The sequence below is a fragment of the Thioclava sp. F36-7 genome, from assembly GCF_002020075.1.
GTDB classification, from domain to species: domain Bacteria; phylum Pseudomonadota; class Alphaproteobacteria; order Rhodobacterales; family Rhodobacteraceae; genus Thioclava; species Thioclava sediminum.
In genome coordinates, this window is the sequence record NZ_MPZR01000009.1 from 55,367 (window position 1) to 166,526 (window position 111,160).

At 65.2% G+C, this 111,160-nt stretch carries 116 protein-coding genes, 1 tRNA gene, 1 other RNA gene and 1 riboswitch (2 of these 119 cut by a window edge); of the genes, 63 read left to right on the top strand and 55 right to left on the bottom strand.

Annotation, left to right across the window (positions count from 1 at the left end):
- The 5 genes from BMI89_RS20920 to BMI89_RS20640 form a co-directional block, all read right to left on the bottom strand.
- Positions 1–127 carry the 5' portion of a hypothetical protein gene (locus BMI89_RS20920; RefSeq protein WP_158522199.1) on the bottom strand. It extends 41 nt beyond the left edge of the window, so 127 of the gene's 168 nt are visible here — the first part of the coding sequence; its start codon is at positions 125–127; its stop codon lies off the left edge, out of view.
- A 99-nt stretch (positions 128–226) separates the two neighbouring features.
- Positions 227–397, bottom strand: coding sequence for a hypothetical protein (locus tag BMI89_RS20925; RefSeq protein ID WP_098411498.1), 171 nt, complete (start codon positions 395–397; stop codon positions 227–229).
- A 74-nt stretch (positions 398–471) separates the two neighbouring features.
- On the bottom strand, positions 472–2,223 hold the full coding sequence (locus BMI89_RS16240) for a TRAP transporter large permease subunit (RefSeq protein ID WP_078571889.1): 1,752 nt from the start codon (positions 2,221–2,223) through the stop codon (positions 472–474).
- A complete protein-coding gene (locus BMI89_RS16245) occupies positions 2,223–2,795 on the bottom strand; it encodes a TRAP transporter small permease subunit (RefSeq protein ID WP_078571891.1) in 573 nt (190 codons plus the stop codon). The genes BMI89_RS16240 and BMI89_RS16245 overlap by 1 nt, the downstream gene beginning before the upstream one ends.
- Before the next feature lie 230 nt (positions 2,796–3,025).
- A complete protein-coding gene (locus tag BMI89_RS20640; protein WP_134330847.1) occupies positions 3,026–3,244 on the bottom strand; it encodes a hypothetical protein in 219 nt (72 codons plus the stop codon).
- A 99-nt stretch (positions 3,245–3,343) separates the two neighbouring features.
- Here BMI89_RS20640 and BMI89_RS16250 point away from each other — a divergent pair, with 99 nt between their 5' ends.
- The 3 genes from BMI89_RS16250 (at position 3,344) to BMI89_RS16260 (ending at position 6,731) form a co-directional block, all read left to right on the top strand.
- A complete protein-coding gene (locus BMI89_RS16250; protein WP_078571893.1) occupies positions 3,344–5,089 on the top strand; it encodes an acetolactate synthase 3 large subunit in 1,746 nt (581 codons plus the stop codon).
- Positions 5,090–5,175: 86 nt separating this feature from the next.
- Entirely contained in the window at positions 5,176–5,736 is a 561-nt protein-coding gene (ilvN, locus tag BMI89_RS16255) for an acetolactate synthase small subunit (protein ID WP_075775634.1), read from the top strand.
- Positions 5,737–5,747: 11 nt separating this feature from the next.
- On the top strand, positions 5,748–6,731 hold the full coding sequence (locus BMI89_RS16260) for a glycosyltransferase family 2 protein (RefSeq protein ID WP_078571894.1): 984 nt from the start codon (positions 5,748–5,750) through the stop codon (positions 6,729–6,731).
- Here BMI89_RS16260 and BMI89_RS16265 read toward each other — a convergent pair.
- From BMI89_RS16265 to BMI89_RS16285, 5 genes are all read right to left on the bottom strand, one after another.
- Positions 6,728–8,131, bottom strand: a complete 1,404-nt coding sequence (locus BMI89_RS16265; RefSeq protein WP_078571896.1) for an O-antigen ligase family protein — start codon at positions 8,129–8,131, stop codon at positions 6,728–6,730. The two genes, BMI89_RS16260 and BMI89_RS16265, sit on opposite strands and share 4 nt — an antisense overlap.
- The gene (locus BMI89_RS16270; RefSeq protein ID WP_078571897.1) at positions 8,131–10,272 is read right to left on the bottom strand and encodes a right-handed parallel beta-helix repeat-containing protein; all 2,142 of its coding nucleotides are present in this window, start codon (positions 10,270–10,272) and stop codon (positions 8,131–8,133) included. The genes BMI89_RS16265 and BMI89_RS16270 overlap by 1 nt, the downstream gene beginning before the upstream one ends.
- 133 nt (positions 10,273–10,405) lie before the next feature.
- The gene (locus tag BMI89_RS16275) at positions 10,406–11,266 is read right to left on the bottom strand and encodes a glycosyltransferase family 2 protein (protein ID WP_078571899.1); all 861 of its coding nucleotides are present in this window, start codon (positions 11,264–11,266) and stop codon (positions 10,406–10,408) included.
- Positions 11,266–12,429 (bottom strand): polysaccharide pyruvyl transferase family protein, encoded by a 1,164-nt coding sequence (locus tag BMI89_RS16280; RefSeq protein ID WP_078571901.1) that lies wholly within the window; start codon positions 12,427–12,429, stop codon positions 11,266–11,268. The genes BMI89_RS16275 and BMI89_RS16280 overlap by 1 nt, the downstream gene beginning before the upstream one ends.
- Positions 12,426–13,664: a Coenzyme F420 hydrogenase/dehydrogenase, beta subunit C-terminal domain gene (locus BMI89_RS16285; RefSeq protein ID WP_078571903.1), complete on the bottom strand. Its 1,239-nt coding sequence runs from the start codon at positions 13,662–13,664 to the stop codon at positions 12,426–12,428. Before BMI89_RS16285 ends, BMI89_RS16280 begins: the two co-directional genes overlap by 4 nt.
- A 198-nt stretch (positions 13,665–13,862) precedes the next feature.
- Here BMI89_RS16285 and BMI89_RS16290 point away from each other — a divergent pair, with 198 nt between their 5' ends.
- The 4 genes from BMI89_RS16290 to BMI89_RS16305 all read left to right on the top strand — a co-directional run bounded on the left by BMI89_RS16290 (position 13,863) and on the right by BMI89_RS16305 (position 16,794).
- Positions 13,863–15,254 (top strand): oligosaccharide flippase family protein, encoded by a 1,392-nt coding sequence (locus BMI89_RS16290; protein WP_078571905.1) that lies wholly within the window; start codon positions 13,863–13,865, stop codon positions 15,252–15,254.
- A 74-nt stretch (positions 15,255–15,328) separates the two neighbouring features.
- The gene (locus BMI89_RS16295) at positions 15,329–15,961 is read left to right on the top strand and encodes a hypothetical protein (protein ID WP_078571907.1); all 633 of its coding nucleotides are present in this window, start codon (positions 15,329–15,331) and stop codon (positions 15,959–15,961) included.
- Positions 15,910–16,341, top strand: coding sequence for a hypothetical protein (locus BMI89_RS16300; RefSeq protein ID WP_078571909.1), 432 nt, complete (start codon positions 15,910–15,912; stop codon positions 16,339–16,341). Before BMI89_RS16295 ends, BMI89_RS16300 begins: the two co-directional genes overlap by 52 nt.
- Before the next feature lie 33 nt (positions 16,342–16,374).
- The gene (locus BMI89_RS16305) at positions 16,375–16,794 is read left to right on the top strand and encodes a hypothetical protein (RefSeq protein ID WP_078571911.1); all 420 of its coding nucleotides are present in this window, start codon (positions 16,375–16,377) and stop codon (positions 16,792–16,794) included.
- A gap of 6 nt (positions 16,795–16,800) precedes the next feature.
- On the opposite strand, the gene BMI89_RS16310 is transcribed toward BMI89_RS16305, so the two are convergent.
- The 8 genes from BMI89_RS16310 to pdxH all read right to left on the bottom strand — a co-directional run bounded on the left by BMI89_RS16310 (position 16,801) and on the right by pdxH (position 24,578).
- On the bottom strand, positions 16,801–17,142 hold the full coding sequence (locus BMI89_RS16310) for a zinc ribbon domain-containing protein YjdM (RefSeq protein WP_078571913.1): 342 nt from the start codon (positions 17,140–17,142) through the stop codon (positions 16,801–16,803).
- A 102-nt stretch (positions 17,143–17,244) separates the two neighbouring features.
- Positions 17,245–17,859 carry an HD domain-containing protein gene (locus BMI89_RS16315; protein ID WP_246832055.1) on the bottom strand — a complete coding sequence of 205 codons (615 nt, stop codon included), beginning with the start codon at positions 17,857–17,859 and terminating at the stop codon, positions 17,245–17,247.
- Between the two features lie 264 nt (positions 17,860–18,123).
- On the bottom strand, positions 18,124–18,369 hold the full coding sequence (locus BMI89_RS16320; RefSeq protein ID WP_078520114.1) for a hypothetical protein: 246 nt from the start codon (positions 18,367–18,369) through the stop codon (positions 18,124–18,126).
- Between the two features lie 149 nt (positions 18,370–18,518).
- Positions 18,519–22,178 carry a vitamin B12-dependent ribonucleotide reductase gene (locus tag BMI89_RS16325; RefSeq protein WP_078571915.1) on the bottom strand — a complete coding sequence of 1,220 codons (3,660 nt, stop codon included), beginning with the start codon at positions 22,176–22,178 and terminating at the stop codon, positions 18,519–18,521.
- A 524-nt stretch (positions 22,179–22,702) separates the two neighbouring features.
- Positions 22,703–22,779 (bottom strand) — tRNA-Pro (locus tag BMI89_RS16330).
- A 40-nt stretch (positions 22,780–22,819) separates the two neighbouring features.
- Positions 22,820–23,311 carry a DUF192 domain-containing protein gene (locus tag BMI89_RS16335; protein WP_078571917.1) on the bottom strand — a complete coding sequence of 164 codons (492 nt, stop codon included), beginning with the start codon at positions 23,309–23,311 and terminating at the stop codon, positions 22,820–22,822.
- On the bottom strand, positions 23,281–23,817 hold the full coding sequence (locus BMI89_RS16340) for a cold shock domain-containing protein (RefSeq protein ID WP_210402173.1): 537 nt from the start codon (positions 23,815–23,817) through the stop codon (positions 23,281–23,283). Before BMI89_RS16340 ends, BMI89_RS16335 begins: the two co-directional genes overlap by 31 nt.
- A 137-nt stretch (positions 23,818–23,954) precedes the next feature.
- Positions 23,955–24,578 carry a pyridoxamine 5'-phosphate oxidase gene (pdxH, locus tag BMI89_RS16345; RefSeq protein ID WP_078542894.1) on the bottom strand — a complete coding sequence of 208 codons (624 nt, stop codon included), beginning with the start codon at positions 24,576–24,578 and terminating at the stop codon, positions 23,955–23,957.
- A 164-nt stretch (positions 24,579–24,742) separates the two neighbouring features.
- On the opposite strand from pdxH, the gene fabI reads away from it, so the two are divergent.
- The 7 genes from fabI (at position 24,743) to trpE (ending at position 32,009) form a co-directional block, all read left to right on the top strand.
- Positions 24,743–25,564: an enoyl-ACP reductase FabI gene (gene fabI / locus BMI89_RS16350; protein WP_078571919.1), complete on the top strand. Its 822-nt coding sequence runs from the start codon at positions 24,743–24,745 to the stop codon at positions 25,562–25,564.
- A gap of 1 nt (position 25,565) precedes the next feature.
- Positions 25,566–26,183, top strand: a complete 618-nt coding sequence (locus BMI89_RS16355; RefSeq protein ID WP_078547756.1) for a LysE family translocator — start codon at positions 25,566–25,568, stop codon at positions 26,181–26,183.
- A gap of 11 nt (positions 26,184–26,194) precedes the next feature.
- Positions 26,195–26,701, top strand: a complete 507-nt coding sequence (gene gpt / locus BMI89_RS16360) for a xanthine phosphoribosyltransferase (RefSeq protein ID WP_075775650.1) — start codon at positions 26,195–26,197, stop codon at positions 26,699–26,701.
- A 3-nt stretch (positions 26,702–26,704) separates the two neighbouring features.
- Positions 26,705–27,223, top strand: coding sequence for a DUF2127 domain-containing protein (locus tag BMI89_RS16365; protein WP_078547759.1), 519 nt, complete (start codon positions 26,705–26,707; stop codon positions 27,221–27,223).
- Positions 27,224–27,397: 174 nt separating this feature from the next.
- Positions 27,398–28,579 carry an aminotransferase gene (locus BMI89_RS16370; RefSeq protein ID WP_078571920.1) on the top strand — a complete coding sequence of 394 codons (1,182 nt, stop codon included), beginning with the start codon at positions 27,398–27,400 and terminating at the stop codon, positions 28,577–28,579.
- Between the two features lie 65 nt (positions 28,580–28,644).
- Positions 28,645–30,486, top strand: coding sequence for a SurA N-terminal domain-containing protein (locus BMI89_RS16375; protein WP_078571922.1), 1,842 nt, complete (start codon positions 28,645–28,647; stop codon positions 30,484–30,486).
- An 11-nt stretch (positions 30,487–30,497) separates the two neighbouring features.
- Positions 30,498–32,009 carry an anthranilate synthase component I gene (trpE, locus tag BMI89_RS16380; RefSeq protein WP_078542842.1) on the top strand — a complete coding sequence of 504 codons (1,512 nt, stop codon included), beginning with the start codon at positions 30,498–30,500 and terminating at the stop codon, positions 32,007–32,009.
- A 36-nt stretch (positions 32,010–32,045) separates the two neighbouring features.
- On the opposite strand, the gene BMI89_RS16385 is transcribed toward trpE, so the two are convergent.
- On the bottom strand, positions 32,046–33,833 hold the full coding sequence (locus BMI89_RS16385) for a divergent polysaccharide deacetylase family protein (protein WP_078571924.1): 1,788 nt from the start codon (positions 33,831–33,833) through the stop codon (positions 32,046–32,048).
- 181 nt (positions 33,834–34,014) lie between these two features.
- Here BMI89_RS16385 and BMI89_RS16390 point away from each other — a divergent pair, with 181 nt between their 5' ends.
- From BMI89_RS16390 to lexA, 6 genes are all read left to right on the top strand, one after another.
- Positions 34,015–34,608 carry an aminodeoxychorismate/anthranilate synthase component II gene (locus tag BMI89_RS16390; RefSeq protein ID WP_075775655.1) on the top strand — a complete coding sequence of 198 codons (594 nt, stop codon included), beginning with the start codon at positions 34,015–34,017 and terminating at the stop codon, positions 34,606–34,608.
- A gap of 8 nt (positions 34,609–34,616) precedes the next feature.
- Positions 34,617–35,639, top strand: coding sequence for an anthranilate phosphoribosyltransferase (gene trpD, locus BMI89_RS16395; RefSeq protein WP_078572025.1), 1,023 nt, complete (start codon positions 34,617–34,619; stop codon positions 35,637–35,639).
- A complete protein-coding gene (gene trpC / locus BMI89_RS16400) occupies positions 35,636–36,433 on the top strand; it encodes an indole-3-glycerol phosphate synthase TrpC (RefSeq protein ID WP_078571926.1) in 798 nt (265 codons plus the stop codon). The genes trpD and trpC overlap by 4 nt, the downstream gene beginning before the upstream one ends.
- Positions 36,430–36,915 carry a cyclic pyranopterin monophosphate synthase MoaC gene (gene moaC, locus BMI89_RS16405; RefSeq protein ID WP_078520127.1) on the top strand — a complete coding sequence of 162 codons (486 nt, stop codon included), beginning with the start codon at positions 36,430–36,432 and terminating at the stop codon, positions 36,913–36,915. The genes trpC and moaC overlap by 4 nt, the downstream gene beginning before the upstream one ends.
- Positions 36,916–36,917: 2 nt before the next feature.
- A complete protein-coding gene (gene glp, locus BMI89_RS16410; protein ID WP_078572027.1) occupies positions 36,918–38,102 on the top strand; it encodes a gephyrin-like molybdotransferase Glp in 1,185 nt (394 codons plus the stop codon).
- A 91-nt stretch (positions 38,103–38,193) separates the two neighbouring features.
- Complete coding sequence (lexA, locus tag BMI89_RS16415; protein ID WP_078571928.1) at positions 38,194–38,910, top strand: transcriptional repressor LexA; 717 nt, start codon at positions 38,194–38,196, stop codon at positions 38,908–38,910.
- 109 nt (positions 38,911–39,019) lie between these two features.
- Here the strand turns inward: lexA and BMI89_RS16420 are convergent, their stop codons facing one another.
- Entirely contained in the window at positions 39,020–41,143 is a 2,124-nt protein-coding gene (locus BMI89_RS16420) for a ComEC/Rec2 family competence protein (RefSeq protein ID WP_078571929.1), read from the bottom strand.
- Positions 41,144–41,255: 112 nt separating this feature from the next.
- On the opposite strand from BMI89_RS16420, the gene gltX reads away from it, so the two are divergent.
- The 7 genes from gltX to BMI89_RS16455 all read left to right on the top strand — a co-directional run bounded on the left by gltX (position 41,256) and on the right by BMI89_RS16455 (position 48,212).
- A complete protein-coding gene (gene gltX, locus BMI89_RS16425) occupies positions 41,256–42,650 on the top strand; it encodes a glutamate--tRNA ligase (protein ID WP_078571931.1) in 1,395 nt (464 codons plus the stop codon).
- Between the two features lie 79 nt (positions 42,651–42,729).
- A complete protein-coding gene (gene gltA / locus BMI89_RS16430; RefSeq protein WP_078571933.1) occupies positions 42,730–44,025 on the top strand; it encodes a citrate synthase in 1,296 nt (431 codons plus the stop codon).
- Positions 44,026–44,159: 134 nt separating this feature from the next.
- On the top strand, positions 44,160–44,576 hold the full coding sequence (locus tag BMI89_RS16435; RefSeq protein ID WP_078571935.1) for a DUF1284 domain-containing protein: 417 nt from the start codon (positions 44,160–44,162) through the stop codon (positions 44,574–44,576).
- A gap of 137 nt (positions 44,577–44,713) precedes the next feature.
- Positions 44,714–45,388: an SDR family oxidoreductase gene (locus BMI89_RS16440; RefSeq protein WP_078547783.1), complete on the top strand. Its 675-nt coding sequence runs from the start codon at positions 44,714–44,716 to the stop codon at positions 45,386–45,388.
- 137 nt (positions 45,389–45,525) lie between these two features.
- Positions 45,526–46,311 carry a 5'/3'-nucleotidase SurE gene (gene surE / locus BMI89_RS16445; protein ID WP_078571937.1) on the top strand — a complete coding sequence of 262 codons (786 nt, stop codon included), beginning with the start codon at positions 45,526–45,528 and terminating at the stop codon, positions 46,309–46,311.
- Positions 46,308–46,964: a protein-L-isoaspartate(D-aspartate) O-methyltransferase gene (locus BMI89_RS16450; protein WP_078520134.1), complete on the top strand. Its 657-nt coding sequence runs from the start codon at positions 46,308–46,310 to the stop codon at positions 46,962–46,964. The genes surE and BMI89_RS16450 overlap by 4 nt, the downstream gene beginning before the upstream one ends.
- Before the next feature lie 54 nt (positions 46,965–47,018).
- Positions 47,019–48,212 carry a LysM peptidoglycan-binding domain-containing protein gene (locus BMI89_RS16455; protein ID WP_078571938.1) on the top strand — a complete coding sequence of 398 codons (1,194 nt, stop codon included), beginning with the start codon at positions 47,019–47,021 and terminating at the stop codon, positions 48,210–48,212.
- A gap of 51 nt (positions 48,213–48,263) precedes the next feature.
- On the opposite strand, the gene BMI89_RS16460 is transcribed toward BMI89_RS16455, so the two are convergent.
- A complete protein-coding gene (locus BMI89_RS16460; protein ID WP_078520136.1) occupies positions 48,264–48,689 on the bottom strand; it encodes an Lrp/AsnC family transcriptional regulator in 426 nt (141 codons plus the stop codon).
- A gap of 121 nt (positions 48,690–48,810) precedes the next feature.
- On the opposite strand from BMI89_RS16460, the gene rocF reads away from it, so the two are divergent.
- The 3 genes from rocF to BMI89_RS16475 all read left to right on the top strand — a co-directional run bounded on the left by rocF (position 48,811) and on the right by BMI89_RS16475 (position 52,172).
- Positions 48,811–49,737, top strand: a complete 927-nt coding sequence (gene rocF / locus BMI89_RS16465; protein ID WP_078547787.1) for an arginase — start codon at positions 48,811–48,813, stop codon at positions 49,735–49,737.
- Positions 49,738–49,742: 5 nt separating this feature from the next.
- On the top strand, positions 49,743–50,792 hold the full coding sequence (locus BMI89_RS16470; RefSeq protein ID WP_078571940.1) for an ornithine cyclodeaminase: 1,050 nt from the start codon (positions 49,743–49,745) through the stop codon (positions 50,790–50,792).
- 69 nt (positions 50,793–50,861) lie between these two features.
- Positions 50,862–52,172 carry an FAD-binding oxidoreductase gene (locus BMI89_RS16475; protein ID WP_078571942.1) on the top strand — a complete coding sequence of 437 codons (1,311 nt, stop codon included), beginning with the start codon at positions 50,862–50,864 and terminating at the stop codon, positions 52,170–52,172.
- A gap of 39 nt (positions 52,173–52,211) precedes the next feature.
- Here the strand turns inward: BMI89_RS16475 and BMI89_RS16480 are convergent, their stop codons facing one another.
- The 4 genes from BMI89_RS16480 to BMI89_RS16495 form a co-directional block, all read right to left on the bottom strand.
- Entirely contained in the window at positions 52,212–53,054 is an 843-nt protein-coding gene (locus tag BMI89_RS16480; protein WP_078571944.1) for an ATP-binding protein, read from the bottom strand.
- A complete protein-coding gene (tatC, locus tag BMI89_RS16485; RefSeq protein WP_078571945.1) occupies positions 53,051–53,938 on the bottom strand; it encodes a twin-arginine translocase subunit TatC in 888 nt (295 codons plus the stop codon). Before tatC ends, BMI89_RS16480 begins: the two co-directional genes overlap by 4 nt.
- Positions 53,935–54,570 carry a Sec-independent protein translocase protein TatB gene (gene tatB, locus BMI89_RS16490; RefSeq protein WP_078571947.1) on the bottom strand — a complete coding sequence of 212 codons (636 nt, stop codon included), beginning with the start codon at positions 54,568–54,570 and terminating at the stop codon, positions 53,935–53,937. The genes tatC and tatB overlap by 4 nt, the downstream gene beginning before the upstream one ends.
- A gap of 77 nt (positions 54,571–54,647) precedes the next feature.
- Entirely contained in the window at positions 54,648–54,875 is a 228-nt protein-coding gene (locus BMI89_RS16495; protein ID WP_078520142.1) for a twin-arginine translocase TatA/TatE family subunit, read from the bottom strand.
- A 187-nt stretch (positions 54,876–55,062) separates the two neighbouring features.
- Here BMI89_RS16495 and BMI89_RS16500 point away from each other — a divergent pair, with 187 nt between their 5' ends.
- The 3 genes from BMI89_RS16500 to BMI89_RS16510 all read left to right on the top strand — a co-directional run bounded on the left by BMI89_RS16500 (position 55,063) and on the right by BMI89_RS16510 (position 56,805).
- A complete protein-coding gene (locus tag BMI89_RS16500) occupies positions 55,063–55,455 on the top strand; it encodes an HTH domain-containing protein (protein WP_078571948.1) in 393 nt (130 codons plus the stop codon).
- Positions 55,456–55,495: 40 nt separating this feature from the next.
- Complete coding sequence (locus BMI89_RS16505; protein WP_078547797.1) at positions 55,496–56,140, top strand: MarC family protein; 645 nt, start codon at positions 55,496–55,498, stop codon at positions 56,138–56,140.
- 71 nt (positions 56,141–56,211) lie between these two features.
- The gene (locus tag BMI89_RS16510) at positions 56,212–56,805 is read left to right on the top strand and encodes a TIGR02281 family clan AA aspartic protease (RefSeq protein ID WP_078520145.1); all 594 of its coding nucleotides are present in this window, start codon (positions 56,212–56,214) and stop codon (positions 56,803–56,805) included.
- A gap of 232 nt (positions 56,806–57,037) precedes the next feature.
- On the opposite strand, the gene BMI89_RS16515 is transcribed toward BMI89_RS16510, so the two are convergent.
- From BMI89_RS16515 to BMI89_RS16560, 10 genes are all read right to left on the bottom strand, one after another.
- Positions 57,038–58,273: a DUF4147 domain-containing protein gene (locus BMI89_RS16515; RefSeq protein WP_078571950.1), complete on the bottom strand. Its 1,236-nt coding sequence runs from the start codon at positions 58,271–58,273 to the stop codon at positions 57,038–57,040.
- A gap of 191 nt (positions 58,274–58,464) precedes the next feature.
- On the bottom strand, positions 58,465–59,586 hold the full coding sequence (locus BMI89_RS16520; protein WP_078571951.1) for a c-type cytochrome: 1,122 nt from the start codon (positions 59,584–59,586) through the stop codon (positions 58,465–58,467).
- Positions 59,567–60,877, bottom strand: coding sequence for a sulfite dehydrogenase (gene soxC / locus BMI89_RS16525; protein ID WP_078520148.1), 1,311 nt, complete (start codon positions 60,875–60,877; stop codon positions 59,567–59,569). The genes BMI89_RS16520 and soxC overlap by 20 nt, the downstream gene beginning before the upstream one ends.
- Positions 60,878–60,936: 59 nt before the next feature.
- Entirely contained in the window at positions 60,937–62,628 is a 1,692-nt protein-coding gene (gene soxB, locus BMI89_RS16530) for a thiosulfohydrolase SoxB (protein WP_078571953.1), read from the bottom strand.
- Between the two features lie 156 nt (positions 62,629–62,784).
- Positions 62,785–63,645 carry a sulfur oxidation c-type cytochrome SoxA gene (soxA, locus tag BMI89_RS16535; protein ID WP_078542821.1) on the bottom strand — a complete coding sequence of 287 codons (861 nt, stop codon included), beginning with the start codon at positions 63,643–63,645 and terminating at the stop codon, positions 62,785–62,787.
- A gap of 114 nt (positions 63,646–63,759) precedes the next feature.
- Positions 63,760–64,086 (bottom strand): thiosulfate oxidation carrier complex protein SoxZ, encoded by a 327-nt coding sequence (gene soxZ, locus BMI89_RS16540; protein ID WP_078520151.1) that lies wholly within the window; start codon positions 64,084–64,086, stop codon positions 63,760–63,762.
- 25 nt (positions 64,087–64,111) lie between these two features.
- Entirely contained in the window at positions 64,112–64,534 is a 423-nt protein-coding gene (gene soxY, locus BMI89_RS16545; protein ID WP_078520152.1) for a thiosulfate oxidation carrier protein SoxY, read from the bottom strand.
- Positions 64,535–64,571: 37 nt separating this feature from the next.
- Complete coding sequence (gene soxX, locus BMI89_RS16550) at positions 64,572–65,048, bottom strand: sulfur oxidation c-type cytochrome SoxX (RefSeq protein ID WP_078571954.1); 477 nt, start codon at positions 65,046–65,048, stop codon at positions 64,572–64,574.
- Positions 65,049–65,282: 234 nt separating this feature from the next.
- Entirely contained in the window at positions 65,283–65,837 is a 555-nt protein-coding gene (locus BMI89_RS16555; RefSeq protein WP_078571956.1) for a thioredoxin family protein, read from the bottom strand.
- Between the two features lie 25 nt (positions 65,838–65,862).
- The gene (locus BMI89_RS16560; protein WP_232621622.1) at positions 65,863–66,600 is read right to left on the bottom strand and encodes a cytochrome c biogenesis protein CcdA; all 738 of its coding nucleotides are present in this window, start codon (positions 66,598–66,600) and stop codon (positions 65,863–65,865) included.
- A 112-nt stretch (positions 66,601–66,712) separates the two neighbouring features.
- Here BMI89_RS16560 and BMI89_RS16565 point away from each other — a divergent pair, with 112 nt between their 5' ends.
- The 14 genes from BMI89_RS16565 (at position 66,713) to BMI89_RS16630 (ending at position 78,327) form a co-directional block, all read left to right on the top strand.
- Entirely contained in the window at positions 66,713–67,189 is a 477-nt protein-coding gene (locus BMI89_RS16565; RefSeq protein WP_246832056.1) for a hypothetical protein, read from the top strand.
- A gap of 213 nt (positions 67,190–67,402) precedes the next feature.
- Entirely contained in the window at positions 67,403–67,702 is a 300-nt protein-coding gene (locus tag BMI89_RS16570; protein WP_078520155.1) for a metalloregulator ArsR/SmtB family transcription factor, read from the top strand.
- A gap of 52 nt (positions 67,703–67,754) precedes the next feature.
- The gene (locus tag BMI89_RS16575; RefSeq protein ID WP_078571958.1) at positions 67,755–68,801 is read left to right on the top strand and encodes a YeeE/YedE family protein; all 1,047 of its coding nucleotides are present in this window, start codon (positions 67,755–67,757) and stop codon (positions 68,799–68,801) included.
- A 151-nt stretch (positions 68,802–68,952) separates the two neighbouring features.
- An RNA gene (ffs, locus tag BMI89_RS16580) (signal recognition particle sRNA small type) lies at positions 68,953–69,049 on the top strand.
- A gap of 100 nt (positions 69,050–69,149) precedes the next feature.
- Positions 69,150–70,061, top strand: a complete 912-nt coding sequence (locus BMI89_RS16585; protein WP_078571960.1) for an MBL fold metallo-hydrolase — start codon at positions 69,150–69,152, stop codon at positions 70,059–70,061.
- A 33-nt stretch (positions 70,062–70,094) separates the two neighbouring features.
- A complete protein-coding gene (locus BMI89_RS16590; RefSeq protein WP_348638859.1) occupies positions 70,095–71,855 on the top strand; it encodes a DNA polymerase III subunit gamma/tau in 1,761 nt (586 codons plus the stop codon).
- Between the two features lie 127 nt (positions 71,856–71,982).
- Positions 71,983–72,327, top strand: coding sequence for a YbaB/EbfC family nucleoid-associated protein (locus BMI89_RS16595; RefSeq protein ID WP_078520159.1), 345 nt, complete (start codon positions 71,983–71,985; stop codon positions 72,325–72,327).
- A gap of 4 nt (positions 72,328–72,331) precedes the next feature.
- Positions 72,332–72,931 (top strand): recombination mediator RecR, encoded by a 600-nt coding sequence (gene recR, locus BMI89_RS16600; protein WP_078520160.1) that lies wholly within the window; start codon positions 72,332–72,334, stop codon positions 72,929–72,931.
- Entirely contained in the window at positions 72,931–73,275 is a 345-nt protein-coding gene (locus tag BMI89_RS16605; RefSeq protein ID WP_078571964.1) for a TfoX/Sxy family protein, read from the top strand. Before recR ends, BMI89_RS16605 begins: the two co-directional genes overlap by 1 nt.
- A 176-nt stretch (positions 73,276–73,451) precedes the next feature.
- Positions 73,452–74,117 (top strand): glutathione S-transferase family protein, encoded by a 666-nt coding sequence (locus BMI89_RS16610; RefSeq protein WP_078571966.1) that lies wholly within the window; start codon positions 73,452–73,454, stop codon positions 74,115–74,117.
- A 214-nt stretch (positions 74,118–74,331) separates the two neighbouring features.
- On the top strand, positions 74,332–75,858 hold the full coding sequence (locus BMI89_RS16615; protein ID WP_078571968.1) for an FAD-dependent oxidoreductase: 1,527 nt from the start codon (positions 74,332–74,334) through the stop codon (positions 75,856–75,858).
- A 150-nt stretch (positions 75,859–76,008) separates the two neighbouring features.
- Positions 76,009–77,049, top strand: a complete 1,041-nt coding sequence (gene queG / locus BMI89_RS16620; protein ID WP_078571970.1) for a tRNA epoxyqueuosine(34) reductase QueG — start codon at positions 76,009–76,011, stop codon at positions 77,047–77,049.
- 46 nt (positions 77,050–77,095) lie between these two features.
- The gene (locus BMI89_RS16625) at positions 77,096–78,037 is read left to right on the top strand and encodes a DMT family transporter (protein ID WP_078571972.1); all 942 of its coding nucleotides are present in this window, start codon (positions 77,096–77,098) and stop codon (positions 78,035–78,037) included.
- Positions 78,038–78,141: 104 nt separating this feature from the next.
- Positions 78,142–78,327 (top strand): hypothetical protein, encoded by a 186-nt coding sequence (locus tag BMI89_RS16630; RefSeq protein ID WP_078520166.1) that lies wholly within the window; start codon positions 78,142–78,144, stop codon positions 78,325–78,327.
- 86 nt (positions 78,328–78,413) lie between these two features.
- Here BMI89_RS16630 and BMI89_RS16635 read toward each other — a convergent pair whose 3' ends face one another.
- Positions 78,414–79,283, bottom strand: a complete 870-nt coding sequence (locus tag BMI89_RS16635) for a branched-chain amino acid aminotransferase (protein ID WP_078542809.1) — start codon at positions 79,281–79,283, stop codon at positions 78,414–78,416.
- A 152-nt stretch (positions 79,284–79,435) separates the two neighbouring features.
- Here BMI89_RS16635 and BMI89_RS16640 point away from each other — a divergent pair, with 152 nt between their 5' ends.
- From BMI89_RS16640 to BMI89_RS16670, 7 genes are all read left to right on the top strand, one after another.
- Positions 79,436–79,933: a MarR family transcriptional regulator gene (locus BMI89_RS16640; protein WP_075775697.1), complete on the top strand. Its 498-nt coding sequence runs from the start codon at positions 79,436–79,438 to the stop codon at positions 79,931–79,933.
- The gene (locus BMI89_RS16645) at positions 79,933–80,646 is read left to right on the top strand and encodes a response regulator transcription factor (protein ID WP_078542808.1); all 714 of its coding nucleotides are present in this window, start codon (positions 79,933–79,935) and stop codon (positions 80,644–80,646) included. Before BMI89_RS16640 ends, BMI89_RS16645 begins: the two co-directional genes overlap by 1 nt.
- Before the next feature lie 377 nt (positions 80,647–81,023).
- Complete coding sequence (gene petA, locus BMI89_RS16650; RefSeq protein WP_078520169.1) at positions 81,024–81,584, top strand: ubiquinol-cytochrome c reductase iron-sulfur subunit; 561 nt, start codon at positions 81,024–81,026, stop codon at positions 81,582–81,584.
- A gap of 12 nt (positions 81,585–81,596) precedes the next feature.
- Complete coding sequence (gene petB / locus BMI89_RS16655; protein ID WP_078520170.1) at positions 81,597–82,913, top strand: cytochrome b; 1,317 nt, start codon at positions 81,597–81,599, stop codon at positions 82,911–82,913.
- 20 nt (positions 82,914–82,933) lie between these two features.
- Entirely contained in the window at positions 82,934–83,740 is an 807-nt protein-coding gene (locus BMI89_RS16660) for a cytochrome c1 (protein ID WP_078571973.1), read from the top strand.
- 77 nt (positions 83,741–83,817) lie between these two features.
- On the top strand, positions 83,818–84,165 hold the full coding sequence (locus tag BMI89_RS16665) for an antibiotic biosynthesis monooxygenase (RefSeq protein ID WP_078571975.1): 348 nt from the start codon (positions 83,818–83,820) through the stop codon (positions 84,163–84,165).
- A 91-nt stretch (positions 84,166–84,256) separates the two neighbouring features.
- Positions 84,257–85,042, top strand: a complete 786-nt coding sequence (locus BMI89_RS16670; RefSeq protein WP_078571977.1) for an NYN domain-containing protein — start codon at positions 84,257–84,259, stop codon at positions 85,040–85,042.
- On the opposite strand, the gene BMI89_RS16675 is transcribed toward BMI89_RS16670, so the two are convergent.
- The 5 genes from BMI89_RS16675 to BMI89_RS16695 form a co-directional block, all read right to left on the bottom strand.
- A complete protein-coding gene (locus BMI89_RS16675) occupies positions 85,043–85,663 on the bottom strand; it encodes a TetR/AcrR family transcriptional regulator (RefSeq protein WP_078571979.1) in 621 nt (206 codons plus the stop codon).
- Positions 85,664–85,888: 225 nt separating this feature from the next.
- The gene (gene aroC, locus BMI89_RS16680) at positions 85,889–86,989 is read right to left on the bottom strand and encodes a chorismate synthase (RefSeq protein ID WP_078571981.1); all 1,101 of its coding nucleotides are present in this window, start codon (positions 86,987–86,989) and stop codon (positions 85,889–85,891) included.
- A 119-nt stretch (positions 86,990–87,108) separates the two neighbouring features.
- Positions 87,109–87,456: a DUF2794 domain-containing protein gene (locus BMI89_RS16685; protein WP_078520175.1), complete on the bottom strand. Its 348-nt coding sequence runs from the start codon at positions 87,454–87,456 to the stop codon at positions 87,109–87,111.
- 285 nt (positions 87,457–87,741) lie between these two features.
- Positions 87,742–88,044 (bottom strand): I78 family peptidase inhibitor, encoded by a 303-nt coding sequence (locus BMI89_RS20645; protein WP_168176828.1) that lies wholly within the window; start codon positions 88,042–88,044, stop codon positions 87,742–87,744.
- A 5-nt stretch (positions 88,045–88,049) separates the two neighbouring features.
- Positions 88,050–88,418: an I78 family peptidase inhibitor gene (locus BMI89_RS16695; protein WP_078571983.1), complete on the bottom strand. Its 369-nt coding sequence runs from the start codon at positions 88,416–88,418 to the stop codon at positions 88,050–88,052.
- Positions 88,419–88,491: 73 nt separating this feature from the next.
- Between BMI89_RS16695 and BMI89_RS16700 the strand changes: the two genes are divergently transcribed.
- Entirely contained in the window at positions 88,492–89,622 is a 1,131-nt protein-coding gene (locus tag BMI89_RS16700) for an S-(hydroxymethyl)glutathione dehydrogenase/class III alcohol dehydrogenase (protein ID WP_078571985.1), read from the top strand.
- A gap of 125 nt (positions 89,623–89,747) precedes the next feature.
- On the opposite strand, the gene BMI89_RS16705 is transcribed toward BMI89_RS16700, so the two are convergent.
- Genes BMI89_RS16705 through thiB form a run of 3 tightly spaced genes read right to left on the bottom strand, consistent with a single transcriptional unit; the run spans position 89,748 to position 92,957 of the window.
- A complete protein-coding gene (locus tag BMI89_RS16705) occupies positions 89,748–90,443 on the bottom strand; it encodes an ATP-binding cassette domain-containing protein (protein ID WP_078571987.1) in 696 nt (231 codons plus the stop codon).
- Positions 90,427–91,989 carry a thiamine/thiamine pyrophosphate ABC transporter permease ThiP gene (locus tag BMI89_RS16710; protein WP_078571989.1) on the bottom strand — a complete coding sequence of 521 codons (1,563 nt, stop codon included), beginning with the start codon at positions 91,987–91,989 and terminating at the stop codon, positions 90,427–90,429. The genes BMI89_RS16705 and BMI89_RS16710 overlap by 17 nt, the downstream gene beginning before the upstream one ends.
- Positions 91,965–92,957 (bottom strand): thiamine ABC transporter substrate binding subunit, encoded by a 993-nt coding sequence (gene thiB / locus BMI89_RS16715; protein WP_078571991.1) that lies wholly within the window; start codon positions 92,955–92,957, stop codon positions 91,965–91,967. The genes BMI89_RS16710 and thiB overlap by 25 nt, the downstream gene beginning before the upstream one ends.
- Before the next feature lie 36 nt (positions 92,958–92,993).
- Positions 92,994–93,100, bottom strand: a riboswitch (TPP riboswitch).
- A gap of 173 nt (positions 93,101–93,273) precedes the next feature.
- On the opposite strand from thiB, the gene BMI89_RS16720 reads away from it, so the two are divergent.
- Positions 93,274–94,878 carry a DUF4139 domain-containing protein gene (locus BMI89_RS16720; protein ID WP_078571993.1) on the top strand — a complete coding sequence of 535 codons (1,605 nt, stop codon included), beginning with the start codon at positions 93,274–93,276 and terminating at the stop codon, positions 94,876–94,878.
- A 46-nt stretch (positions 94,879–94,924) separates the two neighbouring features.
- Here BMI89_RS16720 and BMI89_RS16725 read toward each other — a convergent pair whose 3' ends face one another.
- Both BMI89_RS16725 and BMI89_RS16730 read right to left on the bottom strand, forming a co-directional pair.
- The gene (locus tag BMI89_RS16725) at positions 94,925–95,617 is read right to left on the bottom strand and encodes a hypothetical protein (protein ID WP_078571995.1); all 693 of its coding nucleotides are present in this window, start codon (positions 95,615–95,617) and stop codon (positions 94,925–94,927) included.
- A 138-nt stretch (positions 95,618–95,755) separates the two neighbouring features.
- A complete protein-coding gene (locus BMI89_RS16730; protein ID WP_078571997.1) occupies positions 95,756–96,406 on the bottom strand; it encodes a carbonic anhydrase in 651 nt (216 codons plus the stop codon).
- 191 nt (positions 96,407–96,597) lie between these two features.
- Here BMI89_RS16730 and BMI89_RS16735 point away from each other — a divergent pair, with 191 nt between their 5' ends.
- The 3 genes from BMI89_RS16735 to BMI89_RS16745 all read left to right on the top strand — a co-directional run bounded on the left by BMI89_RS16735 (position 96,598) and on the right by BMI89_RS16745 (position 99,293).
- The gene (locus tag BMI89_RS16735; protein ID WP_078571999.1) at positions 96,598–96,942 is read left to right on the top strand and encodes a hypothetical protein; all 345 of its coding nucleotides are present in this window, start codon (positions 96,598–96,600) and stop codon (positions 96,940–96,942) included.
- 87 nt (positions 96,943–97,029) lie between these two features.
- Positions 97,030–98,466, top strand: a complete 1,437-nt coding sequence (locus BMI89_RS16740; RefSeq protein ID WP_246832057.1) for a leucyl aminopeptidase family protein — start codon at positions 97,030–97,032, stop codon at positions 98,464–98,466.
- Complete coding sequence (locus BMI89_RS16745) at positions 98,463–99,293, top strand: NlpC/P60 family protein (protein ID WP_078572000.1); 831 nt, start codon at positions 98,463–98,465, stop codon at positions 99,291–99,293. The genes BMI89_RS16740 and BMI89_RS16745 overlap by 4 nt, the downstream gene beginning before the upstream one ends.
- Positions 99,294–99,528: 235 nt before the next feature.
- Here the strand turns inward: BMI89_RS16745 and BMI89_RS16750 are convergent, their stop codons facing one another.
- The 3 genes from BMI89_RS16750 to BMI89_RS16760 form a co-directional block, all read right to left on the bottom strand.
- Entirely contained in the window at positions 99,529–100,551 is a 1,023-nt protein-coding gene (locus tag BMI89_RS16750) for an aspartate-semialdehyde dehydrogenase (RefSeq protein WP_078572002.1), read from the bottom strand.
- 75 nt (positions 100,552–100,626) lie between these two features.
- Complete coding sequence (locus tag BMI89_RS16755) at positions 100,627–101,241, bottom strand: glycosyltransferase family 29 protein (protein WP_078572004.1); 615 nt, start codon at positions 101,239–101,241, stop codon at positions 100,627–100,629.
- Positions 101,242–101,250: 9 nt separating this feature from the next.
- Positions 101,251–102,441, bottom strand: a complete 1,191-nt coding sequence (locus tag BMI89_RS16760; RefSeq protein WP_078520189.1) for an MFS transporter — start codon at positions 102,439–102,441, stop codon at positions 101,251–101,253.
- 151 nt (positions 102,442–102,592) lie between these two features.
- Here BMI89_RS16760 and BMI89_RS16765 point away from each other — a divergent pair, with 151 nt between their 5' ends.
- Both BMI89_RS16765 and BMI89_RS16770 read left to right on the top strand, forming a co-directional pair.
- Positions 102,593–102,934 carry a LysR family transcriptional regulator gene (locus BMI89_RS16765; RefSeq protein ID WP_246832058.1) on the top strand — a complete coding sequence of 114 codons (342 nt, stop codon included), beginning with the start codon at positions 102,593–102,595 and terminating at the stop codon, positions 102,932–102,934.
- A gap of 87 nt (positions 102,935–103,021) precedes the next feature.
- A complete protein-coding gene (locus BMI89_RS16770; protein WP_078572006.1) occupies positions 103,022–103,486 on the top strand; it encodes a hypothetical protein in 465 nt (154 codons plus the stop codon).
- Between the two features lie 69 nt (positions 103,487–103,555).
- Here the strand turns inward: BMI89_RS16770 and BMI89_RS16775 are convergent, their stop codons facing one another.
- The 6 genes from BMI89_RS16775 to BMI89_RS16800 form a co-directional block, all read right to left on the bottom strand.
- Positions 103,556–104,020, bottom strand: coding sequence for an Hsp20 family protein (locus tag BMI89_RS16775; RefSeq protein WP_078572008.1), 465 nt, complete (start codon positions 104,018–104,020; stop codon positions 103,556–103,558).
- Positions 104,021–104,173: 153 nt separating this feature from the next.
- The gene (locus tag BMI89_RS16780) at positions 104,174–105,055 is read right to left on the bottom strand and encodes a serine protease (RefSeq protein ID WP_078572010.1); all 882 of its coding nucleotides are present in this window, start codon (positions 105,053–105,055) and stop codon (positions 104,174–104,176) included.
- A gap of 5 nt (positions 105,056–105,060) precedes the next feature.
- Positions 105,061–105,858 carry a S1 family peptidase gene (locus BMI89_RS16785; protein WP_078520193.1) on the bottom strand — a complete coding sequence of 266 codons (798 nt, stop codon included), beginning with the start codon at positions 105,856–105,858 and terminating at the stop codon, positions 105,061–105,063.
- A gap of 69 nt (positions 105,859–105,927) precedes the next feature.
- The gene (gene glcF, locus BMI89_RS16790; protein ID WP_078542782.1) at positions 105,928–107,205 is read right to left on the bottom strand and encodes a glycolate oxidase subunit GlcF; all 1,278 of its coding nucleotides are present in this window, start codon (positions 107,203–107,205) and stop codon (positions 105,928–105,930) included.
- Entirely contained in the window at positions 107,205–108,284 is a 1,080-nt protein-coding gene (locus BMI89_RS16795) for an FAD-binding protein (protein WP_078572012.1), read from the bottom strand. Before BMI89_RS16795 ends, glcF begins: the two co-directional genes overlap by 1 nt.
- 86 nt (positions 108,285–108,370) lie before the next feature.
- Positions 108,371–109,804 carry an FAD-linked oxidase C-terminal domain-containing protein gene (locus BMI89_RS16800; RefSeq protein ID WP_078520196.1) on the bottom strand — a complete coding sequence of 478 codons (1,434 nt, stop codon included), beginning with the start codon at positions 109,802–109,804 and terminating at the stop codon, positions 108,371–108,373.
- Positions 109,805–109,888: 84 nt separating this feature from the next.
- On the opposite strand from BMI89_RS16800, the gene BMI89_RS16805 reads away from it, so the two are divergent.
- A complete protein-coding gene (locus tag BMI89_RS16805) occupies positions 109,889–110,587 on the top strand; it encodes a DUF599 domain-containing protein (protein WP_246832059.1) in 699 nt (232 codons plus the stop codon).
- Between the two features lie 78 nt (positions 110,588–110,665).
- Positions 110,666–111,160: the 5' end (the start) of a single-stranded-DNA-specific exonuclease RecJ gene (gene recJ / locus BMI89_RS16810; protein WP_078572014.1), read on the top strand. Its footprint extends 1,248 nt past the window's final position; the window shows 495 of its 1,743 coding nt (coding positions 1–495); its start codon is at positions 110,666–110,668; its stop codon lies off the right edge, out of view.

Sequence of the window (111,160 nt, forward strand, 5' to 3'; positions counted from 1 at the left end):
CGCCAACCGGACCTGCAACCACGAGGCCGCCGACACCGCCGGTGGCTGCACGTTCGGTCGCGTTGTCACCACATGCCGCGAGCGAAACCAGCAGGCCGCCCGCCATCAAGATCGTCGCAATTCGCATCTTCTCGTCCTTTCGATAGCAGCCACAATGCGCGGCTTCCTCAAGGACAAGACGCCGAAACGCCCGCCGCGGTTCCCAAGTACCGCGATTAGCTGGCCGTCAATTCTTGCGCGTCACGACGCCGAGCCCGGCTCCGACGACCGCTCCGACAGGTCCCGCCACCACGAGACCGGCCACGCCGCCCGTCGCCGCCCGCTGTTCCTTGGTCTCGCCGCAGCCCGCCAGCGCAAGCAACGAAACCCCGACAATAACGAAAAGAGGATACCGCATCCCTCGCCCTCCACTCTCTCTATAAAAAAGGGGCGGCCCCTGAAGGCCGCCCCGATCTTTCATTTTCCGGTCGATCAGTTGCTGCCCGGTGTGGGAAGCGGGGGCAGCCCGCCCGGAGCCGCGCTTCCCGAGCCCGACCCGCCAGAGGTCGAGCCACCCAGAGGCGCCAGCGACGGCAGGCCACCGAGGCCGCCCCCATCGCCCATGCCAGGCATCTGCGGCAGCTTGATCTCGACATCCTTCAGATCCACCTGCGGCCCCTTGTAGTGCATCACCATGGCCGGGAAGGCGATCACGATGGCAATCATCGCAACCTGGATGAACACGAAGGGAATGGCGCCCCAGTAGATCTGCGAGGTCTTCACCGGCTCCATCTTCTTGCCGGTCACCTTGTCGATATAGGGCACCTTGGCCGCGACCGAGCGCAGGTAGAACAGCGCGAAGCCGAATGGCGGGTGCATGAACGAGGTCTGCATGTTCACGCCCAGGATCACCCCGAACCAGATCAGGTCGATTCCCAGCGCCTGCGCGGCAGGCGCCAGAAGCGGCACGATGATGAAGGCCAGTTCGAAGAAATCGAGGAAGAAGGCGAGGAAGAACACCAGGAACGACACCACGATCAGGAAGCCCAATTGGCCACCCGGAAGCGAGGTCAGCAGATGCTCGACCCAGACCTGCCCGTTCACCCCGTAGAAGGTGAGCGAGAAGACCCGCGCGCCCAGCAGGATGAACAGCACGAAGGCCGACAGGCGCGTCGTCGCCGCCAGCGCGTCACGCACGACGGGGAAGGTCAGGCGCTTCTTCACCGCCGACAGCACCAGCGCGCCGACCGCGCCCATTGCGCCGCCTTCGGTGGGCGTCGCCACGCCGAGGAAGATCGTGCCCAGCACGAGGAAGATCAGCGCCAGCGGCGGGATCAGCACGATCACCACCTGCTGCGCCAGACGGCTCATCAGGTTGGTTTTCAGCGCCTTGTCCAGCAACGCCACGATATAGATCGCGATCACGGCCACACCGGCTGCGAGGATCTCGGAGTTGTTGACGCTCGACCCGCTCGCCTCGAAATACTTCTCGGCGAAGATGAAGATCGCGACCGCACCGGCCAGCGCCACCAGGAGCGACATCACGCCAGAGCCCAGCGTGCGCGCCTCTTTCGGCAGAGCCGGCATCGACTTCGGCTTGATGATCGACATCACGAGCACATAGCCGAGGTAGATGCCGGTCAGCACCATACCGGGGATCAGCGCGCCCTTGTACATGTCGCCCACCGAAACGCCCAGCTGGTCAGCCAGAACGATCAGCACGAGCGAGGGCGGGATGATCTGCGCCAGTGTCCCTGACGCCGCAATGACACCTGTGGCCACCTTCCGATCATAGCCGTAGCGCAACATGATCGGCAGCGAGATCAGGCCCATCGCGATCACTGAGGCCGCAACGACGCCCGTTGTCGCCGCCAGAAGCGCGCCCACGATGATCACCGCATAAGCGAGACCGCCGCGCACCGGGCCGAACAGCTGACCGATCGTGTCGAGAAGATCCTCGGCCATGCCCGATTTCTCGAGCACGATGCCCATGAATGTGAAGAATGGAATGGCAAGTAAGGTCTCGTTCGACAAGACCCCGTAGAACCGTTGCGGCATCGCATTCAACAACGGCCAGTCAAGATTGATCGTCCCGCCGGAGTAACCCGACAGTTCAACGCCGATGACGAAGAACAAAAGACCGTTGGCCGCAAGCGCGAAGGCCGCGGGATAGCCGATCAGCAGGAAGACGATCAGCGAGACGAACATGATCGGGGCCATGTTCTGAGCGATAAGCTCGAGCATTACAGACCCTCCTCTTCGGCGATGGGATCATGGCCGTGATGGCCTGCGCTGTCGGCATGGGGATCCTCGATCAACCCACGCATCACGCCGATCTTCTTGATGATCTCGGACACGCCTTGGAAGAACAGCTGCCAGAAGCCGATCAGCAGCAGGATCTTGGCCGGCCACAGGATCAGACCGCCCGAATTCGTCGACATCTCGCCCGAGCGGATCGAGATCATCACGAAGGGCGTCAGCTTGAACAGCATCAGCACGACGAAGGGCATCAGGAAGAAGATGTGCCCCAGCAGATCGATCCAGTGCTGCACTTTCCGCGAGAACGCACCATAGACGATGTCGATGCGGATATGCTCGTTTTGCTTGAGCGTGTAAGCGGCAGCTCCCAGAAACGCCGCGCCGAAAAGATACCATTGCAGTTCCAGCCAAGCGTTCGACGACATGTCGAAGGCTTTGCGTACAATGGCGTTGGTCGCACTCACGAGGACCGACACCAGAATAAGCCACGACACCGCCTTGCCGATGGTCTCGTTTATCCGGTCGATCGCGCGTGAAAGGGCCAGCAAAGCGCCCATCTCACTTCCTCCCTAATTTTGTCCCGAAAGCCTGCGCGAGGCTTTGCCCGTGATTGGCCGAGTGGGGGAGAAAGGTCAAGCAATTAAGGCTTCATCTGGTCTGTTCACTTGACCAGATCGGCCTAAAAGCCCCGTCTCTGAGACCGATATCGCGACTAACCAAGCGTCAACGAGATCAATTCACCGCGACTGCCCCTGCGGCACGCGGCTCGGGAGCCCCTTCATGTTTCTCAAAGTTGCGACTCGCAGGTCGCGGCGCGCAATAATCGGGAAGGAAATTCCGCCGCCCGCGACATTTTATTCAGCGTTTGGGCATTGACGCCCCCAACGCCCGATCCTAATGTCCGCGCAAAGCAGTCCGAAAGGGATCCGCAATGGATGCGATTCTTCTTGTCGTCGTAGGAGCCAAGCGCATGGGCCGGTAACGGTACAACCATGAAGGTTCCCATGCGCCCCCGCCTCAAAGCCGGGGGCTTTTTCTTGGACAGGTGGATGCTTGAGAGTTAGCGGTGGGCGGCGTGGCCCTCGCGCAAGGATGGAGTGAGCATATGGCACGGCAGATGACCGGCGCGAAGATGGTGGTTCAGGCGCTGAAGGATCACGGGGTCGAGGTAATTTTCGGCTATCCGGGCGGCGCGGTCCTTCCGATCTATGACGAGATTTTCCAGCAAAACGACATCCGTCACATCCTCGTACGCCACGAGCAGGCCGCGATCCACATGGCCGAAGGCTATGCGCGCTCGACCGGCAAGCCGGGCGTGGCGCTGGTGACCTCGGGTCCGGGCGCGACCAATGCGGTGACCGGGCTGACCGACGCGTTGATGGACTCGATCCCGCTGATCGTGCTGTCGGGTCAGGTGCCGACCTTCCTGGTGGGCACCGACGGTTTCCAGGAGGCCGACACGGTGGGCATCACCCGCCCCTGCACCAAGCATAACTGGCTGGTGAAGGACCCCGCGAAACTCTCCGAGACGATCCATCAGGCCTTCCACGTGGCGACCTCGGGCCGCCCCGGCCCGGTGCTGATCGACATGCCCAAGGATGTGCAATTCGCGGTGGCCACCTATACCGAGCCGAAAGCCGCGAAGGTCGACCATTACCAGCCGCAGGTGAAGGGCGATCTCGACGCGATCACCAAGCTGGTCGAGCTAATCGAGACCGCCGAGAAACCGGTCTTCTATACCGGCGGCGGCGTGATCAATTCGGGCCCCGCCGCGAGCCAGCTGATGCGCGAACTGGTCGATGCGACCGGCTTCCCGATCACATCGACCCTGATGGGTCTGGGCGCCTACCCCGCCTCGGGCAAGAATTGGCTCGGCATGCTCGGGATGCACGGTCTCTATGAAGCCAACCTCGCGATGCATGGCTGCGACCTGATGATCAACCTCGGCGCGCGCTTCGACGACCGGATCACCGGCCGCGTGGCGGATTTCTCGCCGAAATCGACCAAGGTGCATGTCGATATCGACGCCTCCTCGATCAACAAGATCATCGCCGTCGACCTGCCGATCCTCGGCGATATCGGCCATGTGCTCGAAGACGTGCTCAAGGTCTGGAAGTCGCGCGGGCGCAAGGTGAACAAGCCCGCGATCGAGAAGTGGTGGAAGAAGATCGACGAGTGGAAGAAGGTGAACTGCCTCGCCTACACCAACTCGGAAAAGACGATCAAACCGCAATATGCGCTGCAGCGTCTCGAAGAGCTGACCAAGGGCATGGATCGCTACATCACGACCGAGGTGGGCCAGCACCAGATGTGGGCGGCGCAGTTCCTCGGGTTTGAGGATCCGAACCGCTGGATGACCTCCGGGGGTCTGGGCACGATGGGCTACGGTTTTCCGGCGTCCATCGGCGTGCAGATCGCCCATCCCGAGAGCCTCGTGATCAACGTGGCGGGCGAGGCGAGCTGGCTGATGAACATGCAGGAGATGGGCACCGCGACCCAGTTCCGCGTGCCGGTGAAGCAGTTCATCCTCAATAACGAGCGTCTGGGCATGGTCCGCCAGTGGCAGGAACTGCTGCATGGCGAGCGCTACTCGCATAGCTGGTCCGAAAGCCTGCCCGATTTCGTGAAGCTCGCCGAGAGCTTCGGCTGGAAGGGGATGCAGGTCTCCGACCCCGCCGATCTCGACGATGCGATCATGGAGATGATCAAGCATGACGGCCCGGTGCTGTTCGACTGCCTCGTGGAGAAGCACGAGAATTGCTTCCCGATGATCCCGTCCGGCAAGCCGCATAACGAGATGCTGCTGGCGGCCGATGCCGATGTCTTCAAGGAAGGCGCGGCGCTGGTGTGAGCGACGCCGGGGGCGCAGCCCCCGGACCCCCGGGATATTTGGACCAAGCCGAAGATCGGGTCCGAACTAGGAAAAGGAGAGAGGCAATGGCCGCTCTGAAGATCAAGAAAGGCTCCTCGAGCCATTCCGCTTACGACCTGCGCGACAGCCACGACCAGATCGAGCGCAGCCATACGCTCGCCGTGATCGTCGACAACGAGGCGGGCGTTCTGGCCCGTGTGATCGGGCTGTTCTCGGGCCGCGGCTACAACATCGACAGCCTGACCGTCGCCGAGGTGGATCACAAGGGCCATCGCAGCCGGATCACCGTCGTCACCCGCGGCACCGAGAACGTGATCGACCAGATCAAGGCACAGCTGGGTCGCATCGTGCCGGTCCACGAGGTGAAGGACCTGACCGTCGAGGGCTACCCGGTCGAGCGCGAACTGGCGCTGATCAAGGTCGCGGGCACGGGCGACAAGCGCATCGAGGCGCTGCGTCTGGCCGAGATCTTTCGCGCCAATGTGGTCGACTCGACGCTCGAGAGCTTTGTCTTCGAGATCACCGGCACGCCCGAGAAGATCGACGCTTTCGCCGATCTGATGCGCCCGCTGGGTCTGGCCGAAGTGGCCCGTACCGGGGTCGCGGCCCTCTCGCGCGGGGCCTGAGTCCGAGCGACATGGCCGAGCCGCATCCCGCCACCGGTCCTGCTCTGGGTGTCGTCATCGTCACCTATCGGTCCTCGGACGTAATCGCGGCCTGCCTCGCCTCGCTGCGCGCCGCAACGGGCGTGGCGCTGCATGTGGTGGTGGTCGACAATGCCTCGCCCGATGACACGGTCGAGGTGATCCGCGCAGCCGTTCCCGATCTGACAGGGGCAGCTGAGGCGGGTCAGGATGGCATCGCTCTGATCGAGGCGGGAGCCAATGGCGGGTTTGCTGCGGGCGTCAATCTGGGCCTCGCGCGGCTCGCGGCCAATCCCGCGCTCGACCGGTTCTGGCTGCTCAACCCCGATTGCGTGGTGCCGCCCGAGACGCCTGCGCTTCTCGCTTCGCATGATCCCGGACCGCGAGGCGCCGCGATGATCGCGCATCGGGTGGTCTATGGCGATGATCCGGGCACGATCCAGATCGATGGCGGGGTGATCGACCGGCGCACCGGGATCACCCACAACCTCAATCAGTTCGCCCCCGCCGACAGCCCTGCTCCGGATCCTGCGCGCATCGACTTCGTCACCGGCGCGAGCCTTGTCGCCACCCGCGCCCATCTCGAGCGTGCAGGGCCGATGACGGAGGACTATTTCCTTTATTACGAAGAGGTCGACTGGGCGCTGCGCCGGGGCGATCTGCCGATCTCCTATTGCGAAGGCGCGGTCGTCCATCACGTCGCGGGCACGGCGATCGGCTCGCAGCGGATGGGCTCGGTCGCCTCGCCTTTCTCGCAGTACTTCAAGCATCGCGCGCGGGCGATGTTCCTGCGCCGCCATTTCCCCGCCGGGTTGATCGGCGGTGCGGCGTGGTCGCTGGCGAAAGCCGCGCAGCTGCGGGCCCAGGGGCATGGGGCGGAAGCCGCAGCCCTGTTGCGGGGCTTCTTCGGGATGGCCCCGCCCGCGCCAGTTCTGGCCGCGCTCAGCCCCGATGCGCGGGCAAAGATCGGGCGTTAATCGCCCCGCCGATGCGTCTGCGCAAACCGTGTGTAGCTGATGCCGCGCGCCTCAGGCCGTGTCGCATCCTCGGGTGCATCGCCTCCCTCCTTCACCGCTTCGGTCAGCATCCACATGCCCGCGCCGAAGAGAAAGAAAGTGAAGGCGTAGATCGACTCCCAGACATAGACGGTACAGAGCGTGAAGGTCATCCCCGCGAAGGTGAACACCCAGGAGCGGCGGAAGTTCTGCATCCGCGTATCGCCGCCGAAATCGCGGAACATAACCTTGAACAGCCCCCAGACATAGCCGCTCGTGACCAGCAGGAAGCCCGGGATACCATAGCGCACCGCCATCACCAGCCAGAAATTATCCATCGAGCCGGAATACATATACCACGGCCGCACCCAGTCATTCAGGCCAATGCCGAAGATCGGGTTGGCCCAGACATTCTTCAGCCCCCAGTCGAAGATGATCGTGCGCCAATAGGCGGTATGGGCCGAGAAGGTCGCGTAGCTGAGAAACACCATGATCGGCGAGCGGTTCGACAGCAGGTCGACCGTGACATAGGCGAAGGCGAAAAGCCCCGTCAGTAGCCACCAGCGCCATTCTATCCGCACGAAGGTGACGTACCAGCCGATCAGCCCCAGCTGCAGCAGCAGCGACAGAAGCGCCCCCGAGGACAGCGCAAGAAAGCCGTTCAGCAGGATCAGTCCGCTCGCCACCACCCGCCAGCCGAGCGACTTGATCCCGTCGAAGGCCACGAAGGCGAAGGCGAAAACGACCGAGCAATAGAGCCCGAAATGGATCGGATGCGCGAAGGGGCCTTGCACCCGCTCCAGCCCCAGGCGCGGCTCCTGAAAGTTGTAAGTGATCGTGCCCATCCCCGGCAGCTTGTCGATCAGCGTCGGGATCAGGGTCGTGCCGGTCTTCGTTTCGTAAAGCGAAAAGGGCGTCAGGATCAGCACCGACCAGATCAGTACCTTCCCGAGCGCCGCGAAATCCTCGCGCGAGCGGATATAGGCGCGCCCGATCAGGTAGCCGCCCAGAACCTCCAGCCCGACCGAGCCCGCCTGCTGGATCACCCGGTCGGGGTTGTTCACCGCCAGCGCGACCGACAGCCACAGCGCATGAAACAGGAACAGCCAATCGACCGGGAGTATCCGCCCTGCCCGCCCGCTGAAGACCCGCGCGAAGGCGGGCAGGATGAAGGCCATCAGCACGAGGCGGCTTCCGGTGATCGCAAGCGGGCCGAGGTTGAACTTGAAGGGCAGCAGCATCGACAGCACGAACAGCAAGACCGGCCAAGGCAGTTTCGCGGTCGCGAGCGCGGCGGTCTCGGCGATACGACTTCGCCCGCCCGCGCGGCTTTTCGGGCGCGCACGTTGCGGCGTGGCACTGCCAATCGCCCCGGCGCGCATCAGCGCATCGCCCCGCTCACCGCCGGGCGGCTCGCAGTCAGATCCAGCACCTCGATCTCGCCGTGGAAGCTGCCCTTGCCGAAGGGATTGCCGAGCGCGAGGCCCCAATATTCCATCGGCTTGAGCCGCCCAGACACGGTGCCCTTGCCGATCACCTCCTCGCCCGAAAGCACCTCGAAAAGGCTGTCTTCCGAGGCGTAGCGGAAGGTGATGTCGTGCCACTTGCCGTCATAGATCGGCACGCGCTTGGTGCGCAGGAACAGCCGCTGCCCGCTCTCGGGCCAGAACTCGACCTCGAACGTGCCGCGCCCGGTCACCCGCACGATCAGCGACTGATGAAGGCGCAACAGCTCTCCGGCGGATTTGTAATCGCCCACCGCGCGCAGCTTCATATGCAGCGCGAAGCGGTCCGCGCCGTAGAGCGGCGCGACCATCTCGCGCGGGATCACCACGGCCCCGCCGCCCAACCCGAATTCCAGCGCACCGGGGCTGAGCGGGATCGAGTCGAGCGCCTCGGGCTGCGCCCCGGCATGCGAGATCACACGGCCCAGATCGGGGTCATAGCTAAGGATGCGGTCATCGCGAACCATGACATAGCCGCTGCTCTGCGCGCTCCGCCCATCGGGCAGCGTCAGCGACAGCGTCACCTTGTGCCGCCCCGGCATCCGGAAACCCACCGGCACCTGCGCGCCGTCGAGGCTGGTCTGCCCGTCGATCCCCCAGCGATAGGCAACCTCGGCGGGGTCCACCCCTTCGGGCAGCACACTCTCGCGCGCGTCGAATTGCAGCGTGGTGCCGCCGCCTTCGCTGCGTGCGAACCGCATGACCGGCTGGAGCGCCTCCGGACCGCCGAGGATATCGAGCATCGGCGCACCGATCCCGCTCCCGGCCAAGGCCCCACCCGGAAGATAGGCGTAATTCATGATCTCACGCGGCGCACCGGTGCGCGCGGCGACGAAGAGCTGGTCGTAATAGCTCGCCCGCTGCGGCGTGATGTCCTGAATCAGCAGGTTGTCGCGGAGTTTCCAGTCGGGCTGCCCCGCCGGGCCTGCGATCTCGCTCACCGCATTGCGGGCAATCTCGACGGCGCGGGCATCGCGCGCCACGCGGATCTGCGGGATCCAGAGAACCGGATCGCGTTTCTCGCCCTCGGAATAGACGTCATGGATGAGCGTGTTGTTGGCGATCTTCACGCCCTCCGCCTCGCCCACGGTGATCCCGTGCAGATGGGCGTTGATAATGACGTTCCCGCTGATCTCGATATTGCGGTAGAACATCTCGGCGCCCGCCTTGCCGCGATCGACCAGCTCGTTGCGCATCAGGATCGACTGGGTGAAGCCACCCTCGCCGGAATTGAGCAGGTTGTTCGTGATCGCGATGTCGCGGCTGGGCCGTTCGGTGCCTGCGGTCCAGAACTGGATCATGTCGGCATGATCGCCCGACGCGACGGCACGGCGAAAATCGTGAATGTGGTTGTTTGCGATCTCTGCGCGTTCGATCTGGGCGAAGTTCAGCCCGTCCATCCGCATATCATGGATGTCGTTGCCGACTACTCTCAGATCGGTGCAATCGGTGAAGACCCCGCCGCGGTAAAAGCGACGAAACTCGGAGCGCTCGACCGTGATCCCGGTCGAGGCGCGCACCGCCAGCCCGAAGGCGGTGGGCAACGGCCCCTGCTCGATCAGATCCGGATCGGCGGGGGCGAGGTCCCCATCGAACAGCACATCACGGATCGTCAAATCGCGCGTGGTGAAGACCTGAAACGGGCGGGTGTTGGATCGATCGCCGTCAGAGTAACGGTAATCGAAAGTCACCGCTTCGATCACGACATGGCTGACTTCCCGCAGGTTCATCTGCGCGATCACCGCCCGGTTGTCCGGATCGGCAGAGCGGAAGGTGATCGGCGCATCCTCGCGCCCCGTCAGTCCCCGCAGATCGAGCGCGTCATAGTCGCTCGGCGCGATCAGAACCGTGTCGCCCGGCGCCAGCTTCGCGCCGATCCGCGCCAGCCCGGCCGTATCCGAGACCTGCCAGTCGCGCGCTATCGCGGGCAGCGCCCCGAGCACCAGAAGACCGACGGCCAAAAGCCCACGCCGTCCGACGCGGGCTGCATGCCTCGTGGTGAATGCGATCTGCTCCATCGCTGCCTGCCTGTTCCGGGCCACTTTTTGCGGCTCTGATATCTTGACGTCACGCTAGCGTGAGCAGGATCGACGCGGCAAGTGCTTTAACCCAGATTAAACCTTGCACATTGCCATTGTGGCCTTCGCGCCGCTAAAGCCGCCCGAAAACCGCCTGCCGCAGCATCCAGCCCATCCGCGCGAGCCGCAGTCTCGCGAGCGTCGCCACGGCGCGCCACCGCTCGGTCGCGCCGCGCAGGTCGGGATGGCGCAGCACCATGGGCAGATGGGCGAGGATCGAGACGGGCATCAAGAGCGCCTTCGCCCCCCAGCGCAGCCGCGCGGGCAGGTTTGATCCATTCACGCCGAAGCCTTCTTCGGTCAGACGCCGCCATTTGCGCGACAGCGCCGCCCAGTTTTGCCGCGACGGATGGCCTACGCGCAGCCCGTCGGCATAGATCAGCGAATAGCCCTTCGCGGTCGCGCGACGGCACCAGTCGAGATCCTCCGACAGCCCGGCGATGAAGGGCCCCGTCGCCTCGTAGACATCGCGCCGGGTCAGCAGGTTGCCGGTGCCGGAGAAGCCCTTCTCCTCGATATAGCGGCGAAAATCGAAGGCGAAGACGGTCTCGAACGCCTCCGCGCCGGAACGTGGCGGCGGGGTCTCGTCGAACACGAAGACATGCCCGCCGACCAGATCGCCCTGCCCGGCCACGGCGAAAGCGGTCGCGATCCAGTCCGGGTCGGCCACGCAGTCGCTGTCGATGAAGAACAGCCGCGCCGCCGTCGTCTCCGCCACGCCGCGATTGCGGGCCTCTGCCGCGCCCTTCTTGGTCTCGGTCACGATCCGAAGGTCGGGATAGGCCGCGCGGACGGGGCCAAGATCCTCGGTCGAGCCATTGTCGACCACCAGCAGCTCGCAACGCGCGTCGAGCTGCGGCGCAAGCGTCTCGAGGCAGCGCATGAGCCGCGTGACGTCGTTGTAATGCGGAATGATGATCGCGGCCTCGGCCATCACAGCGCCTTCATCAAGTTTAACAACGCCGAGTCATAGGCGGCGAGCCGGTCGATCCCCCGCGCCAGCGCCGCCTTCGCCTCTGCCGCGAGCCTGTCGCGATTGGCGAAACCCTGCTCCAACGCCGCCATCACCGCATCCGCATCCGCCTTGGTCGCATCGACCGTGTGGTCGTAGCCAAGCGCGCCGAACAGCCCCGCAAACTTGCGGCTATAGGCGAGCGGCACCACAGCGACACCGGACGAGAACGCCGCGATACAGGCATGCATCCGTGCGCCGGTGAAGAAATCGAGCCCCGCGATATAGCTCTTCGCCTCGGACGAGCTTGCGAAGGCGGGCGCGCAGATCACCTCATGCTCGGCCGCCAGCGTCTCGCAGGCGCGCAGGTCATCCTCGATCACCATCGGGCCTTCGGGCACGATCACATGCGGGACCAGATGGACCTCGGCCCCCTGCCCCTTGAACCAGTCGATCGCGCGCGCGATCAGCGCGGGATAATCCAGCGCCATCCCGAAATCGTTGCCTCCGTGATAGCCCCCCGCCATCAACAGCCCCGAGACGTTGATCCCGACGCGCACCGGCCCACCATCACGCGGCGCGGGCGGGTCATAGGGCAGCCGCAGCGCCAGATCGGAGGCCAGAACCGGTGCGCCGCGATAGCCCAGATCGTCCAGCGCCGCGCGGGAGCGTTCGTCGCGCACCGCCACCAAAGCCGAGCGGTTGAGGCTCATCCGCGCCATCCGCTTCGACCAGCCCTTGGTAAACGGCCCCACGGTCTGCGGCGCGACCACCAGAGGCGTGCCCGCGAGATGGGTGGCGAACTTCATCCAGAACATCTTCACCAGTCGCGAGGCCCCGTAGATGTCCGCGAAACTATCGCCGCCGCCGATATCGATCACCAGATCGGCAACCTTAACTTCGGCCCACAACCCCTTGGGGGATTTCAGAAACGCGCCATCCACCTCGATCAGTCGCAAGTCGTCGCCTGCCACATAAGGCGCGCGCCGATCCTTCCAGTCGAGCACGGTGATCGCGATCTGGCGCCCCGCTTTCGCCGCCAACTCGCGCAGCAGGGCGATCTCCGACACGGTCAGCGCGCCGACGCCAAGATTGTCTGAGCGCGTCGAGTGGAAGATCAGGCAGACGCGCAGCGTGCGGCTCATTTTCGGCCCCGCAACACACGTCGGACGGTGCCTGCGAAATTGCGCAAGTTTCGCGTGACCGGGTTTTGCAGCGCGCAGGCGCGCAGGTTCATCCCCTCGTAGCGCGGGATCGGACGGGCCATCAGTTTGAGCGCCGCGAGACGCGCGAACAGGGCGCGGCGACGTTCGCGCTGGCCGGGCTGGATCGCGGCCAGTTCCGCCACATCGAACGGCGCGGTCTCGACCGCCTCCGCCGCTTCGGCCTCACGCAGAATCTCCGCGCCGAGCCGCGTGCGCGCCACGATCAGGCTGCGCCCCGGCGCCTCCTCGAACAGCGGATAGCCCGCATCATCGGCCTCCCACGCATCCGCGCAAACCAGATCGGCGGCCACGCCGGTACCATCGGCGCAAATCTTGCAGCGGTGCTGGACATGGCGCGAGAGCACCCCGCCCCAGGCCGCGTGATAGCTCGTCTCGCGGGTGGAGCCATCGTGCAGCGCGGCGACCGTCTTGCCCGGCCAGCCATTGCCGCGATAGCGCAAGCCCGCGACCTGATCCTCGGGCGCGCCCATTTCCGCCAGCAATTCCCGCGCGCCCTCCGCGCTGGGAACACCCGCGCAGAAGAAGGACAGGATCACCGGGAAACTCCGCGCAAGTTTCGGATCTCGCGCGACCAGCGCCCGCAAAGCCACCGCATCGCAAGGCTTGCCGATTACCGCGAAGCGCCGCCCATCGGCGATTAGCGACGACAGATCGGCCAGCGGCGCCGAGGGCGCATAGCGCGAGCCCGCCGCCCCCAGAACCTCGTCGCGCGTGGTGCTCAGCCGCATCCGATTGCCGATCGGGTTGTCGGGATCGGGTTCGATCTGCGCAATGACATCGACGCGACCCGATTGCAGCAGATGCAGCGCCAGCGCCGAGAGCGCCCCGCCCGACGCCCCCGCATGGCGCAGATCCGCGTCGGTGGCGTGGCCGCCCTTCATCTCCATGAACCGCCCCCAGAGCGGCTCCTCTCCGGGCGCGACGCGCTGCGCGCTCTGGCCCAAGCCTGGGCAGCACGCGGCAATCGCGGTCTCCGCTCGCGCGCTGATCTCGGCGCTTTGCACCGGGCGCAGGAAGCCGCGCGCATCGGGCGCCATCGCGATCTCATCCGGCGCGACCCCGGCGCACAGCCCGCAACCCGCGCAGAGATCGCCCGCCGCGACATGGGCGAGCGCCTCGCTCGAAGGCGTCGAAATGGGGCTGTGATGGGTCATGCTCGGCCGATCTGGTTTTTCAAGGAGTTGAACAGCAAAGCCGTGAATCTGGCAAGGCTTGGCTGGGTCGGTCGGCGCGCGTGACGTGGCCGTCAAGCCACAGCCGCCACAGCGCGCTTGACCCGACGGCCCCTCGGGCGGGATTATGGGCGCAAAACATGCGCGGGCGGCCAAACCCCGCGCCATATCGGACAGTACATGCTTCGCACCGCGATCCTCATTCTCAGCGGGAACGCCGCCACCTCGGCGCTGATGCTCGCGCGCAACCTCGCGATCGCGCGGCTGATCCCGGTGGCCGATTACGGCGTGGCCGCGACTTTCGCGATGGTGATGGCGGTGATCGAGATGGGCTCGACGCTGGGGCTGCAGCAGCAGATCGTGCAGTCGAAGCGCGGCGACGACCCGGCGTTTCAGGCGGCACTGCAAGGTTTCCAACTGCTGCGCGGCGTCATCGCGGCGGCGGCGCTGTTCGTACTGGCCGGGCCGATCGCAGGCTTCCTCGCGATCCCAGAGGCCGCATCTGCCTATCGCTGGCTCGCGCTTGTGCCGCTCCTGACGGCGGCGCAGCATTTCGACATCCACCGCGCCCAGCGCAGGGGCCACTACCGCCCGATGCTACTGACAGGCGCCCTGCCCGCACTGGCCGCGCTGATCGCGATCTGGCCGCTCTCGCGCCTCTTCGACGACTGGCAGGTAGCGCTTTGGGCGATCCTGCTGCACGCGGCCCTCGGCGTTCTGGTCTCGCACCTGATGGCCGAGCGCCGCTACCACCTGCGCCTCGACCGCGCCGAGATGCGCGCGAACCTGCGTTTCGGCGCGCCGCTTCTGGCCAATGCGGCCCTGATGTATCTGGTCTTTCAGGGCGACAAGATCATCGTCGGGCGACTGGCGGGGATGGAGGCGCTGGCGATCTTCGCGATGGGCATGACGCTGACGCTGACGCCCACGCTGATCGGCGCGAAATCGGTGCAGAACCTCTTTCTGCCGAAACTCTCGGCCGCGTATGGCCGTGCGGACGCCCTCGCGCATCGCCAGCTTTCCGGGGCGACCTTCGAGGGGATGTTCCTCACCGGATCGATCCTGCTGCTGGGCACGGTCCTTATCGGACCGCTCGTCGTAACGGCCCTTTTGGGGGCGAAATATGCAAGCCTCCTGCCGCTCCTGATCCCCTTCGCGCTGATGAATGCGCTCCGCGCGATCAAGAACGGGCCGAGCACGGTCGCGCTTTCGGCGGGGCAGACAGATAACGGCTTTTGGGGGAACCTGCCCCGGATCGCGGTGCTGCCGCTGAGCTATTGGGCGCTCGCCCAGACCGGCTCGGTCGTGCCGGTGATCTGGCTCGGGGTCGCGGGCGAGGCGATCGGTCTTGGCGTGGCGCTCTGGCGGCTGTCGCGGGTCATTGCGCTGCCACAGGTTGGCCGCGCTGCGCTGACGACCGCACTCGTGCTGGTCGCGATCCCGCTTATCACACTCGCCGCGCCCGGCACGCTGGTGATCTGGCCGGTCGCGCTGATCCTGAGCGCGGTACAACTTGCCGCCCTGCCCCATCTGCGAGCCTATTTCGGACGCCCGCAGATCGGCACTGCCTAACCCCGCGCCTCTGTACGATTTTCGTGCTACACTCCCCGATGACGCGCGCCATAAACCAAAGAGGGAGGATCGGTATGAACCGGTTTCTGGGTTATGTCTTCGTCGCGGCTTTGTCATTCACCACACCTGTCCTTGCCGAGGAGATGCGTGAGGTTCCGGTCTATTTCTCAGCCGGAGCGGATAGCGCGGTTCTGAGCGATCGCATCAAGGGCTATGACAGCGTGATCTACACGATTGGCGCCGAGGCCGGACAGACGATCGATATCAAGCTGTCCACGAAACACACCGCCACGTATTTCAACCTCTACGGTCCTGGCAGCGGCCCGGGCGATCAGGCGATCATGAACAGCCAGTTCACGCCCGAGCTGAACCACTACACAGGCACGCTGCCCAGCTCGGGAACCTACAAGATATCGGTCTACATGATGCGCTCGGCGGCGCGGCGCGGCGAGGTTGCGAATTTCGACATCCGGATCGGGATCACCGGGAAGACCGGCGCGATCGTTCGGGGCGATTATGCCGACGGGCTGCAGGGCGGGCCCGATTTCTGGGAGGTCCAGACCGGCGACATCAACGATCCGCTGAACCTGCGCGCGGGGCGGCGATCCTCGGGCGGTTCCCCGAGGGGGCGATCTTGCGCAACATGGGTTGTCGGATGGCCGAGGGACAGCGCTGGTGTCAGGTCGCGGCGACCGAAGGGTCTCTGACCGGCTGGGTTGCCGGGCGCTACCTTCGTGAAGGCTCTGCCCCGCCGCCACACGTGGCCGAACCCGAGACCCGCGATCAGCAGGTCCAGTTCGCCCCCGGCACGAGCGGCGCGGTGCTGAGATCGACCCTCGCCCCCGGAGCCGCGGTGAACTACCGGCTCGGTGCTCGGGAAAAGCAGTTCCTGACGGCGCAGCTCCAGACCGACTCGCCTGCGGTGCATTTCAACATCTTCACCCCGGACGGCGAACTTCTTTACGAGAGCCGCGGCGGCAGGCGCGACTATCGCGGCCAGCTCTGGCTGAACGGCGAGAACCGGATCACGGTCTACAATATCGGCGACGCCCCGGCCCCCTTCACGATGATCGTCGGGATCGAGTGAGCGCAGGCTGCGCCAATCGGAGAGGACAGCTAGATGACGAGGATGACGACACTCACACGCAGGGCCGCCACCGCGATCCTCGCGGGCGTGACCCTGATCGCGGTCGCAGCCTGCGTTCCAGAGCCACCCGACGGTCGGCCAAGCCCGCTCGATGGGCACTGGGTCGGAAGGTACACCCCCCAGACCATGCATGTGATGGATCGCCCCTGCACGCCGGGCTATGGCGGGATACTCATCCAGGACGGCCGGGTTTCGGGCCAGGCCACCAACACCTACGGAGCCTCCTACAGGATTTCCGGGCATGTCGTCGGAGCCGACCGGATCGTCGGGAATTTCTACTTCCGGACGCGCCCTGTCGGCTCGCTCAAGGGGCACCTCGTCAAAGGGCGCCTCGTAGGGAATTATGAAAACGTCGATGGGTGCAGGGGCAGCTGGGTCGCCACCCGACAGTGAGCAGGCTTACTCGGAAACCTTTTTCACGAATTGCGACTTCAGCCCCATCTGGCCGATGCCAGGCACCTTGCAGTCGATATCGTGATCGCCATCCACGAGACGAATGCCACGCACCTTGGTGCCGACCTTCACGACCGAGGAGGAGCCCTTAACCTTGAGGTCCTTGATCACGGTCACCGTGTCGCCATCGTTCAGCACGTTGCCGACTGCGTCGCGCACCTCGGCGGGCGCATCCGCCTCACCCGAGGCCGACCATTCATGGCCGCATTCGGGACAGATCAGGAGGGCGTCCATCTCGTAGGTGAAGGACGAATTGCATTCGGGGCACGGGGGCAAGGTATCGCTCATGGGTCATGCCCTTAATCTCACGCGCCTGTTATCGCCAGAAAAATCGTTCACCTGCGACAAAAAGCGAGATGCACCGGTGCGACCGGCGCGGCTCCAGCCCGCTCAGGCCGGGTCTGGCAGACCGTGAACCTCGCCCGCGCGCAGCACTTCAGGCGCATAGGCCTTGCGGGCGAACACCTCGCGGACATCCTCGACGAAGCTCTCCAGCGGGTCCATCGGATAGGCCGGATCGAAGCTCGACTGATCCCAGCGCTCGCAGAATTGCTCGCAGCTGTTGTAACAGGGATGATCCTTGAACTTCTGCCGCTCTTCCGGGTCCCAACCGTAGTGATGGCCGTAATAGGCGATCTGGAAGATGCCGTGATGCTCCACCACCCACGAGACCTCTTCGCGGACATAGGGGCGCAGGATTTCAGCGGCCATCCGGTCGTGGTTCTGCGGGGCGAGCCGGTCGCCGATATCGTGCAGCAGCGCCGCCACGACCCAGTCGAGATCCGCCCCGTCGCGCCGCGCCCGCGTTGCCGCCTGCAGCCCGTGTTCGAGCCGCGTGATCTGGTAGCCCGAAAGCGTCTCCTCCGCCTGCGCGGCCAATTCGCGCAACAGCCGGTCCGCCGTGCCTGCAAGGAAGGGCTTTTCCAGCTCTTCGAGCAGTTCGTAATCCTCGCGGGTGCCGTCTTTCATCTGGGTGAAGGAGACTGTCGGTCCGGATGCGGTCATCTGCGGTCCTTCCGGTTGCGGGTTTCGATCCTCGGCCCCCTCGGGCCCCTGCGCATATCGTGACGCGAGGCCGCGCAAATGACCAGAACCCGCCCCTGCCCTCTCCGCAAGAAATAATGCGGCCCTCTCCGGGGGGTTGGAGAGGGCCAGTTTCGCCGATCAGGCTCATTCGTTGACCGCCCGAGCTTATCGTCGTTTTGCCTGGGCCTTCTCAGCGTCTGGGGCGAGCGCACCCGCCCCGGATCTCGTTTTCGCGCGCGGCGCTCAGTGCAGCGCCATCTCGCGCGCGGTCATCAGGGTGACGGTGGTCGCACCGCCGCCCATGCGGATATCGGTCACGTCGAGCGCGTGGTGATCGAGGTCGCCACCGAGGCAGGCGATCTCGATGCCCGTGAAGGTCGCGTCGATCAGCGAGGTCAGTTCCTCGCCCACCAGCTCGGCCTCGATGCCACCGGGAATCCGGCGCGTGGCTTTCGGGGTCACCTTCTTATTGCCGACGATCAGATCCAATTTCCGCTCCTTTTGCCGCCTTTGGCGGTCGTTCTGTCCCTCGGCCCCGCCATGCGAATGGGCCCCAGTCGTCACGTCCCAGTCCCCGACACGCGGATCGCGTGGCGTCGTCGTCGGGGCCCCGGCCGCCAGACCGGAGCCCCTGTCCCTCAAGAGCAACCGCTGGTCGCCCCGCAGGTGTTGCACTTCATGCAGGTGCCGTTGCGCACGAGCGTGTAGTTGCCGCAATCGCCGCAGGCCTCGCCCTCGTAGCCCTGCATCTTCGCCTTGGCGCGCGCATCCATCTGGACACCCCCAGAGGAGACCGCCGTGGAGCTGGACGCACGGGCCTGCGCGCTTTGCGCGGGCATCTGCGAGGTCACGACGTCCACACCGCCCTGCAGCACCATCAGCTCTTGCGGCAGGCGCTTGCGCAGGTAACCGGTCGAGGAAATCTGACGCAGCACTTCGAGCGATTTCGACGCGTTCTCGGACATCGGCTCGACATTGCCATCGGCGCGCTTGCCCTCGTTTTCGCCGCCGCCCAGATCGTCGAAGCTGGTGCCCTGCGGCTTGATATGCGCAAGGTCGGTGCGGTCGAGATAGGACACGGCCAGTTCGCGGAACACGTAATCGAGGATCGAGGTCGCGTTCTTGATCGAGTCGTTGCCCTGAACCATGCCGGCGGGTTCGAACTTGGTGAAGGTGAAGGCGTCCACGAACTCCTCCAGCGGCACGCCGTATTGCAGGCCGACCGACACGGCGATCGCGAAGTTGTTCATCATCGCCCGGAAGCCAGCGCCTTCCTTGTGCATGTCGATGAAGATCTCGCCCAGCGTGCCGTCCTGATATTCGCCGGTGCGCAGATAGACCTTGTGACCGCCCACGACCGCCTTCTGGGTGTAGCCCTTGCGGCGCTCGGGGAGCTTCTCGCGGTGGCTGCGCACGATCTCCTTGACCAGCACCTTCTCGACGATCTTCTCGGCGAGCACGGCAGCTTTTTCCTGGGTCGAACCGGTGGCGAGGATTTCCTCGGCCTCCTCGTCATCCTCGACCAGGGCTGCGGCCAGCGGCTGCGACAGTTTCGATCCGTCACGATAGAGCGCGTTGGCCTTGATGCCGAGCGACCAGCTGAGCTCGTAAGCCGCTTTCACGTCTTCGATCGAGGCGTGGTTCGCCATGTTGATCGTCTTCGAGATCGCCCCCGAGATGAAGCTCTGCGCGGCGGCCATCATGTAGATATGGCTGTCGACGCTAAGGTAGCGCTTGCCCTTCTTGCCGCAGGGATTGGCGCAGTCGAATACGCTCAGGTGCTCGTCCTTCAGGTGCGGCGCCCCTTCCAGCGTCATCGTCCCGCAGACATGGTCGTTGGCGGCGTCGATCTGCTTCTTGGTGAAGCCGAGGTGACGCAGCATGTCGAAGGTCGGATCGTTCAGCTTCTCGGCCGGGATGCCCAGCGTCTGGGTGCAAAACTCCTCGCCCAGCGTCCACTGGTTGAAGACGAAACGGATATCGAAGGCGGTCGGCAGCGCGGCCTCGACCTTCTCGATCTCGCGCGGGCCGAAGCCGTGGCCGATCAGCGCCGTGGTGTTGATGTCGGGGCAGTTGCCGAGGCTCGCGTGACCCACGGCATAGGCGATGATCTCTTCGATCTGCGCCGACCCGTAGCCCAGCGTCTCGAGCGCGCCCGGCACCGAGCGGTTGATGATCTTGAAGTAGCCGCCGCCTGCGAGCTTCTTGAACTTCACCAGCGCGAAGTCCGGCTCGATCCCGGTGGTGTCGCAATCCATCACGAGACCGATCGTCCCGGTCGGCGCGATCACCGACACTTGGGCGTTGCGGTAGCCGTGCTTCTCGCCCAGCGCCAGCGCCTCGTCCCAGGCTTGGGTGGCGAGCGCGATCAGGTCCTGATCGGGGCAGCCCTTGTGGTCGAGCGCGACCGGCTTGGTCTCGAGGTTCTCGTAGCCGTCGGTCTTGCCGTAAGCCGCGTTGCGGTGGTTACGGATGACGCGCAGCATGTGCTTGGCGTTCTTCTCGTAGCCCGGGAAGGCGCCCAGCTCGCCCGCCATCTCTGCCGAAGTGGCGTAGGACACACCGGTCATCACGGCAGTCAGCGCGCCACAGAGCGCCCGGCCCTCTTTGCTGTCGTAGCCCAGACCCATGTTCATCAGCAGGCCGCCGATATTGGCATAGCCGAGGCCCAGCGTGCGGAAGTCGTAGCTGCGCTGCGCGATTTCCTTCGAGGGGAACTGCGCCATCAGCACCGAGATTTCCAGCGTCACGGTCCACAGACGGGTGGCGTGCATGTAGCTTTCCGCGTCGAACTTGCCGTCCTTGTAGAAGGTCAGCAGGTTCATCGAAGCGAGGTTACACGCCGTGTCGTCGAGGAACATGTATTCCGAGCACGGGTTCGATCCGCGGATCGCGCCGTCTTCGGGGCAGGTATGCCATTCGTTGACCGTGTCGTGGAACTGGATGCCCGGATCGGCGCAGGCCCAGGCGGCGTGGCCAACCTGCTCCCACAGATCGCGGGCTTTCACGGTCTTCGCGACCTTGCCGTCGGTGCGGCGCACCAGCTCCCAATCGGCATCGTCCTTCACCGCTTTCAGGAAAGCGTTGGTGACGCGCACCGAGTTGTTCGAGTTCTGGCCCGAAACCGAGACATAGGCTTCCGAGTCCCAGTCGGTGTCGTAGGTCGGGAATTCGATGCTGGCATAACCCTGCCGCGCATATTGCAGCACGCGGTTGATGTAGGTCTCCGGGATCATCACGCGCTTGGCGGATTTGATCGCGTCTTTCAGCGCCTCGTTCTGGGTCGGATCGACCGAAGTTTCCGTCGAGCCGTCGAATTCGCGGATCGCTGTGAAGATGCCGTTCAGTTCACGCTCATGCAGCTTGGAGCCCGCGACCAGCGAGGCCACTTTCTGCTCTTCGATGACCTTCCAGTTGACGAATTCCTCGATATCGGGGTGATCCATGTCGCAGATCACCATCTTCGCCGCGCGGCGCGTGGTGCCGCCCGACTTGATCGCGCCCGCCGCGCGGTCGCCGATCTTCAGGAACCCCATCAGGCCCGAGGATTTGCCGCCGCCCGAGAGGCTCTCGCCTTCGGCGCGCAGGCTCGAGAAATTGGTGCCGGTGCCCGAGCCGTATTTGAACAGGCGCGCCTCACGGACCCAGAGGTCCATGATCCCGCCCTCTTTCACCAGATCGTCGGAGACCGACTGGATGAAGCAGGCATGGGGCTGCGGATGCTCGTAGGCCGAGGTCGAGGAAGTCAGCTTGCCCGACTTGTGATCGACATAGAAGTGACCCTGACCGGGGCCGTCGATGCCGTACGCCCAGTGCAGGCCGGTGTTGAACCATTGCGGCGAGTTCGGCGCGGCCATCTGTTCGGCCAGCATGAAGCGCATCTCGTCATAGTAAGCCTGCGCATCAGCTTCCGTGGAGAAGTAGCCGCCCTTCCAGCCCCAATAGCACCAGGCACCGGCGAGACGGTCGAACACTTGCTTGGCCGAGTTTTCACCGGTGTAGCGCGCCTCTTCGGGGAGCTGAGCAAGCGCCTCTTCATCGGGGACCGAGCGCCACAGGAATTCCGGCACGCCCTTCTCTTTGACCTTCTTCAGCGCTGCCGGAACGCCGGCCTTGCGGAAGTATTTCTGCGCGAGCACGTCGGACGCCACCTGGCTCCAGCGGCCGGGCACTTCGACCGACTCGTTTCGGAACACCACTTTCCCGTCAGGATTGCGAATCTCAGACGTGGTCGTCGTGAATTCCAGCGCGCCGTAAGCGCCGGTTTCGTCGGTGGTGAACTTCCGTTCGATCTTCATTGCCCTGTCCCCGTTGCAGTCAGTCCAATCCGGTGCCGGCGGGAGCCGCAGAAGACAAAGAAGCCCGGGCCTCGCAGTCGACACCGCGAGGGCTGCGCGCCCCGGATTCGGGGGTGCAATGTCCGAAATCTGTCCCTTGGCCCTAGGCTCCACTACATCTGGTGGGTTAGCCTCCGACACCACACAACCTGCCGTAGGCGCACCGAGCCGTCAACGAAACTTTCACCTTGAGTCAGTCCATTTTTCAGTTGACCGACCCCAAGGGAAGCGCGCTGCACGATTCCTCCACATTTGGTTAACGCATGGGCGCTGCATTGCGACACCAATAAGGGCCAAATTTCATTGAAGATTCGGGGGCTTTAGCCGCTCATCTGGCAATTTCAATCCACAGAACGCAATATCTTGTGGATAGCCTCGCCGAGGTTGCGCAAAAATTGGGCAAAGCCGAAGAGCGTGTCGCTAGTGTCACAATCAAGAGCCTACCACTAGATATAGAGGGCCCGATTCCGGCGATTTCGAGGGGATGGTCGGGGCGGCGAGATTCGAACTCACGACCTTCTGTACCCAAAACAGACGCGCTACCAGGCTGCGCTACGCCCCGACGCCCTCTCCTTACAAAGAGGTTCGGCCCAAGGAAAGGGTCATTCGCAGGGAAATGCGGCCAGCGCGGGATCGACGCTGGGATGCGCCAGCTGCGCCCCCGGCGCGATGCCGTGGCGCGCCGCCATCCCGGCATTGATCTCGAGCACGTAGCGCACCGGTGCGCCGGAGGGAATCGGCGTGTCGTCATTGGGCGTCGTATTGGCCGCGACCTTCACGACCTCACCCGTCGGATCGATGAACACCATGTCGAGCGACAGCGGCGTGTCATGCATCCAGAAGGCGACCTCCCGCGCATGCTCGTAGATGAAGAGCATCCCTGCCCCTTCGTCCATCTCGCGCCGCCCCATCAGGCCCTGCGCGCGCTCGGCGCTGCTATCGGCAATCTCGACCGTGAAGCTGACCGGCTGGTTCCCGGTGCGCAGAATAGCGAGGTCATCGCGGCACTGCGCCCCTTCCGCCGCGGCGAGGCCCGGCGTCACGGCAAGGAAAAGCGCGGCGCTCAGCGCCCGGATTTCAAACCAGCGTCCCATGCGAGAACCTGTGCCGCCATCCAACCGCGCTTGCCTTCGATCACGCGCAGGCACACCGCTTCGCCGGGGGTAAGATCGGCAAAACCCGACCGGCGCAGAACTTCCATATGGATGAAAATGTCCTCGTCATTCTCGAAGACATTGGCAAAGCCGAAGCCCTTGGATTTTTCGAACCACTTCACCCGTGCAGGCTCAAGCGGCAGCGCCGCGATATCGTCGAACGTGTTGTCGCCCAAATCCTCGATCGGCGCGACGGGCTCGCCTTCCGGAGGAAGAATCTCCAAAACCTCGACCGCCTGCGCGCCGCGCGGGGTCAGCTGCATCTGGACGCGAATCCGCGCGTGATCGGCAATCGAGCCCTGACCGAAATTGCGCAGAACATTCGCATGAAGAAGGATGTCAGGCCCTCCTTCGCCATCGACGATGAAGCCGAACCCTTTGACAGGGTCGAACCATTTGACGGTGCCGGTCACCTCACGAAGCTCTGCCTCGGACTCCCCCAGCATATTCCATCCCGTTTGCATTCGCGGGCTTTCCTGTTCGCATTTCCTCCGCACGTCCTTCTGGAAATGCGGTGTTTAGGGGACACTTCAAGAGATTGCCCAAAGTTTCAAGACCCTATGCAATTCACGAAGCGCGAGTTTCAGGGGTTCAGGCGGGTCACAACCCACTGATCGGCAAGGGTTTGCCGGCTCCAGCGGAAGCGATCATGAAGGCGAAAAGAACCGTCTGCCCAGAATTCCAACTCCAACGGCTTGATTCTGAACCCTCCCCAAAACGGCGGTCGATCGGGATTCGCACCGTGGCTCGCGGTCACCTTCGCGACCTCCGCCATCAAGGCGCTGCGTGAACTCAGTGGCTCACTTTGTCGCGAGGCCCAGGCGCCGAGACGCGATTTCAGCGAGCGCGACTTGTAGTAGGCGTCAGCCTGCGGCCCCTCCTCGCGCTCAACCATACCGCGAACCCGAATCTGCCGGCGCAGCGATTTCCAATGCATCACGAAGGCGGCTTTTCCCGCGCTTTCGATCTCCTGCGCCTTCACCGATCCGTAGTTGGTGTAGAAGACGAAAGCCCCGCCGGAGGGCATGTCGCGCCCTTCGATTTCCTTGAGAAGAACCATACGCGCATTGGGCAACCCGTCCGGATCGACCGTCGCCAGGGCAATCGCATTGGGATCGTTGATCTCGGTGTCCGCGGCCTCATCCAGCCATGTCTGCGCGATGGCAAAGGGATCGTCGCCTGCGAAAATTCCGGTTCTGTCACTCATACTCGCCTCCAGTCTCGCCGCCGCATCGCACATCGTGCTCAACGCCCAGATCTGCAACACGATCCACACGATCATGCTTGACCGGAGGTCAGTAGCCTTGATGCGTCTCCACCTTTCGCCTAAAGCATTCGGACTTACCAGAGCGAAGCGGGGGAAAACCTGACATGTCAAACAACCTGATGGCAGGCAAACGCGGGCTGATTATGGGCCTTGCGAATGACAAATCCATCGCCTGGGGCATCGCCAAAGCCCTCGCGGACGCTGGCGCGGAGCTGGCCTTCTCGTTCCAGGGCGAGGCGCTGAAGAAGCGCGTGGGGCCGCTGGCCGAACAGCTCGGCTCCGAGATCCTCGTCGAATGCGACGTCGCCAACGGTGACTCGATCAAGGCGCTTTTCGAGACGCTGCGCACCCATTGGGACAGCATCGATTTCGTCGTCCATGCGATCGGTTTCTCCGACAAGTCGGAGCTGCGCGGGCGCTATGTCGATACTTCGCGCGAAAATTTCAAAACCACGATGGACATCTCGGTCTATTCCTTCACCGGCGTGTGCAAGGAAGCGGCTGCGATGATGAACGAGGGCGGCTCGCTGCTCACGCTCACCTATTACGGTGCCGAGCAGGTCATGCCGCATTACAACGTGATGGGCGTGGCGAAAGCGGCGCTGGAAGCGAGCGTGATGTATATCGCCGAGGATCTGGGCAAGGACGGCATCCGCTGCAACGCGATCTCCGCCGGCCCGATCAAGACCCTCGCGGCTTCGGGCATCGGTGACTTCCGCTACATCATGAAGTGGAACGAGCTGAATTCGCCGCTGCGCCGCAACGTGACGCAGGAAGAGGTCGGCAAGGCCGCGCTCTACCTGCTCTCCGATCTCGGCTCCGGCACCACCGGCGAGACGCTGCATGTCGACGCTGGCTATCACGTGGTGGGCATGAAAGCGGTCGACGCGCCCGATATCGACGTGGTCACCAAGCGGAAGGAATGAGATGACCCTCGCGGCCCTCACCGCGATCTATTTCGTGCATCTGGCCGCGGCGATGTCGCCGGGGCCAGCGGTGCTGCTGGCTGCGCGCACGGGTCTGCGCGAAGGCTTCGGACGCGGCATCTGGCTCGCGCTCGGCATCGGCCTGGGCGCGGTGATCTGGGCAGCGGCGGCTCTGTTCGGCCTCGCCCTCGTCTTCAAGGTCGCCCCTGCCCTGCTGACCACGCTCAAGATCGCGGGCGCGGCCTATCTCCTCTGGCTCGCCTATAAGATGTGGCGCCATGCGGGCGACCCGATGGATGAAGAGATCCCCGACCTGCCGCGCACCCGCTCCATTCCCCGGCTGATCTGGCTCGGCGTCTCGACTCAGCTTGCCAACCCCAAACCCGCCGTGTTCTTCGGCACTGTCTTCCTGACCTTCATCCCGCCGTCGGCGCCCGCCTGGGCCTATGTCGCGATCCTCGGCATCGTGATGTTCAACGATGCGGGATGGAACGTCATCGTCGCGCGGATCTTCTCGCTCGAGAAAACGCGCGCGGCCTATCTGAACCTGAAAACCGTGATCGAGCGCTGCTTTGGCGGCCTGCTGGCGCTGCTCGGTCTGAAACTCGCTCTGAGCTGAGGAGACCCCCGATGTCCGACCGTCTGCCGCATGAAAAAGGCTTCCATGTCAGCTGGGACCAAATCCACCGCGATGCGCGCGCGCTCGCATGGCGCCTCGACGGCAAGGGCCCGGGCGACGGCAGCTGGCGCGCGGTGGTGGGCATCACCCGTGGCGGCCTCGTTCCGGCGGCGATCGTCGCGCGCGAGCTGGACATCCGCACGGTCGATACGATCTCGGTCAAAAGCTACAACCATCAGGAACAGCGCGAAGCGCAGGTCATCAAGCCGACGCAAGAGAGCCTGATGGAAAACGGCGGCGAAGGCGTGCTGATCGTCGACGACCTCGTCGACACCGGCAACACGCTGAAGCTGGTGCGCGACCTTTTCCCGAAAGCGCAATTCGCCACCGTCTACGCCAAGCCGATGGGCGCGCCGCTGGTCGATACCTTCATCACCGAAGTCAGCCAGGACACCTGGATCTTCTTCCCCTGGGACATGGCGCTGCAATATGTGCAGCCGTATCGCGGCACGGACTGATCGGTGAAATTCGGCGCCCCCGGAACCCCTCTGGGTCGGTTCCTGCACTGGCTCTTCGAGGTCAGCCTGATCATCAAGGCAATCTTCGAGATTGCGGAAACGCTGTCTGGCCTCGCGCTGCTCGGCCTGCCTAAGAATGCGCTGTTCGATGCGGCGCATTGGCTGACCGCGCGCGAGCTGCGCGAGGATCCCAATGACCGGATCGCCAATGCATTCCTGAACGCGGCGCATCACTTCTCGATCCAGACGCAGGATTTCTACGGCTTCTATTTCACCAGCCACGGCTTGCTGAAACTTGTCGTCGTGCTGCTGCTGATCCGCGGGCTGATCTGGGCTTATCCGATGGCGATCGTGATGATGACGGGCTTCGTGGCCTACCAGATGTATCTCTATAGCCTGAACCACGGCGCAGGCATGCTGGCGCTGACGGTGCTGGATCTCGTTGTGATCGCGCTGACCCTGCGCGAATGGTACGTGCGGCACAACTTCGCGTGGCGCAACCACCGTGAGAGACGCAGCTAAGGGCGCGCCGCCTCCCTCTCTGGCCACCGCTTGCGCCTGCCCCCCGGGATAGTTCCGCCAAGAGGACGCGCAACCCCCTTCTTCTCGATCCAAATATCCCCGCCGGAGGCTCCCGCCTCTTGCCAAGCGCGCGACGCTCTGCTGATCTCGCGCCGATCATCCAGAAGGACCCCCATGCCGCATCCGCTCAATCCCGCCCTCGCCGCCACCTTCCCGCCCCCGGTCATGGAGGCGCGGCGCTGGCTCGACGGGGTCGAGTTCACTGCCGATCGACCGCTGATCAATGTCTCTCAGGCGGCCCCCGTCGATCCGCCGCCCGAGGCGCTGCGTCAGGCGATCGCCGAGGCCGCGCTGAACGATCCGCAGGCGCATCTCTACGGCCCCGTTCTGGGCCTGCCCGATCTGCGTGCGGAACTCGCGCATCAATGGGGCCTCGCCTATGGCGGCGAGATCGCAGCGCGTCAGGTCGCAATCACCCAAGGCTGCAATCAGGCGTTTTGCGCGACACTGGCCACGCTCGCAGGTCCCGGCGACGAGGTGATCCTGCCGACGCCGTGGTATTTCAATCACAAGATGTGGCTCGACATGGCGGGCGTGCAGACGGTGCCGCTGGCACCCGGCGCGGGGCTTCTGCCCGACCCGGAGGAGGCCGCCGCGAAGATCACCGGCAAGACCCGCGCGATCGTTCTGGTCTCGCCCAACAATCCGGGCGGGGCGGAATATCCGGCCGAACTGCTGCGCGCCTTCGCCGATCTGGCCAAGCGTCACAAGCTCGCGCTGATCGTGGACGAGACCTATCGCGATTTCGACTCGCGCAGCGGTGCGCCGCATGACCTATTCTCGGATCCCGACTGGCCGCGTTATTTCATCCATCTCTACTCGTTCTCGAAGGCCTATCGGCTGACCGGGCATCGCGTCGGCGCCATCGTCGCGGGCGAGACACGCCTCGCCGAGGTCGAGAAATTCCTCGACACGGTCGCGATCTGTCCCTCGCAGCTTGGCCAGATGGCCGCGCTTTGGGGCATGCTGCACCTGTCGCAATGGGTCGCGGGCGAACGTGCGGAAATCCTGCGCCGGCGCGCGGCGATGGAGGCCGCCTTTGCCGATCTGGAGGGCTGGAAGATGCTCGGCTGCGGGGCCTATTTCGCCTATGTGACGCATCCCGATCCCCGCCCCTCTCCTGATTTCGCGCAGGCGCTGGTGCGCGAGGCGAGCGTGCTGATGCTGCCCGGTACGATGTTCATGCCGCAGGGCGCAAACGGCGCCGCGCAGCAGATGCGGATCGCATTCGCCAATGTCGATACGGACGGGATCGCAGCCCTTCGCGACCGGCTGGCGGGCCTCGCGCGCGGCTAGCCTTGCAGGCCAGTAATCAAAGCCCTAAACAGCGCCCAACAAACAATGCCCGAGGAGGAACCCCGATGAAGATGCGCAGCCACGGCAAGAGTGTCGTCGTCTGGATCTTGCTGGCCATGCTGATCCTTGGTCTCGGCGGTTTCGGGCTACGCAATTTCTCCGGCTCGGCCAAAGCGGTCGGCGCGGTCGGCGACACCAAGATCACCGTCGACGATTACGCCCGCGCCCTGCGTCAGGAGATGCAGCAGCGCAGCCAGCAGCTTGGCCAGCCGGTCACGATGGCGCAGATGCGCTCCTCCGGCGTCGACCAGCAGGTGCTGGGCAAGTTGATCGGTCAGGCCGCGATCGGCGAAGGCGCGCGGCGTCTTGGCGTGTCGGTGGGCGACCAGCAGTTGCAAAAGCAGCTCTACGACGTTCAGGCGTTCCAGAACGCCTCGGGCAAGTTCGACCGCGAAACCTATAAGTTCGCGCTGCGCCAGCAGGGCTATACCGAGCCGCAATTCGAGGCGCAGCTGCGCGACGATCTCTCGCGCTCGATCATTCAAGGCGCCGTTGCAGGGGGCGTGGATGCGCCCAAGCCGGTGGTCGACGCCTATACGAAATATGTCAGCGAGAAGCGCGGCTTCACCTGGGCCGAAGTGAGTGAGAGCGATCTGACCAAGGCGATCCCGGACCCGACCGACGATCAGCTTCAGACCTATTACAACGACCATATCGATCAGTTCACCGCGCCCCAGACGCGCGACATCACCTATGCGTGGCTGACCCCGGACATGCTGGCCGACAAGGTCAAGATCGACGACGCCACGCTGAAGGCCGAATACGAGCGGCGCGCCGACGAGTTCAAGCAGCCCGAGAAGCGCCTTGTGGAGCGTCTCGTCTATTCCGACATGGATGCAGCGAAGGCCGCGAAAGCCAAGCTGGATGGCGGCGCAACCTTTGCCGATCTCGCCAAGGATCGCGGCCTGTCGCTAGACGATGCCGATCTGGGCGATGTGACCCGCGACGATCTGGGCAAGGCCGCCGATCCGGTCTTCTCGGCCGAGAACAACACCGTGGTCGGCCCGGTCGAGACCGATCTGGGCCCCGCCCTGTTCAAGGTGAACGGCATCATCGATGCGCAGGAAACCTCCTTTGCCGAAGCGCGCGACGAACTCGCGGGCGATGCCGAAGCCGAGAAGGCGCGCAACGAGATCGGCAAGATGAGCGAAGACCTGCAGGACCGTCTGGCAGGCGGCGCGACGCTCGAGGAAATGGCCAAGGAAACCGATATGGAGCTTGGCCAGATCGCCTACACCGCCGACAGCACCGACGGCATCGCGGGCTATGGCGAGTTCCGCAAAGCGGCCGACGAGGCCACGACCGACGCCTATCCCGATCTGCAGACGCTTTCGGATGGCGGCGTCTTCGCGCTGCGCCTCAACAAGATCGTGCCGCCCCAGCCCAAGCCCTTCGCCGATGTGAAGGACGAGGTCGCAGCGGCCTGGCGCGCCGATCAGGTGGTGAAAGCCGAAGAGGACCGCGCCAAGGAGATCGTCTCGGCGGTCGAGGGCGGCAAGTCGCTGGGCGAGACCGGCGTGCTGACCACCAAGGTCGCGAGCATCGGCCGTGGCGGCTATTCCGACGAACTGCCGCCGCCGGTGATTTCCAAGGTCTTCAAGACCGAGCCGGGCAAGCCCGCGCAGATCACCGCCAACGGCAAGGTCTATGTCTTCGTCACCGACAAGGTCATCCCGGCGGATATGGAAGATGCCGACACCAAGCTGATCTCGGGTCAGATCGGCACGCAGCTGTCGAACTCGCTGGCCAATGACCTGCTCAATTTCTACGCGACCGCCGTGGAGTCGGAGGCCGGGCTCGATCTCGACAACCAGACCGTGACCGCCGTGCAGTCGCAGATGCAGTAAGGAGGCCCACCGTGGTCGCTCTCTCCCCCTCTTTCGAGGCGTTCGAGGAACGCTGGGCCAAGGGTGAAAACCAGCTGGTCTACGCGCGGCTCGCGGCCGATCTGGACACGCCCGTCTCGCTGATGCTCAAGCTCGCCGAGGCGCAGCCCAATTCCTTCATGCTGGAATCGGTGACCGGCGGCGAGGTGCGCGGGCGCTACTCGATCGTCGGCATGAAGCCTGACGTGATCTGGGAATGCCGGGGCGAGCAGGCGCGGATCAACCGCTCGGCGCGCTTCGACGAGGCGTGGGAAGACCTTCCGGGCCACCCGTTCGACAGCCTCCGGGCGCTGATCGCGGAGAGCCGCATCGAGATGCCCGACGATCTGCCCGCCGCGGCGGCGGGTCTCTTCGGCTATCTCGGTTACGACACCATCCGTCTGGTCGAGAAGCTGCCGAACGTGAACCCCGATCCGCTGGGCGTGCCCGACGCGATGCTGCTGCGCCCGTCGGTCGTGGCCGTCCTCGACGGGGTGAAGGGCGACGTGATCATCTGTGCGCCTGCCTTCCAAGCCGAGGGCAAGTCCGCGCGCGCGGCCTATGCGCAGGCCGCCGAGCGAGTCTCGGATGCGCTGCGCGATCTTGACCGCACGCCGGTGGAGAGCCGCGATCTGGGCGAGAGCCTGCAGGTCGGCGAGATGCATTCGAACTTCACCAAAGAGGGCTACATGTCCGCCGTGGAGAAGGCGAAGGACTACATCCGCGCGGGCGACATCTTCCAGGTGGTTCCGGCGCAGCGCTGGTCGGCGCATTTCCCGCTGCCGCCCTTCGCGCTTTACCGTTCGCTGCGGCGCACCAATCCCTCGCCTTTCATGTTCTTCCTGAACTTCGGGGGCTTCCAGATCGTCGGCGCTTCGCCCGAGATCCTCGTGCGCGTGCGCGAGGGCGAGGTGACGATCCGCCCGATCGCGGGCACCCGTCCGCGCGGCGCGACCCCTGCCGAGGACAAGGCGCTGGAAGAGGACCTGCTGGCCGACAAGAAAGAGCTGGCGGAACATCTGATGCTGCTCGATCTGGGCCGCAACGATGTGGGGCGTGTCGCCAAGATCGGCTCGGTCCACCCGACCGAGAAATTCATCATCGAGCGCTACAGCCACGTCATGCATATCGTCTCGAACGTCGTGGGCGAACTGGCCGACGACCAGGATGCGCTCTCGGCGCTGCTGGCCGGTCTGCCGGCAGGCACGGTCTCCGGCGCGCCCAAGGTTCGCGCGATGGAGATCATCGACGAGCTGGAACCGGAGAAACGCGGCATCTATGGCGGCGCCGTGGGCTATTTCGCGGCCAATGGCGAGATGGACATGTGCATCGCGCTGCGCACCGCCGTGGTGAAGGACAAGACGCTCTACATTCAGGCAGGCGGCGGCGTGGTCTATGACAGCGACCCCGAGGCCGAATGGATGGAGACGGTCAACAAGTCCAAGGCGCTGCGCAAGGCGGCCGAGGATGCAGGGCTGTTCGTCGCCACTCGCGGCAACGGCTGAGCCAGCCGCCTTTTCCCAAGCTTTGAGGACGCGGGCTTACTGGCCCGCGTTTTCCATTTTCGGCTCGGTGTCCGGAGTGCCAGCCGCCACGCTGTCGAGCGCCAGCGCAGAAACCGGGGTCAGCGTCACCTTGTTTTGCGCATCGACATACCAGTCCTCGATCCCCTGAACCGACTCCGGCCAGGCCGAAAGCATCACCACGACCGAACCGTTGCGCTCTGCCTCGAAATCGGCGCGCGCCAGCATCCGCGAGATCACCGCGGCCTTCTCGCGCCCGTCATCGATCACGCGCCAGACCTGCGCGCGCGGCAGATCGGCCGAGGTCGCGATCTGGTTGGCGCTGTCGAAACCCTTCTTCTGCGTCACCACACCCAGCCCGCCGCGGCTGAGCGCCGAGATCATCTGGCGCGCAAGCGGGCGGTTGTTCTGGAATTGCGGCTGCGGCGGTTCCACGACGGCGACCGCCTCGGGGATCACGTGACGCCAGGCCTCCAGCGCCACCTCGACATCCTCGGGCGCGGCGTTGGCGGGCAGTCCGGCTGCGAGGATCGCGACCTCGAACCCCGCCGCGCGGAAGGCTTTCGCATCGTCAGCCGCGCCTTCGCGGGTCGGATCGATCGCGATGGTCATCGGCAGATCGCTCGCCGTGATCGTCGCCGGGTCGAGCCCGCCTGCCGCCACGCCCGGATCGATCAACACGAGCGAGATTTGCGGCTTGTCGCTGATCGCTGCGGGGGCTGCGAATTTCTGGATCGGATTCAGATCGGCTGCATCGACCGCAGCGACCTCGGGCATGTCCTGCGCGGACTGCGCGTCGGGGCCCTCCTCCGTCGAAGGCGCGGTCGAAGGCGTCACTTGCGGCAGGCGATCCACCACCACGCCGGGCGCGGATTTGAACCCGCCCATCGGTTTGCCCGGCAGCGACGGGGCGTCTTGCAACGAGAAGATGCGCGGCTTGATCGGGGCCGCATCCCCGGCTTGCGGCAGGGCGCGCCCGGCGGGCAGGTCCGGGCTTGTGGCCGGATCGCTTGAGACCTCGGGCTTGTCGGCCTGCGCGGTGTCGATGCCCTCCCCCTCGGGCGGCAACTGATCGGGCGCGGGCATCTCACCGAGCGACGGGGCCGCTTGGGGCTCCGCTTCGGGGGGCGTGATCTCGGCCTCGGGCAGCGCGGGCATCTCGCTCGCCGCCACAATCGTGTTTCCCTCATCGGCAGGCGGCGTCGCTTGCTCGGGCGCTTTCGGCGGTTGCAGGGTCACGTCGGGCAGCGCGGGCATCTCGGCTGCGGGCGCAGTTTCAGCGCTCTGCTGCGGCTGCGCTTCGGGCGCAGGCTCGCTTACAGGGGCAACCTCGGGCGTGGCATCGGGCGCGGGCGCGCCTTGCAAAGCGGCAGGCGGGGCGCTGTCGGGTTGGGCCCCTGCCTCCGGCGCGACCGGCTCTGCGAGCGCCACGGCCTCGCCATCCGCGTCGGGAAGCGGCTCGGCCATCTCGGTCGCCATCTCAGGGCGCGCGGCGCTTTGGATTTCGTCGGCACTGGGCGGCGCGAGGCTCGGCTGCGGCTCGGACACGCGCGGCGTCTTGGTCGGCGCTGAAATCGGCGCCCCGTCCGGCGTCGGCATCGAGGGCGTGCGATCGGTCGCAGGGCGCGAGAAATCGGAGCCCGCAGGCAGGTCCACATTCGCAGGTTCTTCGGGCGTCGGGCTTCCGGCGAGCTTGATCTCTGCGCCGGGCTCTTTTGGCGCCGGGAAGATCAACGACATCACGCCCGCACCAAGTACCGCGACCAGCAGACCGGCCAGTCCGCCCTTCATCACAGATCGCATCATTGCCTGCCTCCATCTTCACCGCTCTTGATGCGCGGCTTTTCCCGGGGACTGCCCTTGACCCCGACCCTTCGCTGATAGCATCTATAGCCCGACCCGTTCCCCGGTTCACCCCCCTTGATAAGCGCATAGGCGCTTGAGTGCATGGGGGACGCCGGGGGCCAACAAACGAAAGGGCCCGGCCATGCTGCTGCTCATCGATAATTATGACAGCTTCACCTATAATTTGGTGCACTATTTTGGCGAGCTGGGCGCCGATGTGAAGGTCTGGCGTAACGACGCGCTGAACGTGCAAGACGCGATGGGCATGGGCGCCGAGGCGATCGTGCTGTCGCCCGGCCCCTGCGACCCCGATCAGGCGGGCATCTGCCTGCCGCTGGTGATGGCCGCCGCCGAGGCGAAACTGCCCTTGTTCGGTGTCTGCCTAGGGCATCAGACCATCGGTCAGGCCTTCGGCGGGAAAGTCGTGCGCGCCTCCGAGATCGTGCATGGCAAGATGGGCGAGATCCGCCACGAGGGCAAAGGCTGCTTCAAGGGCCTGCCCTCTCCACTGAAAGCGACGCGCTACCACTCGCTGATCGTGGAGCGCGAGAGCCTGCCCGACTGCCTCGAGATCACCGCCGAGCTGGACGACGGCACGATCATGGGCCTGCGTCATCGCGAGCTGCCGATCGAGGGCGTGCAATTCCACCCGGAATCCATCGCCTCCGAGCATGGCCACGCGATGCTGAAGAATTTCCTGACAGAGGCAGGCGTCAGCCTGAAGGTGCCCGCATGAGCCAACCGATGAGCGAAGCGATGAAGCCGCTGATCTTTGCGGCGTCCGAAGGTCCGCTGAGCCGCGCGCAGGCCGAAATGGCGTTCCAACTGCTGTTCGAAGGCGAAGCCTCTCCGGCACAGGTCGGCGGCTTGCTGATGGCGCTGCGGGCGCGCGGGGAATCCGTGTCGGAATATGCCGCCGCCGCCGCCGCGATGCGTGCGAAATGCGTGCCGGTCAAAGCCCCCGAAGGCGCGATGGATATCGTGGGCACCGGCGGCGACGGGATGCACACGCTCAACATCTCGACGGCTGCGGCCTTCGTCGTGGCGGGCGCGGGCGTGCCGGTCGCGAAACACGGCAACCGCGCGGCCTCCTCGAAATCGGGCACGGCGGATGTGCAATCCGAGCTGGGCATCGACGTGATGGCCGGTCCCGAGGCGACCGAGCGCGGTCTGGCCGAGGCCGGGATCGGTTTCATGATGGCGCAGATCCACCACCCTGCGATGCGTCACGTCATGCCCGTGCGTCAGGAACTGGGCTGCAAGACCATCTTCAACATCCTCGGCCCCCTGACCAACCCCGCAGGCGTGAAGCGGCAGTTGACCGGGGCGTTCGCGCCCGACCTGATCTTCCCGATGGCCGAGACGCTGCAGATGCTCGGCTCCGAGAAGGCATGGCTTGTGCATGGCTCGGACGGGACCGACGAGATCACCATTTGCGGCACGACCGAAGTCGCCGCGCTGGAAAATGGCCGCATCGAGTCGATCCAGATCCATCCCGAGGATGCGGGCCTGCCGGTGCACAAGTTCAAGGATCTGGTCGGCGGCACGGCGGCCGAGAACGCCACCGCCCTGCGCGCGCTGATGGATGGCGAGGCTTCGGCCTATCGCGACGCGGTGATCTTCAACGCCGCCGCCGCGCTCGTCGTGGCCGACAAGGTCGCGGACCTGAAATCCGGGGCGGAAATGGCCGCCGAGAGCATCGACAGCGGCCGCGCGAAAACCGCGCTGGAAACGCTCGCCCGCATCACGCAGGAGGTCGCCGGATGAGCACGATCCTCGACAAGATCAAAGCCTATAAGCTGGAAGAGATCAAAGCGGCCAAGGCCGCGCGCCCGCTGAGCGAAGTTGAGGCCCAGGCCAAGGCGCAGGCGCCCACGCGCGGTTTTGCCAACGCCCTGACTGCGAAGGCGGAAACTGGCTACGGGCTGATCGCCGAGATCAAGAAGGCCTCGCCCTCGAAAGGGCTGATCCGCCCCGATTTCGACCCGCCCGCGCTGGCCAAGGCGTATGAAGCAGGCGGCGCGGCCTGTCTGTCGGTGCTGACCGACACGCCCTCGTTTCAGGGCGCGCCGGAATTCCTGTCGGCGGCGCGCGCGGCCTGTTCGCTGCCCGCTTTGCGCAAGGATTTCCTCTATGACACCTATCAGGTCGCGGAAGCCCGTGCCTGGGGTGCCGATTGCATCCTGATCATCATGGCTTCGGTCGAGGATACTCTCGCCGCCGAACTGGAGGACGCGGCCTTCGGTTGGTGCATGGATGTGCTTGTCGAAGTGCATGACATGGAAGAGACCGAACGCGCGCTCAAGCATCTGAAATCGCCGCTTCTGGGCGTGAACAACCGCAACCTGAAGACCTTCGAGGTCACGCTCGACGTGACCCGCGAACTTGCGCCGAGCATTCTCGCCGAGGGCCGCGATCTGGTCTGCGAGAGCGGCATCTTCACCCGCGACGACATGGCCGCGATGGCCGAAGTCGGCGCGCGCCGCTTCCTGATCGGCGAAAGCCTGATGCGGCAGGATGATGTCGCAGGCGCCACCCGGACGCTTCTGGAGGTCGCATGAGCCTTTCGCATTTCGACAAGGACGGTCAGGCCCATATGGTCGACGTCTCCGATAAGGAGGTGACCGACCGCATCGCCGTGGCCGAGGGGCGCGTGGTGATGCTGCCCGAGACGCTGGACTACGTGCTGAAGGGCACCGCGAAGAAGGGCGACGTTCTGGGCATCGCGCGGATCGCGGGCATCATGGCCGCGAAGAAGACCTCCGATCTGATCCCGCTGTGCCACCCGCTGCCGATCACCAAGGTCACGCTGGACCTGGAGCCCGACGAGGCCCTGCCCGGCGTGCGCATCCGTGCCACCGTGAAGACCTCGGGTCAGACCGGCGTCGAGATGGAGGCGCTGACGGCGGTCTCGGCGGCGGCGCTGACTGTCTATGACATGCTCAAGGCGGTCGAGAAATCCATGCAGATCGAAGGTATCCGCGTCGTGCTGAAAGACGGCGGGAAATCCGGCAAATACGAGGCCGAAGGGAGCGCATCATGAGCCTGTTGCCCGTCGAAGAGGCGCTGGAAAAGGTTCTGGCACTGGTCGAACCGCTGGGCACCGAGCGCGTGAGCCTGCGTCACGCCCTTGGCCGCGTGATGGCGGAGCCTGCAACGGCGCAACTGACCCAGCCGCCCTTCTCGGGCTCGGCGATGGATGGCTATTGGATCGACGTGGCCGACCATCTGCCCGGCGCGACGCTCACCGTCGAAGGCGAAGCCGCCGCAGGTCGCGCCTATGACGGCACGCCGACTCCGGGCCAAGCCGTGCGCATCTTCACCGGTGCACCGGTGCCGGGCCCGAATGGGGTAGTCGTTCTGCAGGAGAACGTGACGCGTGAAGGCGACACGATCACCCTGCCGCAAGAGCTTGATAGCAATGCCAATATCCGCCCCAAGGGTCAGGACTTCGCGCAAGGCGAAAGCTTCTGCCCCGACCGCCCGCTGACCGCGCGCGACCTCGGGCTGCTGGCCGCGATGAACGTGGCCGCGGTCACTGTGCGCCGCCGCCCCATCGTCGCGATCATCGCCACCGGCGACGAGCTGGTGATGCCGGGCGAAGAGCCGGGACCGGACCAGATCATCTGCTCCAACAGCTTCATCGTTGCAGCGCTCGCCGAGCGCATGGGCGCCGAGGCCCGGATGCTGCCGATCGCGCGCGACGACCGTGACAGCTTGCGCACCGTGTTCGACCTCGCGAAAGGCGCCGATCTGGTGGTGACCTCGGGCGGCGCCTCGGTCGGTGCGCATGATCTGGTGGGCGAAGTGGCAGCGGAACTGGGCCTCGAGCGCAGCTTCTGGAAGATCGCGATGCGCCCCGGCAAGCCCTTGATGGCGGGCCGGATGGGCGAGGCTGCCATGCTGGGCCTGCCGGGCAATCCGGTTTCGGCCACGGTCTGCGCCGAGCTGTTCCTGCGCCCGATGCTGCGCAAGCTTTCGGGTCTGCCGCCGGAAAGCCGCGTGCAACAGGCGATCCTCGCGACCGATACCGGCCCGACCGGCCCGCGCACCCATTACATGCGCGCCACCCTCGAACCCGGCGATCCCCTGCCCTGCGTCACGCCCTTCGACAATCAGGACTCCGCGATGCTGAGCCTCCTGTCGCAGGCCGATTGCCTGCTGATCCGGCCCTTGGGCGACGGGCCGCGCAAGGCGGGCGAGACGGTCGAGATCCTGCCGCTGGACTGAGCCGCGCCCGCCCCGGGCGTTGACAGCCCCCGTGAACAAGGGTAGAACAATCCTTGAACATGTGCCTTGACCGGGGAACGGAGGGTCGCGAATGCTGACGCGCAAGCAGCTGGAATTGCTGGAATTCATTCAAAAACGGATGATGAAGGACGGTGTTCCACCCTCTTTCGACGAGATGAAGGACGCGCTGGACCTGCGCTCGAAATCCGGCATCCACCGTTTGATTACCGCTCTGGAAGAACGTGGCTTCATCCGCCGCCTCGCCCATCGGGCCCGCGCGATCGAGATCGTGAAACTGCCCGAGGCGCTGGAGAGGAAATTCGGCGCGCCCGCAGGCGATAGCGCTGGCAGCTTCGCGCCGCAGGTGATCGAGGGCGACAAGACCGACCCGCCGCGCGGCGCGATGCCGGTCGACGTGATCCACGCGCTGGAACTGCCTGTGATGGGCCGGATCGCCGCCGGTGTCCCGATCGAGGCGATCTCGGAGGTCTCGCATCACGTCGCCGTCCCCGGCTCCATGCTGGGCGGACGCGGGGAGCATTACGCGCTCGAAGTCAAAGGCGACTCGATGATCGAGGCCGGCATCAACGACGGCGATGTCGTGGTGATCCGCGAACAGGGAACCGCCGACAATGGCGATATCGTGGTCGCACTGGTCGAAGGCCATGAGGCGACGCTGAAACGCTTCTACCGGCGCAGCGGGATGATCGCGCTGGAAGCCGCGAACCCGGCCTATGAGACGCGGCTGCTGCGCGACGATCAGGTGAAGGTGCAGGGGCGGCTCGTCGGGCTGATCCGCAGCTACTGAGATTTGGTAAATTCTTGGGAGAGAGCGTCTTGCGGGGCGCTCTTTCTCATGTGTTGCGCCGGTTGCTTGGGTTGGAGCCTCCGGCGGGGATACTTGGAAAGAGCGAAGATCAGGGGCGCGTCCAAGGGCGACGACCCTTGATTTGCGCAGTCGTCGTGACCTCGCCCGTGGCGCTGATCGCGACCGCACCAGTCTCGCGCAGGCGCGCGGCGTCCCATAGATCGCAGAGGCCCGTGGGCGCTTCGATCTTACTGGAAATCACGACGATGCCGCCCTTCGCGCAAATTGCAGGCAGGGCCTCTTTTGCCGATTTTCCAGTGAGATGGGCGAGCGGCGCGCGCCGAAACTGCGCGATCCGCGCACCGCGCGGCCCAGAGAATGCGGAGCGTGCGGCGGCCTCTTCCAGCGACGCCGGATCGCCATCCGCCGCTAGCCAGCGTTCGGAGATGAACCCCGCGCCCGGCTTCGACAGCGCCCGGCCTTGCGAGGTCATCAGACCGACCTGCTGCGCCTCGGGCGCGATCAGCAGCGCCGGACGCTCCGCCCCGGCGCGCAGCCATAACGCGCAAGCCACGGCGATCAACACGACGCTCACACTGCGCACGGCCCCGCGCGTCAGGATCGCCCCCAACGCGCCAAGCGCAATCAAAGGGATCACCCACGGCCCCGGCTGGACGATCGCGAGAACCGAGCCGTCGAGGCCGCTCACCCACTCCGCCACACGCAAGATCCACGCCGTGCCCTGCCCCATCGCCCAAAGCGCGGGCCCGGCGAGGCCGAGGGGCGCGAGCAGCGCCGCGAGCACACCCATCGGCATGATCACGAGCCCCATTGCGGGCACCGCGAAGAGATTGGCCAGCACCCCGTATTCCGAGAGCCTGTGAAACTGCGCGGCCACGATCGGTGCGGTGGCCGCGCCTGCGATCAGAGAGGTCGCGACCAGCATCAGCACCGGGCGCAGCAGGCGCGGCAGATGGCGCGCCGCGCGGGTCCACGGACCCAGCGCCACGATCAGCGCAGTGGTGGCCGCGAAGGACATCTGGAAGCCGGGCTCGGTCAGGCTCTCGGGCTGCCAGATCATGAGGAGCGTGGCGGCGAGCGCGACGGTACGCAGGCTCAGCGCGCGCCGGTCGAAGAGCACGGCGAGGAGCATGATCGACACCATGATCCACGCGCGCTGGGTCGAGACCGCAGGCCCCGCGAGCCAGAGATAGGCGCTGGCCGCTATCAGCGCCGCAATGGCGGCCAGTTTCTTCGTGGGCCAGATCAGGGCCGGGCGCCCCGCCAGCGCCAACCCGTAACGCACCAGACCGAAGACGAAGCCCGCCAGCATCCCCATATGCAGCCCGGAAATCGCGATCAGATGGGCGAGGCTTGAGCGGCGCATCACCTCGCGCGTGGCCTCGCTCAATCCCGAGCGGTCGCCGGTCATAAGCGCCGCCGCGACCGCGCCGGGCTGTCCCGCGATCCGCGACTGGATCGCCGCCGAGAGCCGCATCCGCGCGCGATGCGCCGCCATCGCCCAATCGCCGGGATCGGGCGGCGCCACTCGCAGCACCGGCGCGCGAGTATAGCCGATCGCGCCGAGGCGGTCGAACCAGGCGGTGCGGCGAAAATCGTAACCCCGGGGCGCGGCGGGCGGCGGCGGGGGCGAGAGATTCGCCGTGAGCATGACCTGCGTGCCGGGCTCGGGGCTGAACTGACTTTGATCGCCGTGCAGCGTCACGCGCACCCGCGCCGGGGTCTTGGCGGGGGGAAACCGGTCGATCCGCACCCGGTCCAGCGTCAGTCGGATCAGGTCGGATCGCGCGCGATCGATCTTCACGATCCGCCCGCTGACGGGGCCGTAATAGCGATACTGCAGCACCGGGGCGGCGACGAGATGGGCGCGCAGCCCCGCGAGCAACAGCCCCAGAGCCGCGAGGGCGATCAGCGCCGCGGGCAGCCGGAGCCACGCCGCGCCGCGCAGCCAAAGCGTCAGCGAGACCGCGCAGATTACGAGCGTGCTCAGGTAGATAGGCCATCCCGGCTCGACGCCGAGGGAGAAATACGCACCGACCCCGACGCCGAGCGCCACTGGCATCCACAGGAAAAGCTGCGCGCGGGCCCGCGAAAGCGCGCCCAGCGGATCGGAGAGCCCCCCGAAGAGCGCCGCGATCAGACGCGGAGCGCGGCCCGCGCCCGTCGCGCCCTCCGCCTGCGCCCAGTCGCCGGGTTCGGCATTGATGGCCATGCTTGTCCTCGGCCCGATCCCTGCTTATGCATCCACCCGAGAAAGCCTATGCGCTTGATGGTTTCCGAAAGGTTAACGCGGGCCCGAGCGCGCCCGCGAAGAAAGGCCCGACATGTCCGACCAGATCGTCACCCGTTTCGCCCCCTCGCCCACCGGCTATCTGCATATCGGCGGTGCGCGCACGGCCCTGTTCAACTGGCTCTATGCCCGTGGGCGCGGCGGCAAATTCCTGCTCCGTATCGAGGATACCGATCGCGAACGCTCCACCCCCGAGGCGACGGCGGCGATCCTGCAGGGGCTCGAATGGCTTGGGCTCGATTATGACGGCGACGTGGTGAGCCAGGCTGCGGGCGCGGCCCGCCATGCCGAGGTCGCCCATCAGATGCTGGAGAAGGGCCATGCCTATAAGTGCTTCTCCACGCAGGAAGAGATCGCAGCCTTCCGGGAGGACCCGGCGAACAAGGGGCAGACGTTCCCCTCGCCGTGGCGCGATGCCGATCCCGCGACGCATCCGGATGCGCCCTACGTGATCCGTCTGAAAGCGCCCCGCGAGGGCACGACCGTGATCACCGACGCCGTGCAGGGCGAGGTGACGATCCGCAACGATCAGCTCGATGACATGATTTGTTTACGTTCTGATGGCACACCGACCTACATGCTGGCCGTTGTCGTCGATGACCATGATATGGGCGTGACCCATGTGATCCGCGGGGACGACCATCTCGTCAATGCCGCGCGGCAGATGCTGGTCTATCGCGCGATGGGCTGGGACGTACCCACCTTCGCGCATATCCCGCTGATCCACGGCCCCGACGGCAAGAAGCTGTCGAAACGCCACGGCGCGGTCGGCCTCGAGCAGTATCAGGCGATGGGCTATCCGGCGACGGGGATGCGCAACTACCTCGCGCGGCTCGGCTGGAGCCATGGCGACGACGAATTCTTCACCGATGAGCAGGCGAAGGAATGGTTCGACATCACCGGCATCAACAAGGCGCCGGCGCGGCTCGATTTCAAGAAGCTCGAAAATATCTGCGGCCAGCATATCGCGATCACCGATGAGGCCGAATTGCTGCGCGAAATCGAAGGCTATCTCGCAGCTGCAGAAAAACCCCCGCTGGGTGACGCACAGAAATCTGCGCTTATGCGCACGCTTCCCATCGTGAAGGGGTCGGCGAAAATGCTCCCGCAACTCCTTGAAAAGGCGCACTTCTCTCTGACGCAGCGCCCGATCGAGATCGAGGAGAAAGCGGCCAAGGCGCTAGATGATGTATCCCGTGGTATACTGAGTGAATTGACCTTTGCGCTGCAACGCGCTAATTGGTCGCGGGAAGACCTGGAAGCCGCCGTCGGACAGGTTGCCGAAGCGCACGGACTGGGCCTTGGGAAGGTCGCTGCTCCGATGCGGGCGGCCTTGGCGGGGCGAGCGGCTACCCCCAGCGTATTCGATATGATGCTCGTTTTGGGCCAAGAGGAAACTCTGGCACGACTCGACGATCAGGCGGCCTGAGGCCTGGCCGCCCTCTCCGGACGCCTGTCCGGACGCGATAGACCGGCGCGGCCCAGCCGGAGGATGAAAGGGAATTTACATGGCAGACAACTCGAAGACCGCCACGCTCTCGCTTGACGGACAAACCTATGAGCTTCCCGTGCTCTCGCCCTCGGCTGGTCCCGACGTGCTCGATATCCGCAAGCTCTACGGTCAAGCCGACGTCTTCACCTACGATCCGGGCTTCACCTCGACCGCAGCCTGCGAGTCCAAGATCACCTTCATCGATGGTGGCAAGGGCGAGCTGCTGTATCGCGGCTACCCGATCGACCAGCTCGCCTCGGAATCGCACTATCTCGAAGTGTGCTACCTGCTTCTCTACGGAGAACTGCCGAGCAAGCAGCAGATGGAAGATTTCGAATTTCGCGTGACCCGTCACACGATGATCCACGAGCAGATGAAGCAGTTCTTCCAGGGCTTCCGCCGTGACAGCCACCCGATGGCGACCATGGTCGGCGTCGTGGGCGCGCTCTCGGCCTTCTATCACGACAGCCTCGACATCTCGGACCCGTGGCAGCGCGAAGTCGCTTCGATCCGTCTGATCGCGAAACTGCCGACGATCGCCGCGATGGCCTACAAGTATTCGATCGGTCAGCCCTTCGTCTATCCGAAGAACGAGCTGAGCTACGCCGAGAACTTCCTGCATATGTGCTTCTCGGTCCCGGCCGAAGACTACAAGATCGAGCCAGCGCTCGCGAAGGCGATGGACCGTATCTTCACGCTCCACGCCGATCACGAGCAGAACGCCTCGACCTCGACCGTGCGTCTGGCAGGCTCCTCGGGCGCGAACCCGTTCGCCTGTATCGCTGCCGGCATCGCCTGTCTCTGGGGCCCGGCCCACGGCGGTGCAAACCAGGCCTGCCTCGAGATGCTGCGCGAAATCGGCACCGTCGATCAGATCCCGGAATACATCAAGCGCGCCAAGGACAAGGATGACCCCTTCCGCCTGATGGGCTTCGGCCACCGCGTCTACAAGAACTTCGACCCGCGCGCGAAGGTCATGAAGGAATCGGCGGACGAGGTTCTCGACCTGCTCGGCATCCACGACAACGAGACCCTTCAGGTCGCCAAGGAACTCGAGAAGATCGCTCTGGAGGACGACTATTTCGTCTCCAAGAAGCTCTATCCGAATGTCGACTTCTACTCGGGCATCATCCTCGAGGCGATGGGCTTCCCGACCTCGATGTTCACCCCGATCTTCGCGCTCTCGCGTACCGTCGGCTGGATCTCGCAGTGGAAAGAGATGATCGAGGATCCGACCGGCAAGATCGGCCGCCCGCGTCAGCTTTACACCGGCGCGACCTATCGCGATTACGTCGATATCGCCAAGCGCTGAGCGTAAGCCAAATCATTGCGGGCCGGAGGGGAGACCTTCCGGCCCATTTTCTATTCTGATACCGGGAAAAGGGGGCGCTGCCCCCTTCTGGCTGCGCCATTCATCCCCCGGGATATTTACCCAAGAGCGAAGACATGGCTGACCGTCTGACATATCGCCCGCATCATTTCCTCTGCTCGCTTGGCTTCGAGGGGAAGGGATATTCGGATCTCTTCACCGCGAATATGACCGAGATCGTCGAAGGACGCCTGCGGCGCGCGGACGGCGCGGCGGTGGAGATCGAGGTGGTGGGCGCGGCGGATGATATCTGCGGCCCCTGCCCGTCGCGGCGCGGATCAGGCTGCACCGCGCAGGCGAAGATCGACCGTCTGGACGCGGCCCATGCCGAGGCGTTGGAGATTGCGCCGGGCGATCTGCTGACATGGGGCGAGGCGCTGGAGCGGATGGCCGCCCTGCCCGCCGATGTGCATCAGACGATCTGCGCCGAATGCCAATGGCTGAGCGCGGGCATGTGCGCCGCCGCCCTCGCCCGACTTCAGGACAAAGCGTAGCGCCGCCCCGGGTCAGGAGTGCGGCACTGTATAGCTGCCCAACGCGCCCGCCCGCCAGTTTGCAAAACAGCGGGGAACGCGCGGGACGTGCATCTGCACGCTTGCGCGACGGCGGGTGTGGTGGCAAGAAACGCGCCATGAGCACGGATCAGACCCAAGACCCTTCGCAGGGCAAGAAACTGGCGCTTGTCACAGGCGCTTCGCGTGGCCTTGGCGGGGCGATCGCCGAAGCTTTGGCCGCAGATGGCTGGCATGTCATGGCCGTCGCACGGACCACCGGCGCGCTGGAAGAGCTCGACGACCGCATTCAGGCGAAGGGCGGTACCGCCTCGCTCGGTCCGCTCGACGTGACCGAACCCGATCAGATGGCGCATCTCGCGCAGTCGATCGGCGCGCGCTGGGGCGGGCTCGATCTGTGGGTGCACACGGCGATCCATGCCGCGCCGCTGTCGCCGACGGGTCATATCGACGCGAAGGAACTGGCCAATTCGGTCAAGGTGAACGTGACCGCGACCGCGCAGCTGATCGGGCTGATGGAGCCGCTGCTGCTCGCGCGCGAAGGCACCGCGCTGGCCTTCGACGATCCGCGTGCGGGCCAGAAATTCTTCGGCATCTATGGGGCTACGAAAGCCGCGCAGATGGCGATGATGCGCTCGTGGCAGGCCGAGACCGTGAAGATCGGGCCGCGCGTGGTCATTGCGGAGCCTGCGCCGATGGCGACCGCGCTGCGCGGACGGTTCTTCCCCGGCGAAGATCGCGAGGCGCTGGCCGATCGCCACGCCGAGGCACGGCGCATCCTCGACACGCTCTGAGAACGACCAAAGCGCCGCCGAAATGCCCTCCGGCTGCGGCGCTTTGGCGACACATCCGCGCTGTCGCCCGCCCCCGCTTTACCCTTCATCCGCCGCACGGTAAGCATCGGGTGACGCGACGGCGAACTGGGGGCAACATGCGTATTCTCATCACCAATGACGACGGGATCGACGCACCGGGACTGGCCGTTCTGGGCGAGATCGCCGAAGAACTTGCAGGCCCCGATGGCGAGGTCTGGACGGTCGCGCCGGCTTTCGAGCAATCTGGCGTCGGCCATTGCATCTCCTACACCCGGCCGATGATGATCTCGAAATTGGCAGAGCGCCGTTTCGCCGCCGAAGGCAGCCCCGCCGATTGCGTGATGGCTGGGCTGTATGACGTGCTGGAGGAGCAACGGCCCGATCTGGTGCTCTCGGGCGTGAACCGGGGCAACAACTCCGCCGACAACGCGCTTTATTCCGGCACGTTGGGCGGCGCGATGGAGGCGGCGCTGCAAGGCGTGCCCGCGATCGCCCTGTCGCAATTCATCGGCCCCGAGGTCTTCAACGCCCCCGACATGTTCGAGGCAGCCCGGGTCCATGGCGCGGCGCTGGTGCGCAAGCTGATCGATGATGGCATCTGGGACGATGGCGATTACCGGGTGTTCTACAACGTCAACTTCCCGCCGGTGCTGGCCAAGGACGTCAAAGGCCACAAGGTCGCAGCCCAAGGCTTTCGCAAGGATTGCTTCTTCTCGACCGAGGCGCATCACGCGCCCTCGGGGCGACGTTTCCTGTGGATCAAGGGCGGTCCGCAGCACACGCCGACACAGCCCGGCACCGATGCGGCCGTCAATCTCGACGGCTATATCTCGGTCACGCCGATGCGCGCCGATCTGACGGCGCATGACGTGATCGCCGATCTGGAGGCCCGTCTGGGATGAGCGAGGACGCAGAAGAGGATCTGGCCGAGCGCAAGATGCGGTTCCTCTTCGCACTGCGCTCCAAGGGCGTGACCGACGCGCGCACCCTGCACGCGATGGAGGGGATCGACCGCGGGCAGTTCGTGCGCGGTATCTTCGCCGACCGCGCCTATGAGGACATGCCCCTGCCGATCGCCTGCGGGCAGACGATCTCGCAGCCCTCGGTCGTGGGGCTGATGACGCAAGCCGCGGATGTGGGTTCACGCGACACCGTACTCGAGATCGGCACCGGCTCGGGTTACCAGGCCGCGATCCTGAGCCAGCTCGCCCGCCGCGTCTATACCGTGGACCGGCATCGCAGGCTGGTGCGCGAGGCCGAAGGCGTCTTCAACGCGCTGCGGCTCACCAATATCGTCGCGATTTCCGGGGATGGCTCGCACGGGCTGCCCGATCAGGCGCCCTTTGATCGAATCATCGTGACTGCCGCCGCGGAAGACCCTCCCGGGCCGCTCTTGGCCCAGCTGAAGATCGGGGGTATCATGGTTCTACCCGTGGGCCAGTCGGACACGGTGCAAAGCCTGATCCGGGTGCGCCGGCTCGAGACGGGTTTCGATTACGAAGAATTACGTCCGGTGCGCTTTGTTCCCCTCGTAGAGGGCGTGGCAAACGACTAAGTGGCAGGTAAGAACGGACCCCGAAGAGGTCTGAGAGACAGTGAGGACGAGCGGATGGCAACGAAGATTTCCCGGCTGCGGCTGATCCTGGCAGGTGGCGTCGCGCTGACGGCGTTGGCCGCCTGTAACCCGAACGGGTTCGATCTGGACATGCGCGGTTACGGCAATGGCGGGCTCGACACGAGCGCCGCCGCCCGGCAGGCGGTGCAGGATCGCCCGCGCCCGAATGATCAGGGCATCATCACCTACCCGAATTATCAGGTCGTCGTGGCGCGCCGCGGCGATACGGTCAATTCCGTCGCGCAGCGGATCGGCACCGATCCCGGCGCGCTGGCTCGCTACAACGCGGTCTCGCCCGATGCGGTGCTGAACGCGGGCGAAGTGCTGGCCCTGCCCAACAAGGTCGCGACCACGGGCGGCTCCGCGGCGCCGGGCAACTCCAGCGCGCTGACCTCTGAGACGATCGACATCACCTCGCTCGCCTCGAACGCGATCGATAGATCGCAGGCGAACCAACCCGCCAAACCGACGCCGGCCTCGGCCCCGGTCTCCACCAACAGCGCCGAGCCGATCCGCCACAAGGTCGCACGTGGCGAGACCGCCTATTCCATCGCGCGCTACTACTCGGTGCCGGTGAAGGCGCTGGCCGAGTGGAACGGGCTGCCGAACGATCTGCGCGTGCGTGAAGGTCAGGTGCTGATCATCCCGGTCGCGTCGAGCCGCCAGCCCGCGAAGGTCGAGACCGCGACGGCCACGACTGCGCCGGGCACCGGTTCACCGACCCCGGTGCCGCCGTCCGCGGCAGAGCCCCTGCCCCAGAAGACGCCGCCGAAAGCGTCCGAGCCGGTCAAGACGAAGACTCCGGACATGAGCACCGATCGCACCAAGGCGTCGGACACGTCGAAGATGGCGATGCCGGTGCCGGGTTCGATCATCCGACCCTACAAGAAGGGCTCGAACGACGGGGTCGACATCTCGGCCACGGCCGGAACCTCGGTGAAAGCCGCCGAGAGCGGCACCGTGCTGCTGATCAGCCAGGACACCGACGATGTCGCCTTCCTCGCGATCAAGCATCCCGACAATCTGGTGACGGTCTATTACAACGTGACCGGGATCACGGTGAAGAAAGGCGCGAGCGTCAAGCGCGGCCAGACCATCGCCAAGGTCGCGTCCGGCGATCAGGGCTATCTGCATTTCGAGGTCCGCAAGGGGATCGATTCCGTCGATCCGATGCCCTACCTCAACTGATCTTGCGCGGCGGGCCAGAGATGTTCCGGCCCGCCCGCACGCCCTGCCCGCTCATCCCGCGACAGGCGCAAGCAGCAGACAGCTCTCGCTGTTGAGCACCCCCGGAATTTCCCGAATATCGCGCAAGGCCCGGTCGAATTCGCCCAGGGTCTCGGCCCGGATTTCCGCCACCAGATCCCAGTTGCCATTGGTCGCGAAGACCGTCGTCACCTCCGGGATGCGGTGCAGCGCCCGGATCACCGCGCGCGACATCTTGCCCTGCAACTCGACCAGCGTGATCGCGCGCACCTGCCCCTCGACATCCGTCTCTGTCTCGATGGTGAAGCGCCGGATCTGCCCCGAGGCGACCAGCGCTTCCAGCCGGGCGCGCGCGGTGGTCCGCGACACCCCCACCTGCAGCGCGAGATCGGTCATCGAGAGCCGCGCATCCGCGCGCAGCGCGGCCATGATCGCGCGGTCCGTATCGTCGAGCTGCATTTACCCTCCGTTTTGATCAATCGTCTAGTCGAATTGATCAAATTTAGTTCCGTTTTGCGCAAATTGACAAGCGAAACCTCTGCGCCATTTCGTCAGACTAAGACCAACAAGGGAGATTTCGATGACACGCACAGTTTCGATTCTGGGCGCGCCTATTCAAACTGGCGCTTCGCAACCCGGCTGCATCATGGGACCGGCCAGTCTGCGCATCGCGGGGCTGGGCGACATCCTGACCGAGCTGGGCTGGGAGGTGGATGATCTGGGCGACCTGTCGATTCCCCCGCAAGAGCCGGTGCCGCACAAGAACCCCGCGATCCACGATCTGGCCGAAACCCGTGCCTGGATCGAGGCGCTCTCGCAGGCGGCTTTCGATGCCGCACAGACCCATGACCGCCCGATCTTCATCGGCGGCGATCACGCGCTGGCCGCGGGCACGCTGAGCGGCCTCGCGCGGCACGCGAAGACGCAAGATCGCCCTTTGTTCGTCCTGTGGCTCGACGCCCACCCCGACCTGCACACGCTGGAGACCACCACCAGCGGCAACCTGCACGGCACCCCGGTGGCCTATGTCACCGGCCAGCCCGATTTCGAGGCCTTCCCGCCACTGGAAGCCAGCATCGATCCGAAGAATTTCTGCATGATGGGCATCCGCTCGGTCGATCCGGCGGAGCGCGCGCGCATCAAGCAGATCGGCCTGGAAGTCCATGACATGCGCGCCATCGACGAGACCGGCGTGCTGGCCCCGCTGCGCGCCTTCCTCGACCGCGTGCGCGAAGCCAACGGCCTACTGCATGTCAGCTTCGATGTCGATTTCCTCGACCCCGGCATCGCGCCCGCCGTGGGCACGACCGTGCCGGGCGGCGCCACGTTCCGCGAGGCGCATCTGATCATGGAAGAGGTCGGCGACAGCGACCTCGTGACCTCGCTCGACATTGTCGAGCTCAACCCTTTCCTCGACGAACGCGGCCGCACGGCGAAACTGCTGTGCGACCTCGCAGCCAGCCTCTTCGGCCGCCGCGTTCTCGACCGCATGACACGGAGCTTTTGACGGATATGTCCCCTCTCGCCCCCTCTGAACTGGCCTTCGTGCCCTTCGTTTCCGTCGCCAACATGATGAAGCTGGTGAACGAGATCGGCCCCGAACAGGTGATGCGCGACCTCGCCGCCTATATCGAGGAAGATTTCCGCCGCTGGCCGGATTTCGACAAGACGCCGCGCGTGGCGAGCCATTCAGCGGAGGGCGTGATCGAGCTGATGCCGACCGCGGACGCCGAGAATTACGGCTTCAAATACGTCAACGGCCACCCCAAGAACGGCCGCACCGGGCACCAGACTGTCACCGCCTTCGGCGTGCTGTCCTCGGTCGCGACGGGCTATCCACTGCTGATGACCGAGATGACGATGCTGACCGCGCTGCGCACCGCCGCCACCTCTGCGCTGGTGGGCAAATACCTCGCCCCGAAAGGCGCGACGGTCATGGGCATGATCGGCAATGGCGCGCAATGCGAGTTTCAGGCGCTGGCTTTCCGCGCGATCTGCGGCATCGACACGCTGCGGCTCTATGACATCGACCCGACGGCGACCGAGAAGGCCGCGAAGAACCTGACCGCGCAAGGGTTCAACGTCACGAAATGCCGCTCGGCCGAGGAAGCGGTAGAGGGCGCGCAGGTCATCACCACCTGCACCGCCGACAAGCAATATGCGACGATCCTGACCGACAACATGGTCGGCTCCGGCATCCACATCAACGCGATCGGCGGCGACTGCCCCGGCAAGACCGAGTTGCATCGCGACATCCTCACCCGCTCGGAGATCTTCGTCGAATACCCGCCGCAGACCCGCATCGAGGGCGAGATCCAGGCGCTCGACGAAGACCACCCCGTCACCGAGCTGTGGAAAGTCATGCGCGGCGAGGCCGAGGGCCGTCGCGACGCGAAACAGATCACGCTGTTCGATTCCGTGGGCTTCGCGATCGAGGATTTCAGCGCGCTGCGCTACATCCATGACCGCGTGAAGGGTGGCGACTACGCGCAGATGCTCGATCTTATGGCAGACCCTGACGATCCGCGCGATTTGTTCGGGATGCTGACGCGGGCGGGCTGAGCCCCGCTTGCGCTCGGGCGCGGCGCGTGGCACCGAAAGCCAAACGCCCCTTTCAGACGAGTGCGCGACATGACCCATCAGACCCACCCCTATGCGGGCGACGGCAGCCATACCGGCAGCTACTACGCGGCTTCGGCCAATCCGGCACCCTTGCGCGCGGAACTGGTGGGCGAACAGGAGGCCGATATCTGCGTCGTGGGCGCAGGCTTCTCGGGCCTCTCGACCGCGCTGCATCTGGCAGAAAAGGGCTATAGCGTCACCGTCGTCGAAGGCGCACGCATCGGCTGGGGCGCCTCGGGCCGCAATGGCGGTCAGGTCGTGAACGGGCTGAACGCGAGCCTCGACGTAATCGAGAGCCGCTACGGGCAGGACACCGCGAATTTCGTGGCCGGCCTCGTGATGGAAGGCGGCGACATCATCCGCGAGCGCGTCGCGACCTATGACATCCAGTGCGACCTGAAGCCCGGCAATGTCTTTGCGGGGCTGACGGCCAAGCACATGCAGGAACTGGAAGCGCGCTGGAAGCTCTGGCGCAGCTACGGCATCGACAGTCAGGATATGCTGAGCCGCGAGCAGATGCGCGAACACGCGGCTTCCGACCTCTATGCGGGCGGGATGATCGATCATAAGGGCGGCCATCTGCATCCGCTCAACCTTGCGCTTGGCGAGGCGGCGGCGGTCGAGAAGCTCGGCGGCACGATCTACGAGATGTCGCCCGTCACGTCCGTCGACACCGAGGCCGCGCGCCCCATCATCAAGACCGCGAAGGGCCAGATCACCGCGAAGACGCTGGTGCTCTGTGGCAATGCCTATCTCGGTCATGTGGTGCCCACGCTGGAGCGCCGTGTGATGCCCGTCTCGACGCAGGTGATGGCGACCGAGCCGCTGGGCGAGGCGAAGGCCCACGAGTTGATGCCGTCCGATGCCTGCATTGAGGACGTGCGCTACATCCTCGACTATTACCGCATGTCCGCCGACAACCGCCTGCTGTTCGGCGGCGGCACGGTCTATGGCGGGGCCGATCCGAAGGACATCAAGGCGAAGCTCTGGAAGAATCTCGAGAAGGTCTTCCCGCAGCTCAAGGGCACGAAGATCGACTACGCCTGGTCGGGTAATTTCGCGCTCTCCTTCAGCCGCGTGCCGCAGATGGGCCGGATCGGGCAGAACACCTATTTCGCGCAAGGCTACTCGGGCCACGGCGTCACCGGCTCGCATACTTTCGGACGCATCCTGTCGGAGGCGATCAACGGCGATCTGACCCGGTTCGACACGTTTGCGAAACTGCCTTGGATTCCGTTCCCCGGCGGGCGCACCTTCCGCGTGCCCTATTCGGTCGCGGGGTCGTGGTGGTATGCGCTGCGCGATCGGCTGGGGGTCTGAGCCCCCTGCCCGCGACGCCAGTTATGCGGCGAGGCGCGCTTACAGCGCGACGCCGCGCCGCCCGGCCAGATCGGTAAAATACTGCCATGCCACACGGCCCGAACGCGCCCCGCGCGTGGCCTGCCATTCGATGGCCTCGGCGCGCAGTTCCTCGTCGGAAATCTCCACGCCGTAGCTGTCGCAATAGCCGCGGATCATCGTGAGGTATTCGTCCTGCGAACACGGGTGGAAGCCCAGCCACAGACCGAAACGGTCGGATAGCGAGACTTTCTCTTCCACCGCCTCGGACGGGCTGATCGCGGTCGAACGTTCGTTCTCGATCATGTCGCGCGGCATCAGGTGACGCCGGTTCGACGTGGCATAGAGGATCACGTTCGCGGGCCGCCCCTCGATGCCGCCATCCAGCACCGCCTTGAGCGATTTGTAATGCTGATCGTCATGGCTAAACGAGAGGTCGTCGCAGAACAGGATGAAGCGCATCTCGGGCGCGTCGCGCAGATGCGCGAGCAGACGGCCGACCGAGGGCAGATCCTCGCGCGCGAGCTCCACCAGCTTGAGCGGCAGCCCCTCGGCCACCGCCGCCGCGTGGGCGGCTTTCACGAGCGAAGATTTCCCCATCCCGCGCGCGCCCCAGAGAAGCGCATTGTTCGCCGCCGCCCCGCGCGCGAATTGCAGCGTGTTGGCCAGCAGCGTGTCGCGCGAGCGGTCGATGCCGTGCAGCAGGCTCAGGTCGACCCGGTTCACCTGCGCCACGGGCTCCAGCCGATCCGGCGCGGTGTGCCAGATGAAGGCATCGGCAGAGGCGAAGTCCGGCGCGGGCTGCGGCGCAGGCGAGAGCCGCTCCAGCGCCGAGGCGATGCGGGTCAGCGCCGCGTCACTCATGCCTTGCCGTCCTTCTCGTCCGCGTCGTCATCGCCCGCTTCGTCCTCGTCATCGTCCCATTCGTCGGGGTCGATCCAGGTGCCTTCGGCGCGCATCCGGGCTTCGCGGGTCTTCTCGATCCGTTTCACAAGCTGGATCGACACTTCGTAGAGACCATAGACCACCGTGAACAGGATGACCTGAGAGATCACATCCGGGGGCGTGGCAATCGCCGCCACCACGAGGATCGCGACCACGGCATATTTGCGCATGTTGCCGAGACCTTCGGAGGATACGAGCCCCGCCTTGCCCATCAGCGACAGCAGGACGGGCAGCTGGAAACAGATCCCGAAGGCCATGACGAACTTGATCGTCAGGTTGAGATATTCCTGCACCGAGCCCTGGAAGCCGATCGCGGCCATCTCGTTCGCGCCCGAAGTCGCGCCGATCTCGCCCTGCTGGAAGCCGAGGAAGAAGTTAAAGGCCAGCGGCAGGATGATGTAATAGGCAAACGCCGCGCCAAGGAAGAACATCACCGGCGAGGCGACCAGGAAGGGCAGGAACGCGTTCTTCTCGTTGCGATAGAGGCCCGGCGCCACGAACCGCCACATCTGATAGGCGATGATCGGGAAAGCCAGGGCGAAACCGCCGAGGAAGGAGATGTTGATCGCGACGAAGAAGCCTTCCTGCAGTTTGATCAGGTAGAGGCCGCATTGCTCGCCGCGCGATTCCAGTGCCGAGCAGACCGGACGGGTCAGGAAGTTGAAGATCGGGTTCCAGACCGTGTAGCAGACCACCATCGCGACGATGAAGGCCCCCAGCGAATAGAGGATGCGCGTGCGCAGTTCAGCAAGGTGCTCGATCAGCGGGGCCGAGCTTTCCTCGATCTCGTTATTGTCGCTCATGCGTCACCCTTCTTCGCGGCGGGTTTCTTCGCCGCCGTCTTCTTGGCCGCCGGTTTGGCACCGGTTTTCGCGGCGGGTTTACTGCTCGACTTGGTTGCCGGCTTGGCGCTGGATTTCGCTGCGGTCGAAGTGCCCGTCTTGGTGCCAGTCGTCTTGGCGCCAGTCTTGGCTGCGGTCTTCGGCGCGGCTTTCTTCGCAGCGGGCTTGGCCGCCGGCTTGCTTGCCGTCTTGGATGTCTCGGGTTTGGCCGTCTCGGCCGGGCTCGCCTCGGGGTGGGCAGCCTCGGGCTTGGGCGGCTCCGCCTCGGGATCGGGCTTGAGCGAGGTCTTCCCGCTCTCGGACCGGCCCGGCTCCCATTTCTCGAACGCATCGGTCGCTTTTTCCAGCGCGTCGAGCCCGAGCGATTTCTTGGACGCCAGCGATTTCAGATCGCGCACGGAGCCCGCGGCTTCATCGAGCCCGGTATCCTTCGCCGCATCTTCCATCGCCCGCGAAAACTCGCGCCCCATCGCCTTGGCCTTCGCAGTGATGCGGCCAAGCTGGTGGAACATCTTGGGCAGGTCTTTCGGCCCCACCACGATCAGCGCCACGACGCCGATCAGCAGAAGCTCGCTCCAACCGATGTCTAACATGAGTGCTCAGGCCTCCGGCCGATTGAGGACGCAAAGGCAAACGGGCCGCGGCCCGCAAACCCCGAATGCGATCAGGCTCAGGCCTTGTCTTTTTCTTTCTGGACTTCGTCAGCCGGGGTCACGTCACGTGCCTCGTCGACGGTGCCGTCCTCGATTTCTTTCGAGCCGTCGCTCACACCTTTCTTGAAGGCGGTGATGCCTTTGCCGACTTCACCCATGAGCGAGGAAATCTTGCCGCGGCCAAAAAGAACCAGAACCACGACGGCGATCAGAAGAAGGCCGGGAAGGCCGATATTGTTGAGCATTGTTGTCTCTCCTCTGGTCACGGGCCCGCCGCCCGCGCCTTATGTCGGTCCCGAGTTTTAGGATCATGCGGGCCTCAATCCTAGACCGATTCCGCCCAAACGGGGCTTTGAGGGGCAGATTACTGACAGTTCATTGTCAGTTGCCCTCCCTCGCGTTACCCTTCCCGCGACCCGATCGGAGAACCCCATGACCCGCGACGAGCGGCTGCAACAGATCATCGCCATCCTGCGCGACGGCAAGATGCATCGTGCCAGAGATCTGGCCGAGCGGCTGGGCGTTTCGGTCCGCACGATCTGGCGCGACATGGCTGAAATCTCGGCCTATGGGGTGCCGGTCGAGGGCGAACGCGGCGTGGGCTACATCCTGCGCCGGGCCGTGGGCCTGCCACCTCTGGTGCTGACCCGAGAGGAGCTGGCCGCGCTCGATCACCTGCTCGATCTGGCCGAGGCGGTGGACGATCCGCGCCTTGCCGGAGGGGCCGCAAGCCTGGCCACGAAGATCCGCGCCGCCCTGCCCTCGGCACCCGCCGAAGCCTCTCCCGAAGACGCCGGGGAAGGACTGGCGGGGGATCGGGGATGACGCTAGGCTCGCCTGCGAAACTTGGAAGGGATGCCCCCACGTGATCGGTGCCGAATACATCACTGCTTTCGTGACGCTTTTCGTCATCATCGATCCGATCGGGCTGGCCCCTGTCTTCATCGCGCTGACGCTGGGCGAAAGCCACCGCGCGCGTCTGCGCATCGCCTTCCGCGCGCTCATCATCGCCGCCGTCCTGCTGACGCTGTTCGGTATCTTCGGCGACAAGATCCTTGCCGGGATCGGTATCTCCATGCCCGCCTTCCGCATTGCGGGCGGAGTACTTTTGTTCCTCACCGCGCTCGACATGCTGTTCGAGCGCCGCACCAAGCGCCGCGAGGCGCAGGGCGAGGAGCACGAGGCCGACCCCGAAACCGATCCGTCCGTCTTCCCGCTGGCGACGCCGCTGCTGGCCGGGCCCGGCGCGATGGCCACGATGATCCTGCTGGCAGGGCGCGAGGGCGGCGACTGGCTGCATGTCGTGGCGATCATCGCCATGATGCTTCTGGTGCTGGGCTGTGTCCTCGTGATGTTCCTGCTCGCCACCCCGATCGAGCGCGCGCTGGGGCGCACCGGCACGATGGTCGTCACCCGGCTTCTGGGGATGCTGCTGGCCGCGCTGGCGATCCAGTTCATCCTCGACGGGCTGCACGGTGCGGGGTTGATGGGCGGCGTCCCGACAAGCTGAGGCAATCCGCCCTCTGGGAAAGTCACCTGAGCGGACCTATCTGAAAGAGATCGGTAGGGGTAACGAGGATCATGGTGGAGACGATCATCAGCGAAAACTGGGGACGGCTGGTCTATCTGAGCCTCCTGCTCGTCGCCGTGGGCGGGTATTTCGTGCTGGAGATCCGCCGCCGCCCCGGTCGCACCATGCAACAGGCCGCGATCTGGGGGCTGATCTTTCTCGGCACGCTCGCCGCGGTCGGGCTTTGGACCGATATCCAGCGGCAAGTCTCGATCCCCGATCAGGCGGTGATGCGCGATGGCCGGATCGAGGTGCCGCAAGCGCCCGACGGGCATTACTACCTCACCGCCGAGGTCAACGGCACGCCGATCCGCTTCGTCGTCGACACCGGCGCGAGCCAGATCGTGCTGACCCAGCGCGCCGCCGAGCGCGCGGGTATCAACACTTCCGATCTCGCCTATATCGGGCAGGCGCGCACCGCCAATGGCATCGTCGCGACCGCGCCGGTGCGGCTGGAGCGCTTCGATCTGGGGCCGATCCACGACAGCAACCTGCGCGCCGTGGTCAATCGCGGGTCGATGGATACCTCGCTTCTGGGCATGACCTATCTCACCCGCTTCGCGAAGGTGGAATTCGCACGGGGCACGCTGATCCTCGAACGCTGAGGGGGCCCGGCCCGCAATCGTCGCGATGCTGCCTTTTTTGCGCCTCAATCTTTGCCGAGGGTCCGAGGGCGCCCGCCGCTCAGGCCGCGCCACTCAGGCTTCGTTACGAGGAAAACACGCATGGTTGCTTTCGACACCCTCGCTCTCGCGATCATCACCGTCGCCGCCATTCGCGAAGCCTATCTCCGCCTGCGCCCGATGATGCGCTCCGCCGAAGCAGAGCGCGGCTAAGCTAGCCTTTCACCAGAACCGCGAGATCGGCCACATTCGTGCCGGTCGCCCCCGTCATCAGCAGCGCATCGGCCGCCTGCAGAACGTGATAGCTGTCATTGCGCGCAAGCGCCGCATCGCAATCGACGCCCGCCGACCGCGCCGCCGCGCAGGTCTGCGGCCCCACCAGACCACCCGCCGCATCCGTCGGCCCGTCACGGCCATCGGTGCCGCCCGAGAGGAAGCGCCACGCGCCCTCGATCCCGGCCGCCTCCGCCGCGCAAGCCACCCGAAGCGCCAGCTCCTGATTGCGCCCGCCGCGGCCGTCACCCTTGATAGTAACGGTGGTCTCACCGCCCATGACCAAAGCGCCTGCGGGCATGTCGCGCAGCAGAGCCACGATCTGCGGCGCGAGATCGGCCACGTCCCCGTCGAGCGCGAAGGGCGCCGCCTCGGCTCCAGCCGAGACCATCGCCGCGACCGACAGCCCGTTCGCCCCGATCAGACGGTTACGGGCAGCGGGCAAAGCGGGCTCGGCGCCCGAGGCCTCAAGATGCGCCTGCACAGGGGCGGGCAAAACCTTCCAGATCCCGAGATCACGGCAGAGCTGCGCCGCCTCGGCTCGCGTGCCGATCGGCTCGACCGTGGGCCCCGAGGCAATCACGCGCAGATCGTCGCCCGGCACGTCGGACAGGATCAGTCCCGTCACCGGGGCCGCGCTGGCAAGCAGCCAGCCGCCGCCCTTGAGCTGGGACAGCTGCTGGCGGATCAGGTTCATCTGCGTGATATCCGCCCCACAGCCGAGCAGCAGGCGGCTGACTTCGGCCTTGTCCGACAGGCTCAGCCCCTCGGCAGGCGCGACGGCCAGCGCGGAGCCGCCGCCGGAGATCAGCGCCAGAACGCGATCCTCCGGCCCACAGCCCTGCAGACATTCCAGGATCGCGCGCCCTGCCCGCTCGCTGCCGTCTCCCGGCACGGGGTGGTCGCCCGCGATCAGCGTGACGCCCGCGCGCGGGGTCGCCGCTTCGGCATTCTCGGGATTGGTGACGACCAGCGCCTGCGCCTCCTCGGGCAACGCGTCCAGCGCCGCGGCAGTCATCGCCAGCGCCGCCTTGCCGAGCGCGATCACCTGCCAGCGCCCGCCCGGTCCCGGCGGGTTCTCCATCGCCCAGCCCATCGCGCGGGTCACCCCCGCTGCCGGGTCGGCCGTCTTCACCCCGATGTCGAACAATTCGCGCGCGCGTGCTTCCAGATCCATTCCTGCCCCCTTGGTTTGGTGCAAGTATCCCCGGGGAGCGGCGGGCTGCAACCCCGCCGGCGGAAGGCAAGCCAGACGCGGCACGAAATGAAAAGACGCCCGCGGGGAGCGCGGGCGTCGAAACACGATCAGGCGGAAGGCCCCTGTCGGTTTAAGTGAGCGGGGACCGAAGCCCCCGCCCGGGGAGGGTATTAGCCACCTTGGCTCTCGATGTAGGCGAGTACCGCCTTGACGTCTTCGGGGTCTTTCAGACCGGCGAAGGACATCCGGTTCTTCGGAATGTAGCCCTTCGGATCGGCGAGATACTCCTCGACCGTTTGCTCGGTCCAGACCAGACCGTCCTCGCCGTGCTGCTTCATCGCGCTCGAGTATTTGAAGCCATCAGCCGTCCCGGCCTGACGCCCGATCAGCCCGTTGAGCACCGGACCGACGCGGTTCTTCGCGTCTTCGCCGACTTGGTGGCAGGCCTTACACTTCTTGAAGACCTTCTCGCCAGCCGCGACCAGCTCCGGGTCAGCCGAGAGGCTTTCCGCCGGTGCAGCCTCTGCCTTGGCTTCCTCCGCAGCCGCCGGAGCGTCCTGCGCCGGAGCTTCGGCAGTGTCGGTTTGGGCCGTATCGCTTTGGGCAGTGTCGGTTTCGGTCGCAGTATCGGCAGCCGCCGTGTCCTCGCCGTTGCCCTCATCGGGGGTCACGTCGAGAATGGTCGCCTTCTTGGTGATCTGCACGTCGGTCTTACAATCGCTCATGCAAGCGGCTTCCGAGAACTTCGGCACTTCGACCTCATCGCGGTTATCCACGATGAACCCATCCGCGTTCGGCATCTCCACGTCGAGGAAGTTATCCTTCGTGAGGACGAAATCGTCCTCCACGAGATAGTTCGAGTAGAGGATGTAGGCGACGATGGCGTAGGTCTCGTCGACGGTCAGCGTCTGCGCGTTGCCGAACGGCATCGAGCGGTGCGCATAGTCCCAGACGGTCGACAGGTAGGGCCAGTAGGAACCGACGGTCTTCACCGGGTCCTTGTTGGCCAGCGTTCCGTCGCCCCCGGCCAGTTTCGGCCAGTTGTCGACACCCTCGGCGAAGTCGCCGTGGCACGCCGCGCAGTTGTCGGCGAAGATTTTCTCACCATCGGCAACCGAACCCGAACCTTCGGGAAGGTTCTTGCCATCGGGGAAGACCTCGACGGTCCAGGCGTTGATTTCCTCGGGCAGCGCTTCGCGCCCCAGACCGTATTTCTCGGCCAGAGCGGGCGTCGCGACGAGCGGAGCGGCCAGAAGCGTGGCCAGCAGCAGATTACGACGACACTTCGACATTCTCGGACTCCCCGTTTTCCTTGACCCACCAGGTCTGGATACCGTTGTTGTGATAGACCGAATTCTCGCCACGGATCGCGCGGAGCGCGTCCTTGGTCGGCTGAACGTAGCCGGTGGAATCGGTAGCGCGGGACTGAAGGAGCATCTCCGAACCGTCCCAGTCGATCTCGAGGTAGAAGCGCGAGACCGCCTTGTCGGTGCCCGGCTCGGCCAGACGGGCTTCCTGCCAGTTCGCACCGCCATCGATCGACACGTCGACCTTGGTGATGTGACCGCGACCCGACCAGGCCATGCCGGTGATGACCAGCGGGCCCTTGCCGTGCTTGATCGGCATCTGCGGGCTGGGCGAGGTAACGACCGATTTGGCGTCCATGACCCAGGTCCACTTGCGCGACGTGCCGTCGGCGAGCGTGTCGGTGTATTTCGAGGTTTCTTCGCGCGACTGCACGGCCTCGTCGGTGACTTCGAGGCGACGCAGCCACTTCACCCACATGTTGCCTTCCCAGCCCGGAACCACGAGGCGCACCGGATAGCCGTGCTCCTTGCGCAGCGCCTCGCCGTTGGCCTTGATGGCCACGAGACAGTCGTCGAGCGCCTTCTCCAGCGGGATCGAGCGGCCGTTCGAGGACGCGTCGGCGCCTTCGGCATAGACCCACTTGTCCTTGATCTGGTCGCCGAGATTGGTGATCCCCGCTTCTTCGAGCAGCGTCCGCAGCGGGATGCCCGAATATTGCATGTTGTGGATCATGCCCTGGGTGAACTGCGCACCGTTGAGCTGTGCCCCAGCCCATTCCATGCCCGAGTTCGCCGCACATTCGAGGAAGTAGGTACGGTTCTCACGCGGGAAACGCTCCAGATCCTCGTAGGTGAAGACCAGCGGCTTATCGACGAGGCCGTTGATCATCAGACGATAGTCTTCCTTCTTCAGCTCGATCGCGCCCGAGTGGTGACGCTCGAAGGCGCAGCCGGTGGGGGTGATCGTGCCGTCGAGGGCGTGGATCGGCGTGAAGTTGATCGACGAAATCGTATCCGCCGTCAGCCAGCCGACATTGCGGCGGATGACGTCATCTTCGAATTCGATCGGCAGGCCATAGGGGGTTGCATCGACCCCGTCGCCCCAGCCCGAAGCCCAAGGCTGAACTTCGGTGATCAACGGATCGGGTTGGGTTTGCGCGCGTGCGGCACCAGCACCTGCGGCCATCGCACCGACCGCAGCCCCTGCGCGGAGGAACCCGCGGCGGCTGAGGGCGGCATTGGTGGCCGGGTTGCCCTGGCGTTCCTTGTCGTCCATGTGTTTTCCTCCAGTCTCTAACCCCCTGCGGGGCGCAATCATCGACGGGCGGGACCGGCTTAAACGCCGGTCACGACCACCGAGTCATTCGGTTTCAAGTCAACGGTTTTGATCTTGCGCAGGTGATCGGCGATCACGTCCCAGATCTGCGGCCCCTCGGTGCCTTCGTTGACCGAGGCCCAGCCCGTCACGACGTAGTTGCGTGCCGGGTCGATATCGGAGCCGTCCTTCAGGAGCGTCATGTTGGAAATCCGCTCGCCGATCGGCTTCGAAACGTCGATGTGGTAGCCCATGCCACCCACACGAACCATGTCCCCGCCCTGCTGGTAGTAGGGGTCGGAGTTGAAGATGTTGTCGGCCACGTCTTCGAGAATGGTCTTGATCAGCTCGCCCGTCATCTCGGTGCGATAGTTCTCGCCATAGGTCATCGAAGTGGCGTTGAGCACGTCTTCCATGGTGATTTTCTGACCGGGGATCAGCGAGGGCCCCCAGCGCACGCCCGGGCTCATCGCGATCTCGGCGTCCTGCTCGGACAGCATCGCTTCGCAGATCAGGTCGTCCCAAGTGCCGTTGAAGTTGCCGCGGCGGTAGAGCAGCGAGTTCGTCTCACCCACGACTTCCTCGAGCTCGGCCTTGTAGGGCTCGCGATGGCCCATGATGACGTCGGTCATCTCTTTGTCGGGCTCGATCACGTCGGAGAAGATCGGGATCAGCTTGTGGCGGAAGCCCATCATCTTGCCGTCGCGCACGTCGAGATCGACGCGGGAGACGAATTTGCCGTTCGAGCCCGAGGCGATCAGGATCGTCTCGCCCACGAGGACCGGCTCCGGAATGGCGTCATGGGTGTGACCGGTGAGGATCACGTCGATGCCCTTCACGCGGCTCGCCATCTTGTGGTCCACGTCGAAGCCGTTATGCGACAGGCAGACGACCAGATCGACGCCCTTTTCGCGGACCTCGTCGACCACCGCCTGCATACGCTCTTCGCGGATGCCGAAGGAGTAGTCGGGGAACATCCAGCCGGGGTTCGCGATCGGCATGTAGGGGAAAGCCTGACCGATGACCGCGATCTGCGTGCCGTTGCGCTCGAAGATCTTGTAGGGCTCGTAGGCGGGCTCGTCCCACTCCGCGTCGAAGATGTTCGCGCCGAGGAAGGGGAAGGGAAGGCCGTCGACGATCTCGTTCACGCGGTCCTGACCATAGGTCCATTCCCAGTGCGAGGTCATCGCCTCGACGCCGAGCGTGTTCATGACGTCGACCATGTTCTGGCCCTTGGTCTTCAGCGCGACCATCGAGCCATGCCAGGTGTCGCCGCCATCGAGCAGCAGCGCGTCGGGGCGCTCGGCCTTGATCGCTTTCACGATCGTCGCCACGCGGTCCATGCCGCCCATTTTGCCGTAGGACTTCGCGAGATCGGTAAAGTTCTCGTAGGTCAGCGCGTAGGCGTCGGGGGTGTTCGGCTCGATGTTGAACATCTTGAGGAAATCCGCGCCGGTGACATGCGGCGGACGGCCCTTGGCCTCACCCACGCCGAGGTTGATTTCCGGCTCGCGGAAATAGATCGGCATCGCTTGCGCGTGGATGTCGGTGATGTGGATCAGCGTGACGTTGCCCAGCGGCTCGAACTGCAGGAGCTGGTCCTGAGTCAGCGACTGCTGTGCCATGGCGCGCGACCAGCGCGACAGGCCCGAAGCACCGAGGATAGTCGAGGCGGCCAAGCTCGCCTGAAGAAATTCCCGCCGGGAAATCATGCGATGTGTCTCCTTCTTCTCACCGGGCCCGTGCGCCCGGCGGTCGTTTCATTCGGGTAAATTGACAAACAAATTCAGACAGATATTAAAAATTGAATATGTTGAAACGAAACGCGCGGGACAGGGAGGCCCCTGCCCCGCGCATCAAGTCAAAGGTCAGGGACGGACGCCGCCGCCCTCGATGTCGAGACCCAGGCCGCGCGAGGCGACGTAGAGCTCAAGATTGCGGAACTCGTCCGAACCGGGGCTGTAGGTTTCCGCACGCGTGTCGCGGATACAGCCTTTGAAGCGGTTGTGGATCGACACCACGCCCGCGTTCTTCAGACGGTAGACCGGGAAGCCCTGAATCTGGCCCTGGCTGAGGTGGTCAGCGCGGATGTAGTTGCCGTAGTTCTCTTCGTGGCACGACGCGCAGGACAGTTCGAGCTGACCGTAGCGGGTGTAGTACATCTCCTTGCCCTTCTCCCAGAAAGGCTGGGCGTCGCCGTCGATCTTGACGCTGACGGGCATGCCACGCGACTCGACCGCGATCGCGGTGGTCATGTTGTGCATCGGAGCGCTGTCCCAACCCCAGGCTTCGGCGCCCATACGGTTGGTGCGGCAATCGTTGATGTAATCTTCCATCGACCACAGTTTGCCGGCTTCGTTCACCTTCGGCATCGAGGCGCGGACGCCTTTCATGCCTTCGCTGATGTCGCCGTGGCAATCCGCGCAGGATTTGCCTTCGGAGCCATCGGCGGTCGACCAGGTTTCCTGGCCTTGCTCGGCAAAGATCATGATCGGGTTATCGAAGTCGTCCTGTTCCATCGCGCGGGTCTCGTCCGTGCGGAAGAGCCAGCCGGAATAGACCTCGTCGAGGTGCCCTTCGAGGTGATCGGCGGCGGGCGCCTTCACCGTGATCGGGGTGTCGCCGTTGATGACGAGTTCGTCGTCAGCCATTTCGGCGTGCAGCGCCGCGGTGCTGAGCGCGAAGGCTGCAGTGGCGGCTAGGATGGTGCGGCTGGTGCGCAACGTCATATTCTGTGTCCTCCCTGGGTGTGCCCCGCGCCCATCGATCTCCCCAAACAGGCGCGGTTCTCTGTTCTTGGTGAGGCGGCGCGCTCCCTCACGCGCCGCTAGCCATTCGGCCGATCAGCTCACTTCGATCTTCTGGCTGTCTTCGTAGGTCGAGCCGTCATCATCGTACCAGGTGAACTTGAACTCACCCGATTCCGGGACTTTCGCCTCGAATTCGATGTAGGGGTTCGTCGAGATCGCCGGCTCGAGGGTCACGTCGACGACGTTCTCACCGTTGAAGTCGCAGGTGAAGCGATTGATGATCTCGCGCGGGATGACGTTGCCGTCTTTATCCTTGCGCTGACCCGATTCCATCGGGTGCGAGATCAGGGTTTTGATGGTGATCGTGTCACCGGCCGAAGCTTTTTTCGGCACTTTTACGCGGGGTCTCACGCCTTTCATGGTCTTGTCTCCTCAGATACCGAATTTAGCCGCCGCAGCCGCCGATGGTGACCTTCACGGTCGATTTCGCCTGGACGAAGCTACCGTCAGCCATCTTGGCAACAGCGATCACGTCCTGGGTCTTCGAGAGGCGAATGCGGGTCGAAGCCATCTGCGAGCCAGCCAACGGACCGAACTTGAAGGTCACGACGTCGGGCGTCGGGTTGCCGGTCGCGAAGACCGCGATCTCGGTTGCGCCGGGCGCATCCACGGAGATCGGAACGGTGTTCCCGTTCTCGGCGATTTCCGGCGCGGTCAGGGTGACGCCGTCACCCATTGCGGCATCGGCGCCGCCGGTGAACTTGGCGATGGCGTCGGCACCGGCATCGGCCAGCGCGGGCAGCGGCAGCATGGAAGCGGCAACGCCGCCCATCGCCAGCGCCAGCGCGTCACGTCTGGTCATGGTCATGTTGTATCTTCTCCTCTCGGGTTTGTCGTTCAGAGGGTCACTCGTCCTTGAGGGTCATCAAGAAAGCGACCACATCCTCAACCTGTTGTGCATTCAAAATCGGCGGCAGATCGGCAGGCGCAGCCTTGCCGGTGTAACCATCGCCGGGGCGAATGAAGGGACCGGTTTTATACATCGCCGGCATTACCGTGCCCTCGAACGTGTGCTTGGCATCGACGACGATGCCGCGCAGCTGCGACTCGTCCCAGCGGTCACCGGCACCGTTCAGTTCCGGGCCGACATTGCCTTGGAACGACGCGTCGAGCGCCGAGACCTTATGGCAGGCCACGCAGTTGCCCAGCGACTTGGTCGCCGCGACTTCTGCGCCTTTAGCTGCATCGCCCGGCTGGCCGGTCAGCGACTCGGCCACCGCGCCCACATCGGTGAATTTGACATCCATCGGCGCGGTTTCTGCGATCGCGGCGCTGGCTGCGAAGGTGACGGCCATTGCGGCCCACGCAACGTGGCGTTTCATAGAAGTCCTCCCAAATTCTCTCCCTGACTCACTTTTAAGCGAGCGCGCTACAGTGGTGCAATGGATAAATTCAAAAAACCGCATATTTTCCAATATGTTCACTCGGATATATCGAAGCATACAGCCGTATACCCACGATTTTTTTAGCAAAATCAGAAACATTCGCGGGCGCAGCACGAATGCTGCACTGGCAAGCAAGCGATCACGACTCTGTCAGAATCGCCAAGAGAGCGCTCACTTCGCCATAACTTTCTCGGCAACGTACTTCTGAAAGTTCTGCCCGCTCTCATAGCCGTGAGTCTTCACCCACTCGAACAGAGCCATCGTCGTGCCCTTCCCGAAAGCCCCCGGCATCTGCGCGACCGCCTGCTTGTTGGCGGGCTGATCGGTGGCCTCCTCGGGGAAAAACATCATGGTCGGCGTGAACATCACGCCCCACTTCATCGCCATCTCTTTTTCGGGCAAAGCCTCGCCGTCGAAATCGGTCACTTCGACATCACCGAAGAGGTTCATCTGCACGACGTAGTAGTTGTCGGTGATGTATTGCGCGATCTCGGGGTCGGAGAAGACCTCTTCATGCATCTTCTTGCAGTAGATGCAGCCGCGCTGCTCCCAGATGACCATGAAGCGCTTGCCCTCGTCATTGGCAGTCGCAAGATCGTCCGACATGTCCTTGAACGTGTCGTGGAACCACGGTTCCTTGTGCAGCCCGTCATCGCCCATCTCGGCCGCATGGACCGGCAGGGCCAGCATCGCGGCGGTGAAAGCGGCAGTCAGAAAATGACGCATGATCGTTCTCCCTAGAAACAGACGGTCAGCCGAGACTCCCACTCGGCATGACGTCGATCAGAAACTCACCAATGTAGCGCAGCCCTCCGGTCACGATGAGAACCGCGAACAGGATCAGCATAACCCCCATCGCCTTTTCGACATAGCCGAGCTTCGCGCGGTGCTTCGCCATGAAGGCGAGGAAAGGCCGCGTGAAGAAGGCCGCGATGATGAAGGGCAAGGTCATCCCGATCCCATAGGCAAAGAGCAGCAACCCGCCCTTGGAGATATCGCCCATGCCCGACGCCACCATCAGGATCGCCGCAAGCGCGGGGCCGACACAGGGCGTCCAGCCGAAGCCGAAGGCGAGCCCCATCACATAGGCGCCGAGGAAAGTCGTGGGATCGGTCTTCGCCTCCATCCGCGCCTCGCGATAGAGGAACGGGATGCGGATCACACCGAGGAAATGCAGACCGAAGACCAGCAGGATCGCCGCGGCCACCCAGCTCAGCGGCCCCATCCATTCGCGGAAGGCAGCCCCCAGCGCAGTCGCCCCCATCCCCATCAGCACGAAGATCGTCGTCACGCCCAGCGCGAAGGCCACCGAAGACGCCACCATGCGCGCCTGCGCGCCCGGCGCGATCTTGCCGTCGCCACGCAGCTCGGACATCGACAGCCCGGCCATGTAGGACAGGTAGAACGGCACCATCGGCAGAATGCACGGCGTCAGAAAAGACAGCAGGCCAGCAAAAAACGCCCCGCCATAGGTAATATCGATCGGCACTGTTTTCCTCCCTCGTGACGCGCCCTAGCCTATATGGCCTCGGTCTCCCAACCGTCCTTGAAGGGGCCCGTCAAACACATTACGATCTTTATATGTAAAAAGGGGTCCGTCAATGTTCCGCATTGTGTGGCATACGATTTCCATGGCCGCGGCGCTGGCGGTCACGCTGAGCGCGACGGGGCTTGTCGCGCATGCCGATACCGCATCGCAAACCGCCGACACGTCGGTCGCCGCCACCTCCGAGGCCGAGACCAGCGAGGCGATAGCCGACAGCGAATTCCGGCTGTTGATGGTGGAGCAGGTCGGCTGCATCTATTGCCGGATGTGGAACAACGACCTTGCGCCGATCTATCCGAAAACGCCCGAGGGCAAGACGGCCCCTCTGCAGCGGGTCGATCTGCACAAACCCTTCCCCGATGACATCACGATTACCGGGGGCAAACCGCTTTTCACACCGACCTTCATCCTGCTGCAGGACGGGGTCGAAGTCGCCCGCATCGAAGGCTATGCGAGCGAAGATTTCTTCTGGGGCCTGCTCGATCAGGCCCTGAAAAAGAATGGCGCGACGTATCAGGCCCCATCGAACTGAGGTTTGACCTGCGCGCTTTTGTCTCGCTTTTGGCGGGTTTTTGCGCTCTCGGGCTTTGTTCCAGCGAATCGACATGCTAAAGCCTGAGTCATTCGATCAATACGGTCGCACTCTGTGCGGCTTCCAAAGAAGGACGATGCGGTGCGGCATCTGGTGCCTGACGGTCATGCCGAAAAGCTTGCCTCTGCCACGGCCGAGTCGAGATGTTCCCGCATGGATGCGGAAGAGCTACTCGATCGCGCACAAGACGCCTCCAACCTCATGAAGGCGCTCGCCCATGAGGGGCGGCTGATGATTCTGTGCCATCTGAGTTCGGGCGAGAAATCGGTGACCGAGCTGGAAAACCTGCTGGAATCGCGCCAGGCCGCGGTGAGCCAGCAATTGGCACGGCTGCGTCTCGAGGGGCTCGTCAGCGCACGCCGCGAGGGCAAGGCGATCTACTACACGCTCTCGGATCCGCGTGCGCGTCGCCTCGTCGAGACGATTTACGACATGTTCTGCGCCACCGACTGACGCCGGTGAGCCATGAGACCGGACACTGGGTGATCCGGGAGGGAGAAGGGCAATGGAACAGATTCCGATGGGTGCCTTGGCAGCCATGGTCGGGGCGATCGGCGGCATCATTCTCGGCCTCGCCGCACGCCTTGGCGATTTCTGCACCCTCGGCGCGCTGGAAAGCGCGGCCTATGGCGACGACCAGAGGCGCCTGCGCCTCTGGGGGATCGTGCTGGGGGTGGCGATCACCGGCGCCTTCGTGGCCGAGGCTCTGGGCTATGCCGACATCACCCGCAGCTTCTATCACACGATCAAATGGTCGCCGCTCGCCTCGATCGTGGGCGGGCTCGTCTTCGGCTATGGCATGGCGCTCGCCGGCAATTGCGGCTTCGGAGCGCTTGTGCGTTTCGGCGGCGGCGATCTGCGCGCGATGGTCGTGGTCGTGGTGATGGGCATCTTCGCCTTCGTGACGCTGTCCGGCCCCCTCGCCCATCTGCGCCTTCTGATCTTTGACCAGCAGGCCGCCGACACCCCGCAAGGCATCGCGCATTGGCTCTCGGCGCGGACCGGGCTTCCGCCCTTGGTCTTCGCCCTGCCCGTCGCCGCCGGCTTCCTCGCCTGGGCGCTGAGCTATCAGCCGCTGCGCGCGGACAAACGCCGCCTCGCCTGGGGCGTGGCCGCGGGTCTCGCGGTTGTCTGGTGCTTCGTCGGCACCTCCTATCTCTTCAACCAGAGCATGGGTGCGACCGGCGTCGAGGCACCGTCCTTCACCGCCCCGCTCGGGCGCACGATCCTCTATTTCATGACCTCCACGGCGGGCGGGCTCACCTTCTCCGTGGGTCTCGTCGCAGGCGTGCTGGGCGGGGCCTTCCTCGGCTCGGCCATTCGCGGCCTCTTCAAATGGGAAGCCTGCGAAGATCCGCGCGAACTGGGCCGTCAGGTCAGCGGCGCGGCCCTGATGGGGATCGGCGGCACGATCGCGGTCGGCTGCTCGATCGGCCAGGGGGTGAGCGCGATGGCCGTGCTCTCCTTCTCCGCACCGGTCACGCTGGCCTCCATCGTGATCGGCGGCCTGATCGGCCTGCGCCAGTTGATCCACGGCTTCCAGCCCGAGTAAGTCCCGGCCGCGCAAATCGGCCCATTTTCGGCTTGGCTGAAATATCCCGGGGGTGAGGCGCGGACGCGCCGAGGGGGCAGCGCCCCCTCTCCCCCGAACTCTTCCCGCACAACGCTTGCGAATCTGATCCGGGTTTCCTATATCGCCCCTCGAGAGGTTGGCGCGGGCGAGCGCCTCGCCAACCCGGTCAGGTCCGGAAGGAAGCAGCCGCAACGAGCCCCGCTTGGGTCGCTGTCCAGCCTCTCACCCTCCCCCTACAAGCTCCCTTTGCTTTGCCGCCGCGTCACCATGCCCGATTGTGCGATGACGTCGCCGCGATAAGCTTCCCGTCAAAGGGGAGGTTTTACCATGTTGCGTTTTGCTCTGGCCGCTCTGGCCATTCTGCCTGTGCCGCTCTTCGCAGGCACGCTTACCACCGTCGAAGTCGCACCGAACACCTATGCGATCGAGGGCCCCTTCGGACAGCGCGATGCCGAGAATCTTGGCAATAACGCGACCTTCGGGCTGATCGTCACGGATGAGGGCGCGGTGCTGATCGATGCGGGCGGCACCTATAAGGGGGCGGCGGCGCTCGACGAAGTGATCGGCACCCTTACCGATCAGCCGGTGAAATACGTGATCGACACCGGCGGGCAGGATCACCGCTGGCTCGGCAATGGCTATTGGAAAGAGCATGGCGCCGAGATCATCACCTCCGAGGATGCGCTCGCCGACCAGAAGGCCCGCGCCTCGCTGGAGCTGACGATGCTCGACGCGCTGGTCGGACAAGAGGCGCTCGCGGGCACCGAACCCGTCTATGCCGATACGACCTTCGACGAGAGCTACACGCTCACCCTCGGCGGGCGCGAGATCGAGATCACCCATCCCGGCCCCGCCCACACGCCCGGCGACAGCTTCGTCTGGCTGCCCGCGGAGAAGGTGATGTTCACCGGCGATATCGTCTTCGTGGGCCGCATCCTCGGCGTGCTCGACATGTCCTCCTCAATCGGCTGGGTCGAGGCCTTCGAGGCGATGGCCGCCTATGAGCCCGCGCATGTCGTTCCGGGCCACGGCCCCGCCACCGATCTCGCGACTGCGACGAAGGACACCTATGATTACCTGACCAATCTGCGCAGCCAGATGGCCGATTATATCGATGAGGGCGGCGACATCATCGGCTCGGTCAATGTCGACCAGTCCCAGTTCGAATATCTCGAGGATTTCGACACGCTCGCCAAACGCAACGCGCAGGCGGTATTCAGCCAGATGGAATGGGAATGAGCCGGGTGGACGCCGACGCCCCGGGGGCCTAGTCTGACGGCTGCCTATGACACCGGAGCTTCGATGACCGACACCCAATATCAGGTTCTCGCCCGCAAGTACCGTCCCGAGACCTTCGCCGACCTGATCGGACAGGCGCCAATGGTGCGCACGCTGAAGAACGCCTTCGCGGCCGACCGGATCGCGCAGGCTTTCATCATGACGGGGATTCGCGGCACCGGGAAAACCACCACGGCGCGGATCATCGCCAAGGGCCTCAACTGCATCGGCCCCGACGGCAATGGCACCCCCACGACCGACCCCTGCGGCGTGTGCGAACATTGTCGCGCGATCATGGAAGGCCGCCATGTCGACGTAATGGAGATGGACGCGGCCTCGCGCACCGGTGTGGGCGATATCCGCGAGATCATCGAGAGCGTGCATTACCGGGCCGCCTCGGCGCGCTACAAGGTCTACATCATCGATGAGGTTCACATGCTGTCCACGAGCGCGTTCAACGCGCTCCTAAAGACGCTCGAGGAACCGCCCGCCCATGTGAAGTTCATCTTCGCGACCACCGAGATCCGCAAGGTGCCCGTCACCGTGCTCTCGCGCTGCCAGCGCTTCGACCTGCGCCGGATCGAGCCCGAGGAGATGATCGCGCTGCTGCGCCGGATCGCCGATGCGGAAGGCGCCGAGATCGCCGATGACGCGCTCGCGCTGATCACCCGCGCCGCCGAAGGCTCCGCCCGGGATGCGACCTCGCTGCTCGATCAGGCGATCGCACATGGCGCAGGCGAGACCACCGCTGAACAGGTCCGCGCGATGCTGGGTCTGGCCGACCGCGCCCGCGTCCTCGATCTCTTCGACATGATCCTGCACGGTCAGGCCGCCGAGGCTTTGACCGAACTTGCCGCACAATATGCCGATGGCGCCGATCCGATGGCGATCATGCGCGATCTGGCCGAGATCACCCATTGGGTTTCGGTCATCAAGGTCACGCCCGAAGCCGCCGAAGACCCGACCGTTCCGCCCGAGGAACGCAATCGCGGTCAGGAAATGGCGGCTGCGCTGCCGATGCGGGTGCTCTCGCGGCTCTGGCAGATGCTGCTGAAAGCGCTCGAAGAAGTCGCGAGCGCGCCCAATGCGATGATGGCGACCGAAATGGCCGTGATCCGCATGACCCATGTGGCGGACCTGCCCGACCCGGAAACGCTGATCAAGAAGATCCAGCAGGGCAGCACGAACACGCAAGCCGCAGGCCGGGGCCCCGCGCCCTCGACCGGGCCGGTCCACGGCGCCACGCTGCGCGCCCGCCGCGCAGGTGGCGGCGCGGTCGCCGCCGCGGCCCCTGCCCCGCAGCACGATCCGATGGCCGACGCGCTGGCCCGTTTCGCAAGCTTCGACGACGTGGTCGACCTGATCGCCCGGATGCGCGACATGACCCTGCTGCTGGAGGTCGAGAGCAATCTGCGCCTCGTGAATTACCGCCCCGGCCGGATCGAGTTCGAACCGACCCCGCAGGCCTCGCGCGATCTCGCGGCGACGCTCTCGGCACGGCTGCAAGGCTGGACCGGCGCGCGCTGGGGCGTCTCGGTCGTCTCCGAAGGCGGCGCGCCCACGATTGCCGAGGTGAAGGCCGAGGAAATGGCGAAGGCCGAAGCCGAGGCGATGAAGAACCCGCTGGTGGCGGAGATCTTCGCCCGCTTCCCCGGCGCGAAGATCGAGATCCTGCCCGAGGAAGATACCGCCGCGATCGAGGCCGAGGCCTTGGCCGAGGTCGAAGACGAATGGGATCCCTTCGAGGAGGGCTGAGCCATGCCAAGGGCGGCCCCGCGCAATCGCACGCGCCGCCCTGCCGCGCCGTTTTCCCGCCTTGTCCCTTGTCCCTTCGCGCAGCGATGCGTATCTCTCACTCAAGCCAAACGTGACGGAGAAAGCGATGTTCAAGGGATTGGGCGCCATGGGCGACATGGCCAAGATGATGAAGGCCGCCAAGGAAATGCAGGAGAAGATGGGCGAGCTCCAGGAAGAGCTCAAATCCATCGTCGTCACCGGCGAGGCCGGGGCCGGTCTCGTGCAGGCCCGCGCCACCGCGAAGGGCGAATTGACCGGGCTCTCCATCGATCCCTCGATCCTGCAGGCCTCCGAGAAGGAAGTCGTCGAAGACCTGATCCTCGCCGCGATCAAGGACACGCAGGAAAAGGCCAAGTTCCGCGAACAGGAAGAGCAGAAACGCCTCCTGCGCGAATTGGGCCTGCCCGAGAACATGGACCTGCCGGTCTGATCCGATGAGCGGCGCGCGCGACGAGATAGAGGCGCTGATCGCCCTGATGGCGCGGCTGCCGGGGCTTGGTCCCCGCTCCGCCCGGCGCGCGGTGCTGCATCTGATCTCGAAACGCGCGCAGCTGATGGGCCCCTTGGCCGAGGCGATGGCGCAAGTGGCCCGCACCGCGCGCGAATGTGAGCGCTGCGGCAATATCTCCACCGCGCCGATCTGCGACATCTGCGAAGACCCCAAACGCGCCACTGGCGAGATTTGCGTGATCGAGGATGTGGCCGACCTCTGGGCGATGGAGCGCGGTCACGCCTTCAAGGGCCGCTACCACGTCCTTGGCGGCACGCTGTCTGCGCTCGATGCGATCGGCCCCGAAGACCTCCGCATCCCCGACCTGCTCGAACGCGCCACCGAGGAAGGCATCACCGAGGTGATCCTCGCCCTCAACGCCACCGTCGAGGGCCAGACCACCGCGCATTACATCGCCGAGGCGCTCGAAGGGCGCGGCATCGCAGTGACCAGCCTCGCGCAGGGCGTGCCGATCGGGGGCGAGCTGGATTATCTCGATGACGGCACGATCCAGGCGGCGCTGCGCGCGCGCAAAAGTTTCTGATGGGCACCCGGCCCGAGACGGAGGCGCTGCTGCGCGACTGTCTCGGCGACCGGATCGCGACCCGGCCGATGTTCGGCGAATACGCGGTCTATATGGGCGGCAAGACGGTGGCTCTTCTGTGCGACGACACGCTGTTCGTGCGCCAATTGCCCGAGGCCACGCGCTACCTTGGCGACAGCGGCCACGCGCCCGTCGCAGGCAAACCCTATCCGCGCGCCAAGGATCACTGGCAGATCGACCCGGACCTCTGGGAAGACACGGAGTGGCTCGTGGGTCTTCTGAGCGTGATCGAGGCCGCCCTGCCCGCCCCCAAACCGAAACGCAAACCCAAACCGAAAGCCTAGTTCCCGCCCCCTTTCGGCTTGGCAAAAATATCCCCGCCGGAGGCATCCGACCTGTGCCGCCCCGATCACCTTCCGGCAAGGGAGCGCCATCGGCGGGTTTGTCGCCATTGAACCCGCCCGCGCCCGCCGTTATCAGTTCTTCAAATCCCCAAACGAGAATTGCGAGCGTCGCCCCGATGATCCGCCTCTACCATGTCGCCCTCTCCCCGTTCTGCCGCAAGGTCCGCCTCACGCTGGCCGAGAAGAAACTCGAGGTCGAACTCGTCGAGGAACGCTACTGGGAACAGCAGCCCGATTTCCTGCGCCGCAACCCGGCAGGCAAGGTCCCGGTTCTCAAGATGGACGGCATGATGATGGCCGAGAGCCAGGCGATCTGCGAATATATCGACGAGACCCATACCGACGCGCCGCTGATGCCGCGCGATCCCGCCGCACGCTACGAGGTGCGCCGCCTGTGTGCGTGGTTCGACGACAAGTTCAATTCCGAAGTCACCGCGCGGATCATGGGCGAGCGCGTCTGGAAGAAGGTCCGCAAGGAAGGCTACCCGGACAGCAAGACGGTGAAGGCGGGCCTTACGGCGATCAAGTATCACCTCGATTACATGGGCTGGTTGCTGGAACAGCGGCGCTGGCTTGCAGGCGACGTGATGACGCTTGCGGATTTCTCGGCGGCCGCGCATCTGAGCTGCCTTGATTACATCTCCGACGTCGACTGGAACCGGCAGGAAGCCGTGAAGGACTGGTATGCGAAGATCAAGTCGCGCCCTGCCTTCCGCTCGCTTCTGGCCGATCAGCTGCCCGGCATGCCGCCCGCGTCGCAATATGCGGAGCTGGATTTCTAAGCGCCGCGCGCGTCCTACCCAACATCGCCATACTTTCACTGCGCCGTCCGACCATCTCGGGCGGCGCAGTCATTTTGCACGGCACGGTGCTGGCTCACGCAAAGGTGCGCGCCTCACGAAATTCAAACAATTGATTTAATCACTCGCTTCGCTACCTCAGGGACAGGCCCAAGCCGATCCAGAGCTTGGCCCGGACTGCAAAGCGAGGACTGCCATGCCCCACCCTGTGCTGATCGTGGGGGCCGGCCCGACCGGTCTCACCGCCGCTTACGAACTGGCCCGCCAGGGCGTGCCCGTCCGTCTGATCGAGAAATCCGCAAGCCCCGCCACCACCTCGCGCGCGATCGCGGTTCAGGCCCGCACGCTGGAGATGCTGGCGCAGCGCGGTCTGGCGGACACCCTTGTGGCGCGCGGCGTGCAGACCCGGATCGCACAGTTCTATGGTGAGGGCGCCCCGCTCTTCCGGCTCGACTTCGCCCATCTCGAGAGCCGCTTCCCCTATATCCTCTTCGTCTCACAGGTCGAAACCGAGACCGTGCTGCGCGAGGCCTGCGCGGCCCTTGGCGTCGAGACGGAGTGGAACACCGAACTCGTCGCGATCGCCCGCGAGGGCCATGATGCGCAGGCGGGCCCCATAGCGGTGCTGCGCGGCCCCGGCGGCACGCTCGAAGAGCTGCGCCCCGATTGGGTGATCGCCAGCGGCGGGGCGCATAGCCTGATCCGCCGCACGCTCAATCTGCCCTTCGAGGGAAAATCCGTGGGTCAGGGTTTCGTACTCGGCGACCAGATGGTCAGCGGCGCGATGGCCCCCGAGGAACTGCATATCTTTTCCTCCGGCGAGGGCTTTCTGGGCATGTTCCCCTTAGGTGGCAGACGTTTCCGTCTGATCGCCTCGGATGTTGCGGACAGCGAACAGCCCGACCTTGAAACGCTGCAGCAGGTCTTCGACGCCCGCGCCCATCTGCCTGCGACGCTGCATGACCTGACGTGGTCTTCGCGCTTCGCGATCAACAGCCGGATGGTCGGGACGCTGCGCGTGGGGCGCTTCCTGCTGGGCGGCGATGCCGCGCATATCCACTCGCCCGCAGGTGGTCAGGGAATGAACACCGGCATGCAAGACATGATGAACCTCGGCTGGAAACTCGCGCGGGTGATCGAGGGCACGGCACCCGAAAACCTGCTCGACAGCTACGAGGCCGAGCGCCTGCCGGTGATACGCGACCTGTTGCACGGGACCGAGGCGCTGACCGCCAATATGGCTTCGACCTCGCCGGTGCGCCGGATGCTGATCGACCATATCAGCCCCTATCTCGGCAGCCGCGACCTCGTGCAGGAGAAAGTCGCGGCCCGGATGGGCCAGATCGCGATCGGCTATGAGGGCGGGCCGCTCGCCGACGGCCCGCATGCGCGCGGCACCATCGCACCGGGTGCGCGGCTTCCCGACCCGCTCTTGGAGGTGGCGCGCGATGGGGCATGTCATCCGGCCCGCGCGCAGGATCTGGTCGATCCGTCGGGCTTCGTCCTGCTCTGCGCGGGGGATGGCCCCGCCCCGGAAAGCCCTTTTGCCAAAAGCCTGAAACTGCGCCCTGCGCCCGATCACGCGGAGGAATTCACGCAAGTCTTCGGCCGCGACGGCGCGGCGGTGCTGGTGCGGCCCGACGGATATGTCGCGCTGAGCGCGCCGCTTGCCGACGCAGCCCGCGCGGTGGCGGCTTACGCGGAGGCGCATTTCGCCACCTGACGCGTGCTGCCCCGCCCCTTGTCTTGCCCGCCCGGCTTCGAAAGGATACGGCGAGGGTGCGATCGGGCCGCATTCGTCACGCGCCGAGGGGGCTCTGCCCCCGCCGGCCTGCGGCGCGGCCCCCCGGGATATTTGGACCAAGGCGAAGCCATGAGTGCGGAGTTGAAAGCGCGGTTGATCGAGACGGCCCTTGCCGAGGGTTTCTCGAAGGCGCGCATCACCACGCCCGACGCGATCCCGCAGGCCGCCGAGCGGCTGGCCGCCTTCGTGGGCGCGGGCATGCATGGCCAGATGGGCTGGATGGAAGAGCGCATGGGCTGGCGCGGCGATCCCACGGCGCTGTGGTCCGAGGCACGCTCGGTGGTGATGCTGGCCGAGACCTACACGCCCGAATACGACCCGCTGGACCTGCTCAAGGCGCGCGATCACGGGGTGATCTCGGCCTATGCGCAGGGCAAGGACTACCATGATCTGGTGAAGAAGCGGCTCAAGCGCGTCGGGCGCTGGTTGCTCGATCAGGCGCCCGAAGGCGAGCAGATCAAGGTCTTCGTCGATACCGCTCCGGTGATGGAAAAGCCCTTGGGCGAGGCCTCGGGGCTGGGCTGGCAGGGCAAGCACACGAACCTTCTGGCGCGCGATCTGGGCAGCTGGTTCTTCCTCGGCGCGATCTTCACCACGGTGGAGCTGCCGCCCGACGCGCCGGAGATCAGCCATTGCGGGTCTTGCACGGCCTGCCTAGACATCTGCCCGACCGAGGCCTTTCCCGCGCCCTACCAACTCGATGCGCGGCGCTGCATTTCTTATCTCACGATCGAGCATAAGGGGCCGATCGACGAGGAGCTGCGCGCCAATATGGGCAACCGGATCTATGGCTGCGACGATTGTCTGGCCGTTTGCCCATGGAACAAGTTCGCCGCCGAGGCGCGTGAGGCGCGCTATCACGGCGGCGTCGGCGCGCCGCCTCTGGCGGAATTGGCCGCACTCGACGATGCCGGATTCCGGGCGCGGTTCTCGGGCTCGCCGATCAAGCGGATCGGCCGCGACCGCTTCCTGCGCAATGTGCTCTATGCGATTGGAAACTCTGGCGATCCGGGTTTGGCCGAGGCTGCGCGCCCGCATCTGGACGATCCCGATCCAGTGGTGGCCGAGGCCGCGCAATGGGCGCTCTCACGGCTGGAGCAAGCAGCGTGACGAAACCGATTGCCGCGCCCCGCTCACGGCCTATCTGATCGCGGTCATGACACCCGTTACCACCCAGACCCCTCGCCCGCTCCTTGGAATCGCGCTGAAGCTCGGCACGGTCACGGGCTTCGTCATCATGCAGGCGCTGATCAAATCGGTCTCCGACCGGGTGCCGCCGGGCGAGGCGGTGTTCTTCCGGTCTTTCTTCGGCATCGTGCCGATCCTGCTCTGGTTGCTGTGGCGCGGTGAATTGCAGGGCGGGTTGCGGGTCGAAAAACCGATCAACCACGTCATGCGCGGCGTCGTGGGAACCACCGCGATGGCGCTGAGTTTTGCCGCCCTCGCCTTCCTGCCGCTGCCCGAGGCGACCGCTCTGGGCTATGCGGCCCCTCTGCTGACGGTCGTCTTCGCGGCACTTCTGCTGGGCGAGACGGTCCGGATCTTCCGCTTCTCGGCGGTCGGGCTGGGCATGGTGGGCGTTCTGATCGTGCTTTGGCCCCGGTTGGGCGGCAGCGGGCCCGAAGGTGGGACGGAAGCGCTTGGCGCGGGGCTCGCGCTGGCGGGCGCCACCTGCGCGGCGCTGGCGCAGATCCAGATTCGCCGCATGGTCGGGTCGGAGCGCACCTCGGCGATCGTCTTCTGGTTCTCCTGCACCGCCTCGGTGCTCTCGCTGGCCTCCCTGCCCTTTGGCTGGGTCGTGCCGACCGCGTGGGAGGCGACGCTTCTGATCCTCGCAGGGCTGATCGGCGGCACCGGGCAGATCATGCTGACCTCGGCCTATCGCTTCGCCGATGCCTCGCTGGTGGCGCCGTTCGATTACGCCTCGATGTTGCTCGCGTTGGTGATCGGCTACACCATCTTCTCGGAAGTGCCGACCCATGCGACCCTCGCCGGGGCTGCGCTCATCATCGCGGCGGGTATCGCGATCATCCTGCGCGAGCATTGGCTGGGGCTGGAGCGCAAGCGCGCGCGCAAGGCCGCGACACCGCAAGGTTGAGCGCCGATCCGCCTGCGACAATAAACCTGCCTGCCCCTGCGTCACGACTCGGTCGAATCGTGCTATAGTTCCGCTATCAGAGGCGATGACGAGAGGAGGAAGATATGTCCCGTCACATCATCGACCGCGCCGAACTCAAGGCAGAGGGGCCGCGCGTGAAGCGGTTTCTCGAATTGCAACGGCGCGAAGGCATCCACCCGGTGATCAAGGAGCTCAGCAAACGCGGGCGGCCCGACCACGGCGCGCGGATGAAACAGTTCCTGCGGATCGAGCGGGCCGAAGCCACCTGACCATCTGACTTACGCTTGAGAGCTATTAAAACGCGAAAGGGCGTGCCGGGGGGCACGCCCTTCTGTTTTCTCGACCGAAGCGCGGATCAGGCGCGCACGAGTTTCTCGTAGGTCTCGGCGATGTCGCGGGTCAGCGCGCCGACCTCGAAGTTGAAGTCGCGGATCTGGCTGACCGGGGTCACCTCGGCGGCGGTGCCGGTGAGCCAGCACTGTTCGAACTCGGCCAGTTCGGTCGGCTCGATCAGGCGCTCGTGGACGGTGATGCCCTTTTCCTTCAGCAGGCCGATCACGGTCTGACGGGTGATCCCGTTGAGGAACACGTCTGCCTTGGGCGTGTGAACCTCACCGTCTTTCACGAAGAAGATGTTCGCGCCGGTCGCCTCGGCCACGTAGCCGCGCCAGTCCATGAACAGCGCGTCCGAATAGCCGCGATCTTCGGCGGCGTGCTTCGACATGGTGCAGATCATGTAGAGACCGGCGGCCTTGGCTTCAGCGGGAATGGTGCGCGGATCGGGACGACGCCATTTCGCGATGTCGAGCTTGGCGCCCTGCATCTTCGCATCGCCGTAGTAGTTGCCCCATTCCCAGCCAGCGACGGCCAGACGCACGGGGTTCTTGCGCGCCGAGACGCCCATATCCTCGCCCGCGCCACGCCAGGCCACCGCGCGCACATAGGCGTCGGTCCAGCCATTGGCTTTCAGCATGTCGTATTTGGCCTTTTCGATCTCCTCGACCGAATAGGGGATTTCCATGTCGAGCAGTTGCGCCGATCTGCGCAGGCGGGCGGAATGCTCTTCGCCTTTGAAAATCTTGCCGTTGTAACAACGCTCGCCTTCGAAGACGGAGGACGCGTAATGCAGCGCGTGAGTCAGGATGTGGACATTGGCGTCGCGCCACTCCACAAGCTGTCCATCCATCCAGATCTTGCCGTCACGATCGTCATACGAGCCCGACATCTTACTCTCCTTGCAGTCACGCCATTTTACGAATATTGCGCAACTTGCGTCCGAAGTGGACACTTTGTTGCGTCAAAACTGCTCTGCGGTAGCAGTTGAGTCTTGGATAGTCAACAAGGCTGACATAAAGTCACGCAAAAGAGAGGGACGATATGGCAGATAGCGGAAGCCCCGGGGGCGAGACACTTCTTTTCCTGACGGACGAGCAATTGCGCAAAGGCATCGAGGCGATGTTCTTCGCCTATCGCGCCTTTACCGCCGATCCTGACCGCCTGCTCGAAGAATACGGGTATGGGCGGGCGCATCACCGCGCGCTGCATTTCATCAACCGCCAGCCGGGGCTTACTGTGACGACGCTGCTCGCGGTTCTGGGCGTGACCAAGCAATCGCTCAACCGGGTGCTGCGCACGCTGATCGAGGACGGGTTGGTGGAAAGCCGCGTCGGCACCCGCGACAAGCGCGAGCGGCGGTTGCATCTGACCGCCGAGGGCGAGACGCTGGAACGCGCGCTGTCCGAGGCGCAGCGCGGGCGGATGCGCTCTGCCTATCGCGCGGCGGGACCGCAAGCGGTGGCGGGCTTCCGGCAGGTGCTGGAGGCGATGATGGGCCCCGACTTGCACAAGCTCTATCAAATGATGAAAGACGATTGATGCCCTACTCGGCCGACCCTCATCTCCTCATCGTCGACGATGACGAGCGCATCCGGACGCTGCTGAAGAGCTTTCTGCAGCGCAACGGTTTTCTCGTCACTGCCGCGCGCGACGCGGCCCATGCGCGGTCGCTGCTGTCGGGGCTGGAATTCAGCCTGATCGTGATGGATGTGATGATGCCGGGCGAGGACGGGCTGTCGCTGACCCGCGATCTGCGCGCCAGATCGATCGCCACGCCGATCCTGCTGCTGACGGCGCGCGGCGAAACACGCGAGCGGATTGAGGGGCTGGAAGCGGGCGCCGACGACTATCTCGCGAAACCGTTCGAGCCGAAGGAACTGCTGCTGCGGATCAACGCGATCCTGCGCCGGGTGCCGCAGGAGACCGAGAGCGGTCCGAAATACCTCTCGCTGGGGCCCCTGAAATACGATCAGGAGCGGGGCGAGCTGTGGGATGGCGATGCGCTGGTGAAGCTGACCGCAACCGAGGTGCAGCTGATGCGTATCTTCGCGACTCATGCGGGCGACGTGGTCAGCCGCACGGAACTGATCGAGGAGCTGGGCCGCGAGCGCGGCAGTGGCGAGGAAGGCGGCGGCGATCGGGCGGTCGATGTTCAGATCACGCGCCTGCGCCGAAAGATCGAGCGCGACCCCCGCGAGCCGCGTTATCTGCAGACGGTGCGCGGTCTGGGCTACCTGCTCGCGCCCGACTGAATGGAAGGACGGCGGATACTACATGTTGAGGGGCCACCATACGGGGTGCGATAGGCGCCGCGTGGGGCCCGCTCATCTTCAAAAATGCGAATTTGTTATATGTTTTTAAGGCCACGAATCGCTTTTCCCCAATAGGGAGCAGTATTTGTGCGTCGAGCTTCTCGCGCGGCCCCCTTCGCCGATGCGCATGGCCATTGACCTTGGGTGATCTGTTGCAAGAGCGACATTTAACTGCCCCTCAACACAAATTCAGGCGAATGTGTTCTGGACTGACAAATTCGTGATTGGTATGAGAGCGGCCATGTTTGGCGGCACCTCGCGACGTGCCCCGGCACGTCACTATCGGCCCCCTCGCGGGCCCGGGAAGGAGAGACAACGTGTCCCACGCAGATAATAACGCAGGCACCCGGAGGGATTTCCTCTACTACGCCACCGCCGGCACCGGCGCGGTGGTGACCGGCGCAGCCGTCTGGCCGCTGGTGAACCAGATGAATGCCTCGGCCGACGTCAAGGCGCTCTCGTCGATCTATGTCGACATCTCGGGCGTCGAGACCGGCACGCAGCTCACAGTGAAATGGCGCGGCAAGCCGGTCTTCATCCGCCGCCGCACCGAGGAAGAGATCGAACTGGGGCGTGAAGTGCCGCTCTCCGATCTGGTCGACACCTCCGCCGAGAACGCGAACAAGCCGGGCGCCGAAGCGACCGACGAGAACCGCACCCTCGACGAGGCGGGCGAATGGCTGGTGATGATCGGCGTGTGCACCCACTTGGGCTGCGTGCCGATCGGCAACGGCTCCGGGGACTACCACGGCTGGTTCTGCCCCTGCCACGGGTCGCATTACGACACCGCCGGCCGGATCCGCAAAGGCCCCGCTCCGCGCAATCTCGATATCCCGGTGGCCCAGTTCACCGATGAAACCACCATCAAGCTGGGCTGAGGAGGCATTTAAATGTCGGGCATTCCCCACGACCATTACGAGCCCAAGACGGGCTTCGAGAAATGGACGCATAAGCGTCTTCCGATCATCGGGCTGATCTACGACACGATCATGATCCCCACCCCCAAGAACCTGAACTGGTGGTGGATCTGGGGCATCGTGCTGGCCTTCTGCCTCGTGCTGCAGATCGTCACCGGCATCGTTCTGGTGATGCATTACACCCCGCATGTCGATCTGGCCTTCGCCTCGGTCGAGCACATCATGCGCGACGTGAATGGCGGCTACATGCTGCGCTACATCCACGCGAACGGCGCCTCGCTGTTCTTCCTCGCCGTCTATATCCACATCTTCCGCGGCCTCTATTACGGCTCCTACAAGGCGCCCCGCGAGATCACCTGGATCATCGGCATGATTATCTACCTGTGCATGATGGGCACGGCGTTCATGGGCTACGTTCTGCCCTGGGGTCAGATGTCCTTCTGGGGCGCGACCGTGATCACCGGCCTGTTCGGCGCGATCCCGGGCATCGGCGAGTCGATCCAGGCCTGGCTGCTGGGCGGCCCGGCGGTGGACAACGCGACGCTGAACCGCTTCTTCTCGCTGCACTACCTGCTGCCCTTCGTGATCGCGGCGCTCGTCGTCGTTCACATCTGGGCCTTCCACACCACGGGTAACAACAACCCGACCGGCGTTCCGGTCCGCACCGGCTCGAAAGCGGAAGCCGAGAAGGACACTCTGCCCTTCTGGCCCTATTTCGTGATCAAGGACCTCTTCGCGCTCGCCGTGATCCTGCTGGTCTTCGCCGCGGTTGTGGGCTTCATGCCGAACTATCTCGGCCACCCCGACAACTACATCGAGGCGAACCCGCTGGCGACGCCCGCACACATCGTGCCGGAATGGTACTTCCTGCCGTTCTACGCGATCCTGCGCGCCTTCACCTCGGACGTCTGGGCCGTGATGTTCGTCAACTGGATCACCTTCGGCATCGTCGACGCGAAGTTCTTCGGCGTGCTCGCGATGTTCGGCGCGATCCTCGTGATGGCGCTGGCCCCGTGGCTCGACACCTCGAAAGTGCGCTCGGGCGCCTACCGCCCGATGTTCAAATGGTGGTTCTGGCTGCTGGCGATCGACTTCATGGTGCTGATGTGGGTGGGCGCGATGCCGACCGACGGGATCTACCCCTACATCTCGCTGATCGGCGCGACCTACTGGTTCGTCTATTTCCTCGTGATCCTGCCGCTGCTTGGCCTGATCGAGAAGCCGCAACCGATGCCGGCGACGATCGAGGAAGACTTCAACCACCACTACGACATCAAATCGGCTGAATGAGTAAGGAAGAGGGACACCAAATGAAACATCTTCTGATCTCTGCCCTGTCGGCGCTGGTGATCGGGGCAAGCGCCCTGGCCTACCCGGCGATGGCGGCCGAAAGCGGCGAAAGCCATGTCGAGGATATCGACTTCTCCTTCGAGGGCCCCTTCGGGACCTTCGACCAACAGCAGCTGCGCCGCGGCTTCCAGGTCTACCGGGAGGTCTGCTCGGCCTGCCACGGCCTGCGCTATGTCGCCTTCCGCACGCTCGCTGATCAGGGCGGCCCGATGATGGACCCGGCCTGGGTGCGCGCCTATGCTGCCGAGTTCACCGTAATGGACAAGGAAACCGGCGAAGAGCGCCCCGGCAAGGAGACCGACCACTTCCCGTTCATCTCCGGCATGGGCATGGGTCCGGATCTGTCGCTGATGGCGAAAGCGCGTGCAGGCTTCCACGGCCCCTACGGTCTCGGCATCAACCAGTTCTTCCGCGGCATCGGCGGCCCCGAGTATATCTACTCGGTCCTGACCGGCTACACCGGCGAAGAGAAGGAAGAGGCGGGCTCGTATTTCTACGGCAACCACACCTTCCCGGGTGGTTGGATCGCCATGCCTCCGCCGCTCTCGGAAGACCTCATCGAATATGAGGACGGCACGCCCGCCACCGTCGAACAGATGGCTCAGGACGTTGCTGCCTACCTGATGTGGACGGCCGAGCCGAAGCTGGAATCGCGCAAGCGCTGGGGCTTCGTCGCGGTACTGATGCTGGCGGTGCTGAGCACGCTCCTGTACCTGACCAACAAGAAGCTCTGGGCGCCCCATAAGGGCAAGAAGTTCGACCTGTAAGCCCGGGCTCGACCTGCTAGACTGATGAACGCCCCCTCGTACGCGAGGGGGCGTTTTCCGTTCTCTGGAGATGCCCGATGTCCACCCCGCCCCCCGGCTTCGCGCCCCTGCCCGACCCGCCCTATTACGCGGTGATCTTCGCCTCTCTGCCCGGGGCGAGCGATGAGGGCTATGGCGCGATGGCCGAACAGATGGCCGCGCTCGCCGCAGAGCAGCCCGGCTATATCGGGATGGAAAGCGCACGCGACGCGACGGGCTTCGGCCTCACCGTCAGCTACTGGGCCGACGAGGCGGCGCTGATCGCGTGGAAAGCGGTGGCAAAGCACCAGCTCGCGCAGCAACTCGGCAAGGATCGCTGGTATCGCCATTACGCGTTGCGTGTCGCCAAGGTCGAGCGCCAGTATGACGGGCCGGAGGGCCGCTGAAATTCTCCCTCTACTGACGCGGCGCAAAGCGCCCGCGCTCTTGGATGTCGCGGGCAAGCGGGCTATCTGGGAAGGGACAACAGGAGTAACAATGCCCGACATTTCCGAGCTGCCCCATATCAGCCCCGCCTCCCGCGCCCCGCGCCTGTGCGTGCTGATTGACGCCGATAACGTCCCCGCCGGATATGCCGAAGCGATCTTCGAAGAGATCGCCTCGCTGGGCGAAGCCTCGGTGCGCCGCATCTACGGCGACTGGTCGGCGCAGCGCCTCGCGGGCTGGGCCAAGCGCGTGGCCGAACTGGGCCTCGTCGCGGATCAGCAATTCGCCAATACGAAGGGCAAGAACGCCTCCGATATCGGCCTCGTCATCGCGGCGATGGATTTCCTGCATTCGGATCTGTTCGACGGCTTCGTGCTGGTCTCCTCGGACAGCGACTTCACCCGCCTCGCCGCCCGCATCCGCGAACAGGGACTGGACGTCTACGGCATCGGCGAACAGAAGACGCCTGAGGCCTTCCGCAAGGCCTGCAAACGCTTCATCTATGTCGAGAACCTCGGCAATGGCGACAGCACAACCGACACAACCGCCAAGCCGACGTCTGACAAGACCAGCAGCACCAGCGCCCCGAAATCCTCGGGCGGCAAGCAGGAGCCGAAAGCCGCGATCCCGATCATCGTCAACGCGATGAAAGCGATCGGTTTGGAAGAGGAATGGTATTCGCTGGGCCAGCTCGGCCAGTTCATCACGCAGGCCAACCCGGATTTCGACACCCGCACCTATGGCAGCGCGAAGCTCTCGGACCTGTTGATCAAGACGGGCCGCTTCCAGTTGCAGCGCGGTGAAGGCAATCAGTGGATGGTGCGCGATCTGGCCTGATCAGGCCTTCGCCCCGTAGCGCGCAAGGAACATCGCGACCGCACCCCGGATCACGCGCTCTTTCTGCTCGCCGGTGAAGCTGTCGCAAATCCCGAACAGAAGCTTCGGGTGCAGTTCCGACTTGCACAGCTCGATGAAGAGGTAGGCGGCAAGGTCGATATCGTCGATCACCAGCTCGCCCCGATCGGCAGCACAGCGCAGGTACTCCATCAGCAGCTCATGCACCAACTCCGGCCCCGCCGCGTAAAAGGCGCGGCCCAGTTCGGGAAACCGCTCGGATTCGGCGACGCAGAGCCGGTAGAGCCCCTGGTTCAGCTTGCAGCTCATCGAGTCGACGATCTGCGCAGCGGCGAGCGACAGAACCACCTCGGGGGCTGCGCCGAAATCGATCGTAGCGACGGCGCTGTCGGTCTGCTCTTTCAGTTGCGAGCGCACGACCTCGACGAACATCAGCCGCTTGTCGGGGAAATAGCTGTAAAGCGTGGCTTTCGACACGCCCGCTTCCTTGGCGATGTCATCGACCGAGGCCCCGTCGAACCCGTCGCGCAGAAAGATCGTCCGCGCCCCTTCGAGCACCTGATCGAACTTGCGCCCGCGATTGATCTGATCTGCCTGTGACATCTGCCCTCCGGTTCCGGGAAACGCCCCCGGGGCTCGCAGAATAAACCGGGCGGTTCACATCCCGCAAGGTCGCGCACGCCACGTCATAGCACTCTGCATCGGCGCCCGGCAGACCGCTGCCTATCTTCGGCTTGGCGAAAATATCCCGGGGGGCTCCGCAGGAGCGGGGGCAGAGCCCCCTCTTGCCTCGATAATGTCGCCCTTCGGCGACGGGGCAGCGCCCCCTCAGCCGATCGTCCCGCGCACTCCGCCGGTCTGCGCCCGGTCCATCAGGAACTGATCGAGGATCACGCAGGCCATCATCGCCTCGGCCACCGGCACCGCGCGGATACCGACGCAAGGATCGTGGCGGCCCTTGGTGATCACCTCAACCTCTTCGCCCGCGACATTAACCGAGCGGCGCGGCGTCAGGATCGACGAGGTCGGCTTCACCGCAAAGCGCACCGTGATCGGCTGGCCGGTGGTGATCCCGCCAAGGATGCCGCCTGCGTGGTTCGACAGATATTCGACGCCCTCGGGGCCCATCACCATCTCGTCGGCATTCTCGACGCCGGTCAGTGCCGCTGCAGCCATACCTTCTCCGATTTCCACGCCTTTCACAGCGTTGATCGACATCATCGCAGCGGCCAGTTCGGTATCCATCTTGGCGTAGATCGGCGCGCCCAGACCTGCCGGGCAGCCCTCTGCCACCACTTCGATCGCGGCCCCGACCGAGTTCTGACCCTTGCGGATCGCGGCGAGGTAATCGGCCCATTCATCCGCTGCCTCGCCATCGGGCAGGAAGAACGGGTTTTGCAGGATTGCATCGCGGTCGAACTTCGCGCGGTCCAGATGTTTCGCGCCCATCTGCACCATGTAGCCATAGATCTGAAGATCGGGGACCAACTGGCGCAGCGCGGCCTGCGCGACGCCCCCTGCGGCCACACGCGCCGCCGTCTCGCGCGCGCTGGAGCGCCCACCGCCGCGATAATCGCGGACACCGTATTTCTGGTGGTAGGTGATATCGGCATGACCGGGGCGGAACTGCCGCGCGATCTCGCCGTAATCCTTCGAGCGCTGATCGGTATTCTCGATCATCAACTGGATCGTCGTGCCGGTCGTGCGGCCCTCGAACACACCCGAGAGGATGCGCACAGCGTCGGGCTCCTTGCGCTGGGTCGTTTCCTTCGACTGGCCCGGACGGCGACGGTCGAGGAATTGCTGGATGAACGCCTCGTCGATCTCGATGCCGGGCGGGCAGCCATCCACCGTCGCGCCAAGCGCAGGCCCGTGGCTTTCGCCCCAGGTGGTGACGCGGAACTGATGACCGAAAGTATTGAACGACATGGGACGCGCGCCTCGCAGGTTTCCTTCGGCGCTGGCTTAGCAAGTCAGGGGCTGCGAGGCAACGCGCATGGCATTGGGCGCGGCAGCTTAGAAAGACCTTGGTTGCGCGCGGGACGCGCTCACTCGACCGCGCGGATCAGCTTGCGCTCGAGCACCCGCAGCACCTGGCGCAGATCGTGACCGCGCCGCAGCACCTGCCCCTGCTGGCCGATCACCGCATATTGCCCCTGTTTCGAGCGTAGCGCGGGCCGTTTCTCGATCCGGTAGATCGGCACTTCGGCGGCGCGGCGAAAAATCGAGAAGACCGCGACGTCGCGTAGAAAACTCATCCCGTAATCGCGCCACTCACCGGCCGCGACCGCGCGCCCGTAAAGCGACAGGATCACGCCAAGCTCGGAGCGATCGAACGCGATCTGCTCCGGCACGCCGGAAGGGTTCGGATAGGGGGAAGGCGTTTGGACCGTCATTTACAAAGGGTACATCGCGCGTGGCGCAAATCAAGCCCACCCGCGCTAAGGTTGCATACGCCTTTGCCGCGCCGGAATAAGACCGCGAAAATGCCTGATTTCCTGCGCCTTCCTGCCGGGTTTCCAAGCCACCTTCAATTCAGCGGAAAACGCTAAAAGCCCGACGGTGCGGTAAACAGCCCCCACCCAGTTCGTATCGTCGGGCGCTTTTCTTCCTGCAGAAAAGCCCCGTGTCCTGGTCAGACACGGGGCTTTTCCTTTTCCCGATCCGTCGCACTCTCTGCCCTAGTAGCAGCGCACCGCCGCGATCGTGCCGCTCCCGTCGATCTCGAAATTCACGCGATCCGGGGCGTAATCCATCGTCACCGCATCGCCCGGATGAATGATGCGATGGGGCCGCGCGAGGGTGAGCCCCGCCAGCACCGTTTCAGGACGCCCCACGAGCGACGCAAGTCCGGGCGGCGGACAGACGCCAACCGCGGGCGGCCCCGAACGGGGCGGCATGCGGTGCGGCTGGCAGGCCGCGACCCCGAAGGCTGCGACCCCAAGTGTGACGATCAGACCGATCCGCGCCCTGCTCCGTTCCATCAGGCTCACCCGCAATCGATATTGTAGACATTCCCGCGGGAATCGAGCCGGAACACGACGCGCTGCGGATTGTAGACCTGATCCTCGACGCCGCGCCATTCCACGATGCGATAGGGCTTGGCGATCCCCAGCGTCTGGATCTGCGCCGCTGGCTGGCCGAGGACCGAGGTGTAGTTCACCGCACCGCAAGTGTCGGGCTCACGTTCCTGCAAGCCGCCCTTGGTGACGCTGACCGGCGAAGTGACATAGGGCGCGGGCGCACCAGGCTGGGGCGCAGGATAGGCGCCATCCGTAGGGGTCTCGCTCATCGGACCCGCGGGATCGCAGGCCGCAAGCGCCAGCATCGAACCCATGACGAAAAATCGTTTCAACATGTCGCACCCTTCATTGCATTGGCCGCGCCGATAACGCAGGCTATTGCGGAATTTATACAAGGAGTATGCGCCCATGAGAACCCGTGCCGCAGTCGCGCTCGAGGCGGGAAAACCGCTCGAAATCATGGAAGTGGAGCTGGACGGCCCGAAAGCGGGCGAAGTGCTCGTCGAGATCAAGGCCACCGGCATCTGCCACACCGACGAATTCACCCGCTCGGGCGCTGACCCCGAGGGCATCTTCCCGACCATCCTCGGCCATGAGGGCGCGGGCGTCGTGCTCGAGGTCGGTGAAGGCGTCACCACGCTGAAGCCGGGCGATCACGTGATCCCGCTCTACACGCCGGAATGCCGCGAATGCCCGTCCTGCCTCTCGGGCAAGACGAACCTCTGCACCGCGATCCGCAACACCCAAGGTCAGGGCCTGATGCCGGACGGCACCACGCGCTTCAAGATGCTCGATGGCACGCCGATCTATCACTACATGGGCTGCTCGACCTTCGCGAACCACACGGTGATGCCCGAGATCGCGCTCGCCAAGGTGCGCGACGACGCGCCGTTCGAGAAGATCTGCTATATCGGCTGCGGCGTCACCACCGGCATCGGCGCGGTGATCAACACCGCAGGCGTCGAGATCGGCTCGACTGCCGCCGTGTTCGGCCTCGGCGGCATCGGTCTGAACGTGATTCAGGGCCTGCGCATGGCGGGTGCTGACATGATCATCGGCGTGGACCTAAACGACTCGAAAGAGGAAATGGCGCGCAAGTTCGGCATGACCCATTTCGTGAACCCCTCGAAATCGGACGTTCCGGTGGTGCAGCAGATCGTCAACCTGACCAAGACCGAGCGCGACCAGATCGGCGGCGTGGACTATTCCTTCGACGCCACGGGCAACGTGCAGGTGATGCGCGACGCGCTGGAATGCTCGCATCGCGGCTGGGGCGTGTCGGTCATCATCGGCGTCGCACCCGCGGGGGCCGAGATCGGCACCCGCCCGTTCCAGCTCGTCACGGGCCGGACCTGGAAAGGCACCGCATTCGGCGGCGCCAAGGGTCGGACCGATGTGCCGAAATTCGTCGAGTGGTACATGAACGACAAGATCGAGATCGACTCGATGATCACCCACACCATGCCGCTCGAAGACATCAACAAGGCCTTCGACCTGATGCATGCGGGCGAGTCGATCCGCTCGGTCGTGATCTACTGAACCCAAGGCCGGGGGCACTGCCCCCGGACCCCCGGGATATTTCCAGCAAGCCCGAAGCGCAGACCGTTTCGGGCTTGTTCAAATATCCCCGGGTGAATTCGCGCCAGCGAAGAGAGGCAGAGCCCCTACTCTCCCAAATAGTCCCGCAGCGCAGGCGGCGGATCGTCGAGAAGCGGTCCGGTCTCTTGCGGCGCATGGGCGCGGCCCTCGGCCACCAGAACCGTCTGCGGACAAAGCGCGCGGGCATCCTCGGGATCGTGGCTGACCATCAGCACCGTCGTGCCCTGTTCGCGGGCAATCTCGGCCACCAGCGCCAGCATCTCGGATTTCAGCGCGGGCCCCAGCGCCGCGAAGGGCTCGTCGAGCAGCAGGATCGGCCGGCCGCGGAGCAGCGTCCGCGCGAGCCCCGCACGGCTTTGCTGCCCACCCGACAGCGCGCCGGGTTTGCGCCTCTCCATCCCCTCAAGGCCCACACGCGCCAGCGCCGTCTCGATCCGGGCGCGGTCGGTGGCGTCGATCTTGCCTTTCGGGTTCAGGCCGAGCGCGAGATTGGTCTCGAGCCGCAGGTGCGGGAAGAGGTTCTGATCCTGAAACAGGATCGAGAGCGGACGCTCCCCCGGCGGCGTCGCGGTGATGTCCTCGCCCTGCCAGAGGATGCGGCCACTTGCGGGCGACAAGAACCCCGCGATGGCCGCAAGCAGCGTCGACTTGCCCGCCCCGGACGGGCCGATCAGCGCGACGCGCGCTCCGGCAGGGATCTTCAGATCGGCATCGAGGCGGAAATCGCCCTGTGTGAGGGTCAGTCTATCGAGGGTCAGCATAATGCCCCGCGCGGTCGAGCGCCCAGAAAAGCGCGAAGGTGAGGATCAGGAGCAGGCTCGCAGCGCCCGCCGCCTGATCCATGCGATAAGAGCCCATGAGCTGGAACAGCGCCAGCGGCAGGGTGCGGGTCTGGCCGTCCGAGAACAGCGTGATAACGCCCAGATCGCCCATCGAGAAGGCCGCGGCCAGCCCCGCCGAGAAGCCCAGCGGCCGGGCAAGGCGCGGAACCGTCAGCAGGCGCAGCCGGGCAAAGCCATGCAGCCCGAGCGAGGCGGCGAGCCGGTCGTAATCGGCCTGCAACGTGCGAATTTCGGGCATCAGGATGCGGGTCGCGAAGGGCACCGACAGCGCGGCATTGGTCAGCAGCACCATCGGCAGGGCGAGGCTCGTGGGGTTCACGAAGGGCCGCGCGATCAGGAAGGCGCCGGTGCCCATCACGAGGCTCGACGCGGTCATCGGCAGCATCGCCGCGATTTCCGCCCAGCGTTGCCGCGTGGCCGCCAGCGCAAGCGGCAGAGCGATGGCGAGGGTGATCACCGTCGAGGCCAACGCGATCACCAGCGAGGTCAGCGTGGCGGGCCAGATCATCTCGGGCAGCTCGGCCAGCGCAGGCAGCCCACGGGCGAAGACGGCCCCGATGGGGAGCAGCAGGAAGACGGCCGCCAGAAGGATCGCGAGCGTATCGAAGGCCACGCGCTCTGCCCCGCCGGACAGCTGCGGGATCGGCGTGGCGCGGCGGTCATGCCCCGCGCCGAAGCTCGACGGGAGGGTGGCGCGCGCCGCGATCAGCAGCGCCGCGACCGAGATCGCGACCTGCACCAGCGCAAGGCTCGCCGCGCGGCCCATGTCGAAATCGAAGCGGAAGGCCTGGTAGATCGCCAGCTCCACCGTAGTCGCGCGCGGCCCGCCGCCCAGCGTCAGAGCGACCGCGAAGGAGGTCAGGCAGACGAGGAAGATCGCGAGAAACGCGCCGGGCAGGACGCTGCGCAGCATCGGGCGTTCGAGGTGGCGGGTGACCTCGGCCGGGCCGAAGCCGAGGGTGGCCGCAAGGCGGAACCGCTCGGCCGGGATCGCCTCCCAGCCGTGCAGGAGCATCCGCGTGGCCAGCGGCAGGTTGAAGAAGACATGGGCGATGATGACGCCCTGCGCGCCATAGATCGAGATCGGATCTATGCCGAAGGGCGCCAGTGCCGCATTGACCAGCCCGCGCCGCCCGAACACCGCGATCAGCCCGAAGACGGCGACGATCACCGGCAGAATGAAGGGCGCCCCCAGCAGCGAGATCAGCAGCCCCCGCCCCGCAAAGCGGCGCCGGTGTAGTGCACGCGCGACCGGGATCGCCAGCACGCAGGAGATCAGCGCCGAGGCCGCCGCCTGCCACAGCGTGAAGCGGATCGCGGCGAGGTCGGTCTCGCGCAGCCCGGTGAGCCCGCCCGCGCGCAGCGTCACCGCCGCCAACGTGCCAAGGACGAGCGCGGCCAAAGCCGCACCCGCCAGCACCGCCCAGAGGGGCGCGCGTTTTATTTGGAGAAGGCGCGTTGCCATTCGTCCAGCGCCGGACCGCGCAGTTTCTCGGCCTCGGCCTCACCCAGATAGAGCGTCTTGTCGGGCATCGGCAGGTTGCGGAACACCTCGGGCAGCTGATCGTGGGGCAGTTTCGCCGGGAAGGACCAGTTCGCCGTCGCGATCATGCCCTGAAAATCGGGGCTGAGCACGTAATCGAGGAATTTCTGCGCCAGCTCTGGATGCTTCGAGGTCTTGAGCTGCGCGACCAGTTCGGGGGTGAAGTAATGCCCCTCGGGGAAGATCGCGGCGGCCTTGCTGTCGTCCTTCTCGGCCACGATGTGATAGGCGGGCGAGGTGACGTAGCTGAGCACCATATCCGCCTCGCCATCGGTGAACATCCCGTAGGCCTCGGACCAGCCCGGCGTCACCGTCAGCACCTTCGGCGCGATCTTCGTCCAGGCCTCTTCGGCCTTGTCGCCGTAGATGTCTTTCACCCAGAGCAGCAGCGACAGACCCGCGACCGAACTGCGCGGATCCTCGATGACGATCTTGTAGGCATCGTCGGGCGCATTCAGCAGGTCCTGGAAGCTCGCGGGCGGGTTTTTCAGCTTGGTCTTGTCATAGACGAAGGCCAGCTCCGACCAGTCGAAGGGCAGGAAGATCGGATCGTCCCATTTGACCGGCATGGTCAGATCGGAGGTGTCCTCGTTATGCGGGGCGAACAGACCCGTGGCGCGCGCCTTCGCGGTCACGTCGGTGTTCAGGCCGATCGCGATATCGGCCTGCGTCTTGTCGCCTTCGAGCAGGATGCGCGGCAGCACATCGCCCGCCACGAATTTCAGATCGCAATCGCAAGTCGCCTCGAACCCTTTCTCGATCGCGGGGCCGGGGCCCCATTCGCTCGTGAAATAATCGGGCGCGTAGACGGTGAGTACGGGCTTGTCCTCGGCCGCCGCCATCGTGGCGATCAGGCTCAGGGCTCCCGCAAGCATCAGGTGGGTTTTCATGCCTCACTCCTTGGGCTTGCCGGGCGGAGTGGGGCCGGGAGATCCGGCTACCTTCCCTCCGCCGGTCTTAACCGGTTCAGGTTCAACGGGTTCGCGTGGATCGCATCTCAGCCAGCCTTGCGCTGGCACCCCGAGGTAGGGCGCAACGTAAGCGCGCGCGGCTGCGGACGCAAGGGCAAGCAGGCACAGCGTCCCTGCCCCGCGCACGGACGCTCTGGCGAGTTCCCGCCAGTGGCGAGCCGCGCCGGATTTCAATGGCTTGCAACTGCGCGCGGCGCGACGCAGGCTCAATCTGGAACGGATTTGGGAGGAACCGATGCGCATTACCCTCACGGCGGCCCTGCTGGCCGCGACCGCCCTGCCCGCCTTGGCCGACACGATCGAGGCACCAGGCAAGATCACGGCCGTGACGCTATTCCCACGCGGCGCGCAGGTGGTGCGGCAGGTGACGCTCGACGCCCCCGAGGGCAGCCATGACCTGCTGGTGCCGGGCTTTCCCGAGGGCACCGACGTCTCGACGCTGCGAGTGTCGGGTGACGGTGTGCAGATCGGCGCGGTGAGCCTGCTCTCCGGGCGCGCGCCTGCGATCAGCGGGCAGGACAGCGCCGCAGTGAAATCTGCGCGCGATCGGTTGGCCTCGGCGCAAGAGGCGCTTGCGGAACAGGAAGACGCGGTGGCCGTGATCCGCGCGAAGGCGCAGGCCGCGCGCGACCAGATCACCTATCTCAAGAACACCGACTCGCAGGTAACCGCGCCTGAACAGCTACGCGCGCTGGCGCAGATGGTAGAGGATCAGATCCTCTCCGCCACCGAACGCGCGATTGCCGCCGAGGCGGAAGCCCGCCGCGCCGAAGCCGCGCTCGACCCCGCGAAGGAGGCGGTGAAGCAGGCACAGGCTGCGCTCGATGCGCTGCTGAACCCGGCAGAGGATCACGACGTGCTGAGCGCCAAAGTGCAGGGCTCGGGCACGCTGACGATCACTTCTTACGTCCAGAACGCGGGCTGGCAGCCCTCCTACGATCTGCGGCTCGACCGCGACAAGAGCGCGGTGGACATGGAGCGGTTCGTCTCGGTCCATCAGGCCACCGGCGAGGATTGGCGTGGCGTAGATCTGACGCTCTCGACGGCACGTCCCGGCGGGCGGGCGGAGCCCGGCGAGGTCTATCCGCGCCTCGCCCGGATCGGTGATCCCGATGCGCCGCCCACGCCGGTCCCGATGAAGCGTTCCCTCGCCGCGTCCGATGGCGCTGCCTCTGCCCCGATGATGGAGGCGGCGATCAGCGACCGCGCCGATTTGCAGATGCAGGGCGAGACGGTGACCTATCATTACCCGAGCGCGGTGGACCTGCGCGACGGGGTGGACGATCTGCGCCTAAGCCTCGATTCCAAGACCCTGCCGATGGAGGTCTTCGCCGAGGCCGCGCCGCTGACCGATCCGCAGGCCTATCGCGTAGCCGAGGGCAAGAACGACACCGGCGAGATCCTGTTGCCCGGCCCCGCGAACCTCTTTGCGGATGGGGCGCTCGTGGGTCAGTCGCATCTGCCGATGGTCGCGGCGGGTGACGATCTGACGCTTGGCTTCGGGCCGATCGAAGGCATCCGCGTGGAGCGCCGCATGCCCGACACGATGGAAGGCGATAGCGGCTTCATCTCGAAATCCAATGAGCGCCGCGACGTGGTCGAGATCGAGGTGAAAAACCTCACCGACAAAGGCTGGCCGATGCGGGTGATCGACCGGGTGCCCTATTCCGAACAGGAAGACCTGAAGATCACGACCAAGGCGACCCCGCCTGCAAGCGAGAGCGACTACGACCATCGCCGTGGCGTGCTCGCATGGCGCTTCGATCTGGGCGCAGGCGAGACCAAGACGATCCGCACCGAGACCACGCTCAGCTGGCCGACGGATCAGGTGCTGCGCTAAAGCGAGGCTACGCGAACAGCCCCGCGCGCGGCGAAGGCCCGCGTGATCAGGCCGCGTTTCGCGGATCGGCCGCAGCGCGCAGTTTCGCGAGCAGCGCTGGCGACAGGCGCAGGAACCCGCGTGCGGGAGGCTCGGCCTTCGCCGCCTCGGGGGGCTGCGCCTCTGCGCCGCCAGTCTTCTCGGTCGCCTCGGGCGTCTTCTCGTCCGGCGCGGCTTGCGGTCCCACTGCCTGCGCGACCTGCGCTGCCGCATATTCGGCGGCGACCGCCCGTGCCGACGCGCCCTGCCCTGCCGTCGCACCGACGATCTTGGTGCGCCCGCCATCATCGCCCGGAAACGGCGCGCCGAAGCGTAGCACCAACTCCGTCAGGCTCGGCCCGATCTCGTCGAGAAGCATCAGGAAGCGGTTGGTGGGCCATGCATGCAGCCCCAAGGCCCCGCCGCCTGCAAGCCGCAGAACGAAGCCTTCCCCCCGCAGTCGATGTTGCAGATCGAACCAGTCGCGCGCCTGATCCAGCGCCTCCTGCACCGCGTGCATTTCCGGCAGTGGCGCTTTCGCACCGGATGCTTCGGGCGCTGCCTCCTCCGCCAGACCGTCTTGCAACACGCGCCGGATCAGCTCTGCCGGGGGCAGACCGAACGCGCGCGCTTCCGCCGCTATGCGGTCGATCAGATCGAGCGGCAGGCGTAGGGAGACAAGGCGATGCTGAGAATGGGAGCGGGATGCAGATTGTGACATGGCGGGTCGAAGCTCGTTCGCATTGGCGGGGTCCCCCCAGCCTCGCGCATCAAGCTTAACAGCCCGTGAACACCAGTCGGATTTCCGCCGCAGCGGAGCCGTCGGCCCCGCGCGGGGGCCAACGGATAAGGCAAAGCCTCAGAACGTCTCGAACCGATCCGTGTCGGCGTCATACTGTTCAAGCACGCCTTCGCCGATGTCGTGGCGCAGCCCGTGCAGCGTCATCCGGTCCGCATCGAGCGCCTCGCGCACGAAGGGGAAGGTCATCAGGTTCTCGAGGCTGACTTTCACCGCCTCACGCTCGAGCGCCAGCACCTGCTGATCCTCGGGCAGCTCGCTCACGCGCTCGTAGCCGGGGCGCAGCAGGTTCAGCCAGGTGCCGACGAAGGAGCTTTTCTCCTCCAGCTCCGGCGCATGGCCCGAGCACATCGCATGGCAGCCCGCGACACCGCCGCAATTGGAGTGGCCTAGCACGATCAGATGCGCGACCTTCAGGCTGGTCACCGCATATTCGACCGCCGCCGAGGTGCCGTGGTGATCGCCATCGGGCGTGAATTCCGGCACGAGGTTCGCGATGTTGCGGTGGATGAAGAACTCGCCCTGATCGGCGCCGAACATCGACGTGACATGCACGCGGCTATCGCAGCAGGCGATGATCATCGAACGCGGGCGCTGCCCTTCGGAGGCGAGGCGGCGATACCAGGCGCGGTTCTCGTCATAGGCGGTGGCGTGCCATCCTTGATAACGGCTCACAAGGTAGCTGGGCAGCGGTTTCACATGCTCTCTCATCGATCCCTCGTCTGGTGTCTGGCGTCTTATCGCTGCGTCAAATAGCGCGTTGCGCGCCGGGTTTCGAGAAGATTTTCCGTATCGCTCAACGAAATCTTGAGACCTCTCGATCACGTTACCGCCCGGGTGATGGTGAAATCAAAGGGAGTGTCGGGGTGACACAGGTGTCTCGCTTGCGCTGCAAGGAAAAGATGTCGTTGGATACGGCGCGGCTGGTGGTGCTCTATGCGGAGCTGGGACAGGACGGGGCGGAGCGGGTGATCTGCGCCACAGTCGAAGATCTCGCCTTCCATCTCAGCGCGTTGGAAGAGGCCACGAAATCCGGCCAATGCGGCAAGCTGCGCCGCGCGATCGTCGAGGTGATGGAGCTTGCCGAACAGGTCGGGCTCGTTTCGATGGTGAGCACGGCGCGCGACCTTCTGGACTGCCTCTCGGGCGGCGATGCGGTGGCGCAGGCGGCGGTGATGGCGCGGCTGGGCCGGATCGCGGAACGCTCGCTCACCGAGGTTTGGGATATCGGCAACCTGTCTTCCTGAGGCGTGATCGATCGGCCCTTGCGGGCAGGCGCGGCAACGCTAGGCTCTGGGACGAAAGCAACCACCAGAGCCAAGGAGCCGCCCCCCATGAGCGCAGTCAAGACCGCAAACGTGCCCGCAGACTTTTCCTTTCTCGCCCCGCGCCCCGCGATGCGCTTCGCCGAGGCGGACGCGCCCGCGCGCGCGCTGATCGCCGTTGCGCCCGAAGGATTGGAGCAGGCTCTGGCCGATCTGCCTCCCGCGCAGCGCGCCTTCGTCGAGGCCACGGGGTTCAAGGCGAGCGCCGGGCAAGTCGCGCTTCTGCCTGGGCCGGATGGCGCGGAGGCGGCGCTGCTGGGTCTCGGGACTGATGCGGCACGGGCGCGCGAGCGGTTCTCGCTCACGCGGGCGGCCTCGGCCCTGCCCGAAGGCGCATGGCGGATCGAGGGCGACCTGTCTGAAGAGTTGAAGGCGGAAACGGCGCTCGGCTGGTTGCTCGCGGGCTATCGGTTCGGCCGCTATGCCGAAGCCACGCCGCCGAAAGCGCGGCTGGTCTGCCCGGAGGGCTTGGATGCCGCGCAGATCGAAGCCGTGGCCGAGGGCGAGGCTTTCACCCGTGACCTGATTAACACCCCCGCCTCCGATATGGGCCCGGACGAGCTGGAGGGCGCCGCTCGACTGCTCGCCGAGCGTCACAGCGCAGAGGCCAAGGTGATCAAGGGCGACGATCTTCTGACGCAGAACTTCCCGATGATCCACGCGGTGGGCCGCGCCTCCCCGCGCACGCCGCGGCTGATCGAGCTGAGCTGGGGCAGCGAAGGACCGGCGCTGACGCTGGTCGGCAAGGGCGTGTGCTTCGACACCGGCGGGCTGAACCTCAAGCCCGGCGCTTCGATGGGGCTGATGAAGAAGGATATGGGCGGCTCGGCCACCGTGTTGGGGCTTGCGCATATGATCATGGCGACCGGCGCGAAGCTGCGCCTGCGGGTGTTGGTCCCGGCGGTAGAGAACTCGGTCGGCGGCGACAGTTTCCGCCCCGGCGACATCCTGACCAGCCGCAAGGGGCTGACCGTCGAGATCAACAATACCGATGCCGAGGGGCGGCTGGTGCTGGCCGACGCGCTGGCCTATGCCGATGAAACCCCGCCCGACCTGATGATCTGCATGGCGACGCTGACGGGGGCGGCGCGGGTCGCTCTGGGGCCGGACATCCACCCGTTCTACACCGACGACGAGGGCGTCGCGCAGGCCTTGGCAACAGCCTCGGGCGCGGTGGCCGATCCGCTCTGGCGGATGCCGTTCTGGACGCCCTACGAGGCGAAGATCGAACCCGGCATCGCCGATCTCGACAATGCGCCTTCGGGCGGCATGGCAGGCTCGATCACCGCGGCGCTGTTCCTGCGCCGCTTCGTGACCGAGACAAAGCGCTTCGCCCATTTCGACATCTACGGCTGGCAACCCGCCGCCGCCCCCGCTCGACCGAAAGGCGGGGTCGGGCAAGGCGCGCGGGCGATCCTCGTAGCCCTGCCCGAGGTGCTGAAATGACCGATCGCCGCCGCCTGCCCTATTCAGGCGAGATCGCGCTGGAGGCCCTGCGCGGTCAGATCGAGGCGGAAGGCTTCACCCACGGCATGCCCGCGCGGATCGTCGCGCCCGTAACCGATCTCTGCCCAGAGCCGGGCAGCCTGCGCGACCGGCAGCTTCTTTTTGGCGCCGCGGTGACCGTGATCGACCAGCGCGACGGCTTCGCCTTCGTGCAGGCCGCATGGGACGGATATTGCGGCTGGGTCGCCGCTGATGCCTTCGGCACGCCCGAACCTTCCACCCATGTCGTCACCGCGCCTGCGACGCATGTCTATCGCGAGGCGGCAATCAAACGTGGCGAAGTTATGCAGCTCTCGATGGGCGCGCATCTGTCAGTGACGGGCGACGACGGCATGTTCGCCGTGACCGCCGAGGGCTTCGTGCCGCGCCAGCATCTGCGCGCGCTCGATCGGCCCGAGGACGATCCGGTCGCGGTGGCCGAGCGTCTGCTGGGCACGCCCTATCTCTGGGGCGGCAACAGCCGTGCGGGGATCGACTGCTCGGGTCTGGTGCAGATCAGCTTCGCGCTATGCGGGCAGTCCGTGCCGGGCGACAGCGACCTGCAATGGGCGGAAATGGGCGAGACCGTGCCGGAGGGCGCGCCCCTGAAGCGTGGCGATCTGCTGTTCTGGAAAGGCCATGTGGCGCTCGCCTGCGATCATGAGACCATGATCCATGCCAACGGCCAAACGATGAGCGTGGCCTATGAGGAGATCGAAGCTGCCAAAGCGCGGATCGCGGCGGCGGGCGAAGGGCCGTATCTGGGAGTGAAGCGGGTCGCGCGGTAAGGCTTTGTAGCGCGGGGCGACCAGCCCCGGGCCGCGCCCGACCCTCCCCCGGGAGGGCGCGTTGGAGATGTCGTCGCGCGCACGAACGTCAGAAGGGCTTACGGGATAAAGCGTCCAGCCACATGCGGAGTACAGCGCCCACCCAAGGCTCGGGCGCGTCCCTTCTCGCCTCATCCCGAAAGAAAAACGCCCGATCTTCCGACCGGGCGTTTCCAAATCCAAAAAGGCCGAAGCCTCAGCCCTTCTTGAGCACGCGGTTGCCCAGCGTCTCGGCGATCTGCACCGCGTTCAGGGCCGCACCCTTGCGCAGGTTGTCCGACACGCACCAGAGGTTCAGGCCGTTCTCGATGGTCGAGTCCTGACGGATGCGCGAGATGAAGGTGGCGAAATCGCCGACGCATTCGACCGGGGTGACGTAGCCGCCATCTTCGCGCTTATCGACGACCATGATGCCGGGCGCCTCGCGCAGGATGTCGCGCGCTTCGTCCTCGTCGAGGAACTCCTCGAACTCGATGTTGATCGCTTCCGAGTGGCCCACGAAGACCGGCACGCGCACGCAAGTCGCGGTCAGTTTGATCGCCGGGTCGACGATCTTCTTCGTCTCGGCGACCATCTTCCACTCTTCTTTGGTGGACCCGTCGTCGAGGAACACGTCGATATGCGGGATCACGTTGAACGCAATCTGCTTCGGATAGACCTTCGGCTCCACTTCCTGACCGGGGACATACATGCCCTTGGTCTGGTCCCAAAGCTCGTCGATCGCGGCTTTGCCCGAGCCCGACACCGACTGGTAGGTCGAGACGACGACGCGCTTGATCTTGGCGCGGTCATGCAGCGGCTTGAGCGCCACGACCATCTGCGCGGTCGAGCAGTTCGGGTTCGCGATGATGTTTTTCTTCGCGTAACCGTCGACGGCTTCCGGGTTCACCTCCGGCACGACCAGCGGCACGTCCGGGTCGTAGCGGTAGAGCGACGAGTTATCGATCACGATGCAGCCCTGCTTGGCGGCAATGGGCGCGTATTTCTTCGTGGCGTCCGAGCCGATCGCGAACAGCGCGATGTCGTAGCCGGTGAAGTCGAACCCATCGATATCTTTAGTCTTCAGGGTCTGATCGCCAAAGCTGACCTCTGTGCCGAGGCTCCGGCGCGACGCGAGCGGCACCAGTTCATCGACCGGGAACTGGCGCTCGGCCAGGATGTTCAGCATTTCGCGGCCCACGTTCCCCGTGGCGCCCGCAACGACGACTTTATAGCCCATGAGGACCTCCTTGCTCGAATAGAACGCGGCTTCCTACCGCTTTACGTCAGGAAATGAAAGGGGTTCGACGCCCCGTTAGTTCCGAATGATACGTGGATCGGAAGCAAGAAACCCGCCAACCATCTCCGCTTCCGCGGCGAAGTCGTGCGGAACCTTGTCGGCCGAGCGCCGCCCCGACAGCGAAAGCGAGGCGAAGAAATCGAAGCCGTAGAGGTCGAGCCGCGCCAGATCCGAGCGCAGGAGCATCTCGATCAGCATCGCGCCGGTGGTGGGCTGCGCGCCCAGCTTGAGCTTCAGCCCTTCGTAATCGTCCAGCGGATGCAGGTAGAAACCGGGGCTGGTGGCGGTCTGCCAATCGAGCCGCTTGCGCTTGTGGCTCATCCACAGGATGCGCGACGGCGCGACGCGGGCGCGCTCGGCTTCGGGAAGCGAGGTCGCAAGCGCCAGCCAGTCGGTGCGCGTGCCGTGGCTTTCAGCCGAAGGCATCGGCGCGCGGTTGATCCGGATCACCACGTCATGCGCGTCGATCTCCGCCCCCGCCTGCCCTTCGGCCAAGGCGCGAGCATTGCCGACCAGCGCCACGGATTTGCCTGCCAGATCGCCAAGCAAAACCTTTTGCGAGACGGAGAGCGCGGCCAGCGGGGCTTCGCGCCGCAGCGTGCGATTGATCAGAAATCCGAGCCGGGTCATGCGATGGGTTTAGCTCATGCCATCGCCGCTGTCGCGGGCGAAAACGTAGAAAACCAGCCCGATCATCAGCGGCGCAAGGAAGAACGCAAAGAGCAGCCCATAGGCCACCGCAGGCGTGTGCCCCACCGAGACCGCATCGAACACGGGGCGCGAAGCGAATTGCATCGCGGCAACCCCCATGATCGAGAACATGTTGTGCAGCGTCACGCCGCGCCCCGTCAGATGCGGCGGGTAGAATGTGCGGCCATGCGCCATGATCACCGGGAAGGACGCGCCGAAGAAGCCGATCGCCGCCAGAAGCACCGTCGCCAGCCAAAGCGACTGCCCCGGCAGCACGAAGAGCACCGCCAAGGCCACGGCCAGCACCGCATTTCCGTAAAGCGCGACCCGCTTGTGGCTGCCGAAAATCTTGTCCGCCGGGCCATAGGCGAAGTTGCCCGCGATCATCGCGAGGCCCATCACCAGCGTCACCTTGCCGATCAGCTGCGCATCCGCGCCGAAGACATCGGCCAGATAGGAGCCCGCCCAGACGCCGCGGATCCCCGCAGCGGCGGTGTAATTCGCGACCGTCAGCGGCAGCAGCACCCAGAAGCCCGGCAGGCGCAGCACATCGAGCGCGGTGCCGCGGCGGCCTGCGGGCTGCTCCACCCGCTCGGGATCGCGCGCGAGCCACAGGATCAGCGCCGCCACCAGCAGCGTCAGCGCCGAGAGCGCCCAAAGCGTCTGACGCCAGCCGAAAGCCTCGATAGAGGCCGCAAGCGGGGCCGCGCCCGCGAGATTGCCAAGGCTCCCCGCCCCGATCATCGAGGCCGCAAGCGTGCCGAACAGCGCCGGCTTGAAGCTGCGCGCGAAGATGAAATAGCTGCCCACCAGCACCGGCGCGCAGCCCGCCCCGATCAGGATCATCGCGATGTGGATACCCATCGGCCCCTGCGCCATCGCGAAGACGGCCGCGCCCCCGCCCCCGCCGAGCGCCATCAGCACGCCCACGGTGCGGCGCGGCCCGATCCGGTCCAGCGCCTCGCCGATCGGGATCTGGATCAGCGCAAACGCCCCGTACCAAAGCCCCAGCGACACGGCGAGATCGCCCGGCGTCACGCCGATTTCCTTGCCCAGAACGGGTGTGAGAACGGCCAAACAAGTGCGGTAGAACTGGCTCAGAAGATAGGCGCCCACAAGCGAGGCGATCGAGATATACATGCGGGGGCTCCTTCGCGCGCACGCTCGCCCAAGGCGCGGGCAATGGCAAGAGCACATGACCCTGTGCATTCGCGCGCCCGCCCCTTGTCTTGGCCCCGGCACAGGATCAGGATAAGGGGCGCATGACGTGACGAGTGCGAGGGATGCCCGAATGGAACTGACCCGCCTGATGATGCGCCTCTATTTCGACAAGGCGATGCTGGGCCCCGGCAAGGTGCGGCTGCTGGAAGAAATCGCCGAACACGGCTCGATCTCCGCGGCGGGGCGCGCGATGAAGATGAGCTACAAACGTGCGTGGTCGCTCGTCGAAGAGATGAATGCGGGCTTCAAGTCGCCGCTCGTGGATCGCGCGCGCGGTGGCGCGAAGGGCGGTGGTGCGTCGCTCACCCCCGAGGGCGAAGCAGTCCTCGCAGCCTATCGGCGGCTGGAGGAGAAAGCCCGCGAGGCAGGCACCGAAGAGATCGCCCTGATCGGCGCGATGGTCGCTGACTGAGGTCCCCAAGGTCCTTGCGCCGGATCAATGCGCATCGAGCTAAGGTTCGCGCATCCTGCTGGCAGTCGCCAGTAACGGACCAAGACCATGACCGATCTTTCGAGAAAGATGGCCGCGCGCGTCGCGACCCTCGGAGTCGCAGCCGCGCTCGCGGCCTGTATGCCGAGCGGTACCTCCGACGCCCAGACGCTCGCCTCGAAGGTGGAGACCCTGCGCGCCTATGACCTCGCCACGGTGGACGGCAAGGCACCCAACCGCGCGATCCGCTTCTATATCGGGGATAATTCGCGCTTCGCCGTCTGCGGGCATTGCCTCTGCGTGACCGGGGTGATGTTCGCTCTCTACCCCGCGCTTGGCATCCGGCCGACATCGGCCTCGCCCACGTTCGCCTGCGAGCAGGAGACGCCGGAATTCAAGGCCGATGCGGGCCTCGCGCAGCTGTTCTTCGACATGAAGCAGGCGCAGGTCGAAGGCGCGGCCGTTACCTTCACCGGCAGCGGCGATCATGTGATGGTGTTCCAGCGCGGCGGCAGCGATCTCACCCCGCCGTAAGCTCTCGCATAGCAAAAAGCGCGGGAGGTGATCCCCCCGCGCCCGTCATTTTCACCGATGGTAGTTGCCTCAGGCGTCGACCGTCTCGACCTGCTTGGCCTCGGAACTGGTCGGGCCTGCAATTTCGATCCGGCGCGGTTTGAGCGCCTCGGGCACTTCGCGGACGAGATCGAGATGGAGCATCCCGTCTTCATGGGTGGCCCCGGTGACCTTCACATGATCGGCCAGCGCGAAGCGGCGCTCGAAAGCGCGGGTCGCGATGCCACGATGCAGGTAGGTGCGGCCGGAATCGTCCTCGGCCTTGCGACCGGTCACGATCAGCGCGCCATCTTTCAGTTCGACGCTCAGCTCGCCCGACCCGAAGCCCGCGACGGCGATCGAGATGCGATAGGCATTCTCGTCGGTCTTCTCGATATTGTAAGGCGGATAGGTCGGCTGGGCGAGATCGCTGGTCAGCGCACGGTCCATCATGTCAGCCACGCGGTCGAAGCCCACGGTGGCGCGGTAAAGGGGCGAAAGATCAAAGTTTCGCATATCATCATCCTCTCTTGAGCGATGGTTATGAGACCCGCCCCTTTCCGGGGCCGGGCAGTTAAGCGCCAGAACCCTCATCAGGCATTCCGGCACTCATAAATTTGGGAAATCTCTCGCGACGTTTCAAGAGGTACGCCGCTTCGGGCCAAGCCCTTAGGGACGCAGGAATTTCGCCCCGGTTGCGCCCCCGCCAGACAGGATGCGCGGCTGGCCCTGCGCGGGCTCCGTGCCCCGGATTTGCGGTGCGGCGGAAGCGCTGGGGGATACGGCGCGGATCACGCCCCGCCCGCTGCGCAGTGCGGATTTCAGCTGCGCGACGATCGCGGGCAATTCCATCCCATAGGCGCGCGAGACGCCATTCTTGCGCGAGCCCGAGGAGACCAGCGACACGATCTGCGCCCGCCCGCCTGCGGCGAGCCCCGAGCGGTCGAAAACCGGCGCGCCCGAAGAGCCGTGATCGACATCGCAATCGAACCCGATCAACCCTTTCGCGCGACCGAACACGCTGCAGGCCTTTTGCCAAGACAGCGCATCGGCCCGGCCCTGCGCGTAAGACACCACCGACACCTCGGCCCCAGCGGCGGGCACGTCGCCGACGCGAAAAGGCGCGGCGACCGAAGTCGGGATCGGCGCGGAGAGCTGCAAAAGCGCCACGTCGTGGCGCACGGTGTCCACCGAGAGCGGCACAAACGGGTTATAATCCGGATCGGCGACCATCGCGGTGACCGGGCGCGCGGCGATCTCCGCCCCGTCGGTTTGGGCTGCGGCAAAACCAAGGCTCGCCGGGTCTCGCGGCCCTTTGGCGCGCCGGTCGAAGATGCAATGGCCCGCCGTCAGCACCAGATCGGGCGCGATCAGAACGCCGGTGCAGTAGCCGTCAGCGCCGATGGTGACCTTGCCCACCGCCTCCCAGCCGAAGAGATCGGCGCGTTGCGACAGCCGGTCGAGCGCGGAATTGCGCGCCTCCTGCGCCTCGCCCATGCCGCCCAGCAGAGCCAGAGCCACCACGCCGAAGATGATCCGCTTAACACCCATCGCGCTTACTTCGCCTTGATGAATTTTGCCCCGCCCGCGCGAATTTCGCGGGTGGTGGCGACGTTGTCGCGGCTCTCGATGGCCTGCCGCAGATCGGCGACGCCACTGGCCAGCGCCCCGATCGAGACCGGGCGCGCGCCCATCTGGGCCTTGGCGGAGACCACCGAGACGATCTCGGGGCGTCCATTGGCGAAGCTGAAGACCGGCGAGCCCGAGGCTCCGAAATCGGCCGAGCAGCTCATCACCACCGTCGCGCCCGCACGTTCCAGCACCGAGCAATCGCGTTGCAGCGACGGCGCCTCCGAGCGACCCTGCGCATAGGACAGAACGCCCACTTCCTCGCCGCGATAGGGCGCGCTACGCGACACCTCAAAGGGCTGAAGCTGCGGCAGGCGGATCGGCTGGGCGAGCTTGATCAGCGCCAGATCGAATTCCGAACGCTTCACGCCCACCGGCCCGCCATAGTGATAAGAGGGGTGCAGCACCGCGCGCGACACTTTGCGATAGGCCTCGGCGCGACCGTTGCGCCAGCCCGCACGAAACTCGATCTCGCGCGCATCGATCAGCGCGCCGCTGCGCTTGTCATAGAGGCAATGCCCCGCCGTCAGAACCAGATCGGGCGCGATCAGCGTGCCGGTGCAAAAGCTGCCATGGCCCAGATCGAGCCGCCCCACTGCCTGCCAGCCGCGCGTATCGTCGCCGGTTTCCAGCGCCCGCAAGGGCGTCGCATGGGTGATCGTCTCGGCCCGCGCCAGCACAGGCAGCGCGGTCAGACAGGCAAGAGCGAGAGCAAGAAGGCGCATCGGGGCTCCGAAGATTGCGGGGCGTTTTGCCTTTCGTAGCGCCCCGATGCGGCCAGATTGTGGCGTGGATCAGGCCTGTGCAAGCGCCGGTGGCTTCGGCCCGCCCGTGGCCCAGTCCAAAAGTTCGACAGTGTGGACAACGGGCACCTCGGTGCCGCCGCCGATCTGCACCATGCAGCCGATATTGCCCGCCGCGATCACTTCCGGTTCCTTCGCCTCGAGCGTCGCCACCTTGCGCTTTTTCAACTCGTCGGAAATCTCCGGCTGCAGCAGGTTATAGGTGCCCGCCGAGCCGCAGCACAGATGGCTGTCGGCAGGCTCGACCACCTCGAAGCCTGCCTGTTTCAACAGGTCCTTCGGCGCGGATTTGATCTGCTGGCCATGCTGGAGCGAACAGGCCGCGTGATAGGCGACCCGCATCCCGCCCTTGCCCTCCGGCAGGCCGATTTTCACGAGGAATTCCGACACATCACAGGCCAGACCCGCGACCTTCGCCGCCTCCTCGGCCATCGGATCGTTGCGGAACATATGGCCGTAATCCTTCACCGTCGTGCCGCAGCCCGAAGTGTTGATGATCACCGCATCCAGATCGCCCTCGCTCAGATAGGCACGGATGTTGCGCGCCGCCTGCGAATGGCTCTCGTCCTCGCGGCCCATGTGATGCGAGAGCGCCCCGCAGCAGCCCAGGTTCTTCGGGATCACCACCTCGCAGCCCAGCCGCCGCAGCAGCCGGATCGTCGCATCGTTGATATCGGTGTTGAGCGCCCGCTGCGCGCAGCCGATCTGCAGCGCGACGCGGTATTTCTTCTCGCCCATCGGGGCGAAGACCTGCGCATCGTCATTGCGGCTGACCGGCGGGATGGTCTTGGGCGCCATGCCCACCATCGCGCGCAACCGCTTATCCGGCAGCAGCCCCGCGAAAGGTTTCGCCAGCTTTGCCCCGCCCATCGCCAGACGGAAGCGGCCCGGATAGGGCACGATCTTCGCCAGCGTCCAGCGCAGCAGCCGGTCCATCATCGGACGCTTGTAGGTCTTCTCCACATGGGCGCGCGCATGATCGATCAGATGCATGTAATGCACGCCCGAAGGGCAGGTCGTCATGCAGGCCAGACAGCTCAGACAACGATCGAGATGCTTGACCGTCTTCTCATCCGCGGGCCGGTCGTTCTCCAGCATATCCTTGATCAGGTAGATGCGCCCGCGCGGGCTGTCCAACTCGTCGCCCAGCACCTGATAGGAGGGGCAGGTCGCGGTGCAGAACCCGCAATGGACGCAGGCGCGCAGGATCTCGTTCGAGCGCGCGACGCCGGGATCTTTCAGCTGTTCGGGCGAAAAATTCGTCTGCATCAGCCCATCCTTCCGGGGTTCAGAATACCTTTGGGGTCGAATTGCGCACGCAGCGCGGTGGTCAGCGTGGCGATCGGCGCGGGTTCGGGCTCGAAGGTCACGCCCGCCGCGCCGCGCATGCAGGTGGCATGGCCGGTATAGGGGGAGGCCAGCGCGCGCGCGTCGCTGCCTTCGGGCAGAAGCGCCCAGATCAGCCCGCCACCCCAGTCGAGCAGCACCTCGCCACCCAGACGCGCGACGATCTCGGAAGCCTCCGACGGCTTCACCGAAAGCCGCCACAGATCGCCGTCCTTGCCGATGAACGGCTCCAGATCGCGCAGGCTGGCCCAGATCGCGGCCGAGCCCTCTTCCTCGACCCGCACCGGGCCGAAAGGCTCCATCAGTTTGCGCAACTGCTCCGCCCGGTAGGCGACGGATTCGGCCAGCCCCTCGACCCGCACCACCGCGCCGATGCCGGGCAACCAGCCCGCACCGGATACGTCGAAGGGCGAACCCAAACCCGCCGCCAGGGCCACCTGCGCGGCCCCGGCGGGAAGGTCGATCACAACCGTCGCCTGAGACGGGGCTGCGGGCAGCAGCTTGAAGGCCACCTCGCTCATCACCCCGAGCGTGCCCCAGCTTCCGGCCATCAGCTTCACCAGATCGTAGCCGGTGACGTTCTTCATCACCCGGCCACCGTTCTTCACGATCTGCCCGCGCCCGTCGACGAACCGCGTCCCGATCAGGCTGTCGCGACAGGCCCCCGCCTGCACCCGGCGCGGCCCCGAGACGTTCGCTGCCACGACACCGCCCACGGTGCTCGTGCCCGGGGCACCCAGAACCGGCCCCCAATTCGCAGGCTCGAAGGGCAGGCGCTGGCCCTCGGCGGCAATCGCCGCCTCCACCTCGGCCAGAGGCGTCCCCGCGCCCACAACCAAAGTCAGCGCGCCTGGCTCGTAAAGCGTGATGCCCGAAATCCCGACTTCCAGCGGCTCTCCCAGACACCGGCCCACAGGCCGCGTGCCGCCTCCGCGCACGGCCAGCGCACCACCCGCATCCCGGACGGCCTCGGCCAGCTGCGCCTCGCTCTCAACTCTCATGAAATCTGCCTTCCTCTTGGCAAAAATATCCCGGGGGCTCGCGTCAGCGAGCGGGGCAGCGCCCCTCCCGGCCCTCAGCTCGCGTGTCAGCTCGCACGGCGGCTCGCGCTCGCACCCAGCGGGAACACCTTCGCCGGGTTCAAAAGCCATTTCGGATCGAACACGTCCTTCACCCGCATCTGCGCTTCAAGATCGGCGGGCTCGAACTGCACATCCATCAGGTCGCGCTTCTCGATGCCCACGCCATGCTCGCCGGTCAGGCAGCCGCCCGCCTCGACGCAGAGCTTCAGGATTTCCGCGCCCAGCTTTTCGCATTGCTCCTGCTGACCCGGCTCGTTGGCATTATAGAGGATCAGCGGGTGCATATTGCCGTCGCCCGCATGGAAGACATTCGCGACGTCCAGCCCGTAATCCTTCGACAGCTCGCCGATCCGGCGCAGCACGAAGGGCAGTTCCGAGACCGGGATCGTCCCGTCGAGGCACATGTAATCGTTGATCTGCCCCATCGCGCCGAAAGCGGATTTCCGGCCCAGCCAGATCCGCGCGGCCTCATCGGCCGATTGCGCCTCGCGGAACTCGACCGGCTCGTGACGGGTCGCGATCTGGCGGATCATGCCGATCTGCTCGTCGATCTCGGCCGGGCTGCCCTCGCATTCGACGATCAGCAGCGCCTCGCAATCGGGATAACCCGCATGACAGAAGGCCTCGGTCGCGACGATGCAGGGCCGGTCCATGAACTCGATCGCGACCGGCAGGATGCCCGCCTTGATGATATCGGCTACGCAGGCCCCCGCGACTTCGTTGGAGTTGAACCCGATCAGCACGGGGCGCGCGCCTTCGGGTTTCGGCAGGATCTTCAGCGTAGCCTCGGTCACGACGCCCAACTGCCCCTCCGAGCCGCAGATCAGCCCCAGAAGATCGAGCCCGCCAGCGTCAAGATACGGCCCGCCGATCTCGACCACCTCGCCTTCCATCGTGACCAGCGTCACGCCGAGCAGGTTATTCGTGGTCACCCCGTATTTCAGACAATGCGCGCCGCCGGAATTCATCGCGATATTGCCCGAGATCGCACAGGCGAGCTGCGAGGACGGATCGGGCGCGTAGAACCAGCCGTCGCTTTCCACCGCCCCGGTCACCGAGAGGTTCGTGCGCCCCGCCTCGACCCGGATGAAGCGGTTGGTGTAATCGGTCTCGAGCACGGCATTCATCCGCGCGAGGCCCAGCACCACCGAATCCGCCTGCGGCATCGAACCGCCCGCAAGCGAGGTGCCCGCGCCGCGCGGCACCACCGGCACGCCCAGCTCGTGACAGGCCTTCAGCGCCGCCGCGACCTCCGCCGTCGAGCGCGGCAGCACCACGCCCAGCGGCTGGCAGCGATAGGCCGAAAGCGCATCACATTCATAGGCGCGCGTCTCGCTGGGATCGTCGATCACCGCATCCGCGGGCAGAACCTCGCGCAGGCGGGCGATGATCTGCGGCTTGCGCGCCAGCAGATCCTCCTTCGGCTTGGGCATTTCCATGGCAAACTCCTCCCGGTTGGTCAGAAAATATAACCAATAAGCCCCGGTGACAAGAGAAGCTGCATCGCGCTAACTGTCGATATGATGACGACGTTTCATATCGGCCCGCTGGGGCCGCTCGACCTCGCGGCGCTCGCCCTTCTGGTCGCCTGCTGGATGGGGATCGGCTGGACGACCGAACATCCGAGTGCCGCCCGCCCGTCGATGGGCAAACTGATGGAGAGTTACCGTCGCGAATGGATGCGCCAGCTTGTGACGCGCCAGCCGCGGATCTTCGATTCGGCGATGGTGGACGGGCTGCGGCAGTCTACGACCTTCTTCGCCTCCTCCTCGCTGATCGCCATCGGTGCCGGGCTGGCGCTGATCGCGAATCCGCAGCCGCTCGCGAATCTCGCCGATGATTTCGACATCGCGCGCGGCCCCGATCTGCTCTGGGAGGCGCGCATCCTCACCGCCGTTCTGTTCGGGGCGAATGCGTTTTTGAAATTCGTCTGGTCGCACAGGCTGTTTTCCTATGCCGCGATCGCAATGGCGGCGGTGCCCAATGAGCCCGAGGACCCGCTGGCCTATCCGCGCGCCGAGCAGGCGGCGCAGGTGAACATCAACGCCGCGAAAAGCTTCAATCGCGGGCTGCGCTCGGTCTATTTCGCTTTGGCGACGCTGGCGTGGCTGCTTGGGCCCTATGCGCTCATTGCGGCGACGCTGTTCACGACGGGGATGCTGTGGCGGCGCGAATTCGCCTCGGACTCGCGCCAGGCTCTGCTGCAAGACATCCCTGAGTGAGGGCCCGAATGACGGCCCGAGCAAGCTCCGCGTCATAGTGGCTGGCAGGGCTCGCATGATTTGGCTACACCCGAAGGCATGAGCAGTTTCCTTTCCGTCGAGCAATCCCTGACAGGCCGCCGCTGGATCGGCCCCACCCCCGAGGCCGACCGGCTGGCCGAGGCGATGGCGCAACAGACGCGCCTGCCCCTGCCGCTCGCCCGCATCCTCGTCGCGCGCGGCGTGACGCCGGAGGAGAGCGAGGGCTTCCTGGAACCCACCTTGCGCGAGCTGCTCCCCGACCCGCGGTCCTTGCGCGACATGGAGCAGGCAGCGGCGAGGTTCCTGAAAGCGGTGAAGTCCGGTGAGAAGATCGCGGTCTTTGCCGATTACGACGTTGATGGCGGCTCCTCGGCGGCGCTTCTGATCAATTGGCTGCGCGCGATGGGGCGCGAGGCGACGCTTTATATTCCCGACCGGATCGACGAGGGCTACGGGCCGAACGTGCCCGCGATGGAGAGCCTCGGCGCCGAGCATCCGCTGATCGTCTGCGTCGATTGCGGCACGCTGAGCCACGAGCCCGTGGCCGCCGCG

Coding starts and splice junctions, on each gene's coding strand:
- BMI89_RS16475 (WP_078571942.1), top strand. CDS start 50,862: ATGACCCATCAGACCCACCCCTATGCGGGCGACGGCAGCCATACCGGC.
- BMI89_RS16265 (WP_078571896.1), bottom strand. CDS start 8,131: ATGCGCGCCGGGGCGATTGGCAGTGCCACGCCGCAACGTGCGCGCCCG.
- BMI89_RS16770 (WP_078572006.1), top strand. CDS start 103,022: ATGACCGATCTTTCGAGAAAGATGGCCGCGCGCGTCGCGACCCTCGGA.
- BMI89_RS16700 (WP_078571985.1), top strand. CDS start 88,492: ATGAGAACCCGTGCCGCAGTCGCGCTCGAGGCGGGAAAACCGCTCGAA.
- trpC (WP_078571926.1), top strand. CDS start 35,636: ATGAGCACGATCCTCGACAAGATCAAAGCCTATAAGCTGGAAGAGATC.
- BMI89_RS16710 (WP_078571989.1), bottom strand. CDS start 91,989: ATGGCAACGCGCCTTCTCCAAATAAAACGCGCGCCCCTCTGGGCGGTG.
- BMI89_RS16765 (WP_246832058.1), top strand. CDS start 102,593: ATGGAACTGACCCGCCTGATGATGCGCCTCTATTTCGACAAGGCGATG.
- BMI89_RS16640 (WP_075775697.1), top strand. CDS start 79,436: ATGGCAGATAGCGGAAGCCCCGGGGGCGAGACACTTCTTTTCCTGACG.
- BMI89_RS16615 (WP_078571968.1), top strand. CDS start 74,332: ATGCCCCACCCTGTGCTGATCGTGGGGGCCGGCCCGACCGGTCTCACC.
- BMI89_RS16295 (WP_078571907.1), top strand. CDS start 15,329: ATGAACCGGTTTCTGGGTTATGTCTTCGTCGCGGCTTTGTCATTCACC.
- gltA (WP_078571933.1), top strand. CDS start 42,730: ATGGCAGACAACTCGAAGACCGCCACGCTCTCGCTTGACGGACAAACC.
- BMI89_RS16725 (WP_078571995.1), bottom strand. CDS start 95,617: ATGTCACAATCTGCATCCCGCTCCCATTCTCAGCATCGCCTTGTCTCC.
- BMI89_RS16335 (WP_078571917.1), bottom strand. CDS start 23,311: ATGGGACGCTGGTTTGAAATCCGGGCGCTGAGCGCCGCGCTTTTCCTT.
- BMI89_RS16450 (WP_078520134.1), top strand. CDS start 46,308: ATGAGCGAGGACGCAGAAGAGGATCTGGCCGAGCGCAAGATGCGGTTC.
- BMI89_RS16455 (WP_078571938.1), top strand. CDS start 47,019: ATGGCAACGAAGATTTCCCGGCTGCGGCTGATCCTGGCAGGTGGCGTC.
- BMI89_RS16510 (WP_078520145.1), top strand. CDS start 56,212: ATGGTGGAGACGATCATCAGCGAAAACTGGGGACGGCTGGTCTATCTG.
- soxA (WP_078542821.1), bottom strand. CDS start 63,645: ATGACGTTGCGCACCAGCCGCACCATCCTAGCCGCCACTGCAGCCTTC.
- BMI89_RS16735 (WP_078571999.1), top strand. CDS start 96,598: ATGTCGTTGGATACGGCGCGGCTGGTGGTGCTCTATGCGGAGCTGGGA.
- BMI89_RS16275 (WP_078571899.1), bottom strand. CDS start 11,266: ATGGCCGAGGCCGCGATCATCATTCCGCATTACAACGACGTCACGCGG.
- fabI (WP_078571919.1), top strand. CDS start 24,743: ATGTCAAACAACCTGATGGCAGGCAAACGCGGGCTGATTATGGGCCTT.
- BMI89_RS16645 (WP_078542808.1), top strand. CDS start 79,933: ATGCCCTACTCGGCCGACCCTCATCTCCTCATCGTCGACGATGACGAG.
- BMI89_RS16435 (WP_078571935.1), top strand. CDS start 44,160: ATGGCTGACCGTCTGACATATCGCCCGCATCATTTCCTCTGCTCGCTT.
- BMI89_RS16780 (WP_078572010.1), bottom strand. CDS start 105,055: ATGGGTGTTAAGCGGATCATCTTCGGCGTGGTGGCTCTGGCTCTGCTG.
- BMI89_RS16730 (WP_078571997.1), bottom strand. CDS start 96,406: ATGAGAGAGCATGTGAAACCGCTGCCCAGCTACCTTGTGAGCCGTTAT.
- BMI89_RS16495 (WP_078520142.1), bottom strand. CDS start 54,875: ATGCTCAACAATATCGGCCTTCCCGGCCTTCTTCTGATCGCCGTCGTG.
- BMI89_RS16750 (WP_078572002.1), bottom strand. CDS start 100,551: ATGGGCTATAAAGTCGTCGTTGCGGGCGCCACGGGGAACGTGGGCCGC.
- BMI89_RS16385 (WP_078571924.1), bottom strand. CDS start 33,833: ATGATGCGATCTGTGATGAAGGGCGGACTGGCCGGTCTGCTGGTCGCG.
- BMI89_RS16420 (WP_078571929.1), bottom strand. CDS start 41,143: ATGGCCATCAATGCCGAACCCGGCGACTGGGCGCAGGCGGAGGGCGCG.
- BMI89_RS16785 (WP_078520193.1), bottom strand. CDS start 105,858: ATGCGCCTTCTTGCTCTCGCTCTTGCCTGTCTGACCGCGCTGCCTGTG.
- BMI89_RS16795 (WP_078572012.1), bottom strand. CDS start 108,284: ATGAGAGTTGAGAGCGAGGCGCAGCTGGCCGAGGCCGTCCGGGATGCG.
- BMI89_RS16300 (WP_078571909.1), top strand. CDS start 15,910: ATGGCCGAGGGACAGCGCTGGTGTCAGGTCGCGGCGACCGAAGGGTCT.
- BMI89_RS16440 (WP_078547783.1), top strand. CDS start 44,714: ATGAGCACGGATCAGACCCAAGACCCTTCGCAGGGCAAGAAACTGGCG.
- BMI89_RS16760 (WP_078520189.1), bottom strand. CDS start 102,441: ATGTATATCTCGATCGCCTCGCTTGTGGGCGCCTATCTTCTGAGCCAG.
- BMI89_RS16310 (WP_078571913.1), bottom strand. CDS start 17,142: ATGAGCGATACCTTGCCCCCGTGCCCCGAATGCAATTCGTCCTTCACC.
- BMI89_RS16325 (WP_078571915.1), bottom strand. CDS start 22,178: ATGAAGATCGAACGGAAGTTCACCACCGACGAAACCGGCGCTTACGGC.
- rocF (WP_078547787.1), top strand. CDS start 48,811: ATGACACGCACAGTTTCGATTCTGGGCGCGCCTATTCAAACTGGCGCT.
- BMI89_RS16585 (WP_078571960.1), top strand. CDS start 69,150: ATGTTGCGTTTTGCTCTGGCCGCTCTGGCCATTCTGCCTGTGCCGCTC.
- BMI89_RS16575 (WP_078571958.1), top strand. CDS start 67,755: ATGGAACAGATTCCGATGGGTGCCTTGGCAGCCATGGTCGGGGCGATC.
- BMI89_RS16340 (WP_210402173.1), bottom strand. CDS start 23,817: ATGCTGGGGGAGTCCGAGGCAGAGCTTCGTGAGGTGACCGGCACCGTC.
- BMI89_RS16720 (WP_078571993.1), top strand. CDS start 93,274: ATGCGCATTACCCTCACGGCGGCCCTGCTGGCCGCGACCGCCCTGCCC.
- BMI89_RS16775 (WP_078572008.1), bottom strand. CDS start 104,020: ATGCGAAACTTTGATCTTTCGCCCCTTTACCGCGCCACCGTGGGCTTC.
- BMI89_RS20645 (WP_168176828.1), bottom strand. CDS start 88,044: ATGGAACGGAGCAGGGCGCGGATCGGTCTGATCGTCACACTTGGGGTC.
- pdxH (WP_078542894.1), bottom strand. CDS start 24,578: ATGAGTGACAGAACCGGAATTTTCGCAGGCGACGATCCCTTTGCCATC.
- BMI89_RS16375 (WP_078571922.1), top strand. CDS start 28,645: ATGAAGATGCGCAGCCACGGCAAGAGTGTCGTCGTCTGGATCTTGCTG.
- BMI89_RS16290 (WP_078571905.1), top strand. CDS start 13,863: ATGCTTCGCACCGCGATCCTCATTCTCAGCGGGAACGCCGCCACCTCG.
- soxZ (WP_078520151.1), bottom strand. CDS start 64,086: ATGAAAGGCGTGAGACCCCGCGTAAAAGTGCCGAAAAAAGCTTCGGCC.
- trpD (WP_078572025.1), top strand. CDS start 34,617: ATGAGCGAAGCGATGAAGCCGCTGATCTTTGCGGCGTCCGAAGGTCCG.
- moaC (WP_078520127.1), top strand. CDS start 36,430: ATGAGCCTTTCGCATTTCGACAAGGACGGTCAGGCCCATATGGTCGAC.
- BMI89_RS16630 (WP_078520166.1), top strand. CDS start 78,142: ATGTCCCGTCACATCATCGACCGCGCCGAACTCAAGGCAGAGGGGCCG.
- BMI89_RS20925 (WP_098411498.1), bottom strand. CDS start 397: ATGCGGTATCCTCTTTTCGTTATTGTCGGGGTTTCGTTGCTTGCGCTG.
- queG (WP_078571970.1), top strand. CDS start 76,009: ATGAGTGCGGAGTTGAAAGCGCGGTTGATCGAGACGGCCCTTGCCGAG.
- gpt (WP_075775650.1), top strand. CDS start 26,195: ATGTCCGACCGTCTGCCGCATGAAAAAGGCTTCCATGTCAGCTGGGAC.
- BMI89_RS16270 (WP_078571897.1), bottom strand. CDS start 10,272: ATGGAGCAGATCGCATTCACCACGAGGCATGCAGCCCGCGTCGGACGG.
- BMI89_RS16285 (WP_078571903.1), bottom strand. CDS start 13,664: ATGACCCATCACAGCCCCATTTCGACGCCTTCGAGCGAGGCGCTCGCC.
- BMI89_RS16745 (WP_078572000.1), top strand. CDS start 98,463: ATGACCGATCGCCGCCGCCTGCCCTATTCAGGCGAGATCGCGCTGGAG.
- soxX (WP_078571954.1), bottom strand. CDS start 65,048: ATGAAACGCCACGTTGCGTGGGCCGCAATGGCCGTCACCTTCGCAGCC.
- BMI89_RS16315 (WP_246832055.1), bottom strand. CDS start 17,859: ATGACCGCATCCGGACCGACAGTCTCCTTCACCCAGATGAAAGACGGC.
- BMI89_RS16305 (WP_078571911.1), top strand. CDS start 16,375: ATGACGAGGATGACGACACTCACACGCAGGGCCGCCACCGCGATCCTC.
- tatC (WP_078571945.1), bottom strand. CDS start 53,938: ATGAGCGACAATAACGAGATCGAGGAAAGCTCGGCCCCGCTGATCGAG.
- BMI89_RS16595 (WP_078520159.1), top strand. CDS start 71,983: ATGTTCAAGGGATTGGGCGCCATGGGCGACATGGCCAAGATGATGAAG.
- BMI89_RS16665 (WP_078571975.1), top strand. CDS start 83,818: ATGTCCACCCCGCCCCCCGGCTTCGCGCCCCTGCCCGACCCGCCCTAT.
- glcF (WP_078542782.1), bottom strand. CDS start 107,205: ATGCAGACGAATTTTTCGCCCGAACAGCTGAAAGATCCCGGCGTCGCG.
- recR (WP_078520160.1), top strand. CDS start 72,332: ATGAGCGGCGCGCGCGACGAGATAGAGGCGCTGATCGCCCTGATGGCG.
- BMI89_RS16695 (WP_078571983.1), bottom strand. CDS start 88,418: ATGTTGAAACGATTTTTCGTCATGGGTTCGATGCTGGCGCTTGCGGCC.
- BMI89_RS16685 (WP_078520175.1), bottom strand. CDS start 87,456: ATGACGGTCCAAACGCCTTCCCCCTATCCGAACCCTTCCGGCGTGCCG.
- BMI89_RS16240 (WP_078571889.1), bottom strand. CDS start 2,223: ATGCTCGAGCTTATCGCTCAGAACATGGCCCCGATCATGTTCGTCTCG.
- BMI89_RS16805 (WP_246832059.1), top strand. CDS start 109,889: ATGACGACGTTTCATATCGGCCCGCTGGGGCCGCTCGACCTCGCGGCG.
- lexA (WP_078571928.1), top strand. CDS start 38,194: ATGCTGACGCGCAAGCAGCTGGAATTGCTGGAATTCATTCAAAAACGG.
- BMI89_RS16555 (WP_078571956.1), bottom strand. CDS start 65,837: ATGCGTCATTTTCTGACTGCCGCTTTCACCGCCGCGATGCTGGCCCTG.
- BMI89_RS16470 (WP_078571940.1), top strand. CDS start 49,743: ATGTCCCCTCTCGCCCCCTCTGAACTGGCCTTCGTGCCCTTCGTTTCC.
- BMI89_RS16635 (WP_078542809.1), bottom strand. CDS start 79,283: ATGTCGGGCTCGTATGACGATCGTGACGGCAAGATCTGGATGGATGGA.
- BMI89_RS16570 (WP_078520155.1), top strand. CDS start 67,403: ATGGATGCGGAAGAGCTACTCGATCGCGCACAAGACGCCTCCAACCTC.
- tatB (WP_078571947.1), bottom strand. CDS start 54,570: ATGTTAGACATCGGTTGGAGCGAGCTTCTGCTGATCGGCGTCGTGGCG.
- BMI89_RS16250 (WP_078571893.1), top strand. CDS start 3,344: ATGGCACGGCAGATGACCGGCGCGAAGATGGTGGTTCAGGCGCTGAAG.
- BMI89_RS16740 (WP_246832057.1), top strand. CDS start 97,030: ATGAGCGCAGTCAAGACCGCAAACGTGCCCGCAGACTTTTCCTTTCTC.
- BMI89_RS16520 (WP_078571951.1), bottom strand. CDS start 59,586: ATGTCGAAGTGTCGTCGTAATCTGCTGCTGGCCACGCTTCTGGCCGCT.
- BMI89_RS16460 (WP_078520136.1), bottom strand. CDS start 48,689: ATGCAGCTCGACGATACGGACCGCGCGATCATGGCCGCGCTGCGCGCG.
- soxY (WP_078520152.1), bottom strand. CDS start 64,534: ATGACCATGACCAGACGTGACGCGCTGGCGCTGGCGATGGGCGGCGTT.
- BMI89_RS16370 (WP_078571920.1), top strand. CDS start 27,398: ATGCCGCATCCGCTCAATCCCGCCCTCGCCGCCACCTTCCCGCCCCCG.
- BMI89_RS16625 (WP_078571972.1), top strand. CDS start 77,096: ATGACACCCGTTACCACCCAGACCCCTCGCCCGCTCCTTGGAATCGCG.
- BMI89_RS16800 (WP_078520196.1), bottom strand. CDS start 109,804: ATGGAAATGCCCAAGCCGAAGGAGGATCTGCTGGCGCGCAAGCCGCAG.
- soxB (WP_078571953.1), bottom strand. CDS start 62,628: ATGATTTCCCGGCGGGAATTTCTTCAGGCGAGCTTGGCCGCCTCGACT.
- ilvN (WP_075775634.1), top strand. CDS start 5,176: ATGGCCGCTCTGAAGATCAAGAAAGGCTCCTCGAGCCATTCCGCTTAC.
- BMI89_RS16755 (WP_078572004.1), bottom strand. CDS start 101,241: ATGACCCGGCTCGGATTTCTGATCAATCGCACGCTGCGGCGCGAAGCC.
- BMI89_RS16610 (WP_078571966.1), top strand. CDS start 73,452: ATGATCCGCCTCTACCATGTCGCCCTCTCCCCGTTCTGCCGCAAGGTC.
- surE (WP_078571937.1), top strand. CDS start 45,526: ATGCGTATTCTCATCACCAATGACGACGGGATCGACGCACCGGGACTG.
- BMI89_RS16565 (WP_246832056.1), top strand. CDS start 66,713: ATGTTCCGCATTGTGTGGCATACGATTTCCATGGCCGCGGCGCTGGCG.
- BMI89_RS16260 (WP_078571894.1), top strand. CDS start 5,748: ATGGCCGAGCCGCATCCCGCCACCGGTCCTGCTCTGGGTGTCGTCATC.
- BMI89_RS16515 (WP_078571950.1), bottom strand. CDS start 58,273: ATGGATCTGGAAGCACGCGCGCGCGAATTGTTCGACATCGGGGTGAAG.
- BMI89_RS16500 (WP_078571948.1), top strand. CDS start 55,063: ATGACCCGCGACGAGCGGCTGCAACAGATCATCGCCATCCTGCGCGAC.
- thiB (WP_078571991.1), bottom strand. CDS start 92,957: ATGAAAACCCACCTGATGCTTGCGGGAGCCCTGAGCCTGATCGCCACG.
- BMI89_RS16660 (WP_078571973.1), top strand. CDS start 82,934: ATGAAACATCTTCTGATCTCTGCCCTGTCGGCGCTGGTGATCGGGGCA.
- BMI89_RS16480 (WP_078571944.1), bottom strand. CDS start 53,054: ATGAGTGACGCGGCGCTGACCCGCATCGCCTCGGCGCTGGAGCGGCTC.
- BMI89_RS16355 (WP_078547756.1), top strand. CDS start 25,566: ATGACCCTCGCGGCCCTCACCGCGATCTATTTCGTGCATCTGGCCGCG.
- BMI89_RS16670 (WP_078571977.1), top strand. CDS start 84,257: ATGCCCGACATTTCCGAGCTGCCCCATATCAGCCCCGCCTCCCGCGCC.
- petB (WP_078520170.1), top strand. CDS start 81,597: ATGTCGGGCATTCCCCACGACCATTACGAGCCCAAGACGGGCTTCGAG.
- BMI89_RS16675 (WP_078571979.1), bottom strand. CDS start 85,663: ATGTCACAGGCAGATCAGATCAATCGCGGGCGCAAGTTCGATCAGGTG.
- gltX (WP_078571931.1), top strand. CDS start 41,256: ATGTCCGACCAGATCGTCACCCGTTTCGCCCCCTCGCCCACCGGCTAT.
- BMI89_RS16245 (WP_078571891.1), bottom strand. CDS start 2,795: ATGGGCGCTTTGCTGGCCCTTTCACGCGCGATCGACCGGATAAACGAG.
- soxC (WP_078520148.1), bottom strand. CDS start 60,877: ATGGACGACAAGGAACGCCAGGGCAACCCGGCCACCAATGCCGCCCTC.
- BMI89_RS16280 (WP_078571901.1), bottom strand. CDS start 12,429: ATGAGCCGCACGCTGCGCGTCTGCCTGATCTTCCACTCGACGCGCTCA.
- BMI89_RS20640 (WP_134330847.1), bottom strand. CDS start 3,244: ATGGGAACCTTCATGGTTGTACCGTTACCGGCCCATGCGCTTGGCTCC.
- BMI89_RS16705 (WP_078571987.1), bottom strand. CDS start 90,443: ATGCTGACCCTCGATAGACTGACCCTCACACAGGGCGATTTCCGCCTC.
- aroC (WP_078571981.1), bottom strand. CDS start 86,989: ATGTCGTTCAATACTTTCGGTCATCAGTTCCGCGTCACCACCTGGGGC.
- BMI89_RS16605 (WP_078571964.1), top strand. CDS start 72,931: ATGGGCACCCGGCCCGAGACGGAGGCGCTGCTGCGCGACTGTCTCGGC.
- BMI89_RS16390 (WP_075775655.1), top strand. CDS start 34,015: ATGCTGCTGCTCATCGATAATTATGACAGCTTCACCTATAATTTGGTG.